This window comes from Bacillus sp. SM2101, from assembly GCF_018588585.1.
GTDB lineage: Bacteria > Bacillota > Bacilli > Bacillales > SM2101 > Nanhaiella > Nanhaiella sioensis.
Window position 1 is genome coordinate 1 of record NZ_JAEUFG010000013.1, and the last position, 115,343, is coordinate 115,343.

A 115,343-nucleotide genomic window follows, 5' to 3' on the forward strand; every position below is an offset into this window, starting at 1 on the left:
AATACATTGGCTATAATTGATGAATTATTTAGTGTAGAAGAAGAGTTAAATCGCTCCATTTTATTAAATAAAAGTTTTATTAAACAATAATTAATTGCCGACGGGATTGAGTCCCAATGTCGCTAGCGTTCTACCCCAACTACCATAAGAGTAATACCTATTAAAAATAGTTCAACCAGAAGTGTTAATGGCTGACTTCATAATAAGATATGGCGTTTTTAAGTAGTAATATTGTGAACATCTTTATTTATTAAGCCATATAATCAGGATATTTTAGTAAACTCAATGATTATTTAGGTTACTAAGGGCTGAAACCAGTCCTTTTTTGCTTTGTTTCACAAAGACTCCAGTACATTTTAGTCACGTTATATATGTTAGTCCAGCCTCCTATAAATAATATCCATACATATAAAATAAAAATAATCTTATTAATACTTAGTAGTAACTCAGAATAATAAAGTCATAAAAGCTGTTATCAAGATGTCAAATTACCTATATCAAAGCATTTTATACTACAACCCTCAACTGTTATTAACATTCAATTAGTTTTATAGCCCATGCCATAATATTTGCTTTAGGTTTTTACTGACTTTGTCTATGAATATTAAAATCCTTAAAATAGTATTAAAATTGTGAGGAAGTGTACCTTTATTTCCCACATTTTAGTGTATAATTTTAAGAAATGTAAATTGAGTGGGGTTTTTAATATGAGAGAATATCGGGGAATAAAGATTGGTGCTTCAGTGAGGTTGTATAAAAAAGGTGGTAGCTATAATCAGCAAATTAAAAATGCTCTAGATAAGTTGATAAATAAACTAAATGAAAAAGGGGATAGGTTACTGAATGAGTACTCTGGTACTCACATCAAATTATTGATTGATTTCAAATGTTCCCACGAACCTCATTTAATAACACCAAATGATTATAACAGCGGCTATGGTTGCCCGAGGTGTGCAGGACTATCTCCTTTACAAGCAGAGGTAGAGTTTAAACGTCTATTAAAAAAGAATGGCCACACACAGTTGAGTGAATATAAAAGCGCAAAAATTCATGTATTAATAGATTTTAATTGTGGTCACACACCACATTTGCTAAAGCCTAACAATTACAAAAGTGGGTATGGTTGCCCTAAATGTAGCCGGAAATGTTCCTCTCAAGCTAAAGAAAACTTTTATCAAGAGATTTTAAAAGCTGGTTATAAAGTGTTAGGTGAGTATAAAAGTGCACTTTCTAGTGTAAAAGTACAGTGTGACAAAGGACATATTTTTAATACAAACCCCAATAATTTTACATCGTCCAAACACAGATGTTCTAAATGTACCGGACAATGTCCGATACAAGCTAAAGAAGAATTAATAAAATTAATTAAAGAAAATGGCCATGAACTATTCAGCGAGTATAGGAATACTAATTCAATAGTATTAATAGATTTTAAATGCGGTCACGATCCACATTGGATAAAACCTTTTAGGTATAAACAGAGACACGGTTGCCCAATATGTAAAGAATCAAGAGGAGAGAGAGCAATACGTGAATACCTAGAATCTAATAGAATAGAGTATATATGTCAATATAGATTTCCAGATAAAAATAAAGTTTATGATTTCTATTTACCACTTGAGAGAATTATAGTAGAAGTACATGGTTTGCAACATTATGAAAAGGTGCACATTTTTCATCGAGGTCACAAAACATTTGAGGATGAAAAGCTAAATGACAGAAACAAAGAAGAGTATGCTAAAGAAATGGGTTGCAAATACCTCGTGGTAGATTATCGAGAGCATAACCCTCAATTAGCTTTGGAAAGGTTTATAGATTCTTACAATTTAATGGTTAAAGGAGCAACTTAAATTTGTGTTAAGTGAATATGTTTATTGTTAACATGTTAATTATAACATTAGTAAAAGAAATTATGCTCAGAACAGTAAAACCTTCACCGTTCATAAGGAAAAGTGAGGGTTTTAGTTAAAAGGAAAAACTTTACATTTATAATTAATATAGATGATAGAAGGGGAAATTCTGAATAAATAAATGTTGGTTTGAACAACCAGCCTCAAACATGTTTCTACAAGTAGGGAGTGGACAGTATTGCGGACGGGATGTAACCGTGGTACTATGGCCATGTGCCTATAATGGCACAACAGACTCTGTTTATGCTTGGGGAGCAGAGCTTATAAAAGAATAATATGTGACATTCATTAAATAGTATGTACAATCACTGACTTTTGTCGGTGGTTTTTTTATTTGATATAAATTAAAACCAACACAATGTGATAATCATAGATTATTATACAACTATTAAAAATGACTTTCGAAATACCCGAAAACCATTCGTCAAAGTTTTAAAGTCTATCCAGTTGACAGGCTTTTTTAGACACTAAAAGTTCACAAGGAAAATCACTCTTGTAGAAGAATGACTATACTAAACGAAGGGTGGGCTGTGTATGGAAGTTGGCGACAAATTTGAAATTCTTTATATTCCCGATAAAAGAAATGGGAATATAGAAGTCACTATTATTGGCTTCGAGAATGGTTCATGGGGTTCAGTCATGGCTACGCATAACGAACATACAAGAAACGAAAACGGTCACAATAAAAGAGAATGTATTAACAAAGCGTTGAAACGTATAGCAGAACAGACAGCAGAATGAGTCTATCCAACAGATAGGCTTTTTAGTTTGGATCTGAGATTTGGCAGGGGGTGTAGTAGGGGCTATCTTGCCTAAGTTAATAAGGGTATTGTTGAAATTAGGAATTCAAGAAGTTGATGCATCCCAGAAATAGGATTTTGAGAGAAAACGAATATTTACATTTTACAATGTTAGAAATTTTATGAAATAATGAAAAAAATTTATTGAAATAAATTTATTTCACGTGTTATTCTATTAATATATTGATTTATCAAAAAATTCTAAGAGTGGTTACCCATTAACGGTGGAGAAAAAAGGTAGCCCTGTGTGTATCCTACAAGGACTAGAATATAGCTATAAATATTAGCAAAAAAAGGATAGTTTCAATGCATTTGCTATATAAAGAGCTGGTCCGTTCGTTAGGGACCAGTTTTTTTATAGGGGGGGAAGGAAAGTGTCAGTAACAGTTGTAGAAGAAACATTTGGCACTAGGTTTAAAGAGATAATAGAGAATTTAAAGATCAATCAAAATAATGTCGCAAAAAAAGCTGGCATAGATGAGGGGCTTTTTTCGAGGATACTTAATAAAGGTCGTGAAAGCGAGTTTTACAAAATATTCATGGCTGTTAAATACATTACAGACGTTGATAAATCCCTAAATATGCATGAATTAATGTTACTTTATATAAAAGACTTAAAAAACTATGAAAATATTAAAGATGCTATGGAATATTGTGACACTCACCTTCATTTAGAACAGTTACAAAAACTGTGCGATTATTGTTACGAAAAACATAATGATCAGAATGGATTAAAAGAGTGGGCTGACTTTTATTCTTTAAGTATAAAGTTAAAATTAAACAAATTATCAGTAGTTGATTGGAATGAAAGGATTTTTGAATTAAAACCAAATTGTAATGAACTGAGTGTTTATCGTGCGTTGTCACTATATATTATTGAGAATCATAACAGAAGGTTTAAAGAGATTAGAAATAGTATCGGAGTATTGAACGAAAAAGCAGATGAAATAAAGAGTGCTTATTTACGCTTTTCATATAAAGCACGCATAAGACAATATGGTGCATTAATATATTTGAGGTCGGGAGAACTAGAAAAGGCAGAGGAACATATTTTAGAATTACTTAAATCTTCTATTGGAAAACGATTTGACGCATTTGCATGGGGAACGTTAGCAGAAAGAAACATTCATGACAAAAGCAAGGTTGCTATTGCTATCAAATACTATGAAAAATCAATAGAAATTTACAAACAATTAGAACATAATAAAGAAGTATCAATCTTAGTAAACAAAATACAGTTTGTAAAATTAATTCATGGTATAGATATACCAATTGAAGAGATAAAGAAAAAACAATATATTGCGTTTAAGCATATACTGAACGGTGATAAAAAAAGAGGACTTGAAATTCTCAATAAATTAGATGCAGAAGAAGGAAAATCACCTATGCGTGATTACATAAGAGGCAGAGCTACTGGAGATAAGCGTTTTTATTGGCTAGCATTGCTTGAATATATGAAGAACAATGATAGACTATTTGGATATTTTTCAATGAAAGAACTTTTGGCATTGGGTGAATTAGATTTAATAGTAAAAGGCGTATATAATATTCATATGACAGAAAGTGAGTGAATAATATGGTGAAAAGAAAGATAGTGATAGCGCTAGCTTTAGGAATGTTATTATTTTCTTCAAATGATATAGTAAGTGCGAATGAAGATGTAGATATTACCACCATTAAAATTGAAAAACCAAAAAATGTTTCAAAATCTAGTGACGATGAACCACTTCCGACTGGATGAAGTCAGATAAAAAGTAGAAAGACGTAACCTAAAAAAGGTTGCGTCTTTCGTCGTTTTTGGAACGATTGTCAAAGCTTGTTATAAAATTAAATTGACAATTATTAATATTAAGGAGTGCATATCATGGAATTTGCTTTACATACAGAAAAGAAAAATGCTCAAATAATAGACTTTCAAAAACTGTACCAAGACAAAATACAAAAAGAGATTGATAACATCAGCGATAAAATTACTGAGATTTTGCACCAAGATATTAATAAGTACACTTGCTGGGATGAAGATATTGCAATAGAGGTAGATCCATTTGATATTAAAGAAAATTGACAATTTACATTTATTATAAATTTGGAAAGTTGATTGCAAGTTAAATATTCATATACAGACGAAAGGAATGTAATTATGCTACATATTGTTCAAAATACAGAAAGATTCTTATTCCACGATCCATCATACGCTATCAAAATAAGAAGAATACTTAAAATAAAGAAACCAGATTTCTATGGCGGATATAAAAACGAATTTACTTGCATACGAATATTAGCTGGAATCGATATCCCAGTGTCAACTCATATTGGTCAAAATTTGTACTACATGAAATCTATTATTCATAGAAAAGATGGGCTTTTCAGTCCTATATTTTTGGTTGTGGACCTTAACCAAGAGGGGAAAATAATTGGTGCAGATGTTATTTCTAGATTTCATGATTTTCTTATTCCTTACGAAATTTCTTTAGATTATGATAACGACTTTCTCTGGAAGGCAAAATATAAAACATTAGTCAAAAATAATGGAGATTATCTACAAATCAACTGGCCAAAATTTTCATCAATTTCAGAACAGAAATTAGAGGCTCAATTGGTATAAGCACTTTCCCATTTTATATATAGAATAAATGTTTGAATTTAGTAAATAATATGAGCTACATCATGGTGTTACTTCCACGAAAATGCAGCCCTGGTACAGCAATCAGGGCTGTTTATAGAATTTGTATGCTAATTATATCCTCAAATTTTATTCTGTGTACATCTTCGAAATTATCTATTATCCTAATATGTTTATTGAGCTGATCTACAAAATTGATATGACCCATGCATGGTTTGAAAGATCCATCTTCAAAGTAGGTCACAGTTACTTCTTGAGTAAACTCCATAGCTTCAAGTATTGTATTGTTTATTTCTTCAATTTCATGCTCGTCTAACTCAGGTTTTTTCACCTTATAGTAATCTGCCTGGGCTATTTTCATCATCTTCATGTGTTCAGGTTGGATGAATGCTGGCATCCATTTCATAATTCCTCTATCTTTCAAACGTATCACCTCTGTACTTATTATATACGAAAGTATGTTCGTTATGTAAGTAAAAAAAGTTAGAAAATAATATTGTACTGTCCACACAATTGCTGGTTAAAAATCATAATTTGTTACGGGATGGGAATAGTCGCTTCACTTCACCATTACTTTTTTGGAGTAGAGGTCTTTTTATTTTGCATTTATTTATAATATAGCACGTAAGTGAAAAGATAATTTTGTCTGAGGGCGTTCTAGCAACATATAAAAAGATAGAGAAAACTAAAAAAATGAATGTCGAAGAAAAAGATCCATTATAGCTAATAGAATAATAAAGGAACTCACACTTTTGGAGGTTCCTATTCTTTTATCTAACAGCAATAGTTCAGCTAAAGAAAAAGGTTAAGCTATTACAATAGAGAACAACGTTACTTCAAATCTATCTCTTAATATATGTTTTTTTTCCATTGTAAAGCTGCATTGTTCTTTTTGCTCTCTTCATTCTTAAGATATAGAATTGTTGTTTCTAATTTACTATGTCCAAGAGTCTCTTTAATATGGTAAACATCTACCCCTTGTCTTAAGCTAAAATTGGCGAAATAATGTCTATAGAAATGTGGAGTTATTCGTCCATTATTTTTGTATTTTAAGAAAGGCAACTTTGTCTGTAAAATGATTCGGGTCACTTGATCACTTAGATATTTATATGTATATGCCTTTCCTGTATTAGTGACGAATATAGTTCCTTCATCACCTGGATCCAATTCAATATTTAACCTTCTAACCTTTCTAAATGCTACCATACTATCGAATACATCCTCGAAAATTAAAACGTCTCTCTCTTTTTTTCCTTTAGTGACGACTTTAAGCCAATAATGACCTAACTCGGGATCATAAGTGATATTTCCCCATTTAGCATTTGCTATTTCTCTGATACGTAATCCTGTGGTTGCTAATGTATAAAGAAGTGCAAAGTTAATGACATGATTTTTATGGTAATCCAGTATTTGTTTAACCTCAATATCTGTTAATGCTCTATCAGGACGATCTTGATCATTTACACTACTACTTTTGAAATGTTCATGTAACGGTGTTGATATGTATTTACTATTATAGAGCCATTTAAAAAATCCTTTTATAATGACATTTTTACGAGTAATAGTAGCCCAGGAATATGTGTTGTTTCCTTTACCTAAAGGAGCGTTAATTAACCATTCCTGATATCTACGAATATGTGTCGGTTTTAACGTTTTAAATATCGAGTCAGAATTTGTATCGATATAAATTTCAAATTCACTTGAATAAACAATTAAATTCTTATACAGCTGCAACAGTTCTCGGAAATACTCTTTTTTAGTATCATCATTACGATTTTTTTTACTATCAAGATTTTTTGGATTATGAACATAATAGTATACCATTCCTATATCTGAGAACTCGGAAAAGGACTCATTACCAAACTCCTCATTAGATTCCTTTGTTTCTTCTAATTTAGTAAAAAATTGAGAATCTAAAAGCTTACGTATAACAGGCCCCAATGATTGACTATTAACCGAAATAAGATCATTGATATTACCATTAACAAACTGTTGATGATTCATATCTATTATGTTTGTATGATTCAAATTAATAACCTCTCTTCTCATCATGTCATCTCATTTATTAACTCTAATTATATCAAACTTAATAATATAAGGATAACTTAATAAAGCACATATGATTATTTTAGTACCATATGGAAAAATACCCTATTTGTCCATAGGGTATTACTTTACATTTATTTTAACTTTCTATTGCATACCTAATAATCCCTATGTTTTGTTATAAATAACAAATCAAAACTAAACAATCAGTTTACGTTACACAATTAACAAATACACAATAAATTTTAGGGGGAAATTGTAAAAATGAATATAACTAATAAAGACATTTGTTTAGAACATCCAGAAAATGGGGAATCACACACAGTTGACAGTGGTTGTGATTACAGTTCTGAATTTACACATATCAAGTGCGATCCAAGTAAAAAACGCATATATGTTATTTTTTCTCATGGAGACTTTGATGAACCTACAGCATTATATTTTACATATACAAAAGAATGTCTAGATAAAATTTGGGAAATAGAATTTCGGGATAACTATGATGGGCAACTGTCTACCCAAAAGGAAGGATTATACTGGGTAAATGATATAGCTGGCTTAGTGTATACCATATTGATGGTAGAAGATTCAGAATTAAATACAGAAAATCTTTTCGAAATTGTTGACCATGAGGAATTCTTAAACATTAACGATTGGTGTTCAAAAGTATAGAGATATTTTCTCGTAATGACACATTTATTTGGAATTTACCTTTGATGAAAGGAGAATGATGTATGGGGACAAAAGACCTTTCCCTTTTGGAGATTCCAGTAGAATATTATAAGTTGGGATTAATGAAATATCACCCATATTATCATCCAAATAGGGGTAAAAGTTACACAGTAGAAGAATTAGAGTATCTTTGTAAATTTTACGAAATTGATGGAGCAAACTTTATGGGAATGGCTTTAGGGAGACCCCCAAAATCTATAGCAGCAACGGTAAATAAATTAAAAGATGAGGGGAAGTTTGAGTATTACAAACTCCTTAATAAATTCTGGTAAGACATAATTATTTTTTGTTCTTTAATACAGAATAAGTTGAAGTGAAAATTTCAGGGGAAAGAAGGGTGTCTATATAATATAAGAAACTAGGATTAAAAAGCAATGTGAGTGCAATTTACTGAGACTATTAATGAAGAATCCAAATCTATTATTAAAAGTGAGCAAAAAATAATAGAGAAAGAATTAGCCATACTTAGTTTACATTTTCTAAAAAATTGTATGGTGTATATCAAAACATTAAAGATTCAAAGCATGATGAAGGATGAAAATTTGATGGAAGCATCACACCTGACGATTATCTTGTCCTAACTCCTTTGATATACAACCACATCAACCCTTATGGGAAGTATTATGTGAACCTTGATCAACGGTTATCTATAGTCCAATAAAAAATCAAATTGGTTTGCAATGAAGTTGCTAGATTTAGTGCGTATTTTTAAGGGTAGTAACTGCTTAAATTTTACCGCCATGATAATAAATTATCAGAATTATAGTAAATAATTCCATTTTATGTGTAATAATACAAAGAAACAAGTAATTATAAACGCACCAGACCGTAAGATTAAAGGCTAATTGTTTGGTTTTATACTTATATAATAAGATTCAATACAATTAAAGCTTTCTACAATCAAAAAAGGAAATAACTCACTAATGAAATTTTGCAAGGAATGTTAGATAATCTAATAGGCCATATCGATATGCAAAAAAAGAAAAATGTACTCGAGACATTCTATTAAATTCAAAATATAAGAGGGGTTTCAAAGTAATGAAAAAAATTGCATTATGGGGTATAACAGCTATACTATTTTTTAGTTTAGTCCCAACTTTAGTAAAAGCTGAGGTACCAACATCAGATTACCATTTTAAACTTGATTTTTCTGAAGAAATGAATTACACAATGGATATGAAATATGTAGAAAAAGGAAACAAGAATAAACTAGGTTTAACTAAAGAAAAAACAAAGAATACTTTCTTAAATATGAATATTAAAATAGAAGAAGGCAACGATTCTTCTTACTTTGATGTATCAACAGTTGTAAAAGTTGGAAAAGACACTTATAAAGGTAGCTATCAAGGAGATATGGAAAAACAGTTAGGAGAAAAAGGTGTTTTTTATTTCGGACCTTTAGAGGGAACATCAAAAACCAAAGGCAAAGATGAGGATAGTGTTTTAGGTCTATATTTTAATCCAGCCACAAACCATGCCTATGTAACTGTATCAATAGGAGAAATATCTGATGACGGTACGGGTATGTTGTATTTTGGTGAACATAATGAATATTCTACAAATGAAGTCAATGCAATCATGGATGTTGAAAAAAGTAAAACAGATAATCTAGAAAATATAGATACCACTGCTTCTACTTTTAATTCAGTAGGTCCATTCAGTATATCTTCTCCTATGGCTAAATCGGTAGCGGAAGATACAAAGATAAGATGGAATTATCGAATAACAGATTTTGTAGGCTACTTAGGTGATAATCAAACAAACACTGACTTGCCAACAAACTTTACTAATATAAATAAGAATGTGGGAATATTGAATGTCTATACTATAAGTTGGGCTAGTGGTGAGAGCGAAGCTTGGTTGCAATTATTCAGTCATACAGATAATGTTGCTAACTACTATACAACCAAAAATGGTAAAAGTTTTGGGGCTAATGTACATGGTTTTAATTTGTTGTTTACAGGGCCAGAATACTTAAATGTTCAGGAAACACACCCTGAAAAAGGTAATTTTTTCTCACTCCCTGAATACTCATGGGCTATAGATCACTGGGTATCAAAAAATGATTATGTAGAAATAGTTGCAAATCTACTTCGAATAAAGCCAGCAATACAATATGCTGACGACACTAACTCAGCAAATAAAGTATATTATAGAAACGTCAAAGTACGTGATTCCTTATTACAAAAAAGCTTAGATTATCCAGCAGGGAATGATTATAGTAAGCCATATATTCATAGTGGGGGATTTGCAGCTTACCATTTATTCACTTGGCAAAACGGTCGACCAACTCCAACTATTGAACCAGTCGGAAGAATTTTATATGCTGTGGGTGATGGGACTCCTGCTTGGACTTATGTTTGGACAGGTAGGCTCATGGAAGCTGATTTCTTAGCGGAATCAAAATAGGATATAAATCTATTATATTTTTTATTGTTTTTAAATTTATGGCATGAGTTACTATGGTATGATTAATTAAACAACCAAAGATATAATATATGAGATTAGTCCAACGAATGAAACGGACAAGGTATAATCATAAATACTTATACTAGGAGTAACAATATGAAAAAACATGTCCCAAAACTAATTATCAGTTTATTAGTGACCTCTGTAGTAATTAACTACATCCAATACAATAAGAATCAGGCTCAAGATGCTTTATTACGTGATTTTTACGTGGAATATATCACTGATATTTTCTTTCTAAATGAAAGTTTTTCTTATCTTGTAGATTTAGACGTAGAAGAATTGGAAGATGCTGAAGGTTCTTATTCTCAAATGTTGCAGTACATTTCTAAGTTGGGAAAGAGTCATGAAATAGATTCAGCATTTGAAACAAAACTACTAATAGACAATGCGTACGGTCTAGTCAGCAAATTATATTCAAAAACTCAATCAGGAACATCTTTTACAGAAGAAGATTTGTTAGAAATTAAAGAACTAAATAAATATATAAAACTCTTCTCTGAGGAAAGAGATTATGACATTAGAAATATATCCTTTAAAGAAATCAAGGAAGAATTTTCGACAAGAAATCAAAGATTAGTAGATATTAGTTACGGTAAGTATCCAGCAAAAAATTAAGATTTTTTTCAGTTACCTACAAATAATATTACAATTTAACTCACTGCCTTTGAATAAATCCACCCCGTCAAAATTAGACGGGGTGGATTTTTGTAGGGGAATTTTTCAGAAGTTGGTGAAATGAAGTTATAAAATTCTTCAAAATTATGTTAATAATAATAGACTTGTAGAAATTGCTCATTGTTGGAACACTGCTTTTCCTAATATTATAAGCATCCATGTGACTGATTTTGGACATGGTTCCCGTAAATAAAGAGCTATAATAACAAGGACCTTGTATGTGGTAGTGATTCTTTAACAATCCCAAATTGTTGTTCAACAATTATATTGATTACTTAAAGGTTTTAATGAAGTTCTTAACTTTTCTGCTTTTTAATAACATTAAGGTAGAATTATTTATATAATTACCGTAACAAAAACATTTGTAACAATAATTGTAATCTACCCTTTTTGATACAATGTAATTAAAAGAGTTTGTAAAATTTGGGTATATGAGAATATCAACATTAGATCAAAAATGTCTCTTTTATTTAAGGGGTGTATTAGTTTTCGTTATGAGTTCTTTATTCTACAGCTATTTCTAAGTTGTGGATAATGATATTAACCTTGAGTTTACTAACATTTATAGTCTTAGGAATTTATACTTGTTATAATTTTTTATATAACAAAAATCTAAATCTAATTGATGTGATGTGCATGAGTTCCGAGATGTGGGCATATATAAATGACTTAGGTTTTTTGATAGTTTACAAACCAATTAATAATATTATAGGTATTTGTAAATTAATCTCACTCATGTCTGGAGAGTTGTACAATTTTACTTTAGAAGAAAAAAATCTAAAATTTGCAAAATGAAATTATTATTACTGAAGATTTTAGATAGAATAGATTCTTCTTAAACTATGTGATTGAAGGAGATTTAAAATGACAATAGAGCAGTATATTAAACATAGAAGAAACGGAAAAGAAATTGAAGAAATTAAAGAAGAGAACTTATTAAGTGAAGAAACCACCCTTACATTCGAACTTGGTTATCAATGTTATCTAAAAAAACTACCATTGGATAGGGCTATATCATTTATACAAAAAATACAAATTATCTCTCCATCAGATATTGAGAACCCTAACCCATATGAAAATCAAATAAAGCATTAGATGGTGCTTTTACGTTCCTAAATACATAATGAGCTAATAAATATTTAAATAGGTAGTTAGTATTTATAATTTTTGGGAGGACAGTTAATGATGAACACCAATGAAAAAACAATTGTTACATCACAAGAAGCTGCAAGAATATTAAATGTCAACCGTAACACTATTTATAAATATGTAAAAAATGGAGAATTACAAACTTCTAATAAAGATACATGGCATTATGATGGTGGTTATTATTTCGATATTGAAGAATTAGAAAGGTTTAAGAAGCTAATCGAGAAACCTGGACTAACGACAAGCGAAGCTGCTAACATTCTTGGGGTAAAGCCTGTAACAGTCTTTAATTACATAAAAGATGGAAAGTTACCTTCTTTTAGACAGGAATATAGGGGAAGAATATACAACTTTATTCTAGAAGATGTGCTAAACGAATTTTTAAATCTGCGAGAAGAAAACGCTACTAAAAGTTCCCGCCAATTTTATTCCTCTTCATTGAAAATAGCTCTTTATCAACGTTTTCAAAATGAAATAGATGAATGTTGTAGGGTTATCACATTAGGGGAAGATAGAGAAAATACTATGATGCTATCACAAACTGGAGAAATGTATTCATTATCTGAAGCAATGAAAATCGGTTTCAAACCTTCCTATCAAATAAATAACATTAGCCCTTGTTATAAAAAAGGAGAAGTATCTTTCAATTTCATTAAACCTACCAATACTTTATCAAGCATTTATTCATTCATTGATCTCTTCTATCAATATGCAGGAGTAAAAAATCTTGATATAGAAGACAAAAGTGAATTTATCAAAGTTGCTGTTAAACCGATGAGTTTGAAAATAGAGGGTATTAATATTAACTCAGAAATTACTAAGATGAAAGAGTTTCTTGAAAGCGGAGAAATATCATTACGTCCGGATGGATCTTTGTTATTAGTGAGTAATTATGAACCTTTGACTGTTTATTTAGACCGCGACCTAAAAGAACAAATACGTCATAAAGCAAAAGATGAAGGGGTTTCGATGGATGAGCTTATATCAACTAAGATCAAGGAATTAGCTGGTAAAGGCCACTTTTTATTAAATAAATCATTGCAAGGAGAAGAATAATGAGAATCACAGCCTTACTTAAAGATGATGTAGCTATTCAATTTTATGACGTTCCTACAAATGATAACTTGTTCATGATTAATGATAAATCGTATTATTTGAAGGGGGATTTTGCTAAGAGCTATTTAAATTCCAAAAGAATAAATGATACTGAAGATTATTTCGTAGCTTTCGAGTGTTATAAAGATAATGATGTTATTACTCTAGAAGATGTGCCCTATGTAATTGGTTATTCAAATGAACTAAAACAAGTGACATTTATAGCAGAGAACGACCTGGATTATGAGTTAGATATAATAAGAGAGCAAATATTATGGATAATTATTACCACATTTTTTGATACAGAGAGTCATCGTGGACGCAAAACCTTATTGTCGAATTTCCTACATAGTAATTCTCCAAAAGTGTTAAACCGTTTAAATCAACCACCAATAAATGTAGATTTTACATTTAAGAGAGAAAATGAATCGAAGCCTGAAGAAATACCTTGCTCAAAAATTGTTGGGTCATTACATCCAGATTATATAGGAAAGAGCTGGTTCAATGTATATTTCTCTTTAAAAAGAGAAAAAAACCTTTGGTCAGCCTTAATTAACCCTTCCTATTACGACCAAATTCAAGAGGAAAATAATTTTGGAGGTATTAGTATTTATAAAGTAAATGATTATTATTATGTGGTTACAGGGAATCATAGAACGACATTATCAATCTTAAAAGGGCTGCATAAAATATATGCACATGTAGTGTCATATGAAACAGATGTTACATATAAATCTGCTTATGAACAACTACTTGAATATGGTTTTAACGTTTCTTTTCCTAAAGATGAAAATAACGAAGAAGAAGATTGGGAAGTGTTTATTATAGAAATAGGTAATAATCCTTTGTACCTTGAAGGAATAGATCAAATTTCTACCTTTCTTTTTCTATATGAGAAATTGAAGGTAGATAGGGTATCAAGATTTTCCTCAAAGATAAAACATTTCAGCTATAAGTATATATCAAATCAAAAAATAAAATGGAGACTATCGGACATAGAATGGTTTTTCGTTGAACATTATGAATCCTTAGTAAGACATAAAACAGAGCAAAGCATAACGAAATAAATTACTATATCAGAATAAGGTGTGTATTAAAATGAAAAACATAATAGGCTAACTCTGATTTAATGTCTGTAGTACTATAAAGCAACAATTAGAATAAGTAGCAGAAAAAGTAAATTTTATAAGTAATAAACAATTACTCCATACTTGTAGTTCTTAAATTCAATATAATAAAAGAGGAGATACTATTGAAAACAGCTTAGATGAAAAAAAGAAGAAAAGGAAGATCGATAGTATTCTAAACCATCAAGTTGTAGGAGAGATGTTTATTGCCCCGCCTTCTAAAGAATGGAAACTATTAGTTTTGAAAAACTTTAATAAAATCTATCGAAAAGAAATGAACTTGGTACAACTTTGTGTATACATGGAAAGACATGGTGTTTGTTTCCTACAAAACACAAACCTTGTTTTATTCCCAATTAAAGACTTAATTTTGTTTATAGCTAAAGTGAGTAACTTATCCATTGATGAAGATGTATTTGATATGAATCAAAAGAATAAAAAAGAAAGTGAGTGAAACTATAAAGAAAATATTGATTAATACTCTTTTATTTTTTTCTATCTTAACAACAGGGTGTTCTACAAACATAACAGGTGATCAAATCCAAAAAGCAGCTGAAGATGCTGTAGTAAACATTTCAGAAGATGCCTCCAAAAAAGCAGGAGAAGATAATAGTAGAATTGTCAGAGGAGATCGTAGAAAGCGCAGAAAATATTACAAATGAACTGACAAATACAATTTCATCTGAAATTTCACCTAAATCTGAGTTGGTTACTGTGAAATATAACCAAGATGGTGATTCTCTTACCCTCACCAATGGATCTAAGGTTAGATTGTTATGTATTGACACTCCAGAATCAGTAGGGAAGTATAAGAACAATCCAATGCCATTTGGTAAAGAGGCATCAGACTTCGTTAAAGACCTCATTCCTGAAGGTACCCAAGTAAATCTTATATATGAAGGTAGTAAAACTGACAAATATGGTCGCTTACTGGCTTATGTCGAATTAGAGGATGGAACTGATCTTAATGCATTACTTATATCCAAAGGATTAGGACGAGTTGCTTACTTGTATGAAGCTAGAAGTCTATATCCTGATAGCTTAGAGAATAGTGTGAATGAAACCTTAAAACTCCATAAGTTTTCTTTCATAGATTTTCACCCCAGAAATAATATAAGTCTTTTATATGATAATTTTCCAATGAAGCGCTAAAAAATAAATTTCGGGTTTTTGTTTTAGTAATTTGTATCTATAATAAAGCTCCTATGCTGATAGATGACTCCAAATTAAACATGAATAATTAAAGGGAATTGTCATTCCTTGTAGAATATCAAATTTATCGATTTTAATACAAGGAGTGTTTATATTGAAGGCATTCTTAACCTTAGATAATGCAAAACTTGAGATTGAAAAGGCGGAAGGGTATATTAATGATTTGAAAAGATTCATAGGTATAGTTGAAAATTACAATGCTGATACGTTTGAAAAAAAAGTAATTAAAGAATACGCAATATTAGGTAGTACAACCAAAGTTGCCACAAAGTTAAGCGATGAAGGTTATAGATATGAAACTGGTAGGAAGTATAAACCAGAAGATATGACTGAGATTATACAAAGTAAAAATACTATTGATGAGCTTCATGTAATAGTAAAAGATATTCAAAAGAAAAATAAAACTAAAGCTAATAGAAATTGGAACTGATACATCTATCTATCAGATGGGTGTTTTTACTTTGTAGATAATATTAACAACTCGTGTATAAGTGTGTGAATAGTCTGGAAATTAATATTGATTAGTGGGGAATATTAATGTTTACTGTAGATGAAAGTATTAGATAACTGTTGAAGTAGTCTTTTTTTGTCTGTTTTAATATAAAAAACCGTCCATTTTCATGAACGGTGTAATGTTAAATTAAAATTTTTGAACATTTGCTGCTTGAGGGCCACGATTTCCATCTTCGATATCAAATGAAACTTCTTGACCTTCTTCAAGAGATTTGAACCCGTCGCCTTGAATAGCTGAGAAGTGAACGAATACATCCTCTCCACCTTCAACTTCGATAAATCCAAAACCTTTGTCTGCATTAAACCATTTAACTTTACCTTGAGCCATTGTGTTTCCTCCTGTGTGGATACTTCCACATTGTATTACTATTCTTGCTCAAAACTACTACTTTAGGATGAAAAGCATATATATGATATTTTCTTCAACGATAATAATAGGAACAACAATAATGGATCTAACTATAACATTTTTAACGTCAATTGCCAAGGTTAATTAACAGAAAGTTTATTAGATAAAGTACTCTCAATAAAGAATCCATTTTATTATCAAACCAATTCTCCATAAGAAATAAAAACCTATCAAAATGTAGTGTGTATAGAGGGGAGCGCTCCTCAATAACTCCGGAAAGAGCGTTTTCAGAAGGATTTACACCTAAAGGTTCTCATAGTAACCTAGAAGATCATCTGTTAAGTAATACCACTGCAGGAAATTTTGTATCAACGAGTTCGAGTAAGAATATAGCGGAGAGCTTTGCTGGGAAAAATGGATATGTTTATGAAATTAAGACATCGAATTTTATTGATGTTAATAATATTCTTGGTTCTCGTTCACCTTTCCCAGAACAATTGGAGCATTCATTTCCTGGGGGCATTATGCCGAATGAAATAATTGGTGCATACGTAAAGAAGAATGGTGTACTTACAGGTGAATTTATTCCTAACCCTTTTTTTAGGAGGTGATATTTTTGAATAGCGAAATGAAAACTATAAAACTGAAAAAAAATGAATCGGATATAATTGAGGGAGCTTTGAAGTTATGTGAGGAATCTCAAGATGATGAAGATATGGTTTTGGTTGAATTAACCGTTAATGGCAATTCGATTAGTTTCCAAGATGAGAATTTTTTCCAAGCATTTCAAGCCTTTAGACGGCATTTAGAAGAACATCATATTCAGGTTATGTGTAATGGGGCTGCCATAAATGTTTATCCATCTCCAATGCAATTATCAATGGGGGTTGGACGTTTAGCATATAAACTAAATGTTGGGAAGCAAGCCACAGCAGAAGATATAGTTGATATATTTGGGTATCAAGAGAATTTAAAGTTCGTGAGGATTGACGAGCAGTTAAATTATTATATTAAATGGTCAAAAAGTTTAAAATCATAGTGCTTTTAGTTGAAAAAGTGAATATTCATAACAAAAATTTAATTTTAATAGGATACCTTTGAGGAGTTTGATATGGAAATATTTTTTTACAAAGTAAATGACGAATTTGGATGTTTTTCAAATTTTTCTCCACATGGATTTGAATTTGATGGTGTATGGGAAGTGATTCAACCCCCAGTAAACAATTATCCTAATTCAATTAGTCTGTAAAACGTATTCTTATAAATAAATATAGATTACTATTGATCCCAGAAAAATATAGAGTTTTTTCAAAATAATTTCCTAGAGCAAACTCTGGTAAATAAATGGTGTCAGTATTCCTAGTAGCTATGCGAGTTGCCTGATTTTTCATTCAAAATAATCTTATTGCAGCTGCATATCTTAGTGAAAATGTTACAGAAATATGTATAATCTCTTATACTAAGCTAATTGTGAGATGTTTATATTAAAAAATTGACATATTTGTTACAGACATTTCCTAATCATAGATATTATTCTTGTAAAGTAATATTATAGTTTATGTTATAAAAATACCCATTATGTGTAATGTGTTGAAAGTATAATTCGAATTTATACATATGCTAACTTATTGTATTTAATAGACACTGAGATACGGAGCAAGTATTCTTGTGGACTCAATATTTAGCATATTAATAAGATATTTCAAAATATGTATAACAAAAGGCTTTCTAAGAATACACAATGGTATTTTTATAATAAAAACTTTTAAAATAGGAGAGAAAAAAATGAAAAACAAAAAACTACTTTTTTCGTTAACTTGTGTTGGGTTTTTATTGACTGGCACGGTAACAAATGTAAGTGCCAGTGAAGAAGATTCTCAAGAAGCTGTAATTCTTAAAAACCTAGACGAGAAATCCAAAGAAGCAGAAGAACTTCTTGAATTAGAATTAAATTGGGATCGAGAAAGTATAGAAGGCTTTATTGACGATGTCAACCAAATTCATATTGATGTAGAAGATTATATGTCTTCCTTGTCGACTATGACAAAGGAAATATATGATTCAGTTGAATATGACGAACTACGAAACAATTTAGACGAATTAGATTTAAAATCAGATTCTTTCTCTCCAAAAGCGAAAGCAGCTTCTAGTTGGAGATACGGGGACATTTTGTACTACGGTTTCGGTAGTGATAATGCCATAGGGGAAAAATCCTATACAGGACATACTGCTGTACTTTCAACAACTGATTATTATGTGATTGAAGCTTCTAAAACTGCAAGCAGTGGTAATAAAGTACACCATTGGAATAGAAGTAACTTATGGGATGGTGCTAGCGGAATAAAACAATACAAAGTAACCACTAAGTTGGGGACTAACGCGACAGCTTCTGAACGAGAAGAAGCTGTAGAATACGGATTAGAACAAGTAGGAGAAGAATATAGAATAAAAACAGATATTTGGTCAGAAGATGAATGGTACTGCTCAAAATTGACTAACGCTCAGTGGGACTCAGTTGGATATAATTTGCAATCTTCTAGAGCGTTTCATATTGATGGATTACTTGCAGTTATTCCTGCAGATATTGTAGTAGATGCTAACACTCGTTTAGTAAAAGAGTGGGATACTACACTACCAACAAAATTTTAATTAGATTAGGTGAATTATGAAAAATAAAAGAGCACTTTTTTTCACAATTATTGTTCTAACAGTTATGAGCTTATTGCTGGTTATTCTTTTAAGTGGTACAGAAAAAAGCAATACCCAAACAAAACGCATTGTGATACACGGAATTGAGGATTTTATTCCAAAATCTTTAAAAGGCGATGAAAAAGAATACCTGCTGTTTTATCCAAGAGATACTAGAAGTGGTCAAGATAATACAATTATTAAGCAGGTTACGGAGAATGGCAAAGTGGTTCAGGAATATGAAATTGTTGATGAGAGTTTTCGTAGAATGTATATGCATCAAAAACCCAATAATTTAAATCAGCTTTTCATTTCTTTATTTGGAGAAGCTACAGTTGATAACTATTATTATACTTATGATATTTCTAAACAGCAGTTTGAAAAAGTTGACCTCCCGTATTTTAATTATGAAGTTGGCGTAAATCATATTAAACATTATGGTGAAGACGTTCTTTTCGAGACATTAGTGTCGCATCGTACGGGCGATCAAAATTATAATGCTGAGACTAATGGATTCAATGTGTCCATTTCGAACTATTCTAGAAAAAAAAGTTTTGAGACTGAATATGGTCATGCACCTAAATGGAGCCCTATGTTGAAATTCCAGAATAAAATTATATATGGGGTTGCTGGCCAAGTAAAACAAGGAATTTACGAAAATCCAGGTATTGGCTTGATTGATTTAGATCAGGAAATAGTGGATTATGAACAGTTTGATGGTACAGCGAACGATCTATTTCCGATATACTCTACTAATGATCACGCATACATTTTAGGGAATAACGGGAAACTGTTTGTCTATGACAAAAACTTTCGTTATAAAGTAAAAGAACCATTTGCGGATATTCCTCCACAAGATATGTATTACATTGAAACTGGCGGCTCATTATTGTTAAATGAAAAAGAGGCTCTATATAGTGTTTATAGTGTAAAAAAAGGATTTACATTAGGGATTTTAACTTTCGATACAGATCCAACATTTAAAGTATTAAATAATGATTATCTAAAGCAAAAAAATAATTATGAAATTCTATATCTTGATCCCATTATAGGTAATATCTATTTGCTTGAAACCGGTGAAAACGAAGAGAACATACTAATTATTAATGACGATAATTATGAGATTGAAAATAAAATTCCAATCGAGTATAGTCATTTGTTGGACTTTATAGTTGAATTAAGAAAATAGACACAATTACTGATAGGGCATCTAGATTTAGGTTAAATTTATAATCTATCCAAGTAATATTGAGACTGTCTGGTAAGTCTTCTAAAAAAGTAAAGCATCTAATAAAAACTGATACTTTTTTTATTAGATGCTTTTTCTGTGCTGATGATTTTATTCTACTTCCTCCAATTTATATTATAATAATTCTATTAAAAATATTTCTGAGAATATTTGAGCATTAAGGTAAGAATAAGAAATAATAACCACTAAATTTATCGTAGTTAATATTACTTTGGTTGGTAAAATAATGAATTTAGTGATAATTGCGTATTAGATTTTTGAAAATTAATCTTCTAATAATAGTTGAGGAAATTTGGATGAAAAAAAACAGATTTGCAATTTGTATTTAGAAAAATATTAAAATTAAAGGGTTGTATATTTACAATGGCATACTATATTTTGGAGGATGGAATGAGTTTATATTGTATCGGTGATCTTCATGGAAGATATGATTTATTTACTATGGCTTTAGATAAAATAAATTTTGATCATGGTAAAGATAAAATGTATATATTAGGTGATGTTCTTAATAGAAATTATGGTGCAATTAAGATAATTAAATATATTATGCAGTATCCAAACTCATTTGAATTTCTAATTGGTAATCATGAACTACATTTTATAGAAAATGAGAAGGCTTACGATGCTTTTATGCTTGATGAAAATATTAAGCAAAGAGAAAAAACGTACAGTCGATTATTAATAACAAAACAGTTAAAACTTGGGCAAGTCGTTCACTCAAAAGAGAGAAATTATTAGATCATATTTTAGATTTAATAATGTATTTAAATTTTGATGAAAAAAATATATAATATACATTTCGTCTTAAGAAATACAAGTAGTATGTATAAAACCAAACCATTTGTAATAGAATTGTTAGAACTTGATAAAGATGATTATATGGCATTGAAAAAATATATAGCATCGAGAAGTCGTGAAAAAAAAGTTTCATGCAATGGTAATGAATTTTTGTTAATCCACACCACACCGCCTTATTCTAGGCGCAAACTAAGACATTTTCCGGATATGGAAATAAATAATCAATTTGTTATCTTTGGTCATATTCCAGTAGCACAAATTCACCGTGATCTAAGTACCGGAAATTTTGACTTTAATTACAAAGAAATACTTACATATGTAGATAGGAATAATAACCATTATTTTAACTTAGATATGAGTGGTAACACTGCTGGGGTTTTAAGGTTAGATGATTTTGAAGACTTTTATGTAACGAAGTATAAAAGAAACCCAAAAACAAGAATAGAATCTCCTACAATACCAATGAATAAGAGAAACATTGGTTATAAAATGGTAGACGGCGTTTTTTTGCACATGGATATAAATAAGTATGAAATAGATGAATATCAAATTTATGAAGATGGTTTTAGTTTTATTACATATAAAGATTTTTGTATGGAGTATCTTATTGGCGTGAATAAGGACAAGAATGAAATACTTGGAGAATACTATATTAGAACACATAAACATATGATACCTGAAGGAGTAGAGGTTATAGAGTATGATGTCGAAAATAAAATAGTTAAGACATTATTCTTCAGAGGGGAAGTTCATCTTTTTTTGTAAAGGAATAAGTTAAGAGCCTATTTTCGGTGTTTATGCTCAAATAAATATTTTTCAATTTTTCAGGAGTCACATTTAAAAAAACAGAAGAACCTGCTTTTAATTTCAAAATCAACTAATATATTACTTTATATCATAGTATTGCCATATATGATTATATAATTTATACTTATTATATAATCTTTTGTTTATATATTTTGAATGGCAATCAATCTTAGTTGATTAGCGGGAAATCTATTAATTACTATTTATAGCGGTCTATGGGTCGTTTGGTTACACACTATATTTATTGTGTTTATCAATCGATCTCATGGGCCGCTTTTTGCATTTCTACTAATTAAAAAGGGGGTATTTGTATGTCACTTTTAGTTCTATTACTTGGTTCTATTACTATTGGTGGAATAACTGGATTTGTTTCTCATTTAATACGTAATAGGAACAAAGTAATAAAACCAAGGAAATTGAAGTATTCCAATGATTTGGGTTTCTGGGCAGATGTTATCTATGGGTCTATGGCTGCTGTATTTGCAGTAACCTATTTACTACCCGAACCTCAAGATGGTAAAACGTTAATTGCATATTCTATTCTTGCTGGAATGTCTGCACAAAGTGTTTTACTTCATAGGAAGATTGATACAGAGCAAACTAAAAGCAAGCATTTGCAAAAGTTTGAGGAAATCGAGAATACACATCTAAAAGTTGTCAAGAAAAGAGAAGATGATGAATAAAGGAAGACACTTATCTAGTCTAGTTAAGAGTTGTCAATACATATTAAATTAAAGAAAAACATGGTACAATAAGGATACTAGTAATTAAACGAATGAAAGAAGGTGGAAAACATGTCTACAGAGGTAAGACTCAAAGACGTATTAACACCACAAGAATTACAAGAAATTGAAGCGTTAAAAGAAGCAATGAGAAAAGCTCCTAATAAAGCAGAAGTAAATGGGATTGCAGAAGAAATCTATTCAATCTATAACAAGGTTCAAATGCGATATGTCGCAGAAGAAGAAATGAACAGTACTCAAAATGAAACATCTGTTTCTATAGCTTACTAATAAATATATATTGCATGGATGTAAAGCGATTCTGGAACTAATGAGTTCCAGGTCGCTTTTTTATTTCTAAAAACTTTTGGAGGGGATATTATGTACGGTTTAATGATAGACGGAAATTTAACAGAAGAGTTTCAAGTTGTACAAATCTTGAATCTCAAAAGTGCTATTAATCAAGCAAATTACTTAATGGAAAACACTGCTTGTGATGACGTGAAGGTTGTGCAGCTTCAAGCTACATTCTCTCATAATAACAAGAGTATAACTGGGAAAGTGACTAATCGAATTTATAGTATTGGAAGTGAAAGACATCAATACTTGTTAGTCACCACAGCCTACAACAAAGTCATTAAGGTTAAAGCAAACAAATGTGTCTTTAAACCAATGGAAAATGAAGTCGATGAGTATTCGCTATTTATCGTCTAATAATCAATAAGGGGGATCATTATGAGCAAATATATTCAGAACTTCTTTAATGAAAAGGTAATACCTTATAAAATGTTTGAAATCAAAACTGATAAAGCAGTGCATTTTATAGATAACGAAGAAGTTATTGAACTAATTAGAAATTGTTCTGAACATGAACAAAGAGCTATTGCCTATATGCTAAAAAAAATTGACTTTAAGAACGGAGATGTTAATCATTTTTTAGAACATTTGGCATTTGGTTATGTCCTTAACTCAGAAAGAGGAATATGTCGCAAAGACCAATTACACCAATAATATATTCAATTAACTTATTTAATTAACATTTACATGGGATTTTAGGGCGACTAGCATTAGGCTGTTGCTCTTTTTATTTTCTAATAAAAGAGGGGGAGCTTTATTGAAAACAGAACAATTAGGTATTAATTTTGATGTCCCAGAGGTAACTATAGAAACAGAAAGGGATTTACTCAAACGACAAAGTAATCAGATTGAGCTATTACCACTTAATGAGTACGACCATGTAATTGTTCAATTAAGTGCAGGAAAAGATTCAATGGTAGTCTTATGGAAACTACTAGAGTTAGGTGTACCAAAAGAAAAGATAGAATTGTGGCATCAGGTAGTAGATGGAAGGTTTGAGGATAAAGTTGAGCTCTTTGATTGGCCATGTATAGAAAGCTATATCGACAGTGTAGGCAAGCTTTATGGTATTCAAACATTTTACCAATGGAGAGAAAGTGGAATATATGGTGAGATGATGAGAAAAAATTCATTATCTGGTGATGTATTCTATGATAATGGTTCAGAAGTGAAACGGTTAAAAACTACTAGAGGAAAGAAATCTACTAGATTAAAGTGGCCAGCTGCAAGTGCTGATCTGAGAATTCGCTATTGTTCAGCATACGTAAAAATCGATGTAGCAAGACGTGTGCTTAATAATGATCCACGATATAAAGGAACCATTGACAACCCAAAGAAAATCCTTGTTTGTAGCGGAGAAAGACGTGCAGAGTCTGCAAATAGGGCTAAATACAACGAGTGTGAAGTCCACCCATCAAATACAATGAGTCGAATTTGTCATACTTGGAGGCCTGTGATTGATTTTTCAGAAGAAGAAATTTGGTCATATTATGAAAAGAGAAGATTTCTCCCAGCACCTCCATACTTATTAGGTTACAACAGGACATCATGCTTCGGATGTATTTTTTCAACAGCAGATTTATGGGCTATTTGTAGAGAGATTGCTCCTGAACGATTTAATCATTTTGTCAGACTAGAGAAAGAACTAAATTTCACAATCGATACTAATAGGATACCGCTAGAACAAAAAGCAGATATGGGTTCTTTGAAACGCCTACCCAAAGATAAAAGGGTAAGTAAGTGGGTTCAAATGGCTTTTTCAAGAGCCTTTAAACCAGAGGACTTAATTACAGAAAAATTCGAGCTTCCTGCAGGCGCTTTTAATGGAGGGGCCGAAGGAGGACCATTATAGGTGGTTTTGTTTAATAATTTGAAGGGTGAATTATACAACTACTTTAAAAGTGGCTATTTAATAAAGTAGCGTCATATTAATTATCAAGATAATACAATATCTATTGAATTTGCTCATGTTACGGAGGCAGAAGATAAATGAACAATAATAGCTTATATACAAAAATAGGCTTTTCTAAAAATTTTTCAGCATGTGGACGCTGGCAATTTTGTAATTTAGGAGAGAATGAATGCTTTTATATCGTTAACAATATTGATCCAGAAGTTGCTGAAGGTTGTTTTTGTTATCAGAGAAACCACAAGATGATAGATTCTAGTAATAATAAAAAAGAAGGTAATGAATCATTGGAACCATCATTACCATTCAATAAATCAGGACAATTAAGCATGTTTTAATCTATAAATCATTTATCTATGAAGAACTAAAAAAAATCTTTGGTCCGAACAGACTATTATTTTGACCTTTATCTAGTTTTACAACTCACATTCATTACAAATCTAGATTGTTAATCAACGAAATGGAAAACAAGAGAGGAAGGTAACAATGGGACTTATAATAATATTATTAATTGTAGGGGCATTTCTATTAATATCATCCATTAAAAATCTCATAGCGAGAAAAGAAATAGCAGCGTATACATCGATGGGCTTTAGCTTAATCGTAATTGTGGTTACTTTGTTGATGTTACCATTACTTTAAAGTAATTTTAATAACACCCTCTCATTTGAGAGGGTGTTTTGTACTTGAATATCAATAAAATAACAAACTTTATTTAAATCCTATAAAATAATTAACCTGCTGATAGTCCGAACAGACTATTGTCTTAAATCTCAAATAATTAGATAATAATAATATAGTTTTTTTATTTTTATTTTGTATTAGCTATCACTCGATGATATGCGGGTTATTTTAACAATCTATAAATAAAGCAGCCTATGAGGCTTAGTTGAATCACACTATAAGTGTGCCTACTAATCCTCGTATGGCTGCTTTTTTATTTTGTTTAAAAAGAAATCCCAATTTTTTGATGATGGTTAAAACTAAAAATCAATTTTTAGGAGGACAATTATTATGAGTCAATTTAGAATTGCTAGATCATTTGAAGGGTTATGCTCATTACAAACAGATGATTTATTAACAGCAATCAAGACTGCTAGTAATTACGAAGCAGACTTATATTTGAATGGAGTACTCATTTTTTCACCACTCGGCTATGAAATGGAGTACAACAAAAAACTACTTCAAAGATATGGAATTTCTGTAGGTGTTGTCAATGGCTCTTATCACTACAAGTATATGGATGAATCTTTAAACACTACATCTGTATTTGCTAGCTTTTACCCTTATTTATGGGATGGAAAAAAGCACCTTGATGTACATGTTTTTGATTACAAAAAGGGAAATGCAACAGAATTTAAAAATTTCGAAGAATGTATTCAGTTCATCCAGCTTTGTTACACAGGGGAATATGAAGAAAGAATCAATATCATAAGCTTTCTTAATAATGAATGTGTAACAGCTAAAATAGGTGAGTTAAATAGAGATCTTTCTGTACTCAACCGTGTTGGATGAACTTATCAGGGTAGATTTATTAATAATATTATGAATTGGATCAATTGCGATTCTAAATTATGGATATTTGGAGGAATTAATATGTGTAATGTTAAAGTGAAATATACAGTATCTTATGGTGAACCTTGCGGTAATATGAATAGAACTAGACAAACCTCAGAAGTTGTTGATCGTATAACGAATGAGCTGGTGCTTTGGTGTAAAGAGGCATCGCGTGAAGGAGTGTGGGATGTTCTTGATAGAATTTACCGACACAATCAGCGAGTTGTAGGTATATTACTACATGATTGGGAGAATGCAACTACCTAATATAATGATAAAGGGTTTGTGTTTTAATTATATATTTCAAATAGGAATACAGAAAAAGACTAATCTATTACATTGTGATTAGTCTTTTTCTTATGTATTTACCTAGTGGAGGTTAAATTCAATGGATAATTTGCAAAAGAAGCTAAACAACATAATGGAACAAGCTAAACAACTAGAAGCAGCAATACTACATTCTTTTCTGTGCATTGAAAAAAATGGTATAGCGGAGATTGAAGAAGAACATTTAGACATCATGTATAAGCATGTTCAAAATATCTTATGTAATTGTAGACAAGAGAAAGATACCAATTAAACAGTAGAGGGCGAATGGGTTTTAACCATTCGCTTGCTCTTATAGAAGGACCATAATTACTCTCAAATAAGGAGGGAATCTAAATGACCAACAAAACTAAGGATTACACTTTTCTAATGTCATCTTTAGATTCTATAAAAGATGATTACGACAAGTTGCTCGGAATCGTAAGAAAGGCTAATATTAATAATCCTAGTATCACATGGACTTGGTTGGTATTGCCTTTTCTCAGAGCATTATTCAACTATAAGCCATTATTATCTAAAGACGACGCTTCTTCATTACTAACTAAAGTGATGTCATCATCATTAATGATTAACTCTGGAATTGTTCTATCAATTCTAGATATATTTGTCGTAAAAGAAATTTCGTTTTCAAACAATCTATTTTACTGGATTGTATTTTTACTAACTTAATGATTCCTTATATCAGTGCAGCTCCTTTTAAATTTAGCACGCTATATGATTATTTAGTTGATTTAACAAAGAATTCATCCACACAGGTGGATTCTCTATTCAACAACATTGCAGAAAAAGATAAAGAAATAGCTGCTTTAAGAGAGGGTTCAAAAGAACTAAATAACAGCATGCAAACTATAGAGATTGCATACAAGAATCAAACCAAAATGATTAATCACGTTGTAAAATCTTTAATAAGAATTTCCTCAAATCAATTTAATAAAGATGATCTAATGCTAGGTATCGACTATTCTCTTTTTGAGTTAAAAGAGGACAAGCTCATTTTACGAGCAAGTCATGGTTTGACACGAACCCCAGATGAGATCGATCTAAATAAATTGAAAAAACGAGAAGAGGACTGGGCAGTTATTTATGCAATGAAAGATGATGATGAAGATTTTTGGGAAGATGAATCCCATGGGAGAAAAGTTTTCGCAAAAAGATTTAAAATGGAGGATAATACTATATATGTATATAGTTTTCATTTTCATGAGAATCAAACCGAATATCATGATATAATATACTCAAAGGATGTATTAAGAGTTCTTTATGCATTAGTTTGTCAATGGCATTGTAGAACTTCGGAATTTGAGAAAGGGGAGAGAACTCATGGCTAAAAAAGTTAAACTAATTACTTCAGAAGAAATACTCCAAAATGCTAAAAATGCCCGTGAAAAATATAATTCTGTTATGAGTAAATACCCGAATAATAATAACGAAAGAAGTCTTTCTGAAGATGTAATAGAATTTAGAAAAACTCTAAATACTTTAAATGATGTTCTAGCTAAAAGAGCATAAGATAAAATAAGAGATTCTGTGAAATACTTCGCAGAATCTCTTATTTGTTGAATAACCTTTTCCTTTTAGGTATAAAATCTAAATATAGATTAGTTTTAGGGGAGAGGTTTTGTGAAAAATAACGATAAAAAAATAATTCCTATTTCTAAAAGACCCCGGAGAGTGAAATTAAAATCAAGTGAAGAAGTTTTAGAGGAACTTCAACAAAAAAGAGCAGAAGCTATGGACATAATAAACAATTCTAATAAAAAAAATACATAATTAATTTATGTATATATAGATATATAGGTTCATTTTTCCTGTATTTCTATTTTTTTCTTAAAAAGATTTATAATCATGCTATAATTACTGTAGTATAAAAAACACCAGGAATCCCCTGCTAAATTGTATGAAAAGGGTTGAAACATAATCCGAATTTCATACGTTTTAGCAGTTTTTTTTGATAGGGGGTAGTTAATAGAATAATACCTACATTATCTGTCTTTTATAATTTTTATTATATCTAGATCTTTATTAGGTAGGGGGAATGAGTACAACTTGGATAGCAAAAACCTAGATTTAGATAAGCAATTCATGAATAGTTGGATTAATAAGATCGTTTTTCAAGTTTCTCAAAGAGCTAATTTAGAAATACTGTATACTGCAGGAATCAACCGTAAAAATGAAAAAGTGTTAATGTTCTTGCTTGATTCTCCAGCTGCATTAATCATTATTGATTATGATGTCTTTGTATTAAAAGCAGATGAAGGTGATGAAGCACTTATATCGGAAATGGTTATTGTAGTTGAAAAATGCATGAAGCAACTTTTTCATGGCGGTGCATACTTGGAGTACAGAATTATAAATATCTAATATTTTATATATTCCATAGAACAATGATAAAACAATAGAAAATACGAAAGAGTACATAAGAAAAAAATAAAAAGGTAATGTAGGTAAGAAATATGGATTAAAAAGAGGGATAAAATGAAAAAAATCTCCATTTTATTTGTGACAATTGTGCTGTTTTTTACTGGATGTCAAGAAACCTCTGATACCTCCATTATGACATTACAAGAAGTGTTGTCTGCACTTGAAGAAGAGCAATTATCACTTAGAGAAATTGATATAAGTAGTAATAATATTTTTGGAATGAAGCTACATGGAACATTACCCTCTTCATACAATATAGATGGGAAAACATTTTTAATTTATGTATTTAGTTCTACAGAAGAACGTGAAAAAGGTTTGGAAGATTTTCGAAAAAAAACTGAAGATAGCAATACTGTATCTTATAAGGTGTATGAAGTGAAAAACATGTTATTCTTTTATGTGTTTGAAAGTGATTTAAGCGAAGAAATCAATAACAAAATCCAAAATGGTATAAGTAAGTTAACAGTAGATTAGTTATTATAAAACTAGTTGAATCTAATAATAATCCTCAATATACTATAGGATTAAAACCATAACTACATGGACCAGTCCCAGGACTCCGATCTACAAAGGTTAACAACAATATTGTGTTGTTAAATCTACAAAATATAAAAGACAAGGATTATCTGGATATTAAAATTTTCTGGAGCTGGGACTTCTAATAAGGGAAGTAGTCTACAAATAATAAATAGTTAAGAACTGGGTTCCGTTGTCTATTTGACTTTGACACTGACAACTTTTAACCCCAGTTTTTTCTTTGCCTTCTTTGATTGTTTAGCGAAGCTACTTTTTTTCTTACTCATTTTTTTCTCCTCCTTTATTGTACCATTATCTATAAAACTGCTTTTTTAATCATTGTAGCCAACTCCACATCATTTTAAACTAAATACTCATCATTATTGTACTAACCTCTTACCCCCTCACATATGTATCTATTAATTAGGAAAACTGGAAAAGTAACCATGAGATAATATAGAAGAGAGGTCGTAAGAATGTTTAACGAACTTACCCCTATATTTCAAGAAATTGATAATCACTCTAAGACTAACTCAAATCCTCAAAATAAAATGTCTCCCACACAACCATCAACCAAGAGAAAAATTAGATCTGATAAAGGACATAATGTAAAGTTCCCAGTATCTTCAGAATTACAAAGACAGTTCAAGACTTCTAGAAAACGGTGTTTAACACTCTTTCCAGAATTTAGAGATAAAATTAAACAGACCAAATACAATACCTTATTATTGAGTTATGCCCTAGATCATTTGGACATAGTTGATTGGGACTTGCCATACTCAGATTCACTTCAATACATGCATACTCAATTACCTGAATATCGGTATAAAGAAATAGGAGGGTTATACGGTATTGCCGATGAACATAATTTATCGTCTCGAAAATGTGTTTATATGATGGTTGTTTCTGCCTTAAAGGAGATCGAAAGAACGGAGGCATACTATGAAATCCTACAGCAAATTAGAGCTGCTAAAAAGTAAAATTAATGGTACTGAATTAACAGGCTTCTGGAAGATCTTAAAACCGAACTATGATTATATCGAAATACAGATTCCCTACTATGATTACCTGAGGGGAGAAGTATTTATATCAGATATTAAGATGTTAGAAGATGATGCTGATCTTGATATTGGCAATCTCATTGCTATGGTGTTGCTTCAATTTTTACAAACAGTTAGAAAGGGCTGTGATCTAAAGAAACTAGGCACTAATTTGTTATTAAAAAGGGACAAGTATGCGTATAGAGAAGATCCTTTCCCAGCTGAAGAATTGGTAAAACAAGATGAAACTTCCTGGAGTCTTGAAGTCGTGGGAACTGACAAAAGAAAAAGAGCTAAGATGGCCCATATTAAACTTAGAGTAAAAACATCAGAAATATATCGTTGTGAAGTGTTTCTTCATGATTTGTCTCAAATAATTGATGATTTTGACTTGAGTACCGAAGAATTAATTGCCGTATTATATATGGATTACATGACTGAATTAAAAGCAAAAGGAAATAATCCAAAAACAATTCAACAAATAGTAAGAGCTTATGAGTATTACCAAGAAAAGCGTTTAATTTGAGTAATAATTAAACCTAATGGTTAAGGCTATAAGAAAACATGATCAACTTAAATATATACTACTAATAAGAATACCTAAAAAATTTAAATTGCTCCTAGTGATAAACGGAGCTTATTTTCATTTGTAAAACTTGATTAATTCTTACTTTATTTTTTAACTTCCTTTCGTAAATTTTTATACCTTTCTTTTCATTTATCAAAACAAAGTAACAATGCTTATGGGAAAGTTAACAGTAGATATAAGTATAATTAACTTGCCACGTTATCCTTAACAATGATATATTTTATATCATATTAACAAAAAATGATCAGAATTTGATATAATATGTATTAAAGGGAGGTAGATATAATGAAACAGCAGATTTCTGTAACTCGTTTAGCTGAGATGGTGCAAGTACATCGAGGTGAAAGAACTCAGGAAAATATTGCAAATCTTACAGGGATTAATCGACAAGTAATTGGGAGAATTGAAAGCGGGAAGCATATCCCTTCAGTTCCTCAGTTAAACATTTTATTAGAGGTTTTGGATATTAATTTTTCCGACATTTTAGAAGAAAAAGAACAAAGTGTTTTTGTTGCTATGATGGGGGAAGCAAAAACCGAGGAAGAAAAAGAAGGATTTGAAAAAATGATCTCAATGATGTTATGTCTAAGAAAGTACGAGAGATTAAAGGGAGTTTTTAATGGTTAAGTTAGTAACACATGATGTTTTTCAAATTAAGTCTCTTGTAGTAGAGAAAAGGGGCCAATTAAGTGTCGGAATGGGTCCCATCGGAGATAACATTTTTAAGTTGGCCAGAAAATTAAACATTAAAATGGTCTTTCTTCCTATCATCAACTCTTCAAATTCATCGAATAGCTTTTCAGCGTTATACCTTAAGTCTAAAGAAAGCACAAAAGAGATTGTATTTATTGGATTAAATACATTCCAAACATATGATAGACAAATATTTTCTATAGCTCATGAGCTATATCACCATTGGACAGATACAACTTTAAGTGTTTGTCACATGGATGACGAACGTTCACAGCTGGTTGAGTTAAAAGCAAATCGTTTTGCTGCTGAATTCTTGCTCCCAACTGAAACGCTTCTTCAAGAAATTGGGAATAAAACCTGTGGAGAGAGAAACTTATATGATTCCACATATTTAGGGTTACTTCGTTTTATAGCATTACTTCACTGTGATTATCGCTTACCTTACACTGCGATTGTTAGGCGTTTGTTTGAAGAAGATGCCATCACTGTGGAACAATTTGATAAATTAAAACAAGAGAAGCCAAGAAATGAGGATAGCACATATTACAAGGTTGGGTTAAGTCAGAATAAAGTAATTTTTGAGAACTTAAACAAACGTACTAAGAATATGGGAGTAGATGGAGAAAATCTTGATATGATGATTGGATTTCTAGAAGAAAATATGATTACACTAGAAGAATTATCGGGTGATCTATCGTTATTCGGCAAGAGTTTATCTGATTTTGAATTAGAAGAAACAGTAGACCAAGAAGACTTAAAAGAGTTAGCGGAGTTGTTTGAGGGAATGGAAGAACATGAAGCTTAATGTCGTAGACTTGTCTTCTGTTAATCCGTCGTTGGTTTCTTTAATAAATGATTTTAATCAGATTCTGCCTGTTGACGCTAACTTCTTCATACCTTTTGATCGTTCATCTACTTCGAGACAAATGAAGTCTATTCCATTCGAATTTTTTAAAAAGTATTGGGTAAATCCATTATTTCTAACATTCCCTCATATTGCTATTCATGAAGCGGTTTATGATGAAGTGACTGTCTCCTCCGAATCTAAGAGGTACATAGATACACAAATATCTACTTATCAGCAACCATTCCTTCTCAAGGATCAGGATTTTAATCCCCAGGAGGAAATTACACGTTCTTCAATTGAAGCTCGAATTTCTAAATTTACAAACTACGAGCCTGAAAAAAACAATAAAGATGATCGAGGGGAAGTAAAATCCTTAGCACATATTGCAACAAAGGGGTATTTGTATTTTTGTTCCCATGATTCAAACGCTTTAAAGTTAATTGAAAAAGCAGATGAATGGGAAACAAACTTAGAAGAGGTTAATGCGATAAGAACATTTGAAGTGTTATATTATTTATTTAAATGTAATCCTAATGCTAAGGCAAAAAAGGCGATTAGAAGTTTTTATAAATACCTCTATTATACTACTAATTCTGATAAGGGGGTTAACCCTTCTTGGGATAAATTCAAAGAAGGCATGGAGTTATTATACGGGGAAATTGTACAAGGATGTCAAGATTTTCCGGATATATCAATTAATTCTGAAGTATATTAAATCGCTCAAAATGTATTCTTGATTTTCAAACTATTTTCAACCCGCCTTATGGTTGTACTGCACACTCTAAATTAGAAAGTGGAAATAACAAATAGGTTTTAAGCGGCTTTAGTTTTTCCATAGGCTAAGGCCGTTTAATCGTTATTCGTATTTTTACTTATTAGAAAATAGTTATACTTATCTATCGCAAAAGAAAGATCCTTAAATGTCTTATATTTATGTAAATAATATTTCTCACATTTCAGTATTCCCCAGAAGATCCCATAAGTCCCTATATCAATAAACAGACCAACTCGTGACGCTTTGTGTCATCTCCACCGCATCAATTTTTTTAGAGGTGTACTGGAACCCCCACGGTCACTATAGATAAGTGACTGTTCCCTAGCTAATTGAACTATAGCTTGGTCAGGTGTCTTAAAGACATGTCGATTATTATTTGAATGTTCTAGATCATAGCTTATAATTGATCCATCATAAAGGTCACGAATTGATTTAATCGTGCAATCCCAACGATTTCACAAAGGAGATTAATGTTTAAATTCTCGTTCTGCTGAAGTTCCTGAATAACGATGTACTTATCCTCAAATCGGATTTGGCTTATTCTCGTCTCCTATATAAATACTCCCCCATAAGTATCCAGATTTTTATTTTTTTTAATAACTACCTAAAAGGGAGCATATCAGATTAGGACCGAGTTAAGCCAACTTGAAAGCTAAGTTTGTAGACAATAATTATTGTTCACAAGTTAACAGTGAAACTTATTCATCCAAACTATCAATTGCACGTATTGCTTGTTCGTCAGTTGAATTTATATATAAGGTGGACGTTTCAGTAGAGCTATGACCAAGCTGACGCATCAAATCATATACCGAGTTTTTCTGTGCATACTCTGTAGCAAATGTATGACGCATTTTATGAGGTGATAGCTTTTCATCTCTATAAGCTTCAGTATATTTCATTATTAGCTGTTGAATTGCTCTTACAGATAACGGTTGGGCAGCTCCTTGATAGATTGTGAGGAAAAAGTACTTTTCGCTTTCTGGAGCCTTGTAGCGTGTTTCGCGAATCTGTTTATAATCCTCTAGGAAAGGAACAGCAAATTTTCTAAAAGGAACAGTAGATTCCTTGCTGCCTTTCCGGAGAACGGATAATTTTCTCATTTTTAGATTGACCGATGGTACAGATAGGTTGGCAAGTTCAGACACACGCAAACCAGATGCAAGCAAGAGGGCAATGATAGCTACGTCTCGTTCACGGTCACGTTTATAATACACTGTCTTTTGTTTTTGCCCAGCTATCGTAGTCGCATATTCATCAGCTACAAAATTAATAAAGTCTATAATTTCTTCTCCGTGGAGTATTTTCTCACTAATTCGCTTAGCACGTGCATCCAATGTTTCAGTTTTCTTTGTCATCTTTACTTTAGCCATGACGTTACGATAGAAATAGCATTCACCTTCATCGTCTTCTGTACGTTCAGTAAGAAATTTAAACAATGACTTTAACGAGCTCTTCTTACGATTTATTGTTTCATCTTGCAATTCAAGATCCTTTAGATGTGTAAAAAATCCATTTGCTTCGGATAATTTAAGTTTTTCTAAAGTTGAAAGGGGGATGTCCTTAATATTTTTAGCATCAGATATACCCTCAACTATTAACCATAAAAAGAACTTTTCAAAGTCATGTAAATACCCCAACAGAGTAGAGGGAGAAACGTTTCCTGAAAACATATCATCTTTATATTCTTCAATGTAACGTGGGAAGGATTTTAATTTTTCTTCTACATTATTTTTATGTAATCGCTGTTGACGTGTAAGTCGTTCACGTTTTGCCAAGATGTCACCTCATTTAATAGGCTAATAGGGCATTTTATTTTTAACAAAGGCCTATATAACCATTGTCGATTTTTGTCGAATCTATGCGTGAAATACAATTTTAACGAATAGTTATATTCAAAAATAAAGAAGTAGTATTCTATACGCTAAATCATTTAAAAGCTATTATTTTTGCCATTAAGTTTTCCTTACAATCTGACCTTTGTATCATTTATTTGAGTTGATAAATTCTATCTTTCTTTTGATTATCTTCTATAAAACTAACTTTTTCTTGTTTTACCATATTATCTAAAATTGAGCAGACTTCCACATATACTTTAGGTTTATTAGTTGTATAACGGTCTTTAGATACTTTACCACTTTCAATTAAAAACTCACAAATTTCTATTGTACTTGTATAACCTGATTCCAATAGATCAAGAATTTCAAGGTATAATGGAGTATTTGGAGAAGGTTCATTTTTCACATTTTCTTGTTTTGAAGAAAAAAGATCATCAAACGTTATTTGACTCATACACTCACTTCCTAATGTTTATAATGTTCAACTTGAATTTAATCTCTTGTATGGTTATATTATACCAAACATATATTCTGTTGTCCATCTATACATTAAATTAGCATTTCACGCAAAGATATAGGTTTCATATAAAACTATTCCTTTTTTTAAATGTTGTGTTATCTATTACAAAGAGGACTTAGTTGCCTACCAACGAAAAAGTGTTGAAACGATGAATCTGAGAAATCTGAATAGACAACACGATTCTTTAACACGGAACAATGTACAACTGAAACTTCAGTTCCAAACGATACTAGATCAAGTTTTTCCTTAATATAAAGGGGTTTTTAGTAATTTATACGCGCCTTTATCCTTAAAAACGCATTAAGAGCTCTTCTAAACATTCAATATCTGTTGTCATGTTATTTGTAACCTCCATATTTTTAATAGAGTTTATTTAGCCAAGTTAAAACACAATTAGATCGTCCTTTAACTATTCAATATACTTTTTAATTGTACCTTGTTCAGCCACGGTCTTTTTCTATGTAACATACGGTGACAGTTTGAACAAACTAAAATTAAATCATTTAATTTTGTTTTTGAATCTTCCTTATAATTAGAAACTGGAATAGTATGATGACATTCTATAAATCCATGGCCTAATTTACCGTATGTTTTATAAAAATCAAACTCACATATCTCACATTTTAGTTCATTGTTTTCTAATGCGATTTGTTTTTTCTTTTTTACCACGTTGCTATTTCGTTCACGTTGTTTATGTACCCTATATAATACTTTTCCCTCTGGAAATTCTTCCTCTTCATCAATATTAATAGGTTTAGAAACTACTTCTTTTTCATATGTAATACCAGATATAATACTTTGAGCTATATCATGAAGTTTGTCTTTATCATTATAAAACTCATTCCATATTTCTTCCTCTAATTTTGAACCTCTTTCTAGCCCCTTACCTTTATAATCAGGATCAAATCTAAGGAAATTACACATTTTCATATATACACCTTGAGGATTTCTAAATGTACCCTTATTTGGTCTCCTCTCATGTATTGGAAGGCCATTTAAAATTTGGCTTAGCTTTATAACATCTTCATGTTTGTTACTAATGTGGATGGGGCTATTCTTAAAATAACAGCTCAATGCTAGAATGAGTTCATCTCGTTTCCACTTTGGGTTTCTTTTGGTTTTTTCCGTTTTATCTGTGCCAACAGAAACATAGTTTCTTATTCCCCAATAACCTTTTCCTTTACCTTTAATAGAGTAGAAAAGATCATTTTCATCTCCAGCGGAACCTTTAAAAACCTCAGTATCACTGGAGTTAAGATAAATATGTTTTCGTATCTGTGCTTTCCAATCAGTATAAATCGAAATATCTATCTGGTTCCTTTCCTCTACTAAACTATATATATCTATTAGAGTAGCTTGCCCTCCTAATTCTTTAAAGACAGTAATTATCTCTTTAAGCCAATCTGATCTTTTTTCCATTGTAATTCACACCTCTCCATTTGCTCCTAAAGGAATAATTAATGCATTTTTTTATTTCATTATCTCCTTAGGAGATTCATCTATAGCATCTTAGAACTGAGATAATATATTATGTTTTGTTTTAAGTATAAAAGACCGGCGATGCTTAAACATCTACGTTTTTTTTATAGTTTAACATCCTACTAATCTAAATAAATTTAAGCTTGGTTCACAAATGAAGAAATGTATTTGCGTATGACTTTTACAGTTCTTGTATCAATTCTCGTTTTCTTTTGCAACTGAAAAAAACTATCAGATTCAAAAAATTCATCATATCCACTATATTTAACTGAGATCATCATATTATCAATTACTTTTTTTCCAAATTTAGAGAGTACGTAAGAACCGTTTTTGTTCTTTTTAATGAGAGGATTTAAAATAGGTTTGTGGTCAATATATTTTTTCACATCAACGATTTGTGATAAGTGTGACATTAATATATATGTATTATAAGCATCATTAAGTGCATTGTGTTGTTCTTTAACAAACGTTAGTCCTAGAAGTTCAATTGCTTTTGTTAAGCTTGGTGCGTGAGTTAGCTGCAACACATCCATAACGACCTCTTGAATATTTAAATGTCCCTTTAGTCCTTTCACATGAATCGCATATGTATAACAATTTTCTATTAATATTCGTAGGTCATTCTCCCCCCAGCTAACCATTATAAAGTCTTTACTGAAGTTCCAATTTCTAAAACCATATAGTACTTGTCCTAGGGACGGGGCACTTTTGATTGTTTTATTGGAGATACCAGTAAGCTCACTTATTCGTTTAGGTATGTAAGCATTGGGTTTGACATGTTTAGAGAAAAACTTAACACGCGCTAAGTTACTTGGAGTGCTTGATTTTACTGCACCAAACTGAATGATTTCATTTTGTATATTTTTTCTTTTGTTACCTCCAGTGTATTCTAAATCGATTACAATATAATGCAAGAAACCCCTCCTAGCCTATATTTCCTTTAATAATTGCTATAGCACATTTGTTACAATTGAAAAAATATGGTATGATTGGTATAGAAAAAGAGTATGTTAAAAAGACCGAAGATGTTCCAGCATCTCCGGCCTCAGATAGACGTTCCTTTAGGGATCGGCTTAATTCAGAGAAATAGACCTCGCCCCGTGAGTAAGGGAGGTCTATTTTTTATTCATAGACTGCATATGCACGAACAATGCAACAAGTGCGACTATCAAAGAAGAGAATCCCAGTGCTACCATTAGTGCCTCGTATACAGTCATGTGGCGTCACCCCCTTTCTATCATGGGGTTAGCCGACCGCCCTTATAGAAACAAACTATCTTTCTCAATTATAGCACAATTTTCCGCAAAAAAGAACTTTTGTTCCTTTGTTTAATGATATATAATAACCTTTTTCTACAAGAACTAGCATATTTCGTTTTGTGCGTATATGGACCAAGAATTCCGTGATTCACTCACTCTACAGCGTTATACACCTGGCATGATATTAGGATCAGCACCACACCATGTTTGATCATCATTTTCTTCAGTACATGGCTGAATCCAACAGATCCCAAATTCAAAAACCTTGTCCTTAGTTATTTTAGTAGTTTGATATTCTATTCCATTAGATAGATATTCTCCCGTAAAATCAAAGTAAGGATCATGGTAAGGATCATCAACAAATTCACCTTCTGCTCCAATTGTGAGCTTTATATCATTTTTATAAAAAGCAATCGATTCAAGCCTCTCACCACTCTGAATATCTCCTTTTATGTTTAAAGAAGGTAGACAGCATTTGATTGTTTGATTTTTATATTCAGTTTTATAGTTATATTGAATTAAGTACCTTCCATTCACATCAGGGGCCAACAGATCCATTTTTTCCAATTTAATAGGTGTGAAGTCAACTTCGTTTTCATTAACAAACAATTTTATATGACCTAGCGGAGTTTCCAACATATCATATCACCCAATCTTTTATTTAATATTGAATCCTTCGTATTAATAATTGAGCTCTGAGTAAGTTAACATTGAGTACTTGTTCAACCTCCATTATATAAGATGAATTTATTGCAATTATTTAAATTATTACTCTATATTTTATATATAGTGTTAAAATTAAACAATAAATAAAATGTGATTTCTGTCTGTTGAATGATAACAAAGAAATTATAAGTGGGTTATCGTAAAGTTCATCAGCGATTTTTCTTTTGCTCAAATAGTTAATAGATAAAAATAAAAAGGGGCTTCCAAACAACATATGGGCAGCCCCTGGTAGTTTAAAATAGATAAAAAACTAATTGATTTTCAGTCGGTGCCTTCTTTGATCGTTTCTTTTTGTACTGTGTTAGATTTACTATTCCAATCATATCTCCATCATCTTCATGAGTATCTTCCTCAGATGAAAAATCGAAATTGAATAGAACGGTATAACTTTTAAAACAGTACACCTTTCTGATAAACTGTACTTCTTTGTTTAAAAGGCACACTCTTGGTTTTAAGTAATCTTAAAATTATTAACTTTCTAAAGTTTGTATATAATGTACACTTATTGAAGAAGCTAGTATTAATTATCTCTGGATAAAAATGATGTTTTTACTGTAAGGATGATATATTTCATGAAATTTAGAACTGGAAAACTAACACAAGAAGGACAAGTTACTATCCCTATAGAAGCTAGAAATAACTTGAATTTAGAAGAAGGCGATAGGTTAGTAATAAGATCTACGGATTCTACACCTTCATTATGGACTATAGAGGTTGAAAAAAAGATACAACCAAGCGATTATTTTGGCTCATTGAAACCAAAAAACAGAAGGGTTAATCCTCAAAAAGAAAGAGAAATGACTTATGAACAACGCAAACTTGACTATATAAAAAAGCACTTTAATGACTAATCTAAACACTATAACTAACTGCAAAGATTTGGTTTTCTTGTTGGAAGGTAAAAAGTAATCCACCAGCTTAAGGGTGGATTACTTATCGAACCAATAGGGTTATTATACTCAGGGTCACACTCTCCTTGTTTGTACAGGTTCTCCCTTTTCTATATTACTAATTGTCACTTTAATATAACTTCTAAAGTCTCTATTCATAGGGGTTCCCATGAGTGGCTTTTTTCTTTGTTCTTCCTCTGCTTTTTGTAAAAAAATATCTAATTTACTTATCTTCTCTTCAAAACTAATAGAAGCATCTTTTTCTAGCTCCAAAATATAATCATAAATTTTTTGTGATGGCTCTCTTTGTGCATTGCCTGCAGTATACCCTCTTGTATAACTAGAAGTTAACGGAGACTTTGCTGATCTCTTCAAAAAGTTGAAAGCCTTTCGAAATTCCATCTCTTTATCTTTAATCACGTCCAACACTCTCCATAATTCGTAATGGCATTTACTACTTGATTAATTTGAGCTCCGATAATCATATGGTCTCGTTGATAATTGCAGTATCTGCTTGGCCCACCTGATGAATTATCCTTCGTCACCATACGTGTCCGTTATAGCAAATGTAAATCCTCGTTCTCAATTTTCTATTTCTCCTGTCACTTGGGGCTGAAATAAATAATTCATGACTTCATCTGATTGAGAAGCCTCTCTATTCAAACAAACGCTCAAAAGGATTAATGTTAATATAGTTATTCTCTATAGAAAAACCATACCCTTCCTTGATGTACCGAGAGACTTTGCTTCAGTTTTGCATGAAATCATTCCTAAATTAATCGTATGATTTAACATAGATTCCATCTAAACCTATATAACTATTAACTTCTAAACCTTCCTCCAAGTCATAATCATCCAAAATATTGTTAACTTGGTCATAGATAGAATCTTCAATGTCTTCAGACCTCAACATATCATATAGAGGTTTTAATATTCCTTTATTAAATCACTACCGTAAATTTTTACTTTTTTATCTTCACCTTCTGTAGGGTCAATAACTTGCTGAGTTACCTCTTCTACTTTATTTGGGTGACTTCCTATTGCAATTTTCTTTAAATCAGTTCCCCAGAAAATTCTACTTCTTGATCCTACATTAAAATCTACAAGTGATATTGATTTTAATTGGTCTATTGCATCTCTTAAGATACCTTTATCAAAAAAATAAGAATAATTAGAAGTCCCTTTTGCCTCTACTAAATAGGAGTTTCTAGTTGATAAATCTACACCCCATAAATCTGGTGTTCGTCCTTTAGAAATAGTCAACACAATCTGATTTTAAATACATTAAATGCCTAACCTTATAGTTACTTTGAATATAAGATTGAGCGAATATCATACCTAAACTATACATTATAGAAGTTTTCTCGCTTTGGTCTAGAAATCTTAAAATCGCTTTTTTGAGCCGTACTTTAGTATTTGTAAAATCTAAATAAGCATCTATTATCGCACCTCTATGAAGTTTCATTTCGTTAGGTAGTAATTTAACTAAATTTGCTGAAAGTCCAACAGTATAAGCACATCGAATTAAATCTTCATTTGTTGTTTGATATGTTTGAAGTGCTGCTTTCCTCCTTTTGGTAATAGAATCATAGTCTGTAAAATTCAAGAAAAACTTATAATCGATAGTATTCAAAATCTCTCCTCCAAAATAAAAAAATATCCGTTCACTTATTTTAATTATAAGTGAACGGATTTTGAACTTCCATAATTAAACAACTTTATTAGTCGTGAACACATATTTCATATTCTTCTAATTCTGTATCATACAATTTAACATCATAAACGCTTTTTTTTTCTTGAAAAATAGAATTTTTTTTCATTATCAAACGTTACTTACTTTAATTACATATGGATCCTATTGCAATAATATCCGCCTTTTTTCTTGCTCCACAGCTACAAAATACATTTCTGCTGAAAATAAAAAATGAATCCAATGTTCCTACATAATTCGACACAAAATTAATTTACAGCTCTTCGTAGACAATAAGTGAAAATTGTTTTCTAATGTAATAAGGACCACTTAAATGTACAGTAGTATCTAGCTGTGTACTTGTTTAGTTCTAGAAACTGAAGCACTAGGTATATGAAAAACAATATCTTGGGCTATAGAAAGTTCATCTTGGCTTCTAGATTGTTCTCTTTTAGCGTAATACCTTTGTTTAGCGGCTTCAAGTATGGTATCAATTTTTGTTTGAAAATAGTCAATCTCTTTCATTCTCTCTGCGTCTAGCATTTGTTTCTCATATTCATTAATTTTATGCCGTTCTTCTTTTGTTAGAACATCTCTTAATTTCATCAGGCTCACTCCTTATTTTTTCAATCCCTTGTCCGTTCTGTATGTTAACTTTATTATAACACATGAGAAAAATATTATGTAAACAGAGAGATGGAATTATTAAGCTAGCACTCTGTTTAATTGATATTTTCGTCATCTTCTAAATCCATATTTAATTGAGCCTGATTTTTCTTAACATTTTCTAATTTCTTTGTTGCTTTCTGATAGTCAAACTGAAGGACTACACCTTCACCACCGTAACCACCAATGATTCCTAAAAATACAGCTCTCCACCAATCAGAAGGTTCTGAAATGATAACTAATAATGAAGCTGCGACCGCTCCCCAAAGCATTTCCTCCAATACACCTGGATGATAAGCAAGCTTTGTATTTTTAGGTTTTTTAACCTTTCCGTGTTTTTTCGTATGCATTAGAACTCCCATGAAACATCCAGTAAATACTGCAATAACTAAGTTTAATAACATAAAAATACCCCCTTTTAGATCGCTTTTTAATAATATCTTTTTAAAACAAACAAAAAAGCGATCATTTGGAAGTGTCTCATAAGTAGAATAACGAACCTACATATAGTAGATCCGTTCATTCTTGAGAATAGTCCAAAGACCGCTTTTAGTTTAATAGGTAACCGCTAACCAATATATATGGTTGCAAAAGAAAGAAAAAAGAAAAAAGTGTTACAGTATCATTATAGCATTTGTAGAAAATTTAGGAATACTAATATTTCTTTCAATTAAAATAAATTCTTGTGTGGGTTAAGACAAAGTTTATTTAAAAGTATCTCAAGAAACTTGAACCTATCACTACTATTTACTACCTATGTTATTCCATATTGGGCCATATTGCTGAAGGTCATTATTGTAGAAAAAAATCTGATAGTTTAAATGTTTCTATTCACAAATTATCTCATTCCGACACTTATTTTTTTCATCGATATAATGATATTTTCTCCTTAATTATTTGCCCTGATTCGTCTTCCCATAGCACTTCTGCATATATATTCTCAATATTTGCAATCGTTACTGGAGTTCCTTTATATATTAATGGAGATGTACTCTCGTATTTTTCTATTAATATCTCGTTTATTTTTGGTATAAAGCCACCTTGGGATTGCGAATATATCATTTTATTTGCTTGCCTGTACTGCCCTCTATTTCTTTGCTAATAGCCGTATATACACTAAAATTATAGAAATTTGTTTTCAACCCATCTTTAGATTTGAATTTTAGTTCTGTATACTCCCAGTCTTATGTTTATCAGGGAGTATTGCAATCTATAATTCCTTACTTCCCAGTTTTCACTATCTCCAGATAAAGTAAAATAATAAGAATTAATTTTCTCTGGAAATTGGTTAACGTAATGTTGATCCCATTTCTTGTTTTTCTTTAAGTTCAATAATTTAATAAACTATCAATATAGCAGTTTAAAATAGTGTCCTAAAAGTATACTTAAAAGGACACTTTCACCTTTTTATTTTTTCCCATAATAAAAAGTACCACACTTTTCAAAGAGAATTGTCCCCAAAAAGTTCGCGTATTTTGAGTTCATTTTTAAAAAAACTAGGAAAATCATGAAAAATCACAAGAGAAATATTCATTTTCTTAAAACAAAAAGCCTTTTATTAGTTGATATAACAAGGTTTTTAGCTTGCGTATCATAGCTTTACCAAAATCTACAGGGATCTATAACATTGAGGGTGAACGAGGCGCTTGCGCTTTTATCATAGCTTTACCAATATCTACAGGGATCTATAACACATCTAGATCTAATAAGCTATTCCAATAAATCATAGTTTTACCAATTTCTAAAGGGTGATATAAAAAGGAATATTTGTAAACTTATTTTCAAAGGTTTCTTTATATACCCTACTCACTTTTACTACACCTAACGACATAAAAACGATGGATGTAAGTGAAATTGCATATGAGATTCATCGGTTATGTAGAAACCGTACTCAATCATGGGTAATGAAAAAGGGTGAGGCTTTGAAGGCTGCTGCAACAAATAACCCGTATAGATAAACGTTATATCACAGCCATTTGATTGGTTTGAAAATGCAAGACTTAAAGCTTGATAATTAGTAAAGGGTGGGTTATCCTACCCTCAAACGATCTCATCCATTTATAGTTCATTCGCTTTATTCTTCTCACCTGCTAGTTTATGTTAATAAATAACAAATCCGGACTTTTCTAATGAAGATCACTTATCGCACCCTTCCCAAGCATTCTGATATGAACTTGAAATGGAACTCCGTAAAATAATGTAATGAGTTGATTAATATATTTATCTTTGTCCTCAAACAAGAGGTGTCGGCTTTCAGCTATATAAACTTCAAATATTTTATCTAAAGGTAGTATTTCGATTGGATGTTCACTTTCAAATCGTGGATCAACGGTAAAACGTTCGTATGCTGTTAACTCAAGCTTACGAGGTCTATTTCGGATTTTTGAATAGTAGTTACTTAAGGAAACAAATATTTTATCAGCATTTGGTACTGCAGATACTGACTTAAATACTTGATAAATCCCTTCTAATCCAATAAATCTCTTTTGGTGAATTTCAATGGTTCTTTCATACTGCCATCGTAAGACAAAGTAATCAAGCACTTCTTCCTTCAATGAAAAATAATATGTAGACTCAAACAGTACCCCATTACCTTTATCCTACCTGAATATATTATCAAAAAAGCGCTAGTTACCATAATGCAATTTACCTTTCTTGACGGGTGGTACTCAGCATTGACTTCTAGTTTTAATTTACAAGGTCTATCATTCGTTGTTTTAGCACTTTTTAAAAATAGATTCTTTTCCATTTAAGATTTTTAATGTATATTTTAAAATTAATAATGCATTATATATTTACAATTTTATACTCTAAGTAAGTACCCCCAATAAAAGGCTGAGAAATACATTTTTCAACGATTTGTACCATTTCTGAAATGAGTAGTTCATCACCTTCATCTTCTTTCAGGATAAAGACATCATAGTAAATAATGATTAGCACAGCTGTGGGGGAAGTATGAACATTAACACCTTTTCCTTTTTACGGTTTAATCCCGTATCATACAGAATTTTACAACTAGTTCCTTGTTTAACTTCATTTTAACCTCTTTAATCCAAGTATCAGTGAGTTGCTTATCTAATTCTAGGTATTTATTGTCCAATCTGTATTTATTCCCTCTTCTAAGATCTGGACAAACCTTGTAATATTTTGATGATTATAGGTTTTATATTTACTTAACAGACTTACTAAAAAAAACCTGCTGAATCGAATGATATTTGGAGTCTGTTTCAACTCCTATACATACAATTAGCAGGGGATTCCTGGTGTGTCTTTTTAGGATTAAAGTAATTATAGCATGATTATATATTATTTTAAGAAAAAAATAGAAAAACAGGAAAAACAAACCAATACATCACCCTATAACCCCATCAAAACACCTGAAGAAAGGACATTCGAACAAAGAGTGTACTTTCTACAATTAACAATACAGTCAACTCAACTTATTACTTTTTTTCATCAAGATTCACAATTTTTTGTTTCTTAATGTTGTAGTCAATGTAAATAAAAAAGGTGCAACCCTTTTCTGTGTATACGTCATGGGCTTCTTCTCCAGAAGCTGTTAAAAAATCTCCTTCTTTCATGATATCGTCATTAAGTTGGACTTCTCCTTCAACAAGTAATGCTACTTCTCTTCTTGGGTGATCGTGAAAAGGAATACTTCCACCTGGTTCAACCTTTACAAGAAAAGCGACCCTCCCTGTATCTTCATCTTCCCACAAGTAAGCCATTTCTGTACCTTCATACATTCCACCTTCCCATACCATATTTTCTTTATGGACAATCGTATGTTTTGGATTACTCATAAATACTTTCTCCTCTCATTATTTTAAGTTATTTCAAAGATATATATAATAGCTTCAAATACATTACTTTATCTAATATTTGTATTTGAAGAGAATATATAAATAGTTCAAGTATATCGGTTTTGCTAAGATCATTTTCGCTATTGCTCACTGTTAACACTCTAAAAATTTGTGATTTTCACAAATTCATCTGGTAATACTTGGGTTGCTATATATCCCTCTGAACACTTATTAAAGTCATTTAAACTTATTTCACCATTCATAAACGCTAATAGACTTTTTACTTCAGATGTATTATGTTTTTTATAAAAAATACTATGGCTTTTACTTATCTTGGACCTATAGTCTTCCCGGGGGTGGGATATATGAATGTTGGTGGCAAGTGAATGGTATAAAAAATTTATGCCCTGTTTGTGTACTCGGTATCCAAGTTCAAAGTGTTCAAACCCCCACTGACTAAAACCTGGGTCAAACCCTTTTATATTTTGAAAAAGTTCAGTACTAATTGACATATTCCCACTAAATGTTGCGATCCAAGGTACATTTGATATCGATTCTCCAGAGTCACCAAATAGTTTATAAACTAATCCGCAATATTGAGGTGTACGCAGCCCTTTTTGAGTCAAATACTGTTTGAATATTCTTGTTAAATTGTTCCATGGATCAGTTACATACATCTCTTTTACATTGCCAATTACAATTGAATTCCATTTTCCTTTTTCTTGAAAAGCTAAGTGTTGCTCTAAAAAATCTGGGACCGGTATCCGATCTGCATCACAAAATGAAATAACATCACAATCTTCAGCTTCTTTAACTCCTTGATTACGAGAAACAGACCTACCTCTATTTTCAATCCGTTTGTAGGTTAAATCTAACTGGTTTTGGAATAACTGACAGATACTCTTAACATCTTGAGTTGAGCCGTCATCCACAACAACAACTTTAAATAGATTTGTGCTGATTGTCTGATTCAAAAAGCCATGTAATGTACAAATTAAAGGTAATGCTTGATTATAAACCGGTATAATTACACCCATTTTTTGCATTATCATCACCTGTTTTTAAAAAGATTATAAAAAAGTGTTCTCTAAATAGCTCGTCTTTTCTTGTGCTAAATGGATAGCGGTCTGTAATCGATAGTAACTTTGTATGAATTTAATTAGGTATAGCTACTATTTTTTGAATTAATTATAGAAAGTATTTTTAAAACTCGTCTTTTATTGTCTATTAAAATGATAAAAACCCGAGTATTTTTCCTTAAAAAACGCTTAAATAGATAAAAAAGGAGCGTGAAACATGGACAAGGGAAAACTATCTACGGTTAATACAATTTTCATAGAAAGTAAAGTTGAAGATGTGTGGTGGTATTTTTCAACACCAACAGGATGGAATAGTTTTTTAACGGATGTAGCTGAACATACTGAAAATAAAAGTGTTATTGAGATTGGAGATGAAGTGAATTTTATTATTGGTGAATTAACGAATAATTCTATATGCATTATTTCTAAAGAACCAAATGTAATTGTATTTTGGGATAAATATAAGGGATTACTACCTGATGGCACTACTCGAGAATATGAACTTCACACGTCATTTTCAATTAGTAAAATCAATGAAAATCTAGTAAAAGTTGTTGTGAAAGTTGATGGGTATGATGATGATGAAATGATGCAATGGATTAGAGAATGTGGTGAAATGGGATGGAGGCAAACTTTATATAATTTGAAATGTATCATTGAGTTAGGATTAGATTTACGAAATGATATATTTAATTATCCGAGGATTGGGGTCATTAACTATACTGCTACGCCTGAACAACTAAAAGAATCCTGTTCAGCAGAGAAAGGAAATTATATACGAAGAGTTTATCCTAACAGCCCTGCCTATTTTGCTGGTTTAATAGAGGGTGATATTGTAACACATATTAATAATGAAACTGTTGAGACTTATTATGACTTTGTTAGAGTTTTATCACATTTCTTTAATCGTTCAAATGAAGTATCCCTTACTTTTGTCAGGTCAGGAACGGTCTATCAAAAGGCTATTAAACTGACTTATGATGACCAGTTTACAGGTATGATTGATCCAGAAAAAACACCACTATCTGAAGTCGAAGCGGTTAGAAAAGAAAAAAGCAAAATTAAGAAAGAAAATAAATAGCACTTATCTCATAAGGATAAGTGCATCATTAAACAGTTTTATTTTTTAAAATGTTCTTCGCAAACCATTACCACGTTACCATCTGGATCCTTAAAATTGAAGAAGGCAACCATTTCATCTCGTTCAATTTCTCTAATGATTTCTCCCCCATTATCTATAACTAGTTTATACGCTTTATGCACATCTTCTGTGTGAAGCATAAATGAAGGTCGTACATCGTCTCTATTATTACGGTTATCATCTAATAGGACACCACGTCCCTCACCCATATCAAACCAATGACAAGGACCTTGGGGATCTTCATCTGGTGCTGGTTGTTCTAAGATTTTAGAATACCACTCTGTTGATTTTTTAAGGTCCTTTACATGAATAAATACACTTCCTAATCGATCAATAGTTGCTGCCATAACTAAACACTCCCTTATTATTTAATATAAATTTGCCTTTCAATATATATAACGAGTTTTTTATTAAAAACCTTACAATAAAATTTAAAATTTTTTAAAGTTATCCAAAAAGTCGATGAGAACTGGCTTACAATCGATAGCTTTTTCAAGAAGTAGATTAAAAAGCACAAAAACTTATTTTTTTAGGTAAAATGACTGTTACTCTACCATTTTCAAAGAAAACTTTTGAACTTTCCCCACTTCTCATTTAATTAGATTTAGTTTTTAGTTTTCAGTAATTTTTAAATACAAAGAGTTCAAAGTTGACTTGAAGTGAATGTTTTGGATACTCATACCATTTAGCTCTATATTCAAGATATGACCAATATACTAATCTAAACTTATGGACTTAGTTAAATTATCACTGGACTGTCAACACCAAACTAGACAGTTTTCTTAAGGTGTCTATCTTTGTACTCAACAGGACTTGCATACCCTAATGTGCTATGAATACGAATATGGTTAAACCAATGCACGTAATCATGGAGCTCTCGTGTTAATTCTTCTAAACTTTCATACTGCCTGCCATGGATAAATTCTGTCTTAATAATTTTAAATGTTGCTTCTGCAACTGCATTATCATAGGGGCACCCCTTCATGCTTAAGGAGCGTTTAATAGAGAACGTTTTTAAAGCTTCGTCAATTAATTTATTTTTGAATTCGTTTCCTCTGTCTGTATGAAACAATTGGATATGATGAAGGTCTTCCTTTATTGAAGCGATAGCACGATAAACCAGCAACGCATCCTTATTCACCCCTGTACTATACCCAATAATTTCTCGGATAAAGAGGTCAACAAATACACATATGTAATTCCATTTTTTATCAACTTTTACATATGTTACATCGCTTACGACAACGGACAATGCTTCGTTTTGCGTGAATTCGCGATCTAGTTCATTGGAATATAGGTCCTCATTTGGCTTTTCTGAATGGGGTTTAAACTGTGCGACGGTATATTTAGAAACCAGTCCTTGTTCTTTCATGACTCTACCAATGCGTCTTCTAGAAACGGTTTTCCCAAGCTTTATAAGTTCATGTTTTATTTTGCGTGTCCCGTAATTTTGTCGACTCTCATGAAAGATTCGAACAATATCTGACGTGACATCATCCTCATGAGTTCGCTGTGTTGCTTCATAATAATACGTGCTTCTTGGGAGTTGAAGTACTTGGCACATTGCTGATATCGAGTATTTGTGTTTGTTTTACTTAATCACATTTACTTTTGTCTTAGTATCAGCGCGGCTTGCTTTAAATCCATTTCCAATTGCTTTTTTCGCTTACGTAATTCTTGCAGTTCCTTTTGTTCAGGACTTAGGTTATCCTTCTCTTTGAATGACCCAGATTTTTTAAATTGATTAATCCATTTATCAAGAGAAGAAGGTGTTAAGTCGTATTCTCGAATAATTTCTTTTCGTGGTTTTCCATTCTCATAAAGTTGTACAATTTGTTGCTTGAATTCTTGGGTAAATGTACGGTGTGCTCTTTTTGTCATGTAGATTCTCCTCATCATTCGTGTAGTAAGTTCATTCTACTTGACCTTAAAATTTAAGTGTAGCCGATCCAACCAGCTCCCCCTGTTACTAAAAGGCTCATTCTACATCATGCTCCTGACTAAGTTTTATATTGCTTTCTAGCATAGATGTATGAGTCCCCACATCTACCCACCAATTATTAATGATATTATAAGTCATTAGTCCTTTTTCGATGTATAAGTTATTAAGGTCGGTTATTTCTAATTCTCCTCTTTTGGAGGGTTTTAAGTTTTTAATTAGGTCAAACACTTTCTCGTCATACATATAACAACCAATGACACAGAGGTTGGACTTGGGGTATATTGGCTTTTCTTCAATAGATACAATGGTACCCATATTATCAAGTTTAGCAATTCCATAGCGGTTGGGATCTTCTACTTTTTTTAGGAGTATCTTTGCTCCCTTTTGTTGTTTCATGTAATCATCAATGTGGTTTTTAATACTGTTACCAATGATATTGTCACCTAATAATACTATGAACTTTTCTTTAGAAACATGGTCTCTCACTTTATATAAGGCATCTGAAATACCTTTTGATTTGGTTTGAAATACATACTTTATTTTTACCCCTAGCTTCTCTCCTCTCCCCAATATAGTTATAAAGTCATACAGATCTCTTGGATTAATAACTAAAATAATATTTTTAATACCTGTATCCTTAAGAGATTTTATAGGCCAAAAAATCATTGGCTTTGAACCTACCGGTAACAAGTGTTTATTGATAACCTTAGTAAAAGGAGCCAATCTAGTACCTTCTCCTCCAGCTAGGATTACACCTTTCATTAATATCCCCCTTTATTGGCTATTAAAAAATTTATTACTTTTACTTTAACGGTAAATAGTTAAAAAAGACTATGAAATTTTTATATAAACTTAAGGGGAAATTGCGGTGTTAAGTATGCTTCAGTTTTCTTCTTTAAGCGGGCGACGTAACCCAATGATGGAGATGAATTTTGGTTGACGTTACTCATAGACTTCTTTGTTCCGCTATCTAAATAATAATTATAATTTCGTATAAAAAAAAGCTTAGACTGTCAGTGCTTTGGCAGTTAAAGCCGATTATAATGCTATTATACTACTGGAGTTAGTATAGTTTTATGGACACAAAAACGTTAAGTACTTAAAATGCATTTAGAAAGGTTGTGTCCGGATGGGAAACAAAAATACAGGCAAAAAACACACCCAAGATTTCAAGAAAATGATCGTTGAACTTTACCGTTCTGGTAGCTCAGTCAAAGAACTTAGTAATGAATATGGCGTATCGGAAGCAACCATTTATAATTGGAATAAGAAGTACTCTCCTATTGAAACAGAAGATGGTTCAAACGGCTGATGATATTTCAAAGATGCAAGAGGAGAATGAAATCTTAAAAAAGGCTATGGCCATATTCGCGAAAAAGTAAATCCAGACGAGCTAACGGGCTTCATCCAAGAGAAAACGACAGAACCCCCAGTGTCACTTATGTGTGAGATATTGAATATACCTCGCAGTACATATTATCAATCATTAAATAAGGTTGAATCAAAACCTGAAAAAGAAAATAGACAAATCACTGAGCGAATAACAACCATCCATAAAGAGAGTAAAGGACGTTATGGGGCTCCAAAAATTCACCATCAACTAACAGAAGAAGGAATACACATCAGTTTGAAACGTGTCCAACGTTTAATGAAAAAAGCTGATATCCACTCTATTGTTAAAAAGATATTCCGTCCACATGGTTCGACTGAAAAAGTTGTAAATCGAGAAAACATCTTGAAAAGAGATTTTTCAACTTCATCAATTAATGAAAAGTGGGTGGCAGATATAACTTATGTGTATACGGTGAAAGACGGATGGTGCTATTTAGCATTGGTGATGGATTTACATTCGCGAAAAATTGTCGGTTATTCCTTTTCATCGGAAATGACAACAGAAGTCGTCATAACAGCTCTAGAAAACGCTTACGTAACTCAATTACCACCCGAAGGGTTAATTCTACATACTGACCTAGGTTCACAATATACAAGCAAAGCATTTACTGATCGTATTAAATCTTATGGTATAACACACTCCTTTAGTCAAAAAAGATGCCCTTATGATAACGCCTGTATTGAATCATTCCTTGGTATATTGAAGAAAGAAGAAGTAAATCATGTTCAATATCTAGACTATAAAGCTGCCAATATCGCCATCTTTGAATTTATTGAAGCATGGTATAACAGAAAAAGAAAGCATAGCAGCATTGCTTATAAAACACCTCAAGCAATAGAAGAATTATTCAAAGACTCTGCATAAAACTTAATTTTTTTGTATCCAAGATATTGACTCAAGTCCACTACTTGTTTTGCTGCTGGCATTAAGTACACCTTCATTACATTACATAGACAATTTTATAATGTTTTGAATGAAGTTTCTCAGCATAACATGTTAATTATTAGTCTAAATTAGTTTTTGTTTACATCTACAAAAGTTATTGACTAGACTTTTTTAAAATATTGCTATCAAGGGATTCTATTATAGACTTGAGGTTATTCAAACTATTATTTTCACAGTGGATAAGCTTGTCAATCCTTTTCTCTATCCTATCACTCATTTTTGATAGACTATCTGTATGAAAGCCTTTCAGAAGCATATTACCCAATGATGACCAACTTTGGGATGATTCAAGCAAAAATGAAACATCATACTCAGGAATGTATTTTTTTAGTGTTCTATAAAAGTTTGTTCTTGAGTTTGACATATTGTTTATAGAGTTAAACCATACACTGAGTTCATTGTATAGTTCTTGTTTTGTGTCAAAAGTGTTGTTAATTGTATGAACAAGGCTTTTCTTTACTTCACGCAAGCCACATATTCCTATATATCCTTTAAGATCTTTGTTCTTAACTTCCCAATTCCCTAACATCACATTATAGTTTTCCTGTATGATTCCCAATAGTTGTTCCATCGATAACTTTTGATTACCTGGATTAACTGTTAAAGAGTAAATTTTTAGCTCTTCTTCAGGAAAGTTTATTAAGTACGACGACACACCTTTTTTTAATTCATCTTCAGTAATTTCACCGTAGTAATGATAGTAGTGGTCATAAATTTGATATTTGTCTTTAACCTTATCGTAGACTTCTATTAAATGCTGTTCATGTTCCTCTTGAAAAAAAACAGAGTACTCTAATTCAAATACATCTACGTTGACTGCTACAGAATTTTCGTTCATAAGGTGTTCATCCAAAGTTTTTAAACAATCCTTATCGTTATTGAAATTGAATGTATTAAAAGTAATGTTTTCTCCAAATTGCTCTTCTAAAGTTTTATATTGATAATCAAGCAATATTTTATTATTGATAACATCAAAATATAAACCAGATTGAAACCATAATTCTTCTTTGTCTACCCCTTGTTGTGCTGCTAGTGATGTAATTACTAATTGAAAACAGTTTAAGGAATTGTCTTTAACTAGACGATTACTCATTATATTGTCACCTCAATAGTTATGCAGAATATATGAATAGATGGGTTATCTTCAAACATAAGTTTGTTCGCTCGTGCGGATTTATTAAAGTTAATGGAGTTATACCAGATGATAGGAAAGTAGATATTTTTTATTCCATGTCTTGTATGAAGATAAGGCGCTTGTATTGCAACATCTTCATTAAATTTAGGTTGAGGTTCAATAAAGTCTGTAAAACCTAGCGGTTTACTTATAACATGTGATGTGTCCTCATAAAGATGAACATCCTCAGAGAAATCCCCATTATTAGAAGTACCCAAAAAATGTATTTTATTAATGTTATACATCTCTCCTAAATCTATGGTTTGTCCACACATTTCTACATTGTCCCTATGATTGTTTTTAGAAAACATAAACGGTATATCTGAGTGTGTGAAGGATCTATTAAATGGAATATACTTTTGTGGAAATGAAGAAAAAGCTAAACTTAGTTCTCCTTGCTTAAACTCCTGTTCAGTAGTTACTCCCCGGTTGTTGAAGTATCTTTGTAAACTAATACATTTAAACAACGTTTCTCCTCCTCTAGATTTAATACAGAATTAAGATCAGTAATTGAAGTTTTACTTCGAATGTTAAATGGATAAGGTTTATAGGGTGAAAAAATATTGACCAAATACATACAGATATTTATGCGGTCCAAAATGTCTAAAAAAAGAGCCCCAAAAGGGACTAAAAAGTTATATTTTTATCAAATGCTGCAATTGAAGTGCTAATAATTTTTTGTAAAGGAGACAACGAAGTCACAAATTTATTTAGTCAGGTTTGAAGACAAGCAGGGAGGTTTCAATATTGTTACAATTTTCTGATTTTTTAGGCTGTGATATATAAATGTGATGATTCTAATCTCTTTCATGAAAATCTAACAGAATGATGACTACTCTCTTCTTTACTTATTATCACTTCTATAATTATATTAAGAAAAATTATTTATATTTGATAGGGTTTTCTTGCGTTTCTAACTACATACCATCAATATATTTCCTTCTAGGTCTTCAAATAAGAAACCTGAAACTGACCCGGCATTACTAAAGTTATGAACTTTGACTCCTATATTTTTTAATTTATGATAAGACTCTTCAATATCTAAGCTATAAAAAGTGAATAAAGGATGTTTGGGTCTAATTTTTTCTTTTGATCTCCAAGTTAACAAAGTTAAATTTGCACCCTCCATTTCAAGCTCAACAAACCCCTTAGCCAAATCTATTTTTCGAATAGAAAACCCAAGGGTATTTACATACCAATTACTAGCTTTTTCAAGTTCATCAAAGTGTATAAAAGTACAACATATGTTATTTTCAAATAATAATCCCAATATTCTCATTCCTTCCTATTAATGATAAAATTATCAATAATTAAATAATCTAATTTAAATTCAAGAAAGCTCTTAATCGCATCTTTAGGAGTCTCTACAATAGGTTGACCACTCTTATTAAAGGAAGTATTTAACAATATTGGTGTTTGTGTTTTTTCATAGAAACTCCTAAGAAGTCTGTAAAATTTAGGGTTAAAAAATTTGGTAACTGTTTGTAGCCTTGCGGTACCATCACAATGTAGTACAGCAGGAATTTTCTTTGTTTGATCTTTTTTTACAGGGAATACATTTAACATGTAGTAAGAATTAACACTGGTGTCCTCAAAATATTGATTCTGGTATTCGGACAGAACTGCAGGTGCAAATGGCCTAAACAATTCACGTTTTTTAATATGAATATTTAATTTATGTCTATTAGACATGTAACGTGGGTCTGCTAGAATACTTCTATTCCCTAATGCTCTTGGTCCAATTTCGGATTTCCCTTGAAACCATCCTATGATACATCCTTCATTTAATTTAGATGATGTAAAATTACATATATCATTTGAATATTTATAGTCTATTAGTGAACTAAATGAGTTAAGTGATTTTAAGATTTCATTATTTGTGTACTCTTTACCCAAGAACGGAACAAATGGTGTTTTTAATGGTTCCCATTCATTCCCTAGTATTGAATAGTGCATATAAAGAGCGCTTCCAATTGCACATCCAGAATCCAAGGAGGCAGGAAAAACATAAATATTTTTAAAGGGGGTTTCTTTTAATAATTTAGAGTTAGCAACGCTGTTTAAAGCAACCCCTCCTGAAAAGCAAAGGTTAGAAGATCCAGTGTCACTATAAATTTTTTGAGCTAATTTGATTAATATTTTCTCTGTATGATATTGAACAGCATAAGCTAAATCCGCTTTAGTTTGGAATAGTGAAGTAGAATTAGCCAGCTCTATTTTAAGAAAATTTTTCAACTTGTTTAAATCTTCTTTTGACTGAACAAAATGACCTTCTTTATTGAACTGATAAAAATTGTTGAAAGTATTTGTATAAGTATTTCTACCATAAGAGGATAACCCCATTGTCTTACCGTCTTGCAGGAAATGGAACCCTATTCCTTCAGTAACTGCTCTGTAAAATCCACCAATAGAATTATGAGGATGAAATTCAAAGTTCTCTATGGAACTTGAGGTACCATATTGGGAAGATAATTTACTAATATGTGTCTTTTTAGCATGATAAAGGGTTACAGTCTCATATTTGGAATTATTCTTTCCAAAAAAACTCCCACTTCCATCAGCTACCAAAATTGCTGCATCAGTAAATGGAGATGTAAAGTAAGCACTACTGGCATGTGTTAGATGATGATTTAAGAAAGTTGTTTTTCCGCTAAATTTAGCTGCATATCGCGGGTCAAGAATATCTTGTGTAACTATAAAATCTATATCATCCATGGTATATCCAGAATTTTTTAAGCAATAATTGGCGGCTTTATTTCTTGCTAATTTCATATGGGAAACATCAGGTGGAAAAAGTGAATATTTTATTCTATTTAACCTTTCTTCTTCAACTGCTGTTATAACCTTTCCATCTTCAACTAAACAAGCGGAAAAACTATGACCTGATCCACCAAGGCCTAAAATTTTCATACTATCACCTACCATCTGTTTTTCCATGGAAGGATTCCAACAAAATCTTTTGCAAGAAGTTCATATGCTATGTCTCTTTGTGGTGGATGGAACTGTCCAGCTATTACATCCTTATATAGTTCAGATAAATAATTCTTTTTTGACAAAGATTTAACTCCAACTATTTTTAAACCAGTATCAACAATTTCTTTTGCAGATTGTGTTGAGTATTCTTTAGTAATAAGACTAATTTTCTTTATTTCTTTTTTAGATTCATAACTTATCGGCGTATCCATGACTGATTGAAGAGCTTCACACAATTGAATAATTTGAGAGTAACTTGTTTCTAGTTTTATTATCATTTCAGCAATACTATATTGAGATCCAGGGAAGAAGGCAAGCGGTTTGTCAAAATGTGGGACTTTATGTTTAACTGTATGATTCTTTATATACTCTGTAGCACTTTTGGCGATACCGTAATATACAGATGAAATGCTTAATCTGAAAAGGTAACCAAATAAATCAGTTTGGGATATAGATGTGCTAGGCATTAATAATACATCTTCACTTGAAACAAATACATTATTTAGCTCAACACTATTACTTTCAGTATGTTCCATTGAAATGGAATCCCAGTTTTTCTTAATATTAATACCCTGAGTATTTTTATTAACAATTACTACTATTATTCCATGATCCTTTTCTTGATAGTTTTCTATTCTACAATACATGGGTAAATATGTAACAAGTGGTTCCATTGAAATAAAATTTTTAACACCGTTTAATATATACCCACCCTTAACAGGTGAGGCTATAATGTTAAAATCTTTTTCTCTTAATTTATCTGGTGAAACAAAATAAAGCCCCGGTTCATTAAGGGAAGCTAATAGACTTCCCTCATTCAAAACGGAATTAATATATTTGTTTACTTTCTTTCTGTCAGGTAAAAGAAGCTTTAATCCCCATAAAGTATATAAGTGCATGGCAAAGGATAATGCAGTGTGGTGGCATATGCTTGATAGATTACTTATAAATACGAAGTAATCCTTTGGCGTCAGACCTTCTTCTAAGGTTAGCAAATGGTACTCCTCATTGATTAAGTAATCAATTTTTCCTTGTATGTCCTCAACATTAAAATCTCTTAATTTCATTTCAATTTCCTCATAACTCTTCATTATTAAACCCCATTTAGTATATCTTTTCACCTTGTTTCATTTTCTCTTCAGGTAAAAGTAAGTTTCGGATAAGACCATGATCTTTATTAACTTTTTTAGGGATAATATTTCCTTCCCTATCATAGAGGTTGTTAAAATTAGCAAAAACTTTTTTTACATCTTTTGTTGTGAAATGTATAGCAAAAGACCTTCGAAATCGATTTATGGTATCGTTAGAACTGGAACCATGTATAGTATTTCCATCAAATACAACTACATCACCCGGTTGTGTTTTAATACATACTTCATTCATTTCTTCAGAAAGGTTTGTATTAGCATTATTAACTTGTGTGGATAAAATTCCATATGGATGTTCAGCTTTAAGGTTAATTGACAACAAACCATACTGATGGGACTTTGGGAGAAAACAAAGACTACCGTTTTCTTGGTCACTTTCATCTAAGCTTATCCATAGTGCTACATTTTTATCTGGTATACACCCATTATCTATATTGTCTTGATGATATGGCAATGCCTTGGTTTTCGGTCCTTTGAAAAAACAAGTTGTACCAATAACTAAAGGTTCATGTCCTAATAGTTCTTTGGCTATTTCAAAGTTACGATGGTCCAACATAAATTTTCTCACTGTTTCATCTTGGTTCTGCATTTCATGCATTGTTGGGAAGAGGCTTTCGATAGGTAGACTTTTGTCCTGTATAATTTCCTTATCTTTGAGTTTTTTTAACCATAATTTTCTGTAAACTTGTTTTATTTCTTCAACTTCTTCAGGGTTATAAACACCTTTAATAACGAAGTAACCTTGTTGATTAAAAAAAGATAATTCTTCTTTTGATAGAAATGTACTCATAATTCCGCCTCCTCATTTAGAAGACAATAATTTAGATAGATAATCATATGCATCACTTAAAGTGTTAACATCATCAAGATTTAAGTTATCATCCAAAATATCGATATTATATTCCATTTCAAACTCAATCAATAGCTCTATTACACTTGTTGAATCCATATCTAGTTCTTCAAATGTGCTTTCAAACTTCACATTTTCTTTATCTATAATGCCTTCTACTATATTTAGAAACTTTGCTTTATCCAATTATTTCACCTCAGTTAGAAATTTTTGTATGAGTTCAACACTTTTCTGCCTTGGATTATAAGATAAAATTTTCTGTTGTAACTCTCTTGAATTTATAATGCATTGATTTAATCTACTTACCTTATATAGAAGTTCTTCTTTATTAATTTTTTCAGCTGATAATGTTTCAGATATGCCTAATTGGTTACATATACTTGCAAGTTTTTCGTGATCGTCACCTAATGGAATAATTAACATCGGCTTCCCATGCTTTATCACGTTTTGAAGAGTACCACATCCACCATGGGTAATAACATAATCAACTTGAGGTAAAAGTTCATCATGAATAGGAGCATCTTGAACCCATTTTACATTGATGGGAAGATCATCTCCCCACCACTCTTTTGAGTCAGATATGATCACTTCAAACATCGTTTGATTACCATAAGTATTAATTACTGTTTCAATGTATCGATTCATAATTTCTCTATATTCAATCCTTGGTATAGATGAGGTACAGACTAGTATTTTTATTTTTTGAGAGTAAAGTCGACCTGAATTTTTTCTTTCCAGCTGATGATTAAGGTTACCAACTAGAATTGTATTAGGAGGTAATTTAATCTCTTCATTTAAAAGTTCAGGGTATACAAATACTAAATGCCTGTAAGGTGAGATTCCTGCAAGGTCGCCTCTAGAGCGTATTGTTTCTGATGGTAAAGCAGGTAGATTTAAATATTGTCGAAGTTTATTTAAATTTTTTTGATAATCAAGCTGAAGACGACGATTCACTAATGCGCTTCCTGGCATTAACTCAACAGGAAGTGGGATGGTAGTTTGGAAACTTATCCATGGGATTTTTTTTATTTCAGCAATATATGCTGGAGAGGGTTGAGTAGAGTCACAAATAAAGAGGTCAAAATCATGGTTTTTAATTTGCTCTAGGATCTCATTGGAGAATTCTTCTAAATACAGGTTAGGTATCTTATCCCACCCTATTGGAATAAATCCAAGTCCTGTACCTTCTAACAATTTTTTATTTTGTTTGTTCCCAAGCAAAGTAACTTTATGCCCAATGTCTTGTAGTGCTATGCCAATCTCTCTTGCTGGTATAAAATGCCCGAGTAACCTCTGGCTACTTATTAATATGTTTCCCATTTTAAACCCTACCTAATAAAGTATTTTAAACAAGGTGAGGAAGAAACTCTCCATCTTTCATAACTAAATTATTATCAAAGTACATTCTTCCCCTACCGTCCTTTTTTAACATCGATAAAACCAAATCCATGTGAACAGTTGAATTGTTAAAATTATATGAGGTTTTATAGGATTGCCCTAGAGCAAGATGAACGCTCCCCTTCATTTTTTCATCGTAAGCTGATGTGAAAATAGGTCTATTAATATGAGGATTTAGTCCAATTCCAAACTCACCAAAATATTTAGCCCCTTCATCTGAATCTAATATATCCTTAAGTTTTGTATTATTGCTTGAATCAAATGAAATTAGTTCACCTTTTTCATACTCTAATTTTACATAATCAAAGGTAACACCAAAAGAATGAAAAGGAACATTGAATGTAATATACCCATTAACTGAATCTAATACAGGTGCGATGAATACCTCACCACCAGGTAAATTATGTGTACCATCACATATGGTAGGATTAATACCTTTTATCGAAAATTTTAAATTCGTATTGTGTGTAATTATAGAAACTTCATTCGTACTTTTTAATAAGTCCATTAGCCACTTAGCTTCTCTCTTAAACTCCTCATAATTAAACATTAGAACCGAATGTCTGAACAAAGTATTTAATTTATTTGTTGACTGTTTACTTAATTGGGATAAGGCTTTTGATGGGGGATTCAACAGAATCCATTTATTGGTCTCTTGGGCAAAATTCATGAGGGGTTCATAAAAAAATTTATAAAAGGCTTTGAGATTAACTTGGTTAACGGTATTCATTTCAAAAAGATTTGAGTCTTGAGTTACTCCAATAAATCCATTTACATGCCGAATGATTTTTGCCTCATATTTAAACATATTTCTATAAAATGAGGAATCACCTGAATTAATAAGCGCTGTCCATTCACTCAGTTTAATTTCCTTAATATAGGCATGGGCACCTACTTGTCGGATACTCGACAACAGATTTGTTAATAATGGAGTTTCACCAAGACAAAAAACATAAATCTTATCTGCTTTTTTCACTTTCAATGATCTATGAATTACCGAGTGTGCAATGTCCTTCATACCGTCTTTTCAGCAACTTTTTCTAATGCTGTGAAAAACTTTATTTCATTATCTAAAGTCTGTTGCAAATAATCCACTAATTTTTGTTTGTAATCTTTGTGTGGTTGCCTTTTCCATTTCATTAATACACCCATTATTAACGACCAACATTTACATAAATAAAATAATTCTTCAACCCATGATGGATCAAGGTATTTTTGTGGTATTACTTTTCTATCAACTGCTAGTAACCAAAGTTCTCGTAAACGCCTAAAGTAATGAATATCAAATTCAAAAGTCTCCAGCATGTTAACTAATTCATCAGTAGGTGTGTTCCTAATAGTATAAATGAAATCTTTTAAGTGGTTTAGTCCACCCAAATCTATCATATTCTCAACAGATGCTCTAACAAGATTTAAAAAAACTGTATCCCAATCTTCTGTTTCCTTTTGATCAAACGATAATATACCAATACCGTGGGAACTATCCTGTTTCCAACTTTCTAAAAACACATCCCAAGGAATTTTACCAAATTGTCCATCAAAATAATCTTTACTACCAGCTTCATCAATTAATGTCAGTTCCCCTTCATTGGAGTCTATTATTAATGACCAATGAACTAAGTCATGAACGTTATAATATGAAGAGTATGTTGTTTCAAAGGACTTATAGAAGAGCAAACAGTATCCATGGTTTTTTAGTTGTTTTAGGATTAATGTTTTTATATAGCTAGGAGAGATTGAAGTTGATGTTTTTATAGACCATCCCATATTCAATTCAGGTTCAGATCTCCTTAGTAGAAGATTACTATGGGAACAATCAAAATGATTCAGAAATACCTTAATCAAATCTACTTGCCCTTTCCATTCTAGAACTTCTTTCACAGACAATTGTTTACAATCTAAAGTACGTTCACAAAAACCATGTTTATCAGGAAATCTCCAGTCCACAACCTTGGGTACTGTTAGGAACTTCACGAAATTTTGCCTTGTGCTCAAGAAAAAAACTTCCCTTCATTTTAAATCTAATCCAGATTCCTCTCAACTAATTGAACGATGCTAGAAAAAGATTCAAAGTTTTCAAGAATAATTTCTTCATCTTCAATTTCGATATCAAATTCATCCTCAATTTCTACTACTAGTCGAATGAAAGTCATAGAGTCTATACCCAGTTCAAGCAAGTTATCTTCTTTAGAAAATTCAATGTCATTTAAAACACTTTTTAAACACTTCATTATTACTTCTTCATTGTGGGTCATATTCATTATCCTTTCCATTATTATGTCACATACATTATAAATTTGTTTATTGCCAATTTTCTCGGCTAAATTTATCTATTTTTTGTCGGACAAGGTAGTCCTTAAAAAAAGCATTGATACGTTTTTCTAATTCATACACTTTGTAAAACCCATTGCTTATATGACTAAGATGTTCTATATAATTAGTTTGTTGGTACTTAAGTGACAGGCTTCTAAGTTTAGTTAACTCTCTCTTAGATTGTTTGTACAGACCTTGAATCCTTTTAATTTCTTTATTTTCAGATTCATTAATTAGTTGTTGAATGGTTCCTAAATTAAATTTTTTGTGTTGAAGTAGTTTATATTGGATAATATTCCAAAGGATATACTCTTTGGGTGCTAATTTTTGGGGATGTGAAGCTAATTCTTCGAAATAATAGGATAAATATAAATAAACGTGATGACCGTTTGCATATGAACCTTCTTCACAGATGTCTTTGTCAAAAACCTTTGATCTGTCTAAGGAAAAAAATAATTGTGTTTTGTTTATAGCAGGTGACCGTGTAGGATTATTTATAGATATCGAAACAACAGGAAATCCATAATAAGCAAACCACCTTTCCTTATAAAGATGGTCTTTAATTGTAAGATCAAGACATCTTTCAAGTTCTTTGTAAGTAATCTCGAACTCTCCGAAGGTTTGACCGTCAATTTCAAAACCTAGTCCGTTAAAAGTTTGCTTTCTATGGTCGTATCCATAAATTATAGCCTCATGTACAATATTTTTGATTTTATAATATTTAGAGTGTCTTATATGTTTCCAGTTTAGAAAAACCAAAACATAATGATTTTTGTTCAATACCGATATGATGCTTGAATTCCAAGAGGAATCTTTATAAATAGGTACCTCAGATAGAACTTCTGAATAGATTTCCAAGTGTTCTTCCATTCGTACCATGGGAAACTGGTTGACATCCTCATTCTGTACTTTCAAATTTATGAAGTGACTATATATCCAAGGATGCAATTCGGGGTATGCAAAGAGTATACTTAATCTACAATTGTGGTAACACTCGGTTGACAAACCTGGATTCTTATATATAGGTAGAGTGTTAGTCATTGACCATCATCTCAAGAATATATTTTGGCCAAAGTACAGGGTTAGTTCCATAAGTATATACAATAGCTTGAACCCATCTTTCAATACCAAATGCTGTACAACCCGAATAAGCTGATTGATTTTTACTTTTTATATCGAATGATTTAGTTAAAACATCATCACATAAATTAAATGATGCAAGTGAGAAACTAACTTTACTGTTGGGAGTAAAGACTAGTTCGTATTTTCTTTCTCCGGCTCTTTGATAGGAGATTTTACTTCTATCATTTTTAATGAAGAATGGGTCATTTGCGGTTTCGATTTTTCCTTTTAGACCTAATAAATTAAACAAAGTCCAAACTTCTTCTACTAACTTATTCCTTAATTCAGTAACTTTCTCTTGTCCACCAATGTATACAATCTCATACATATTAAAGTCTCTTGATCGAAATGGAGAAATTTGACGTGTATTTTCATGCCGGAAGCATTGCCCAAAGCTAGAGATTACATCAAGATCTTTTTCAAGATCTTCCCCTTCCCTATCGTTATAGGCAAAATAGCAAAGGCATGGCCTTAAGTAATAGTTTGTAGCTTGGAACAAGTCACTTGTATCAAGACTGTTTTCAGTTAGTAATCTGTATTTTTCTAAATCTTCTTTTTGATGTTTAATTTCCGACATCCTATAAGTGTTTTGTGGGAAGTGCAAGGAATATTTACTTTTATCCATTAATAATTTAGACATTATTGTTGGATACTTGGTGTAGGTTGCATTGAATTTTGAACTAATTTGATCCAATAACCGTTTAACAGCTTCATATATCTTTGCGATATCCCCTTCAAAACTAATTCCATCCTCATTTTTTTTAGATACAATAAATTCGCCGGATACTTCACTATCATCACAATTATCTTTAATAACCTTTTTTTTAATCTGCCGATCCTTTTGAGTTATAAGTTTCTCTAAATCACCAAAAAATTTAACTTGTTTATCTCCTTTATATATTACCTTTAGATTCTTATAATCATATGACACCTTGGTAACTCCTGTAGATAATAGATAAATACGGTTGATTAAATCAGGAAAATCTTTTGTTTTTATTTTAGAAATAGGGTAGTTAAACAACATCTTTTATCACCTTTTTAGCCAAAGTTTCCTAAATTATATAGTGATTCGATACACTTTGACTCGGCATAAAACATCAAAAAAACAGGGAATATCTAAAATCTTGACTTTAAAAGCCGAGCATATAAATTTAAGAATCATACATAATAAACAAAAAAAGGTGGGAATGTGGATGTTGAATCTTGATAAATTTGAACATCAAAGTCTACTTGTTTCAAATTTAGAAAAGTCAATCCGTTGGTATAACAAAAGATTAGGCTATAAGCTTGTTCTTTATAACCCAGAGCATAATGCTATTTTATCAATTGATGAACATAAGAAGAATTTTTTAAAGCTGGACGTAGTATCAGAGAATACAAAATTTAAAGGTTCAAAGGTTTTACTTAAATATCATTCTCTTGACAGTATTTATAAGATGCTAAATAAACAAGATGAAAGCATACATTTGAATGGCAATAAAGAGGTTGGAGGGAGTATTTCAATAAGTGATCGTGATAGTAATGAACTATTATTTGTTGAGAAATAGATTTTTAAAAAAAATACCTTTCAATTAATCCGTAACCAGAATCCAAATTGATAGTTATTCAATGAAATAATAGTTTCGGTTCTTCTCTATAAGTCCCAATAACCTTCTTGTTCACTTATTATTCTTGCAACAAAGTAATGGGTTATTTCAGATATGATGTAGCAGAAGTTAGACCTTTTCTAATCTCACTATCAGCCCACACCAGAAGGTGTGGGCTTTCATAACTCTCAACTTTCAATGGAAGAGCTACATCACCACGGAATACCTTCGAGATGTAGAAGAAACAAAATAAACAAACAGGAGATGTGTTAGATTTTGAAAGAGCACGGATTAATAAAAGTATGCCCATGTGGTAAGACATTCATTTGCACAGATGGCGATTGGTTTTGCAGCTTAGAATGCTATGAAAAATGGGAAGACATAAATGGGAAAGAAGATCGATTGAACTTACTACCATTATATAAAACGTATAGTGGACTAGAGGATTACATCTATGAAATTAACAACGTTAAATACAATCTGTATGTGCTTATCAGGAAAGCTTAGAGAACTAAAAATTATGAAGTACTGGAAAAAGACTAAAAATTTCACTACTGATATTTACCCAATTGATTGTCTCCACTTCTTCATGTTAATTGCAATAGTATATCTTCATTAAAACGCTTCTCCAATCCCCCTTTTGATGTGTTTGATCTCCTTCCTAAAGGTTTTTCATAAATATAAAAAAGCGACCTGGAACTGATGAGTTCCAAAGTCACTTGAAATCCATGCTATATATCAATTAGAAAAAGAGGTTTTACCTTGGATAATGTTAATTTCTTCTTTCTCGATATACGCCATATATTGCATAAACTTCTTATGTAACCATATTATGCTATGTTTTTCATCTGACATTGGTATTAATCCTATCAGATAAAATTTATAGTCCTAATAAATGGTATATTTTCAATCCTCTCAACCCAACCGTAAGTTAGTCTTCCTTTACAAGTCACTTCAAATAATATTCTAGTAGAGAAAAACCTTTTATTGAGGAAATTTTAAAATTGTTCCTTTCTCAATAAATGAGAATCCAATACTCAATATTTGATCCCCCCTCTCTCAGAATATGAGACTTTTTCCTCTCAATATTTAAAGAGAGATACTCTCAATTTTTGAGGGGAGGTTTTTCCACAGAAATAGCTCAAATAATCCCTCTCAATAATTGCGGGAGGGGTACAGGTCTCAATAATTGAGAGGAATACATCTCAATTATTGAAAGAATAAGAATTACAATTTTTTAATAATCTTTTAAATATAATTAATATATAACTTAACTTTCGGAGTTTATTTTTGTTATATCCAGTTCCAACTACAATTATGATAATGAGGTCTGATAAGTGGTAGGTATTTCAAGGTCAGAAAGGTCAAAATTTTATTCTATACGTTAATCAGTTGGTTTTTGTTATGTTAGAAGAAATGATTTAGATAAAAGGATTAAGCTCAACTACAATCTTTTTCACACATTTTAAACTAATTGGAATGATCAGCAAAATTAACAGCATTAAGTTATCTCTTTTTCTTCATATGTGAAGACAAGTATCAGTTTTTCATATATCGAACAAAGCACATGAATAGCTTGTTGGTTTATTCATCTAGTTTCTCTTCTATAAATCTCACGATTGATTTCATCACTCTATTCGCTGCTTTCTCGCTCTTCACAAAGATAAGACTGTCATCAGTGTACCTCACGAATCGTAATCCTCTATTTTCTAGTTTCTTATTTAGTTCGTTCAACATAATGTTACTTAAAAGAGGACTGAGATTGCCTCCTTGCGGAGTCCTGACTGATGTTTCTTCATATCTACCATTCACCATGATCCCACTAACTAAGTATTTTCTTATTAGTGAGATAACATCTCCATCGTCTATTGTGTTAGATATAATTCGCATGAGTTTATCGTGGTGGACTGTATCGAAAAATCTTTCGAGGTCAATGTCCAATACCCAATCGTGTTCATCATTCAGAGATTCCAAGCTTTTTATAATTGCCATTTCACAACTTCTTTTTGGTCTAAAGCCATAACTGAATTCACTGAACTGCTTTTAAAATATCGGACTGAGTACTTGATGAATGGCTTGTTGAACTACTCTATCCACTACTGTTGGTATCCCCAATTTGCGCATCTTTCCATTCTCTTTTGAGATTTCCATTCTTAAGGCAGCTTGTGGTTGGTATTTTCTTGTTCTGATGCGCTTGCGCAGTTCATCCTTGTTCTCTTTCAGATGTTGTTTAAGTTCGTCGACTGTTACTCCATCAACTCCACTTACGCCTTTATTTTTATAAACACGCAAGTAGGCTTCATTCATATTTTGATTACTTAGAATTTGTTCTAAAAGCGACACACTCGTTTCCCCTTTCCTCTCACGTAGTAAGTAATAGCTCTATTTTTTGGTTATCCTTTGAGATACGCTCATACTTTCACCATTAACACATTCAGAGTTCGTCACTTACGCATTCGTGGCGTTGAAACACTATAAATTATTCCGCCCTTCATGATATAAATTCATTACTATAGCTTCTGCTGAATTCTTGCGACTAACCTTTTTCGATTGTACTTCTGTACATCCGTAAGACCTCCCAGGGTAAGACAACTATCTTTCCTCTTTTACTCGCCTGATTTACTCTACAAAGTTATGCACATCTTTTGGACTTCAACTTGTCTAGGAGTCTCATCCCTTTGTAAAGCCTTAGTATCAGATTTCTGTTCGTGATGCCAAGACTTTATTCCATGCTTCCTCCAGCCCTTACGTCGCGATAAGTCCCTTGCACTTCCTTAGTGGTTGGTCGATGTGTACCCCCACAGTGGACTTTCACCACCTAGATAGTTGCCATGCCTGGCACACTAAAAAAAGAAGACGTTAGTCACATCTTCTTGTTCTCATTTATCTTTAAATAATTTTCATAAGTAAAATATTCAATTGTAAGATCAGAAGTATCTTCATTAATAATACGACTCAAAATTTCTATACTCATCACATAATATTTATCTTTTAACCAGTCTAGCGTGAATTCATTTTGACAAACAATATGGATGACTGATTGTTGCTTAAATATGAGTGAAGGTCTTATCCATGTATCCAGACTTGGTTTAGATATTTTTTTCTCTATTTCTTGAAGAAAATCTGCCCATATTGATTGTTCTTGAAGTGACATTTTAGTCAAAAGATATTCTCTATGTAAACCTTCTATTTTTAGCTTCTCATCTTTTGACTTTTGACTTTTGGTTTTCATTACTCTTGCATTTACCATTAGCCCAGCTATAATACTTTCCGAACTAATGTTTTCTTTTAATTCTATTCCGTTACATTCTGCCAAAAATTCATCATGTCTTCGCCTTAATAAATCCGGAAGGTCTTCTATGAGTTCTTTTGAAAGCAAGGGAATGTACCGTCTTATTTTGTAAAAAGGAGAAGATTCACCATTATGTCGCTCTCTGTCCATGCGATATAACTTCAAAATAAATCCGTACATTTCTAAAATGTCCAAATACTTGTTAACGGTGTTTCTAGACTTTTTCATTTTAAATACTATTTCATCCATATTAGGAAAACAATAATCTTTTTTACCATAACAATACCTTTTTAGATGAGTGTAAAGAGCAACAGCCTCGCTCCCTAGTATTGCCCCCCAGAAGTCGAATAAATAATTATGAATTAACGTGAAATCTTCACCAGAAGTCCTTACGTCTATACCATTGTTATCAAGATTAATAGCTTTAATTTCTTCAAATTCAAGTATTCTTTTTTCTAAAATAGGCTTACGAACATGAATTATCTTACCGTTTCGTTTCGTAGGCTTTATTTGGATTTCTCCAGTAGGTACTAGACGATAATGTATGTATCGATCAGCTTTATAATTCGAGTAAAGGTCTTCTTTCAAACTAGTAACCTCCTAACTTTTGAATAAAATATAATTCAGCGCATCTTATTTTGATTCTAGCAAAATTAGGTGATATAATTGAGACTGATATAAAAAAGGCAATATAAAACTAGCGTTTCAGAAAAAGGATCTTTTACATATATATTTATGTTGATCTATCATTCAAAAAATATCGTAGTAAGATTAGGCAAACCTTATTACAACAAACTAGAATTCTCCGACGAGCAAATTGGGGGATTTTGTTGTATTTACATCAAGTTTTTAAGGGTTCAACAAAGTATACTCCTTTTATACTAGGACAGGATTAAACGGACGGTATAATATGTGGATATGACTAAATAATAAAACTATAAAAGCAACTATAGTTTTTCCTACATAAATTGACATTCTCCTATATTAGCGATAATTCCTAGTTAAATATAAAACACTGTATATATATGGTCACAAGTTACATAGTTAGAATTTGTTCGTTAATAGGATTCTTTTTTAGAAATGGGAGTGTCAATAAGTTTGTGTAAATTAAGAATACTCTTCTTGTAGTAAACCATCTTTTTACTCTTTAAACATGGTTAAAAGATCTGAACGAGCTTTATCAAATCCTATATGGCAACGAGTTGTAAAGCGTTGATTGTAGCTTTCAAATTGTGATACTAAGAATCTTTTAAGAGAATTTTCATTTGGAAATTGCTCTTTACGTTTGGTGTATTTTTTAATCTGTTTATTAAAGGATTCTATTAAGTTAGTTGAATAAATACTTCTCCAAATAGGTTTGGGGAAGCTGTAAAAAGTGAAAATATAAGGATTTTTGAGTAGTGATTTGTTCACTTTTGGATAGAAAGCTTTCCATTTTTCTACGAAATCTTGAAGTGCTTGTTCCCCCTTTTCTTGACTATCCGCTCTATAAACTAATTTAAAATCATTACAGATTTCTTTTCAATCTGAAACACGCACTTTATGAGAAATACTACGTGAAATATGTACACAGCATGATTGATATTTAGCATCAGGATAGATGGAAAAAATACTGTCAGTAATGCCGTTTAAGCCATCAGAGATGAAAATAAAACTTCAGCAACACCGCGTTCTTTAAGATTTTCTAGGAGCTCTTTCCAAACAAATGCAGACTCCGTAGGAGCAATCGTGTAACCTAATACTTCTTTGGAGCCATCCTCACGGATGCCAACAGCTATATAAATCGCTTCCTTCGAAACCGTTTCTCGTTTTACAGCGATATACGTTGCATCTAGGTAGATACAAACATAACGTGACGATGGCGCACGTGACTGAAATGCTTCTACTTGTTCATTCATAGATTTCGTCATATTTGAAATTGTTTGTGGTGTATAGTAATGTCCATACATTCTTTCAATTAAGTCTGAAATTTCAGCCATTGTTACACCCTCCTGGAACATATGAACTACAAAGGATTCTAAGGTATCATTTGAGCGCTTATAAGGTGCAACAGTTTGTTTTTGAATTCGCCGTTTCGATCACGTGGAATAGTAATTTGTAAATCACCAAACTCTGTATGAAGGGTTCTCGTGTAAGAATCGTTTCTTGAATTTCCAGAATGAAAGCCAATACGATCATATTTTTCATAGTCTAAAAAAGTAGTTAACTCAGTGGCTAATAAAGTGTTCACAGCCTTTTCAAGGTGTTTCCGGAACACTTCAATAATATCCTCTTTTTTGACTAGTGCTTGTATGATTTCTGTTGTAAAATGATCCATAGGGAAGTCCTCTTTTCTTTGGGTTAGTTTTGGTGACTTAATTCTACAAGAAAAGGGCTTCCTTTTTCTATTTATACATTTACACAAAATATTTTACACTCTCTTAGAAATGGCAAAAAAGAATTTATAACAAGCTTTTCTTGTATTAAGTTAATTATTTAACAATTTAGGGTTAATCCTTAAAGCAAGTTATGAAAATGGATTGAAAAAGCCTGTCACTTGCAGACTTTTTCATATCCCAACGAAATGAATATTAATGAGCACAGTTAATTGTTTAATTATTGTATTGCAAAGAATATCATTTAATAATGATAAGGAAAATTTGATCTAAAATTTGTTATTAAAGTGCTAATATTAATAGAAAAAAAAAGTCAAAAGTCAAAAGTCAAAGTATATCTTAAAGTATTGAACAATAAATAATGGCTTAGATTAATTTTCCTATTGCAAAGATTAATCTTTTAAAAATTTTAGATAAATTTTAAGAGCTTTTGGCTATCCTCCCCTTCCCATTATCAGCACTTCTATTACAATACTATAAAGGTTGTTATTTTTTTGATAGGCTTATCTTGCTAACCTAAATAACTGATGAAATTTAAATCCAGTAGAGTTAAAATTCTAAAAAAAGTATATTACCTTTTCGAGTAAGATGATACACTTAGACGTATGAGAGTGGGTTAATAAGGTAGACTAGTTTTGGCTTATTCATTTGGTACTTTATACTGACAAGCCTTTTACAACAAGTTAAATCCTGAACACAACTACGTTTTCTTTGTATTCTCGTAAATCAATTTATACAGCTTACAGGAATATATTACAGGTACCCTTTATGTAAGAAGTAAAAGGACAAAACTGGGGTAGTCTGTTCAGTTACAATTCTGTCTGCTAAAATTGCTATATTTGAACATGAATTAATACAAAGATAGATTACGAAATAAATAAAAAGACAAAACACCATAATAGAAGGTATTTTGCCTGTAAGTAAATGTTTCCAAAGGGGTTTTTATTAGACAGTACTCTAGATTACATTCAATTTATATTTTTCGGAATTCTCACGTATTATAGTTAATATCAAATAACTAAAGTAAAGGATAATAATATTTGCTTACCGATATCCAAGGGTATATATTATATCTCATAATTATTCCTCCTTTCCGTTATTAATATTTTACACCTCTCTTTTTTGGGGGTCTCAGGTATTTTTGCGAAATCTGTGTTCTTTTTTTAATAAACTTTTTCTTCAATTACAAATTCTACCCTTATTTATTATCAAAGAATCATAATGCTTATGTATCATCAGATCTTTATACCAAGTTTTAGGAATAAAAACGAAGCGAGATGATGTTCTTTTTGCAAGCCAATACATTCATTGATATAGACAACATTTAAAAGGAACAAAAAATCATAAAAAACACCCCCAAAAAGGAAGGTTTTATTCATCAACTATTATATTGATCTTTAAAACAATATGACTGTGTCATTATTGAAGAACTCAATATGAAAGGAACGTACATGCGTTAAACTTCGGTAAAAATATTGGAAAAGAAACTAGTTAAAATTAACAATTGGTTTCATTCCTCTAATACTTGTTAGAATTGCAGACAAATAAAAGACGTGCTAACACTTTCTAAAATTATATTCCTTTGTGATTGTGGTTTCTCTGCTAATAGAGATTGGAGTGTATAAATAACGAAAGCATTCACCATTTAGCATAGATATAATAATTAGTACAGGTGATTCACGAAGGAAGCATAACCAATTAGAAAATTTTAGGTTTTTCTAACTAAAAAGCATCCCTTCAAGCTACATGAAATGGTGTTAGGTGGGCGAGTGGTTCGGTTTCAGCATTTAGAACTGATAACATTAATATATAATTAGTTGTTGGAGGTATCAATTTTTGCTTTAGATCTTTCTTACATATTACTGCTTCTATAACTGAACCTATGTGTATGTTTAATAGAACTAACTTTTTTTATTTTTTATCAAGGATTTCATAATAAGCATTTCCTGTTATATAGTAGAGTACCTGTACAATGTGCAATAATTGCTTTGTAAGATACTGAGTTAGACCACGTAATATAGTGGAGCACATTTTAAACTATATTTCACAATTGAAACCTCAGCTTTATCTATTTATGAGGTGTTCAACTTTTCCCAGAATATTAATACCGGCACCTTCCGCTAAAATCAAATTTATTTTTCACCAATTCAAAAATCGCACTTTATTTCTATTTATGTATCATGCAAAGTATCGATTATAGTAGTATTAACATAATGAAAAAACAAGCTTTATTTATATCATCAAGGAAAAATTACCTTTTCTTGTGCTCTACATACATTTTTTTAATCTTATACTTATTATTAAGGAAATCCTGTTACATTTATATTATTTAAGCTTCCTTTCATTCACCACGAAAAAGTAGAAAATAAAAATCTACTCATTAAGTTTATTATTAACCTTATCACTATTGTAATAGTGTAAACTATATTGATAAAAATAATGCGATATCTTATTTTGTATACCCTGTTTTAAAAACTTTTATCCATTAGTTAATTTTAATTACTTATTGTTTTGTGTTAGACTCATTGACTTACTTAAGTTTTCTGTTCTGTATACTGACGGATTAATACCGACAATTTTTTTAAACATACGTGCAAAGTGTGTTAAATCGTTGTACCCAATTGAAAAACAAACATCAGTAACTGAGTCCCCTTTTTGAAGTAATAACTTCGCTTTTTGAATTCTTTTTCTAATAATGTATTCCTTAAATCCTATACCAACATTTTTTTGGAACATTCTAGAATAATGATATTTACTTACGTATACCTGTGATGCGACTTTCTCAAGTGAAAGATCGTGTTCGCAAAGGTTTTCTTCAATGTATGATAATGAACTTTGAAACAAAGAGTTTGAATTTGATGGTTCTATGTATGTTTCAAGTGTATCTAAGAATGAATTCAGTAGGATATTATTTGTTCCATTTATACCAGTTAGGATCATTAATATTTTTTCTACCTTTAGGTGGCTCATTGTCCAATTTTTAGGAAATGCGCAAGCATTTGTTAAAAGAATATATATTGAATAACTCTCTCTCTTTACTATTTTTTCGACATCTCGAAAACTACTAACAGTAATTAATGTAACTTTATTCATCAGGCTACCGAACCAATCTTCAAAACTTAATTTTTGATGTTGACAAGGGTAAAATAGAATTGCTGGTTTCATAATTACGCCTCCAGGAATAGTTTTATGAATTCTCTTAATATTTTATAAATATAGTATCAACAAAGGAATTAATTTGTTCATTGTTGGTTGCGCGACATTCAGGTTATTTTGTCAAATTATGATTTTATTGCACTATTTTACCTTTAAAATGTAATTAAATACCACAAAAATGACTGTCGACGTATTTCGACAGCCTAATATTGGATCAGTCACTATAGAATTTCATTTTTATTTTTCTGATATTTCTTTTCTTCGTTGAAGTTAATGTAACGAAAATACCTTTTTTATCTGTCCATCAAAATATGATTCTATCAATTAATTAAAAACTTTTTTTATCGCTTTTGTAATACTATCTATTACAAAATTCGCTTCGTCCAATGTTGTGTTGAGTGGGGGGTATAAAAGAAATATGCTGTTAAAATAATTTCCTAAAACACCATAATTACTTATCTCTCTTGAAAAACATTCACCCATTTCAAAATTGATAGGTTTTTTTGTTTGTTTGTCAGTAACAAATTCAATCGAGATCATCATCCCTAATCCCCTTATATCTCCTACACAAGAAACGTCAGAAAGGTTGGATGTCAAATTTGATTTTATATACTGTCCAATCTCTTTTGCATTTTCGAGAAGACTTTCATCTTCGATAATCGATATTAATTCAAGTGCTGCTGCACAACCCACTGGGTGGCCACATTGTGTCGACCCATGTAAGAAAATCCCCCCATCTTTAAGAAGTACATTTTCAATTTTTTCAGAGATCAAGGTAACACCCATTGGGAAGTAGCCCCCTGTTAACCCTTTTGATATTGTCAGTAGATCAGGTTGGATGTCATAATACTCACTAGCTGTCCAATACCCAGTGCGTCCAAGCCCTGTGGTAACTTCATCAGTAATTAGTAAAATATTATTTTTTTTAGCTAGTATTTCAACTTCTTTTAAATACGTTTTCGGTAATGGAATCACACCATTGACACCTTGAACTGGTTCAATTATTAGTGCTCCAATATTTTCGGGCTGAACTTCATCGATCATGTTTTTTAATTGATTTAGGCAATACTTAATAATGTCCTCTTCAGTGCCCTCTATAGGTGGTCTCAACATGTTAGGAAATGGTGCACTTAAACAATTATGCAATGCATCCCCAAAGTTTTCCTTTATACCTAAGTTTGTAATTGAGCCTGAAGCAAGTGTTGTGCCATGATAATTTCCATTTAAGCTAATGAAATGAGATTTTCCCTCCAACCCTAACATATTAAAGTATTGCCTAGTCAGTTTCATTGCTGTTTCAACTGAACCGCTTCCATCGTTAGAGAAAAATGTCAATGAAAACTGATTCTTTGTAAGATCAATAAGTTTTTTTCCCAAGGGTTGAAGTAGTTCATGTGTTTGCCCACATGTTGAACCAAAACTTAATTTTTCCAACTGTTTATTCATTGCATTAATTATACGATTGTTACCTAATCCAACAGTTGGAACTGCTGTTGTGCCATAAAAATATTTTTTTCCTAAATTATCATGAACCCAACAACCTTTACCTTGTTCTAAGTAAGTGTATATATTTTTAATATCTTCTTCTGTTTTATTTTCTAGATTTGGCATAAAGCTAAAAGGGTGTAGAACGCTGTATTTCTTACTCAAATATTTCTCTCCTTTTTAAATATTATTAATAGACCATGATCTAGTAACATCATTTCACTTCATTTTTAACAATTGTGTCAAATAATCTACATAACAGCATTTATCAATTTCCAATATATGAGGTATTTACATTCTCGTCTATGGGGATATTTACTTAAATTAGTATCTAACTAGGATAAATGGTGTGAGACATATTACATCAACTTATCATACATGTCTGATATGATTTATTGTAGGGTTAACTGCTATATAAAAGTGGATTTAGATGACTATTTGCTAATTCTCCAACCTTAACATTGGGAAAGAATTGATAGAAGTCATCCTTTTCATCACTTCTATCCATTTTTGTCAACTTTGCTCCATCTGCATAGTAGATAATAGCAAAGGCTTTTCTTGTTGTATCTAGATGGTTAGGATTGGCGCTGTGAAATGTCCATCCAGAATGAAATGTAACATCTCCAACTTCAAGTGATCCATAGTTAAATTCTTTTGATCTTTGTCGAAGAGCTTTTCTAAGACTTAACTCACCGTATTTATGTGAACTGGTTAAAAAATTTAGAGAACCTAACTTTTCTGATAAGTTATTAATTGGGATCCACAAGGTAATGGTCTTATCTGTATCTAAAGGCCAAGCTACTTGATCTTGATGCCAAGGTGTGGGTCCGCTTTTCGCGCTTTTATATAGGATACAATCATAATGTAGTCTGACCCCATTAACATTTAGAAGCTTTGCTGATATTTCTGCAAGTTGTCTTGAATGAACCAATTTTTTTATCCTGTTTGATTTTGTCCATAAATTAGTAACTTCCAAAAAGCCTTTACCAAAGTCATTTCTTTTAAATTTTGATAAGTTATTAGAATCTTCTAATGATCTAATAAGTTTATCAATTTCCTTCTCAAGTATGCTGATATCTTCTTTATTAATTAAGTTCTTTATTTTAACATGACCGTGTTCGTTAAATTCATTGCATAATGTTTGGTTAATTTCTATCGGAGAAATCACTAGTGTACCTCCTATTTCCATGAATCAAAGTAGCCAGCTTCCTTAATTGAAAATACTGAACCTTGTTTTTGTGTTATTTTAGTATTATTATTAAGCCTTCTTCTTACTTTCTTTCCATCTCGATCAATTAGTTTATTAAAATTCAGAGCTAATTTTTCTACACTTGCACCTGTAAAATGTGTTAATAAGCACCTTCTAAACCTGTGTATTGAAGTATTCTCTGAAGATCCATGAATAACATTTCCATTAAAAATAACAATATCACCTGGTTCAGTTTTAACATTTTCAATACGGTTTCCTTCTGGAACTTCAATTTCTTGACCTCTATCTGAAAAATATTGCTTTACATCTGTTGGGTCACTATCTGGAAACTCCAATTCATTTCCTTGTGTACCTGGTACAAATTGAAGACCACCATTTTCTTCATCTGTATAGTCAAGAGAAACCCAAACAGCATAAGTAGTACCAGGTGATACACCAAAAGCGTAATTATCTTGGTGAAGTGGAAGTTCTCTTGTGGTAGGGCTTTTGAAGTAATAACTTGTTGAAATAACCAATGGCTCTTCACCAATCAAAACCTCCATAATATCAAATACTTCTGGTTTGATTGTATGTTCCATAATAATAGGATTTTTTCTATGGTAATCTCTCATTCTAGGGTAAAGGCTTTCTAGAGGTTTATTCTTTTTAGTAAGGATCTCTCCACCTTTGACCAATTTAACCCAGTGATTCTTAAACTGAGCTTTTATTGATTCAACTTCTTTATCTTTATATATTCCTTTCAGAACTATATAACCTTTTTTGTGAAACTCATTAATCTTTTTATTAGTAATTAAGTTAGTCATTGTATCCTCCTATTTTTTGAAGCTAGCTAAATTGATCCGTTTACGAACTCTTTCTCCTTTCTTATTAACGAGGTTATTATAGTTAAGTGTTAATTTTTTGGCGCTAACACCACTATAGTGACAAATGATAGAGTTTCTAAAATCTAGCTCAGAATTATTTATTGTTGAATCATGTATAGCATGTCCATGATAGATAACAATATCGCCTGGATCTGTTTCTAGACTTACAATGTCATACCCATCTGGAACTTTTAGTGTTTGAACATAACCAGCAAAGGTATCTGTATCTTGACTATAGAATTTTTCTGGCGTTAATAATTCGAGTTTGTGAGACCCCGGTACAAACCTCATACCTCCATTTTGTTCAACCGCTTTGTCTAAACATGTCCAAATAGCATGACATGTTCCTGGAGAAACTCCTATACCATAATTATCTTGATGAAACGGCATACCTTCCATTCCGGCTGGTTTGTAATAGAAGTTAGTAGAAATTAAATCGACCTCTTCTTCAATTATTTCTTCTATCATATCTAAAACATCCCTCTTAATTGCAAACTGGAGAATCGTGTCGTTCTTTAAATGTAAGTCCCTTTGCCTTGGATAAAGACTATTCAAAGGTTTTTCAGGATCTTGTTGAATTTCACCAGATGCAATTTTTTTTAACCATATTTTCTCATATTCTTCCTTTAAATCCTGAACTTCTTCTTTGGTATAAGCACCTTTAATAATGGTATACCCATTTTGATGAAACTCTTCTTTATTTTTGCTAATATTCAATTCTTCACGTCCTTTATCTTTTCTTGTACTTTATAATGGTAAGCAATAATAGCCTCTCGACTCCTCTAAACACACCTTTAGAAAAACACTTCTTTCTCCAGCATTGTGCATAAAGTGTGGTAAATAGAAAGATGGTACTCCTGTATTCTGTATGTATCTTTTGAAGGAGCATTTATTACTACATTACATAAATGATCTCCTGCAAATTGAGCATGGTTACCAGTAAAGCAAATAACCTTCATACCTATTGTATGAGCAGTATATATTGCATTGATTACATTTTCAGATTTTCCGGAGGTAGTAAAAGCTATAAGAACATCATCGCTATTTCCATATCCTATCAGTTGCTGAGAAAAAGTAAGATTGTAGCCTTGATCGTTTGCAATAGCTGTTAGGGCTGCACTTTGAGAAGAAAGTGAGAAGGCAGGGATTGAGGATTCGAGGTTTTTTGCTAAATAATCTCCTCTATTACCAAGAGATGATAATTTATGTTTTATATCATAAGGTAATTCTCTCTTTCTTTGGAAAGATTTTATTAATTCAGTTACCATATGATCTGCATCTGAACTACTTCCTCCATTACCGCATAATAAATACTTCTTTTTTGTATGAAATGCATTTTTTAACAAAATAAAAGATTTATTAATTTGGCATATACATTGACTTAATTCAGGGTAACGATTGAGTACTTGATTTAAGTAATAAGAATGTTTCATAATACCTCCTTCCTATATATCATTTTGCATGGAAATTGGTATTTTTTCTCGGCTTCTTTTAGAAGAAATTTGGGCAAATTTAGCTGATATTATTATTAGGAAATATACTATTATATACTTAATACAAAATAGTAGGTGAATACAGTGCAGGGATTTAAGCTGCATAATAATAAAGATGAAGTTTTAGTAATTGGCGATATTGTTTTAGATTGCTATGTAGATTGTAATAGTAAATATTCAGACAATGAAAAAGTTAATAAGTTAATAGTTAAAGAGAAAACTTATGTACCCGGTAATGCTGCTAATGTAGCAAATAATATTGCTAACCTAGGTATTTCAGTACATCTTTTTGGTGTAATTGGAGAAGACAGACATGGGCATCAATTAGAAACGTTATTAAATCCATCTGTTAGAAACAACATTTTAAAAACAAGTAATAGATATACCCCCATAAAAACTCGTTATTTAAACGAAGATCAAGAAATCTCTGCGAGAATAGATGAGGAAGAATATGTAGCGTTATCAGATATGGAAAGTCGCTACTTGTTTACCCTTTTTGAAAAAATCAGAAATAAAATAGGTTACCTAATTATTTCTGATTTAAACAAAGGGACATTTAGTCATCAATTCCTCCAACGCATAATAGCAAAAGCAAAGGAAGCTAACATTGTAATATTAGTAGATCCATCTGATTCACGAGAATTATCTTCTTATGTAAATTGTGATTTTTTATTTCCTAACTTACATGAATTCGAGAGGCTGACTAAACAAAAGTTTAAAAATTTAAGTGAGGGTATTAACTTTTCTAAAAGTTTAATTAAAGAACTCGGAATTCATAATATTTTATTAAAAGCTGATAAAATGGGAAGTGTCTTTATAAACTTAAATAACATTTATTACTTCCCGTCTGTTAACGATAAAGTAATTTGTACCATAGGAGCTGGAGATTCTTTCATCTCTGGATTTGTGTATTCTTTAATCAAAAACACGGATATTTTAAAGGCATTTTTATTTGCAAATCTAAGTTCAAGTATATCTATTTCAAAAAAAAACACAGCTACGGTTGAAAGAGAAGAATTGGAGCTTGCTTATTTATCAAAAAAAGTGGTGAAAACTTATGGATCTATTCTTAGAGAAAGTTAAACAGAACAGAAAATTATTGAAGAACAAAGGAACTCAATTCATGTTATTAGTTGAGGAACAAGCACTTTTTGACGCAATATCCTCCATTGAACAGTACAGTAAGAGTATAATTATATTTAAAGGTGACTGTACCTCACAACTTAAAACGGTTTTTAAAACACTACCAAGTTATGTAAATAATGAAGATTTTAAAGTAAATCTAAAAAAAATTATAGAAGGCCAGAACCCTCCCTCTAAGTCCTCACAATTTCCATTAGAAAAACCATTTACAATTTTAATTGACAATTCACCATCAATAGAAAATTTTTTGGTGAATGATAAATTAACTAACAAGATAAAGAATAGCAATATGTTTTATCCATTTTCTTGTTTCCATACAAAAGAATGGATATACCCTGTATACCTCCCACTTCAAAAAGACTATAAAATTGTCATTAAAGGTCCTTCTCATAAGAAGAAGGCAGTGTTACTGGACTGGTTTTTTGGGAATGGTGATGTAGCCATTATATATATGCAGCTAAAAGCTTTTATTAAAAAAGAACAGGTTAAAGACTACAAGATAGATATTATAACTAGAGAGAAGTCGAAACAACTAATCAAGGATATTTTCCCTGAGTGTGAAGTATACTCTCATTTCGATAGCTTTTATACTTATGAATTTATAACCAGATCCAGCTATTATAATGATGTTTATTTTATTAATACTAGATTAAGTCACCCACCACACTTACATTTAGTAGATATTGCTGCTAATGCACTTGGCTTTAAGGAACCCGTCTCTCCATTTATCTCAAAAGTTCCAGCTCCCTCATTACCTGTTGAGGTACATAAAAAACTTAATCAGATTAATAAGGAATCGAAACTTGTTGGAGTGCAATTTAAAACTGAAGATTATCAGCGATCATGGAATAGTAATAACATCAACAAATTTGTACAATTATGCAATCAAAATAATATAATTTTGATCAACCTCACTCCCATTAAAAAACTCTCTACTGAAATAATAGACTTTAGTTATCTCCCAGTTAGTCAATTATTTGAATTAATGGGGTACTTAGATGCTTTTGTTGGAATAGATAGCGTTTGTGGCCATATCGCCGGAGTTGTAGGAATACCTTCTATTACAATTTGGGGTAAGGATACACCCCTATCTGGGGCACAAAACCCTTTTGTAAGTTACAGAGTTTTAAGTCAAAATTATAGTTTATTCCCTAAATCAAAGGATATCAGTGATGTATCTGCTGGAATTGTTTTCAAACGTTTAGAAAAAATTTTGGAAGAGGGTTTTCATTCTTCTGAAAGGATAACTGTAAAGCAATCAAAATCAGGATTTAATATAGAAGAGATAGGGTTGTGATAATCTTGGAGACTATACTCATAAAAAGTTTGAATCAGAATGAAGAATTGACCAAATTTTATCAAGAAATATTAAGAAAAGATTTTAAAGAACTAGGAGTAAATAAGATTAACGTAGTAACTGATGAACAACTATTAGTGAAAGAAAACACTAAAACAGTATTAATATCATCTGAACATATACTAAAGGATAATTATTCCTACCTTTCACCAAATGATTTATGGAAATCTCCCTTGAAAATTGTCTCTATAATTATCCCAGAACAAATGGATAATTTCTCTTTTCGTTTCACTAACCTTCAGTTCTCCCCTCTTTGTTATATCTACAACCCCTTTCGAAGTCATATACGCGAACTGTCATTATATTTATTAAATAAATTGGGATTTAAAACTGAGGTAAGGTTATGAGAATGAAAATCGTAACAAGAGAAAGTCTACTAAATCATATAAAAAAGCACCGGGAGGAATTTAAAAAGATTATTCTGGCTGGTGGATGTTTTGATTTATTCCATCCTGGACACCTAGAATATATAGAAGAAGCAAAAAGTTTAAACGGTATTGTGATCGTTGGCATTAATTCTGATGATTCAGTGATAAAAGTAAAAGGAGAATCTCCCCTATATCCATTTGAGGAACGAGCTAATATGTTGGCAGCTCTTGAATATGTTGATTATGTGGTAAGAATAGATGAATTAAATTTAAACAAAATTATTAGCCTAATACGTCCAGATTTTTTTGTGAAGGGAATTGATTACAAGGGAAAGGATTTTCCAGAACAAGAAGTGGCTAAAGAAGTCGGAACTAAGATTTTACTTTTAGGTGAGAAAAAGCGCTATTCTTCTACTCCTTTAAAGAAAAAATACAGAGGTGAATTATATGACATTACCAAATCTAGACTCTACTTATAATTTAACTAAAGAACAAATTGATAACTATCAACGAGATGGGCATATTTTATTACGAAGCGTAATGAACCAAGTTGAAATCGATGCTTATCGTCCACATGTGGTTGAACTTGCTCTAAATTACAAATTAGAGAATATTCCTAAAGAAGACCATCATTATTATGGAGTAGAAAAGGCTTTTCCTACTGTTATGAATATGTGGGAGATTAATTCAAAAATTAGAAGATTAACTTTCGCAAAAAGATTTGCAAAAATTGCAGCAAACTTACTTGGAGAAGATCGAATTCGTTTATATCATGATTCTTCGATATTTCTAGAACCTGGTGGTGGGGCAATACCATGGCATACAGACAGCGCGTACATGCTTCCTATTCATCCTGATAGAACAATAACAATGTGGATGGCTTTAAATTATTTGCCAGAAGAAATTGGTTCTATGGGGTTTGTCTCTCGTTCGCATGAATTAGCTACTGAGGATGTTTTATTAGCTGCAAGGAAAGGATACCCATTAGTTGATTATGGTGCCATGAATCCCGGTGACGCAACATTCCATTCTGGATTAACTCTTCATTATGCAGCAGGAAACCCCACCCCAAATTATAGAGAGGTTCTAACAATTATTTATATAGCTGATGATTTAACAATTGTGGAACCAGAAGAGAATAAAGCAAAGGACGCACGAAATTATCATTTAAGAAGACTTTTTCCTGGAAAATCACCAGGAGACTTAGCTGCTAGTGATCTTACTCCTGTCTTATACTCACGTGAAGATGAAGAGGTATAGGAAAGAATGAAAATTGAAAACTTGCCGTCATTAGAAAGTAACTATAATTTAAGTAAAAAACATATTGATGACTTTAAGTATAACGGTCATGTCTTACTAAGAGAAGTTGCAACAGGAGAAGAAATATCTTGCTATCAGCCCATTATCCAAGAAGCTGTATTTAACTTTAATCAAGAAACTAGAGCATTGGCAGATAGAGATACATTTGGGAAAGCGTTTCTACAGACTATTAACCTATGGCGAAAAGATGCAAGGATAAAAAAGTATGTTATGTCAAAACGATTCGGGAAGATCGCAGCAGATCTATTAGGAGTAGACCAAGTTCGGCTTTACTTAGATCAGTCTTTCTTTAAGGAATCTGGGGGTGGTCCTACCCCCTGGCATCAGGATAATGAATACATGATGGAATTAGACCCTGATAAGAAAATTACAATGTGGATGCCTCTTATCGATATTCCAAGTTCTATTGGTTCTCTATCTTTTATTTCAGGCTCTCATAAATTAAAAAGTACAACAATGAAAATAGCACTTAAGGAAAAATTAAATACTGTCACATATGGTGGAATGAAAGCTGGTGATGCAACATTCCATGATGGATGGATTTTGCATGGAGCCAATCAAAATAATGAAAAATTTGATAGGGAAGTAATGACGATTACTTATTATGCTGATCCTGCTAAAATTATACACCCGCATGATAATGAGGATAGAATTAAACATCTAACAACATACTTTCCAGGTCGATCACCTGGAGACTTGGCTAACACTCATTTAAATCCTATAGTATTTGATAGAGACTGGGAATGAAACCGTTAATATTAATTAAACTACTTATATCTTAGCTATGTTGAAATGGGATATTTAGGAATTAAGTCTCTACCTTGAGAGCAGAGCTTGAGGGTTTACTGGTACGGTCATATTTATATTTTACATTGCAGACGAGTTTCTATACACTTCAAGCTTTCGCTTTTAAAGAGCAACCTGTACTATTTAAGAAGACAAATATACCAACTATTTTTCACCTCTCATTCAACATTATTTATTTCAATTTGGTTTATTTTTTTGGTAATAGGGGCTCTTCTGACTTGAAATAAGTTAAATAGCAATATAAAAGGCTTAGATATGCTCCCAAGCTTAACTAATATTACACCAAAATACTTATCGTACAACTTTTTCAATTCATTAACAAACTTACTAATTTTCTTTCCAAAAACACATGGCACTTCAATTACTGAAGATACCATGTGTTTTAATATACATAATTAAATTCTAAAGTCACAGTGTATCAATTTTTTTTGAAACTAAGTAGTTTCCTAATAAAATATAATCCAATCCTGAATCATAGAAGAAGTCTAATGCCTCATTCGGTGTCTCAATTAGAGCTTTATCAGATTTTTTTAAAGGAGTATTTATGATTATTGGAATACCTTTAATTTTATGAAACTCATTTAATATTTTATATAAAAAAGAATTATTTTTCCTATTAATAGTTGTAATGTGCGCAGAGTTATCGCTATTAGTAATTGAAGGAAAACTATGACTATTGTTTAATTTATCTTTGTTACATATATATTGAGAACTTAAGTTATTGTTGTTTATTACTTTGCTATGTTTGTCTAAAATAAATACACCAAAAGAATGCTTACTTTTCCGGTCCTTAATTTTGTTTAATCTGGCTTTATTTAAATGAAGACTTGGATCACCTATAATAGTTCTATTTCCAAAGGAAAAACGGCCAAATTCACTTTTCCCATTAAAAATACCTATTAGGTTACCTTGAGAAATTTTTTGTGCTATTTTCTTCTCTAAATTATTATTAATCCGAGTAAAAATCGCATTAAACTCATTTAGGGTTGATTCAATTTCAAAATTTGTATAATTCTTTCCTATGAAAGGAGAAAAGTTTTTATTTTTGGGAATATGATAGGAACTGTTCATAAGAGAGTAATATAAGGCACTGCCTATACTTGTCCCCGCATCCCCCATAAACGGTGAAGCAAACACTTCTTTAAATGGAGACTCTCGTTTTATTTTAGATATCAGAGCAGAGTTTTCAAATATGGCTCCTGACAAACAAAGGTATTTTTCGTTCGTTCGTTCATACAGGTATCTACATAATTTCAAAACAATACTTTCTAAATGAAATTGAATCGCATAAGCTAAGTCTGCTTTTGTTTGTTCTTCTTCCTTATAATTACTAGCTATTTTTATCTTTTCTGAGATAAATTTTTCTAAATTATTCAATTGCTTAAGTTCTTGAATAAACTCACCTTTGGATATAGAGTAGAATTGGTAAAAGTCTTTTACAAATCTACTTGTTCCTTCCATCGCAATATTCATTGTTTTTTTATCGTTCATCTCAAAATACCCAATACCGATTGTAACGTATTGAAGAAACATTCCTAATGAATTTGTTACAATACTATAGTCATTGCTTTCTAAACCTACTACTTTTTTTATGCAGTGTATTTGATTTTTCTTTGAGGTATAGTAACTAATAGTTTCTCGGGTACGCTTCTCTTTATTTGTATAACTTCCCCTACCATCTGCTACTAATATAGCACTTTTCTTTAATTTCGAAGTATAATAACAAGCAGCTGCATGTGACAAGTGATGATTCATAAGTATTATCTTTTCGTTGAACTTAAAATAGTAGTCAGATTCTATAAGATCATTTCCAACTATTAGGTCAATATCATTTATTGTTAGACCTAGAGATTTAAGGCAATAATCAGCAGCCTTACACCTAAAAGTTTTCCGATTATGAGGAGAGTATTTTTCTCGCGTTAGTTTCTCTTCTTCTACAGCGATTGCAACTTTTCCATCAATGACAATACATGCGGAAAAATCGTGTACCGATCCACCAAGACTTAGTATTTTCATTATTTATCATTCTTCTTTTCAAACATTCGATGTTTCATAAGCGATGGGATTTCCTTCGTCATTCTTAATGCATCCTTAGCATCTTGAATTCTGTATTTGTAGAGGAATCTAATTTTTTCAAGAGGATCTTTATAGTATTCCAATATTTCTTTCGGTACATTATGAGGGTTTACTTGCTTCCACAGTTTTTCTTTTTGTTTATCTACTAAGTTATCAATCTGAAGCTTTCTCGGACTTGGTTTAAGATTGGTATATTTATGATAATTCGTAAATTGTACTCGTTGACCGTTAAAATATCCTACTTTTATCCCTTTTCTTAGACAAAAATTTATTGCTTCATCAATTTTATTAATAATTGGTTCCCCTTTGTCATTTAATGATGTATTACAAATGATTGGAACGCCTGTAGCTTTATAAAAATGTTTAGTTACATTATAAATTAAATGGTTGTTTTTTTGATTAACTGTTTGAACTCTTGCTGAGCTATCTAGATGGGCAACTGCTGGAATTATATTTGCTTTAGAAGGTTTTATCTTAAAGGTATGAAGCATGTATTCAGAAGGGTAAGCATTCTCAAACCATTGTTCTAAACATTCCTCCAATATAATTGGGGCAACAGGCCTCCACCATTCCCTTTTTTTAATATGATTTAACTTGTCTTTCATTTTGATAGATCTTGGGTCACTTATAATAGAGCGATTCCCTAGTGCACGTGGACCGATTTCCGTCTGTTCGTTGAACCATACGACTGGGCTTTCACAAATATCATCCACCATCTGATCAAAATCTAAAGGAGTTATTTTTTCTATATAGTCTTTATAATTTTGTTGAATCTTCTGTTTTGAGAATGTATCAGGCTCTCCATAGAAAGCATCTTTGAATTTAAATGAAAAACGACCCATTATCTTATAAAAAGCATAAAGACCAATACCTAATGATAAGCCACTATCTCCAACACAAGGTGGAGCAATAAAGCTCTTAAAGTTATATTTATTCATTATATAACTATTAGTAGGACAATTTAAAGTAAAGCCTCCGGACATTGACAGGTGAGTTTCTTCTGGTTTAATATTATAACGACTTAGTACACGATCTACGTTAATCTCCATGATTTTAAATGAAGCTTCTTGTATAATTTTCATCAGCATACTTATCTTATTTTCTTCTTCGGTAAAACGGGGATCAAAATAGTTAAAAAGTTTTCCTTCATCTGCTTTCGTAAAAGATTTGATCTTTTCGTATAACTTTTCAAAAGGGTTTTCTTTTCCAAAGTATTTACTACCATCAAAGATGGGAATATCATGACTATAATCAAAGTAAACTTGACTCTCACTCGCAGAAGCTAAAGCCATAAGAGTTCCCTCTTTAATCCCAAAATAAAACATTGCCCATCCCCACAATAATCCAGGGGATTCTACTGGGAACATCTCAAGATCTCCTTTATTAACGTAACATCCTACGTAATAAGGCTTTTTAACACGTTCGAATTCATCGACAACTCCGTCAGGCCCGCCATCTACAGCAAAACCTATCATTTGATCGTTATAGAACTTCTCTGGTTCAAGTAAAATTGATGAAAATATATGTGTAATACTGTGGTATGACAAGTCTTTATATTCCTCTAAAGAATGATAATCATTTGAAGTATCTAAACCCGGTGTTCCCCATACGGCTTGCATATCGTCCAATGTAAGGTTGAAAGAACTTAGTAATTGATTAATAGTCTCTTTTGCCTGTTCAATACTATGAAAGGACTTGTGATGCTCCTTTTTACCAGTCAGTCTTTCTAGTTCCCAGTAACGAATAAGTTTAATACGCTCTCCTTGTTTAAGGAATAAGGCGATATTTTGGTCATGCCTTACAATCGTATCTAGAAGATGATCAATGGGATCAATGTGAAGATAAGTTGCTAAGTAATATCCGTCATTCATTTACATCACCCTTTATTTTTTCTTTTTTTATTAAATAATGACCAATAACAAGATAGTCTAAATCAATAACTAAGAACGTTTTAATTGCGTCTTCTGGTGATTCTACAATAGGTTGGCCGTTATCATTAAATGATGTATTAAGTAGAATAGGTATATTTGTTAATTTATAAAAGCTTTCAATAAGAGAATAAAATGGGGGGTTACTATTTTGCGAAACTGTTTGTAACCTACCTGTCCCATCTACGTGAGTAACAGAAGGAATTAAATATTGTGTTTCGGGTTTTATATTTGATACAAAAAGCATGTATGGAGAACGTGATGAAAACTCAAAATAGTCATTCACGTATTCTTCCAGAATAGCTGGTGCAAACGGTCTAAAAGCTTCTCTGTGTTTAATACGCTTATTAATGGTATCTTTCATATGACCATATCTTGGATCTGCAAGTATACTTCTATTTCCAAGAGCTCGTGGGCCAGCCTCAGATTTTCCTTGGAACCAACCTATAATGTTTCCTTCAGATATAAGTTTTGAAGCCACATTAGATAAATCTTTTTCATCATAATGCTTAACTTCAATTTCAGACCTATATTTTTCGAGCACTTGGAAAATTTCATTATCTGTGTAACTTTTACCTAAATATGGGCTACAAACCTCAGTATCAAGGTTCCGTTCGTTGTCCATTATTTCATAATAGCCATACAACGAACATCCAACTGCCGTTCCAGCATCACCGGCTGCAGGGAAAATATACACATTCTTAAAAGGTGTTCTTTTCAGGATCTTATAGTTAGCTACACTATTTAAAGCTACCCCTCCTGAAAGACATAGGTTATCTGATTGTGTTATATTGTATAAATTATTGCAAGCTGTAACCAGATACTCTTCAACATGATATTGGACGGCATAGGCTAAGTCTGCTTTTGTTTGTTGTGAGTTACTGTTGCATTGAAGTTCACCCTTTATAAACTCACGCAATTCTTTAAGTTGTGTAAGAGACTGATTAAACCATCCGTTAGCATTGTATTCAAAAAACTCTTCAAACTTTTGGGTGTATCTATCAGAACCAAATGGAGCTAATCCCATTGTTTTACCATCTTGCAAAAAACCAAATCCAATTAAGTCAGTTACTTCTTCATAAAATTTCCCTATGGAATTTGTGATTAAGTTACCATTTTCTCGTCCACTTACCTTTTTTAATTCATTTATTTTTTTATCTTGAGCATAGTAGAATGAGACGGTTTCTCTTTCACCGTTGGGCAAAAAACTTCCTCGGCCATCAACGACTAATATTGCCGCTTCCTCAAAAGGAGAAGGATAATAGGATGTAGCAGCGTGAGATAAGTGATGATTAATAACATTGATTTTTTCGCTGAACTTTGAATAATAAGCTGGTTCAACAATGTCAGATGTAACCATACAATCAATCTGATCGTTATCTATCTTATTTTCTTTTAAACAATAATCAGCCGCTTTATTTAATACTACTTTTCTACCAATATTAAGAGAGTGTTTCACTTTTAACAATCTTTCTTCTTCAATATAAGTTTTTATCTTCCCATTACTTGATAAACAAGCTGAAAAGTCATGAATAGATCCACCGAATCCGAGTACGTTCAAACTATCACCTCATTTTTCTATTGTGTTAACTCTTGACGTTTCTTTTGTTGTCAGTTTATAGTAGAATCCTTGTTTATTCATTAATTCTAAATGATTGCCCTTTTCTTTGAGCATCCCACCACCCATAACAAAGATTTTGTTTGCATTTCTTACAGTGGATAATCGGTGAGAAATCATGATAAGGGTTTTATTCTTCGATTCTTGTGCAAGGATTTCAAAAACCTTGCGTTCTGTTTCAACATCTTGGCTAGAGGTTGCCTCGTCTAAAATAATTAGCTTACTCTCTTTTAAAAGAGCTAAGGCTATAGTAATTAATTGTTTTTCGCCAGATGACAGCTCTTCAATCTTTGACTGATTCTTTTGATTAATTTTATCTATTAAATTTGTTGATCCAAGTCGGTGTAATGTTTCTTTTAGTTTTTCTTTTTGTGTATGATTTAGTTCATTAAGATAAACCATATCAAATTCGTAACTATGTTGATCCACATAAGAAATTTGATCCCTTAAATAGTTCATATCTAAATTGGTGATTATTGTATCATCGACCAAAATGTTACCCTCTTTTGGAGTGTAAAATCCTAATAATAAGTTTACGATGGTACTTTTACCTGAACCGGTTTGTCCGACTATGGCTACTTTTTCTCCTGGGTTAATGGTCAGGCTTATATCTTTAAGAGCTTCTCGGTTGTTATCATAACTAAAGTTAACTTGTTTAAAAGTGATTTTACCCTCCCTTATTTTTTTGGTAAGGGTTGGTCTAGTTTCTGGTTGATAGTTTTCATAAACACTAAAAACTCGATTAGCAGCTTCAATGGAGGTTAAAGAATTAACCCATTGACTATTTATTCCTCTAAAAATAAGAAAGATTCTACGGGTGTATTCTATTAAAAGGTACAGTACCCCAACAGAATATTCCCCTTCTATGATTCCTTCTCCAAAATATAAGATTGTGAATGCAATAAGGACTCCTCGGAATAACCCATTAAAGTTAACATCACTAATATGAAGAATATGCATCCTTTTAATCATATTTTTGTAAATAGTGTCATTGTAAGTCTTGTACTCATTGTTTAATTGATTTTCTACCCCATTTAACCTAATAAGTAGGAAGTTTTTAACTATATCAACAAATAGTATATTTAGTTTATTTAAATACTCTTGAATTATGGAGATGTATCTTTGAATAGGCCTATTGATAATATAGTTAACTGTTAGCAATATGCCAGGTATTATGAGAGAAATTAAAGCGTAGTATGGATTTATTAATATTAGGATAATATATATTCCTATTAATTGAAGTAAACTAACCACAAAACCACCTAAGAAATTATCAAAGGCATCTTTGATTTGCATAGATTCATTTGTAATTTTGTTAATGATTTCTCCAGTAGGGGTCTTGTCAAAAAAACTTTTTGGTAGCATATTAATATACTGAACTAAATCATTACGGATTTTCTCTACCAGATTAATTGTATACTTAGAGAACAAGTATTCATGACTGAAATTGAGAAAACCTGCGATTAAAATTAATGCCAATAATCCATATACAGGTGTGAACAAACCTATTTGTAATCCACCTTCAACATAGTTATCTAGTATATGCTTTATAACATAAGGAACTAATAGGTCGGCTCCAATAGCCAGAATTAAAACAACAGTTGTTGCTAAAAAATGGTGTTTGTAGAGTAATAAATAATTGTATAGTCTAGAAATAGTCGCTCTATTCACCACAATATAACCCCCTCTCTTCTTTTTCCAGTTCACATAGCTCCTCATGCTTCTTATATTGGGATGAATACCATGAACTGGATTGAAGAAGTGAAGAATGTTCTCCAAACTCAACAACCTCACCATCAATTAAAACGATGATTTTATCAACTGAAGGGGTGAGATCAAAATTGTTAGTAACAAAGATATTGGTTTTTCCTTGTCGAAATTCTAATATGTTACTAAATATATCAAGTGTATTTTTTGAGTCCATCGATGAGAAAACATCATCTAATAGTAACAGTTCAGTATTTTTTATTAGTGATCTACATAACGACAGTTTTTGAAGTTGGCCTCCAGAAAGGTTTTTTCCACTTCCCCCAGTGAAAGAATCTAGGGTTAGATTAGACTTTTCTAGTTCTTTATCAAAGCCCGTTATTTCTAAGACATCTCTTATAACTTGTTTTGAGACATATTTTTTTCCTAGTGTTAAATTCTCATAAATTGTTTTTGAGAAATTCATTGGATCTTGTGGAGAGTAACTAATAAGTTTCACGAGGTCTTTTGGAGTAATATCCTTGTATGGTTTGTTTGAAATAAAAGCGGTTCCTTCATATTTTTCATAATCACCCGTAAGGAAGTTTAATAAGGAGCTTTTTCCACTTCCAGTCTTCCCTACAATTGCGATATTTTCTCCCTTTTTAATATCAAGGTTGATATTTTTAAGGATTTTTTTCTTTCCTTTAAATAGACTAAAGTCTTTTAAAGAAATATTTTCCATAGAATTCAAATTAAAAGTGGATTCCTTAATAATATCAGTATTATTGATATAGTCATTGTAACGCTTAGCCGAAGCATTTCCTTGCTGAAATAAACTAATAAAGTCTCCAAAGGCTGTAACAGGCCAATGAAGTAAATTAATATAAAGAGTGAAGGTAATTAACTCACCAATCGTTATGTCACCAACAGATATAAGGTACGACCCGAATCCTAGTGCAATAACGTAACTAGTTCGTATTAAGGCCACTATAAGAGGTTGGAACATACTGTTTATTCTACTAAAGTCAATTCCTGAATTAGTAAGCTCTTTATTAGCTTTAATGAATTGATTTGTATATTTCCTCTCTAAAGAAAAAATACGAATTAGACGTATACCGCTATAAAATTCTGAAATATGATTGTTTAGTGTTCCTTCCTTACTTTGTAGGCCCATTGTTTTTTGATGTATTTTCCTTCCTAATCTTTTCACTAAATAAACAATAATAGGCAGAGGAAGGAGGGAAACAACAGTTAATTTCCAACTAATGAACGTGCTCATAGAATAGATGACCACAATAAGACCGATGAAAGTACTCATAAAACTTAAAATACCAAACCCATAACCAGCACCTACTTTATTTATATCGTTATTCATAATCGTCATGGCACTCCCTGAGTCTTTTGGTGCTGCCTTATTAAACAGTGTTCTAAAAAAGAGGTCTTGTCTTAACTCTTTTTGTATGAAGAACTCCCCACCAAATAAAGCGGAAGACCAAATATAGATTACACCAAAGTGTAATATGGCAATTAAGAAAAGAGGAAATACATGAATAAATAATTCAGAAGCTGTTATAGATTTTCCTTCAATCAGGTCAATAATATTTCCAATTAATTTTGGGGGGATTACATTTAAAATTTCGGAAACGATTAAAAAAACGAATGAAATAACGTATAATACTGTGCGTTTCGTTAAATAATTCTTAAATATTTGAATTAAATCCATTTATAATCACCTATTTAATTACTGTCGTAATTTTTTCCAGAAGCTCTACTTCTTCTTTTTGAATATCCTTAATTTTTTCTATAAGTTTCGGAAAAACACTATCTTTTCTAGTTAACATATAACGTAGCACAGATTTTTTTAGGTTTTCTGCCAATCCAAAAATCTTCTTCATTTGTTCAGTATATTGACTATCGAGATTACCTAGCTGTTGAAGAGAATGAAAAACGTGTAATAAAGTCTGCTTATGTTCACTCAAAATTTGAAAGTTTGTGATATTTAACTCTTTTTCATTACTTTTTGCAGATTCTAAATGAGAGATTAATAGATTATAGTTATCAACTCCAAAAATATAATCTTTTTCTGAATAATATTCCATTAAGTGTGGAAAATTCTTTGAGCTATTCTTTACATTTAAGTATTCATCCAAGCTTGATAAAACAGTATTCTTTAAATCTTTTATATCAATAGAATTCCTATTGGTTAATTTGTATAGGTATATTTTTTGTTTATCCTTTTCTGTTGGATTTGCAAATTTAAAAGCGTTTAAAATGTGTTCTTTTAATAAGATTTTCTTTTCAAACACCCCATTTTTATTTACAGCAATATACTTAAATGAATCAGTCTGACTATTATATCCATAAATAAGAGTGTCGTTAGTTTTTATAGACTTTGAGTATCTAGCTCTGTATTGCAAGTAATATTGATCTAAATATAAACGAACATAATATCCATTATTCAGGTAATCAACAAGAGAGTCTTCAATGCTCTCATTATCTTTAGTAGACTGAATTGATACAAAAGGGGTTGAGAGTTTATTAAGATTATGAGCTTGGAAAATATCGATTGTTTGCTTATTGTTATTACCATAAATTTGAATACTTCTCGCTAAATACCAATCTTGGGCATGTTTTATTTGTTCCTTTGATAATATAGATAATGGGAAAGCATGGTCGCTACTTGCCGTAATGATTGGCTCGTTGATTGAGTGAGTAATATCCATGTTTGTTCCTCCTAACTAATAATTTAGTTGTTGTAACTCTTTTGGAATGAATATTCCATCTTTTCTTATGAGCTTTCCGTCAAAGTAGAGTTCTCCTCCACCAAACTCTTTTTGTTGATTTAAAACAAAATCTAAGTGGATACCTGATTCGTTTTCGTTATAAGCCATAGGAAAGGCTTGTCCTATAGCAAGATGAAGGCTACCGAACATTTTCTCATCAAATAAAAGGTTTTTTATCGGTTTTTTAATAAATGGATTTAAACCGATACCAAATTCTCCTATATACTTAGATCCAGTATCTGAAGAAAGAATTTTCTCCAAATTCTCCTGATTATTTGCCTTACAGGTAACAACCTTTCCATTTTTAAATTGGAGATATACATCATTAAATATCTCACCATTTAGTGAAGTAGGACAGTTAAATTGGATGTAACCTTCTACTGAGTCTTTTACAGGCGCTGAAAAGATTTCTCCATCTGGTAGGTTATACTTCCCATCACAGATGAAACTCCCTATTTGTTTAATAGAAAAAGAAAGGTGAGTATTTGGAGATATGATTTCAACCTTATCTGTTTGGTTTAATAATGTTTGTAAAGACCGAACATCTTTACTAAATTGCGTATAGTCGAATGAGCATGCTTTGAAATAGATATCAACCAACTCAGCTGATCCAATTTTTGCTAATTGAGCCATTCCGTATGTGGGATATTGTAATAAAGTCCAATTTTCTTTACTCAAATAAGTATGTTGGTATGGCTTTAAGAATTTATTGTTGTATAAATCGAGTTTATTTTTTGGTATATCTTCAAACTCAAAAATATTTTCTTGCGATTTTATCCCTATATAAGCATCCATCTTGTTTAACCTAAATAGTTCTTGATCAAGCCACAATTGTAAGCTTTCTTCAGATGAACCCCAAATTAATTCTTTTAGATATTCAGTTTTATAGGTTCTCAAATATGGTAAAGCGCCTAGCTTATAGATTTCGCTGATTAAAACGTTTACGAAGTCTTCAACTTCTCCCTGAACATCAATTAAAACTTTCTGTCCCTTTTTTATCTTGTTCGAATGAATGATTAGATTATGTACAATCTTTCTTTGTTGATCTGTAGAGAGCATATCTTCACCTTACCTTAGTCAAATTATTATTTAGTCTTTTTTCTGTATCCCATAACTTCATGGCTTTATCTAAAACTAACTGTTCCTTTACACGGTTTCGAAGAATAGCTTTATTAAGCATGTTACGTATCGATTCAGCAATTTCAGAAGAATGATTAGCTAATGAAACAACTATGTCATCCAGCTCAACAAACTCTGCAAAATTTGCAAACATTTGTCTTGAACCAGATAATAAAGTGAACGTGGAACTCAAGTGATCAAGGGTTGGGGCTAATTCATTAAAGTATGGAGAGTTTAGTTTTAAAAGACCTTCAAGAGAATGGAATAATTCGTAGTTCTCAGTCCGTTCTTCAAAAAACTCATTAAAGTAGCGCTTTGTTATCTTTTTCAATTCACTGTTATTTACACTTTCACAAGGTTCAAAATAAGTAATATGTTTAAATCCACATCCGTCTTTATAAGAAATATCTATTTCTTCGAATGAATACTGAAAATGAGAAAAGGTTGGAGCTACTTCATCCAGAATATTAACTATATCTCCATCTATTCCTTTTATAACAAGTGAATGAGGAGCCCTTTCTTGATGATAACTTTGTTTACGATGAGGCAAATGATAGACATCCACTGAAGCGAATACCATGTTACCATTCTTGACTATTCTCTTAATTCCATCTTGGAGGTTGTAGAGTGAATTGGAGTATACATCTTTTTTCTTTACCCCTACTAACTTCCAATCGTTCTGTTGAAAGCCTAATTCATCAAAATGCCATCTAGATTTTTTTTGTTTGATCATTTGATTAAAGATCTCATCTGTGGAATCAAGAGAATTATAATAAAGAGCCTCTATAGGATAACCAATGTCTTTTAGGTAACTAACATATTGACATTTACTACAATCTAGATAGTTTAAATGATTAATGTTTAATTTCATGATTTAATACCCATTGACTTATTATGGTTGCACTTTTTACAGTATTTACATTTGTTCTTTGGAAAAATGATTGATTCCACAATTTGAAATACCTGATCCATTGCAGACGGGTGTTGGTAAAAATACTCTACATTGTTAAGCATAAAGACCTGGCTTATATCCTGAGCATAATTTAATTCAGAATCTTTTTCCCCAATAATTAAAGTTAGATCATCTGCAGACTGCAACTCTTCAATAGGGTTCAGTTGATCGAGTTCATCTATTAGTTTATTTGATATTCTTTGCCCATGAAGATATAACATGTGTGATCCTAATCTCGTTACGTATTTGTGTTGATCCAGGTTGAAGTCACTTAGTGTATAGTAATCAAACCCAGACACTAATTCTTGAGAGTCTATAGACCCTTTCCCACGAAGTCTTTTTAAAATAGATTCAGAAAATAGACTAGTTGATTTAGGTAGAGGGGTAATTAATGGGGAGATCCCGATGACTTTACAATCTACTTGATAAAACTTTTTGATAACATTACTTAATCTACTAGCAATAACAGTACCTAAAGCGTTACCAATCAAATAAATGTTGCGCGGTTTAAACATTGCACAGGCATCCTTTAGAACAGAAAGGCCATCTTCAAACATTGTTTGAAGACTGGATTCTCCCATTTCTCCTGTACTATCACCAAAACCTTTATAGTCAAACTGAATATATTTCTGACCTTTTTCAGCTAAATGTTTTCGTAAATTTGAAAAAAGATAATTCTTTTCACTCATTGCTTGACCTAATCCAGGTAAAGAAATCACTAAAGTATCGCAGTCATCTGAACCATGTTCTATTATCCCGCATAACTCCTGATTCTTCCCAAACCATCTCTGCTCCCACATGCTAACCATCCTTTCTTAACTAAACTGGGATAAAAGCCAGTTTGTAGTCTTGGTCATTAACGTATTTTCTAGCTCCTCCGATGTAAAGAGGTGTCCAGCTTTAGGGATTGTATATGTTTGATTTTTAGTTGTTCCTTGATATATTGGAAGTTCGTCGACACTCATGAACTCCATTTCTTCTTGAACAAGAGGGTCATCTCCCCCAAATATGAGCAGTGATGGGTTAGAATATGACTTAATTTCATCGATAATTTCAATGTTTTTTAAATCACGATAAAAATCCATGCTCACCCATAAACCTGCCCATGGCATAACTAATTTGTCTTTTCGATATTTATGTCTTGAAAATTTAGGTCTTTTATTATTAGGGTAATTACCACCGTACTCATCAAATAATGGACTCCAAATGACGACTTTATTGACATTGGTACGATTTGCAGACATGATAGCAATTCTTGCTCCATCACTGAACCCTAAATAAGCGATTTGATCTTTGTTAACAAAATCTAATTTCGATGCATAATTAAAAGCTGCTTCAATATTTGATACTTTTGTAGTTGTGGTCATGTCATAATAAAACCCATCACTTAATCCCATTCCATAATAGTCAAACCTAAGGGTTGCAATCCCTTTTTTTGCTAATTTTCGTGCATATTTGACTGCTAACCTATGAACCTCATAACGTTCGCCATTTTTCCCAGGACAGTATATTACAAGTGGACACTTACCTTTTATGTTTTCTGGGATATGTAATATACCAGCTAGTCGACCTTGATCCTCTAACTCAATAAATTTCTCAATCGCCATCTTTGACTCCTTTTTGAAAAGTAAATTTTGCTTTCATAACAATCCGTTGATTTACTTTCCCTATCCCTTTTAGTACCAATTTGTTCTCATAATCTTTTTCTACAATAATTGAATAATGGATAATGTCTCCAGGAAATACAGGATGAAGGAACCTTGACTGTATTTCTGTTGGAATGTGGTTATTTGTGTTTAATAAATTTTTGTTGTTAGCTACTTCAATAGACTGTAGTAAACCTTCAATCATAAGCATCCCAGGAAAGACACTGTATTCCTTAAAGTGGCCTAGTAAAAAAAAATCACTATAACTTACATATTTTTTACTTAGAATCTCATTTTCTCGATAAGTGAAACTATCAATTAGACACCAAGGTTTTTGAAAATTATCTAATAATGATGTATTCATGATTGTACTCCTACGGTTAACGTCCCTTTCAATATCAACTGATTATCAACTTTAATTATCCCTTCTAACACAGCCTGTGTTTCTAAAATGCGGAGTGGTTTTACATCATAGCTTACCTTTCCTTTGCTTGGAAGGCTCTTTGATAAAATCTCACTTTTAATTGCTCCTAAAACAGGAACCTCGTTCTCCTTTAATGGCCTAGTTTCAAGCTGAATGAAGATAACTGCAGCTTGAGCCATGCCTTCAAGTAAAACAGAATATGGAACTATTTTAGTATTTAACCAATCCAGTTGTTTAATATCTAAAGTGGCTCTTAAAAGTTCTTTTGGCACGTATTTATCTACACGGTCAATAAGTCGAAGAGGATATTGGTGTGGCAAGAGGTTTATATAATTCAAATCACTCACCATTATGATTTTTTATACTTCATTATCATTCTTGGTGATTGAGGGGAATACTTTTGATTATTGTAAAAACCATATGATTCTACCAAATCAAAACCAGCCTGCTTATTCATATGGACTATCTCTGCAGCAGTGTATAGTCTAAGGTTTAGAACAGATTGATTTTCTTTTTCATCTTCAACCCACTTAATGACTTCGTTCCATCGTCCGGTTATAAAGTTAAAATCCCTCTTACTCCATACCATTCTGTTATTCATGGTATACCATGTTTGACTGTTATAGTTGTTGGTCTTGGCTTCTCTATTTTCCAGATCCTGTATAAAGACTCCATTGGGCTTAAGAGATGTATAGATTTTATCTAGTATTTTTGAATCTTCACTTTGTTCTTCAATATATCCAAAAGCAGTACCCATATTGATAACCGCATCAAACTCTTCTTCAAAAGCCATATCCCTCATATCGAGTTGGACAAATTTAATATTTAATAACTCACGTTCTGCTCTCTTCTCTGCTTCTTTTAAAAGATCACTAGAAGCATCTAATCCAGTAATTTCAAAACCACATTTTGCTAGTGGGACAGATACTCTTCCTTGTCCACATCCAAGATCTAGAATCTTAGCTCCCTTTTTTAAATCTAAATTATCAAGCAAAAAGTTTAATTCATAGTTTGTTCGTTCATCTGTTAAGATCTCTTCTGAAAACTTTAAATAGTCATTAGTAAAAAAGTTTTGCCATTGTTCCATTGATCTTCTCCTTTTCAAGCTTTACTTCTATTCTGTATTCTTTTCAGTTAAGCGACTCAGCTTCCCTGTCATAGTATTCGGCATATCTTGATGAATAATTATTCTATCAGGCCATAACTTCTTGTCCCATTTTTGAATTTCTTTCCTTAATAAAACTTGATCATAGATGTTAGTTGGAACAATTTTTGCTATAATCTCATATAACTTATTATTCTTTTCTTCTTTTACAACAATTGTGTCTTCTACATACGGTGTAGACCTTAACAACTCTTCTATCTCCTCTAGTTGAATGTTTACTCCATTCCTGATAAAAGTGTTATCAGCCCTACCATATATATATAGTCTATCCTCAATAATACTTGCTATATCATTGGTATTTAGCCAACCATCATTTATCATTTTTTCAGTTAACCTTTTTTGCCTGAAATACCCCTTCATCACATTTGGGCCTTTGACATGTAAGTAACCCTTCTCACCCTTAGGAACTTTTCTCCCATGGCGGTTAGTTATTTTTGTTTTGACATTATTGAGTGGATATCCAACAGAAGCCTCTTGAAATGAATCGTGAATATGTTCAATGCTGATTCTTGGAGATGCTTCTGTCAGCCCGTAGGCGTTATATATCTGAACATTTGATGGAAGTGATTGGGCTATGTTTAAATACTGTGCAAAGTAGAGACGTTCACCGCTAAGGACAAGTTTTTTGAGGCTTTTGAAATGGCCTTTATTTCTCATTTGAAGAAGTTTTACCATTAGTGACGGGGTTAAAAACATAGAATTTATTTTGTGTTTTTCAACTAGTTTGATACTTTGTAAAGGTGATTTCAAATAATCTTTAAATACAAAGGAAGATCCAGAAAGTAGACCAGAGAAAATCTCACCAGTAATGGAAGAAGCGTAAAATAGAGGACGTACAATTAATAGTCTGTCCTCTTTAGAAACTTGTAGTCTTTCTATTATTTGCTCAGCATTTGATATAATATTGTTATAAGTTAACATAACCCCTTTTGGTCTTTGTGTGGTTCCTGATGTATAAAGTACAAAAGCAACATCATCTAATATCTTATAGTTTATTATCTTATTATTTAGGCTAACTTCCTTTAATCTACCTTTATCATCAACATGATCACTCTTAATTAACAATCCTGAGATTTCACTGAGTATTTTTTTTGATAAATTCGGACTGTTTGCAAAATCAACGGGAATAACAGTGATCCTTTCTTCCATACAAGCAAGGTATATAGGGATTAGTTTCCATCCTAATAGCGTGTCTACAAATACTACTGGTTGTCCCTTAGTTTCTCTAACTCTAATGTACTTTTTGATAAATAACTGGTTAATTTTAGTAACACCATGGATGTCCTTGTAGCTGACACTTGTCTGATCTAACCTAATACAGATTTGATTATCTGAGTTATCAATTCGATTAAGAATGTCCAAGAGGTTATACCTCACTTTCTATTCTTTCAATAACCTCAGCAACAGAAGTTGTACTTTTAATATCAAGTAAATCATCAGGAAATTCTATATTGAATTCCTCTTCAATTAATACTACTAACTCCATAAAACGAAGTGAGTCAAACCCAACATCTATAATTGTTTTTTCTTCATCTATTGATTCTACTGGTAACACACCACAATGGTTGTCACTCATAAGGTCAATTATTTTATCCTTAACACTCACGATTCATTCACCCCTTTTTCTTTCCAGAGTGAACCCGAGGAAGAACGTTGTTTTGCTAGTGCTTCTCTTTTCTGTTTTATATCATCAAATGTTTCTTTATCTGTATCAACTAGACCAGTAAAGCTTTCTTCTAATGATAGTTGGATTTTTGTATCATAAATTGCTCCATCTCTATAGTATCTAATCGTAATGTTATCTTTTTCGATATCAAAGGTAGAGATTATTTTGACAAATTGGTCATAGTTAGGAGTCTCTTTATCATTTATAAAAAGAATAATATCTCCCTGTTTTAGTCCTGCAATACTAGCAGGGCTATTAGGAAAAACTTCAAGTAAATAATTTCCTTCCCCACTATAATTTAGTTCGGATTTTTGTTCACTATTGACAGTACAATTCAGCACACCAAGTCTTGGGTAACTAAATAGAGCTGTTCGTAAATCCATTCCTAATTCCAATACCGACTTTAAATTAATTAAAGATCTAGTCCATCCTAGTCGCATGCATTCACGGAACCATTGTCCAAAGGTGTCTAAACCAAATCCTTTAACCGTGAGTGCTAGTTTAGTAAAATTGTTTTCTTCTATTGTAATTTTTGTAGTAGTTTGAACCTGGAATTTTTGAATAGATCCATCCGGAGAGATTGATTTATACGTATCAAATACTCGAAAAGTATCATTTTCATTGAATAAAGCTACAAGTTGATCATTTTCAATATCACCATAATTTAAATAAAAATGATCACCTTGCTTAGGGTGATGAGGATCGCCTGTAGAACTAGATTTATAAGTTAAATAAGAATTCATTCCATCTGGAGTTGCTATAGATCTCCAAACTTTTTCAATGGGCGCATCCAAATATGTTTCAATTGTAAAACAGTCAGAAGCATTTTTAATCATCTTTATCCTCCTGTAACATTTCAACTATTTTTTGTGACTTTAATGCAATATTTTTAGCTAAACTAGGAAAAGTACAAATCATACTAGTCATAGAGTTTTGGTTATCGTTAAGGGGTTCCTTTAGCATTTGTTGAGTCTTAATCGAGGAGTGGAATTGAGGAGTAATTCGTTCATCTCTGAAACTCATATATAGTTCCATAGAGTACTCCCAACTTTGTTTACCACTTAAAAATTGGTCAATTTGATATGCAAGATATTCTGCAGTACAAACAGCGTTATCTATCCCAACTCCACTTATAGGATGAAGAAAAGCACTCGAATCTCCTACAAGAACCCAGCCCTCTCCATAAGGATGTTTCATGTAACTGTCTATCTTTTTAAGGCCTTTTATGTTTCCAACTATGTCTACATGATTAATCCGTGGATTTAATGTTTTAATATGTTTCAATTTCTTGATAAACCCATGGTGAGAACATATTTCTTGAAATTTTGTAGGTGGAACCATTATGGCAATACAGTACATATTTTGGTCTATGGGATTACTTAAAATAATACTGTCTTTTGTCCAGAACCATTCGATTGTTCCCTGTGGTAGTGGATTAACACCAGATAGATAAGCATAAGCAACCGACAACTCTTCTTCAGTTTGTTTAAGTGTTGTTAATGCATTCGTTTTTTTAGAAATAATAGAGTTTCTACCGTCAGCACCAACTACTATTTTACCGAAGAATTTTTGTTTCATTGAATTACTTTTTGTCTTACCTTCAATTCCAACAATAATTCCATTCTTGTCTGCTAAAATATCTGTAACTTCAAACCCTAATTGTATACTTATATTTTGGGTTCTCTCTACCTCTTCTATTAGATATGTGTCAAATAATTCTCTTCTAACACTAATAGCTCGTTCAGAAACAATTAAATCAGATTCAAATATATGACCTTCTACATCAATTCTTAAGCGATTTAAGATAGGTGAACCACAATTATTAATTTCTTTATCTATGTTGAGAGTTTTATATATATCAATTTCGCCAATAATATGGGTCGAAAGTGTCGGACCAATGTTTGAAATCTTATCAATTAATAACACTTTATACCCTAGCCTACCTAAAAAAATAGCTAGGGATGAACCCGCACACCTAGCTCCCACTATTATGATGTCAAACATGTCAATTTCCCCTGTTTTAATAAAATGAAAGGGCCATATGAAATGCCCCTTTCATTGTTATTATGATTAGTTAGATTGAAGGCAGTTGTATAGAGTACCTGCTTCATTACCTTCTTGGTCAAAGATACGTACAACATCTTGAGAGTGGAATGTTGCATCTTTTGGTGGAAGACCTTTGATTAAGCCTTTCATATGGATTGGTTGTTCGTTATGAAAAGTTCCATCTGGAGTTTCAATAACCCAATATAAAAATGACTCAGCGTCCACACCAGCAGTAATAGTTTTGTTTGCTGGAACTTTTGCGAATGCTTTGATAGGTTCCCCTTGTCCATGAACCCCACCTCGAACACGTACCTCTTGTCCAGGCCATAATTTCTTTGATGTTGCAACAAGATCAACATTTTGAATTTCAATTTCAACTCTAATTCCTGTTCCTAATTGAAAATCAGAATCAGTTACTGTGAATTCAGTAGGGCGTACTTGTTTGAATTCTAACTCTTCACGTTGACCGTCAAGAAGTTCGAATACTGTTCTACTTGTAGATGTTTCTAATTTTAATTGTTTTTTTAATTGTTTTTTTGCATTAACTTTAGCCATTAAAACTCCTCCTTTAAGTGTATGTGTCTTCGAAGACAATTCTATAATCCCATATTCAAAAAAAAGGTGCTCTGTTTTTAAAGGTATACTTATCGTCTTTTTTTATTGTGTTTATAAAATAGATTATCAATATTATTTAATGAATTTTGTAGCACAACCTTTGCATTTGATTCGACACGGTCCACTTCTAAAGTTAGTTTTTGATGATACATTTCCCTTGATAAAAAAGATAAGAAATCCAATTCTTGTTCGGATCCTGTTATATGAAATTCAGATATATGATCTTTATATACTTTAAAAAGGTCATAGGGGTTTACTTGAGCTTTACGTAGATGATTAAGGTCAGGTACCAATGAAATGTGTTCTTTCTGACCCTCTAAGACATAATCAATATCATCTCTCGTAAATATTGATGTACCTGCATGAGGGTGTATACCAACCTTAATACCATTTTTATGATATCGTTTGGTAATCTCACTAATCATTTTCAAAAATTTATCTTTAGAATTAGTATGGTTTTTAAATAAAAATCCGGAGCTCAGAATGATGGAGTCAATTTTCAACCTATAAAGTAAATCACTTAGTTTATCGTGATGGAGATAAATACTTCTTCTATTATCCCAAATTCCAAAATGCCCGAACTCGTATACACCTGTGATTTTCATGTTATTTTTAAGGGCATTCTCCATTATTTTAATGGGATGATAGGAAAAAAGAATATTACTTCCAATCTCACATTGATTGATTCCAAGGTTGCTTAACTCCTGAAATGCTAGAGAATGATTGGTTCCCCATGGATACACATGACAGGATAATTGGTTTTTGTTGAACTTTATAATTTGAATCATTCCTCATATTTCAAATGTTTAGTTGTTTTCTTTCTGTATATAGATGGGTTTATACCTTCATATCTTCTAAAGATTTTGGAAAAGTGCGTTAAGTCACCATAGCCAACTCCATAGCAGGTATCAGTAACACTGGCACCACTTCTTAACATAGCTTTTGCTTTATTAATTCGTTGTTTAATTAAATACTCTCTAAATCCGACCCCGTAATGATGTTTAAATAGTTTTGATAGGTATGAGGGGCTGATGTTAAATTCTTTTGAAACTGTTAACAGGCTTAAGGAGTTATCTTGCATATTCTTATTAATATATTGAAGAATATTTTGGAGTAAGGTTTCATATTTTGGATTTTTGGACTTTTTAAGCGAGAGGATCCCGATTGTATCAAGGTAATTACAAATTAGAGGTATTTCCTTTTGTTTAATACCTATAAAAGTGATAAAATCGGTTGCTTTTAATTTGCTTAACCTCCAATCAAATGGGAGGCTATGATAAGAAGTCAAGAAGACTATTAACCTATATTCACTTTTAGTTTCCATCTCTTCTACTAATTTGTTATATTGTTCTACATTTTGTATATGGGTCGTTTCTAAAACGTTGTTAATACTATGAAAATCACTAGGTGTTAAACTAGAATCAAAAACTAAAAGTATTTTCAAGTATAATTTCACCTTCCTCTATTGATGGAATCACCATAATTTAAACTCTATTTTTTGACAAGAATACATATAGAAACAAATCCATAAACAGGGTTTTTGTTTTTTTGCCTATAAAAGAAGGTTACTTGAGAGGCTTTTGACTAATAATTACCTGACTAATTGCATAGTCTACAGAATGGGAAATGCTCACATCTATTTTTAGATTTAGTTCCTCAAATTTTGACTTTAATTCCCCATATAAAAAAATGTGAGGCTTACCATTTGGTAAGTTTATTACCTCAACCTCTTTAAGAGATTGTATACTTCTAATACCTGTTCCTAGTGCTTTAAAAAATGCTTCCTTTGCTGTCCACCTACCTGCTAGAGATTGATTATAGTCTTTTTTTTTTGAATACGATATTTCTCTATCGGTAAATACTCTTGTGACAAATTTGCTTTCGCTTCTATCAAGTAACTTTTTAAATTTACCTATATTCTGTATATCAATACCTGTTCCATATATCAATTGGTTCACCTACTTTCTTTTTATGAGAGAGCAAGCAATATCAAATACTCGTTGCTCACCTTTATAATCTCTTTTCTCAATTTCTTTTTGATAGAGTTTAATATTTGATTGATAAGAAAAATCATTAAACATAAAATCAATCATTTGGATAAAATGGGTGTTGGTTAATGAGTGCGGAATAAGGTAATCCCCAAAACCATACTTAGCAATTTTCTTCGCATTGAAATAACGCTCACTATGGGTTGGAAGTATTAAAGAAGGAGTTGTATTCTTAATTGACGCCAGACAACTACCATGCCCTCCGTGATGAATAAATAACCGAGCCTTACTTAGGATATGTTCATTAAAAAACGGAATAACCAAGATATTTTCAGGGATATCAACTTTATTTTGTAAGTCTTTATCAGAAGAAGATATAACAAAATTATAGTCCTTTAATTCTTTACTTGCTTCAATTACTTGACTTACAATGTTTTGACCAGTTTCACCAACAGAATCGTAAAGTCTTCCAGGATAAACTAGTACATAATTTTCGGGAAGAATAATTGAGTTTTTATTGTGTATAAAATTAGTTGTTATAGGACCTACATAATCTATATTACAAGAAATTGGGTCTAATTCAGGAAAGCTAGGGACTAATGTTTTATCACCTACGGACAAGTCCTCCATCTTTTCGATTGGCTTAAGCATTAATTTACTTAATATATCATTGATTATAGGGGTCACTTTCGGTAAATTTCGAGGAACTTCATTATGGAAAGACTCACCTTTTGGGTGTAAACAACTTTGTACAAATGACAAAGTAGGGATTTTCAAAAATTTTGCAGCAATCATTGTATTAGGACTTAAATCTGTAATTACAAGATTTGGCTGATAGTCTTGTAACATATTAATTCTGCTGTATATCCAACTATTTGTAAACTCTGCATCTAAAAGCCCCATCTGTGCAAAATATTGATCAAGATTGTAAAAAGTACTACTTGGTTTTGGAATAAATTCTTCTCTAGGCATAGTAGGATCATCATCACTTAAAACTTTATAACCAGCTTTTTTTATATAGGAAACAGTAGTCTCATCGTAAGCACTAAAGCAAACTTCCATGCCTGCTTTTTTGAATTCTTCAGCAAGAGGGAATGTCCTAGATAAAGGACCGAACCCACCACTTAATCCAATGAATATTTTAAATCTAAACATAATAAACCTTCCCCATCTCTTTTTCTTCTTTTAAAGCTTTCTAACTCCATAGGTGTTCCAAGTGTGTAACATTTTTCAACTTTAATAATTTCGAAGTGTTCACCTTTTTCTAACATTCTTTGAATGACATTTGAGATATAATATTCTCCTTCTGTACTGTTTCTGGAATTTATAATCTCTTTTGTTGCCGATATATATCGTTCTGTACTTGGAAAATAGTATAGACCAGTTGTTGCATATTTAGATATAACCTTCTTTTCTTTGATATCAGTAACCTCATTATTCTTATTAATATCTACATAACTATATGAGGGGTTACTAGAAGTAAAGACAAATATCTTACCCTTTGTACTATTACTGTTTAAAATATGATTAATATAAGGTAGCTCTTGGTATGTGTCACCATTAAAAACTAATAAGGGTTGGTTTTTTTTAATAAAGTCCTCTGTTTCTAAAACGGTTTCGGCTTGCCCACGTGTATATTCATTGATGGCCACAATATTTGCATTTGGACAATATTGATATATATTCTCTTTCAACTTTGTATTGTTTAGATGTTCATCTAAACAAACAAATGTGACTTGATTCTGGGATGTTAGCTGGTTTAAACTCTTCAAAGACCAGTAAAACATAGGTTTCCCAAGGACATTAATTAAAACTTTGGGCTCAGTAAACCCTGCTTTTTTAAAGCGAGTGCCTTTTCCTGCCAAAGGAATTACAATATTCATTTAGGTTCACTCTTTGAAATTATATTTTCTATTTCATCCCAGGATCTAAATGTAATAGCCAGGTCATCAATATAAATATCGCCGTAAGGTTTCCCAAATATTATCTCATCATATGGGACATTATAAAAATCCAACCAATCAATCGTTAATTTCCCAATATTAGCATTAACCTTCCCCAAATTACCGTCACATGTCTTCATGTTTCTTGCTGTATATATAATAATTTCATGCCCCTTATTACGTATATTATGAATGGCTTCAATTGCCCCCTCTTTTGGTTTTACGTCTTGATAGCTCTGATTTGCTTTTTTTAACTCACAAATAGTTCCATCAAGGTCAATGACTATTCTCATGTCGTTCTCCTTCCTGTATCATTTTTTTGAAGCAACTCTACTCCAAGTGAATACATCGCTAACTGTCTTTTAAAATCACCTTTATGCAAGGGGATCATAGACAGAAATAATAGTGCTTCAATTAAATTGATACATGTTTGATTATAGTAACTACCCTTCCAAATATCTGTAATCTTTTTATGGTATTGAGTTTGATTAATTCGATAGTCTAGTTCAATACCTTGTATGTTAATTTGGAAATTGTCAGAAATAATATGGTCATATCCTGTAAGACTATGCTGCAATTTAGCCATATCGTAATGTAGGTCTCCATATATACCTACTTGTCCAAAACTTCCTCTCGGATCAATAATTTTAATTTCTTTCCTTTTCAAATCAAAAAACATGTTTGAGAAGCATAAATCACCATGAATTACGCTAGATTTTGCTTGATTAATAACGTAAGTTAATAGATTGCTATTTTCTTCAAGAAATCGTAGTGGACATTTCATCAAAGTCCCATTAAGTTTTAAGTAACCTCGCTTATAAATTCCAAATGCAATACTATTAGTTTGAATAAATTGTTTTAATCTATTAATAGTTTTGGTTATATACATTTGTGATAAATCCATGCTGTTAACAGCGGATTTGTGCTGAGAAAACTCCTTTAAAATGACATTTATCTTAGGGAGTATATATTCTTCCCATTCTCTTATAGGGGTTTCAGAATTTACAAATAGTTCAGATAGAGTAGGAGCATTAATGTACTCCATTTCTATAAAAGTATTTAATTGGTGCTCTGAGTAATTTATTATTTCGGGAGTATAGTGCTGTAGAGACCTAGGAAGTTTAATATACCAGTACAATTCATTAATTAACTTAGCTGAGTCTTGGCTAAGTTTTGTTACAGTGTTTCGTTCGGGGTTATATCTAACTTCATTAAAATATCTAGAACTAAGTCTAATGCTACCCATTATGTATCAGCCCCCTAACGTTCTTTTGATGTCACTAATTAGGTATTGTGGATTCAAATAACCTTGGAAAGATTTTAATAAGAGATCTCTCCAACTTAGTGAGTTGCCATAGGCAAATAGGTTTTCTTTTAGGAATTGAATACTAGAGTGGGAGTCTGAAAAACCAAACTTTCTTTCGAGAATAGTACTCAGCTGAGACGAGATTACTTCACCTAGTAAATAATTATGATAATAGACAGGGAGTGTTGTAAGGTGAGCTTTCACTGCCCAAACTGGAATATGACAATCAGGAGGTCTATCAATTTTTTGTACATCACTCACTATACTCCACCACAAATCATTGAGGTCTTGATTTGGATTGGAATATAACTCTTCCTCAAATGTAGTAAGTGTAATTGTCCAATAAAGCTTAACCAAGAAGTTTTGAATAAAGTCTTGTCTGTTTACAAAAGCATCAGTATGTGCGTTCTCACCTGATATAACACTGCAGTACCAACTTTTTTTATATACCAATCTTTCAAAAAATATTGCAATAGCTTCACTCATAAAAATTTCTGAAGATTTCTTTAAGATAAAAGGAAGGCCTGGACGAATATTATGTTCATAAACAGCATGTCCTAATTCATGCATTAATAAAGATAGTGATTTCTGATTTTGATGGTAATTGGAAGAAATCCGAACATCTTTCTCACGATCAATATTAAGACAGAAATTTGCTTCACTTTTATGTCGATTGTCAGATATATCACTATTTTTTAATATACCGGATATGTCTATCCCGCTCTCATTAAACCAGCTTTTCAACTTGTATAAAATATTATCTACAGACAAGTCAGACTCTTTAAAATAACTTAATTTGTATTCTTGGAAGAAAGGGTGGGAGTAATGCCAAGGTCTAATAGAATTATCGTTTATCCCATATTGTTGCTTTATTTGATAATCAATATTTTCCTTTATTTTACGATAATCCTCATCTAAGCTACTCCTTAAATGATGGATGATAGATTTTAGCTCTTTAGAGCTTAGTCCCTGACTAGCTAATTTAAGTTCATAAAAGTTATTAAACCCTTTTTCTTTTGCTATAACATTTCTCATGTTTACCAGATCAAGAAGACCCTCACTAAGTTTTGAACCCAAACTCATATACTTAAACCAAAGGCCCTTTCTTTTTATTATGTCTTCTTCAACTTCAAGGAGTCTCAGAACCTCAGTCTCTCTTATTTGTTTGCCGTTGTATTCGGTTGTATTTGTCGCAATCCGATAGTGCATTTCATTCCACAATTCAGTATATTTTTCTTGGAGAGTTGGATTTAATGATAATTCAAGCATTTCATTATATATACTTACTACTTGTCTTTTATGGTATCTATTAATATACTTTTCTCTATTTAGTTTGTTTATTTGTTGAACTAAATACGGAGAGGATAATTCTTTGTTATATGATTTCTCGTCTTTTTCAAGTTGATTTACCCATTTCTCATTATTACTAGTAAGGGTCATCCATAACGATTGCATATATCGCTGATATTTGTTTTGAAGTTTACTATTTACTAATGAGAGAATTAAATCAGTTTTATCATGATTCAAATTAAATTCCTCCTTTCAGTAAAAGTATAAAAAAAAAACACTAATGAGACTCTGCTTTATTTGTTTACAAAAAATCGCACCTATATTTTATTTGGTTAAATTTGAAAGGAGATTAATTAGGCAGATCCTTATACTCTAGACAATTTTTGCATTTTCCTCTCAGAAGACGCCCACTTAAATCCATAACAATGCGAAGTGAGAGGAATTAATAGGGCGATGAATGACCGTTGTTGTAAGTCATACGACTCAACAACGATAATTATGGAATAACTTCGTCCGAAGTATGAACATGTGGTACTTATTTCAAGTGTGTAATATTTAAAAATTTTGAATGTTTATGGAAAAATAGTATATTTTATTTTATACTGAAAATTAGTAAGTATTGGGAGGAGATTATAAGTGGAGAAAGCTACTCAAGAAAATATACAGAATATTATTAATCAAACTAGAGTAGTTCACAATGAATTCAATGAGTTAATAAAACCATACAGGTTAGATTTATGGAAATATTGTAAATATATAACGGGTTCACCATGGGACGGCGAAGATTTATTTCAAGAAACATTGCTAAAGGCTTTTACTTCTTTAACTCAACTTTGGAACACGGTTAACCTCAAATCCTATTTATTTAGAATTGCAACAAATACTTGGATAGACTTTAAGAGGAAAAAAACTGTTGAACAAGAAGACTTAGATATAAGTCAAAATCAGTATTTTGACGAGAAAGAATTACCTAAATTCAAAGTTAGAGAGTCTTTGGAAATTTTGTTAATCTACCTTTCACCTAAACAGGCATCAATCTTTCTATTAATGGATGTATTTAACTTTAGGGCATCTGATGTTGCATGTATGACAAATATTTCTGAAAATAGTGTTTATACTTCACTACATAGATCAAGAAAGAAGTTAAAAGAAGAAATAGATACGATTCCCATTTACAAACAAAATTCAACCCAAGTTAAAAATATTAACCCGATTATTGATGAGTATTTAAAGGCTTTTAACAGTGGTAATGTAGAAAAAATATTAAGTTTAATGAGTGATCAAATCTTGAATGATGCTTCCCCAGGTTTTAAAGAGCAAGGCAAAGATGAAGCAAAAAATGGTTCTTTAAAATTTGGTCTACCTGGTCATTTAGGAAAAAGAATTTTTTTATGGGGAAAAGAAGTTAATATTGTTCTAGCTGAAACTAAATTTGGTTATAAACTCCATGATATAAATTACCAAATATTATCTGATGATAAAATAGTGGTACATAAAAGTTACTTTTTCTGTAGGGAATTATTAACAGAAGCGAGTAAAGTACTGGATATACCCATACAATTAAATAAACCTCCGTTAAATTGGGAGGAAAATTAGAGGGTGCATACTTTTATGCACCCTTATTATTCTATCAAACTTTCTAATTTCATTACAATATTCTTAATTTCTGATGAATTTATTTGATTTAGTTCATTATTTATATAAGTAAGAATTTCCTGCGAGGCAATTTGTCCTATTTCAATATTATATGCTTCAAATAAATAGCGTTGAAATCTATGGACTAACTCTATTGATTCCTCATTTGTTAAATTTAGACCCAATAGAACCACTCCTTTTTTAACTTATGATTATTTCTAATGAATTCTTCACGTGTTTTGGATTAATTCTTACTATAGCATTTTTTCTTATACAATCTACAAAGTGGTCAATAATTCCAGAATTCATCTTTCCATCACTACGAAGAATAGGCTCTATATATTCTTCATTTAATTTACCATTAAACTCTTCTATTTTAACTATCTGTAGTTCTTCCCCAAATATAATGATTCCTTCAGTGCCGTATAGAACAGTTCGATGATCTTGTAATGGATTATTCCAACTTACATTAATGGATCCGACAACACCAGATTTAGTTCGCAACGAAATAGAGGCTCGATCATCAATTACGCCATTTTTGGCAACAAACCAACTTTTAAATGGTTCATCTAGCAACCATTGGATTAGATCAAGCTTATGAATTGCTAAATCTCCAACAACACCAAACTCTGATAATTCCTTCTTAAAAAACCAGCTGTTTTTCTCATCAACACTCCAAAACTGAGGTCCAGGATGTTGATAGTTTGAAGTAAATTGAATAATATCACCGATTTTTTTTTCATCAACTAACTTCTTAACTCTTTTATGCACAGAATCAAACCTTTGATTGTGTCCAGGAAGTAAAACCAGATTGTTTTTTTCTGCTGTTTTATATAGTTTTTCAAGGTCATCTAAGTTAGTTGCAATAGGTTTTTCTATAAGTACATGCTTTTTATGATTAAGCGCTTGCATTGCATGCTTAGCATGCAATGCATTTGGTGTACAAATAGAAATCATATCAATACTATCATCTTCTAATATTTTTTCTGGTTTATCCGTGGCAATAGGGATTCCAAATTCTTCAGCTACTTTACTGGCCCTTTTCAAATTTAGGTCACAAATACCAACAAGTTCAATATCATTTCTTTCAATATATTCTGGAATATGCCTTACTTGAGCAATTTTACCTGAACCAATTATTGCGGCTTTTAATTTACTCATTAGCTTCACTACCTTCAAAAACCTGTTCTTGCTTAATTACATCGTAACTGTCATTTCCTTCAGTAACGGAAATAATTTGATTAGCTCTAATGTTTTTAAATACCTGTTTTTCACCACTCGGCCACATGATTTCTAATTGGTCAAGTGCTGTACTTTTTCCTAACCCTAGATGAACTCTTGGGTCACTCTGTGCCCCAAAGCTATTTCCTCCATCTTTTTCGATAACTGTTTTAACACCATTATTAGTAAAGGTTAATCTAGTTCCAATTGCCTCTACATTACTAGGGAAGACTCCGGTTAAGTCAATTTTAATCCAATTATGTTCATTATGTTGATTATTACTATATACTTTTGCTGGTGCTGATTGGTTGGCAAATATTAAATCCAGGGTACCGTTATTATCTAAATCTCCTACAGCAACACCTCTGCCATCATAGCGAAAATCAATCCCAACCTCACTAGCTATGTTATGAAATTTTCCATTCTCATTTAAAAATATGGCTTTTTGCTCGTACCCTGACATGCTTTTATCCCCCATTGCAGGCCAGTTTTTTGCATCTTCTACAATGTTTCCAGGTGTTGTCGCTAGAGTTCCCATATCAAACCAGTACGTTTTATCTTTATTTGCAGAGATATAGCCATTGGTTACAACTAAACTCATATTTCCTGAGTTATTTACATCAAAAAATCTTGCTCCCCATGACCAACCGGCTAATTTTACGCCAAGCTCTTGTGCACGATCAACATAAGTACCATTATCATTCATGTGCCATAGTTGATTTCCCTCTAAAAGGTACTTTTCTTTACTAATATTGCTTATATAGTTTGCAAAATTCCCATCATGAAAGACATCAGCAAAATCAACATTCATGCTTTTAAAATTATCGTCCCCAATTCCTCTATCTTGGACAATCTTTTTAAACCCTTTCCCATCTTGGTTCATATATAATGAATCAGGTCCAAAATCATTAGCATTGTATAGGTCTGGCCATCCATCTTTGTTTAGATCAACAGAGCCTGTAGCTAAAGTCCACCCTGTATCATCGACGCCTAATTCTTTTGAGACGTCAGAAAATGTACCATCGCCATTGTTTTTAAAGAGATAATTATCTCCACCGTTTCGTGCACTTTCAAAGTCATCATGAAATATCTTTGTTGTATTGAGATCCCATAAATTAATTTCATCTCTAAAATAGTTCCCTACATATAGATCAAGATTTCCATCCTTGTTATAGTCAAATGTAATGGCATCTGCAGCATAGCTAAATACGTCAATATTTGATTCTTTTGTTACATTATTAAAGGTACCATCGCCATTATTTTTAAAAAGTTGACTCTTTCCCCACGCACCAACAAATAAATCTTGCCATCCATCATTATCATAATCAAACCATAAAGCTGTTTCTGAAATTCCATTATTGTTGACTAATCCAATTCCAGAACCACTTGTTACATCAGTAAATGTCCCGTCTTGATTGTTTTTGTAGAGATAAT

General features: G+C 31.6%; 129 protein-coding genes and 4 pseudogenes (1 of these 133 running past the window's edge). 57 read left to right on the forward strand and 76 right to left on the reverse strand.

The features are described from left to right. Positions 1-743: 743 nt before the first annotated feature. The 7 genes from JM172_RS13620 to JM172_RS13645 all read left to right on the forward strand — a co-directional run bounded on the left by JM172_RS13620 (position 744) and on the right by JM172_RS13645 (position 5,315). The gene (locus tag JM172_RS13620) at positions 744-1,850 is read left to right on the forward strand and encodes a PDDEXK family nuclease (RefSeq protein ID WP_352223543.1); all 1,107 of its coding nucleotides are present in this window, start codon (positions 744-746) and stop codon (positions 1,848-1,850) included. Positions 1,851-2,059: 209 nt separating this feature from the next. Beyond that, complete coding sequence (locus JM172_RS25200) at positions 2,060-2,185, forward strand: hypothetical protein (RefSeq protein WP_284730464.1); 126 nt, start codon at positions 2,060-2,062, stop codon at positions 2,183-2,185. A 259-nt stretch (positions 2,186-2,444) separates the two neighbouring features. Continuing rightward, positions 2,445-2,651 (forward strand): hypothetical protein, encoded by a 207-nt coding sequence (locus tag JM172_RS13625; protein ID WP_214482914.1) that lies wholly within the window; start codon positions 2,445-2,447, stop codon positions 2,649-2,651. 433 nt (positions 2,652-3,084) lie between these two features. After that, complete coding sequence (locus JM172_RS13630) at positions 3,085-4,281, forward strand: AimR family lysis-lysogeny pheromone receptor (protein WP_214482915.1); 1,197 nt, start codon at positions 3,085-3,087, stop codon at positions 4,279-4,281. A gap of 5 nt (positions 4,282-4,286) precedes the next feature. Next, positions 4,287-4,451: a hypothetical protein gene (locus JM172_RS13635; RefSeq protein ID WP_214482916.1), complete on the forward strand. Its 165-nt coding sequence runs from the start codon at positions 4,287-4,289 to the stop codon at positions 4,449-4,451. Positions 4,452-4,574: 123 nt separating this feature from the next. Further along, on the forward strand, positions 4,575-4,775 hold the full coding sequence (locus tag JM172_RS13640; protein WP_214482917.1) for a hypothetical protein: 201 nt from the start codon (positions 4,575-4,577) through the stop codon (positions 4,773-4,775). Between the two features lie 75 nt (positions 4,776-4,850). Next, positions 4,851-5,315 carry a hypothetical protein gene (locus JM172_RS13645; RefSeq protein WP_214482918.1) on the forward strand — a complete coding sequence of 155 codons (465 nt, stop codon included), beginning with the start codon at positions 4,851-4,853 and terminating at the stop codon, positions 5,313-5,315. Positions 5,316-5,427: 112 nt separating this feature from the next. Here JM172_RS13645 and JM172_RS13650 read toward each other — a convergent pair whose 3' ends face one another. Then, positions 5,428-5,757 carry a YolD-like family protein gene (locus JM172_RS13650; RefSeq protein ID WP_214482919.1) on the reverse strand — a complete coding sequence of 110 codons (330 nt, stop codon included), beginning with the start codon at positions 5,755-5,757 and terminating at the stop codon, positions 5,428-5,430. 425 nt (positions 5,758-6,182) lie between these two features. Next, entirely contained in the window at positions 6,183-7,361 is a 1,179-nt protein-coding gene (locus tag JM172_RS13655) for a tyrosine-type recombinase/integrase (RefSeq protein ID WP_214482920.1), read from the reverse strand. 282 nt (positions 7,362-7,643) lie between these two features. Between JM172_RS13655 and JM172_RS13660 the strand changes: the two genes are divergently transcribed. From JM172_RS13660 to JM172_RS13710, 11 genes are all read left to right on the forward strand, one after another. Continuing rightward, positions 7,644-8,051: a hypothetical protein gene (locus tag JM172_RS13660; protein WP_214482921.1), complete on the forward strand. Its 408-nt coding sequence runs from the start codon at positions 7,644-7,646 to the stop codon at positions 8,049-8,051. Between the two features lie 62 nt (positions 8,052-8,113). Beyond that, positions 8,114-8,383 carry a DNA-entry nuclease gene (locus JM172_RS13665; protein ID WP_214482922.1) on the forward strand — a complete coding sequence of 90 codons (270 nt, stop codon included), beginning with the start codon at positions 8,114-8,116 and terminating at the stop codon, positions 8,381-8,383. A gap of 766 nt (positions 8,384-9,149) precedes the next feature. Next, on the forward strand, positions 9,150-10,520 hold the full coding sequence (locus tag JM172_RS13670) for a hypothetical protein (RefSeq protein WP_214482923.1): 1,371 nt from the start codon (positions 9,150-9,152) through the stop codon (positions 10,518-10,520). Between the two features lie 156 nt (positions 10,521-10,676). Then, positions 10,677-11,198 carry a hypothetical protein gene (locus tag JM172_RS13675; protein WP_214482924.1) on the forward strand — a complete coding sequence of 174 codons (522 nt, stop codon included), beginning with the start codon at positions 10,677-10,679 and terminating at the stop codon, positions 11,196-11,198. A 924-nt stretch (positions 11,199-12,122) separates the two neighbouring features. Beyond that, on the forward strand, positions 12,123-12,353 hold the full coding sequence (locus JM172_RS13680; RefSeq protein WP_214482925.1) for a hypothetical protein: 231 nt from the start codon (positions 12,123-12,125) through the stop codon (positions 12,351-12,353). A gap of 87 nt (positions 12,354-12,440) precedes the next feature. Then, complete coding sequence (locus JM172_RS13685) at positions 12,441-13,463, forward strand: helix-turn-helix domain-containing protein (RefSeq protein ID WP_214482926.1); 1,023 nt, start codon at positions 12,441-12,443, stop codon at positions 13,461-13,463. Next, positions 13,463-14,569, forward strand: coding sequence for a hypothetical protein (locus tag JM172_RS13690; RefSeq protein ID WP_214482927.1), 1,107 nt, complete (start codon positions 13,463-13,465; stop codon positions 14,567-14,569). The genes JM172_RS13685 and JM172_RS13690 overlap by 1 nt, the downstream gene beginning before the upstream one ends. Before the next feature lie 361 nt (positions 14,570-14,930). Further along, positions 14,931-15,083 (forward strand): hypothetical protein, encoded by a 153-nt coding sequence (locus JM172_RS13695; protein ID WP_214482928.1) that lies wholly within the window; start codon positions 14,931-14,933, stop codon positions 15,081-15,083. Beyond that, on the forward strand, positions 15,076-15,291 hold the full coding sequence (locus JM172_RS13700; RefSeq protein ID WP_214482929.1) for a hypothetical protein: 216 nt from the start codon (positions 15,076-15,078) through the stop codon (positions 15,289-15,291). Before JM172_RS13695 ends, JM172_RS13700 begins: the two co-directional genes overlap by 8 nt. After that, positions 15,248-15,781 (forward strand): thermonuclease family protein, encoded by a 534-nt coding sequence (locus JM172_RS13705; protein ID WP_214482930.1) that lies wholly within the window; start codon positions 15,248-15,250, stop codon positions 15,779-15,781. The genes JM172_RS13700 and JM172_RS13705 overlap by 44 nt, the downstream gene beginning before the upstream one ends. A gap of 154 nt (positions 15,782-15,935) precedes the next feature. After that, entirely contained in the window at positions 15,936-16,271 is a 336-nt protein-coding gene (locus JM172_RS13710; protein ID WP_214482931.1) for a recombinase family protein, read from the forward strand. 210 nt (positions 16,272-16,481) lie between these two features. On the opposite strand, the gene cspD is transcribed toward JM172_RS13710, so the two are convergent. Continuing rightward, positions 16,482-16,682 (reverse strand): cold-shock protein, encoded by a 201-nt coding sequence (cspD, locus tag JM172_RS13715; protein ID WP_214482932.1) that lies wholly within the window; start codon positions 16,680-16,682, stop codon positions 16,482-16,484. Between the two features lie 263 nt (positions 16,683-16,945). Here cspD and JM172_RS13720 point away from each other — a divergent pair, with 263 nt between their 5' ends. The 28 genes from JM172_RS13720 to JM172_RS13855 all read left to right on the forward strand — a co-directional run bounded on the left by JM172_RS13720 (position 16,946) and on the right by JM172_RS13855 (position 33,938). Then, complete coding sequence (locus JM172_RS13720; RefSeq protein ID WP_214482933.1) at positions 16,946-17,314, forward strand: enterotoxin A family protein; 369 nt, start codon at positions 16,946-16,948, stop codon at positions 17,312-17,314. A 5-nt stretch (positions 17,315-17,319) separates the two neighbouring features. After that, positions 17,320-17,742 carry a hypothetical protein gene (locus JM172_RS13725; protein WP_214482934.1) on the forward strand — a complete coding sequence of 141 codons (423 nt, stop codon included), beginning with the start codon at positions 17,320-17,322 and terminating at the stop codon, positions 17,740-17,742. A 72-nt stretch (positions 17,743-17,814) separates the two neighbouring features. After that, the gene (locus JM172_RS13730) at positions 17,815-17,952 is read left to right on the forward strand and encodes a hypothetical protein (protein WP_214482935.1); all 138 of its coding nucleotides are present in this window, start codon (positions 17,815-17,817) and stop codon (positions 17,950-17,952) included. A 536-nt stretch (positions 17,953-18,488) separates the two neighbouring features. Further along, positions 18,489-19,352 carry a YiiX/YebB-like N1pC/P60 family cysteine hydrolase gene (locus JM172_RS13735; RefSeq protein ID WP_214482936.1) on the forward strand — a complete coding sequence of 288 codons (864 nt, stop codon included), beginning with the start codon at positions 18,489-18,491 and terminating at the stop codon, positions 19,350-19,352. Positions 19,353-19,368: 16 nt separating this feature from the next. Then, a complete protein-coding gene (locus tag JM172_RS13740) occupies positions 19,369-20,580 on the forward strand; it encodes a hypothetical protein (RefSeq protein ID WP_214482937.1) in 1,212 nt (403 codons plus the stop codon). 450 nt (positions 20,581-21,030) lie between these two features. Continuing rightward, on the forward strand, positions 21,031-21,378 hold the full coding sequence (locus JM172_RS13745; protein ID WP_214482938.1) for a metallophosphoesterase: 348 nt from the start codon (positions 21,031-21,033) through the stop codon (positions 21,376-21,378). A gap of 114 nt (positions 21,379-21,492) precedes the next feature. Beyond that, a complete protein-coding gene (locus JM172_RS13750) occupies positions 21,493-22,203 on the forward strand; it encodes a hypothetical protein (RefSeq protein ID WP_214482939.1) in 711 nt (236 codons plus the stop codon). Positions 22,204-22,556: 353 nt separating this feature from the next. Continuing rightward, positions 22,557-22,928, forward strand: coding sequence for a DUF4257 domain-containing protein (locus tag JM172_RS13755; RefSeq protein ID WP_214482940.1), 372 nt, complete (start codon positions 22,557-22,559; stop codon positions 22,926-22,928). A gap of 111 nt (positions 22,929-23,039) precedes the next feature. Then, positions 23,040-23,258: a hypothetical protein gene (locus tag JM172_RS13760; protein WP_214482941.1), complete on the forward strand. Its 219-nt coding sequence runs from the start codon at positions 23,040-23,042 to the stop codon at positions 23,256-23,258. Between the two features lie 90 nt (positions 23,259-23,348). Next, positions 23,349-23,681, forward strand: coding sequence for a hypothetical protein (locus tag JM172_RS13765; RefSeq protein WP_214482942.1), 333 nt, complete (start codon positions 23,349-23,351; stop codon positions 23,679-23,681). Positions 23,682-23,702: 21 nt separating this feature from the next. Next, positions 23,703-23,978: a hypothetical protein gene (locus tag JM172_RS13770; protein WP_214482943.1), complete on the forward strand. Its 276-nt coding sequence runs from the start codon at positions 23,703-23,705 to the stop codon at positions 23,976-23,978. Between the two features lie 103 nt (positions 23,979-24,081). Further along, positions 24,082-25,176 (forward strand): phosphoadenosine phosphosulfate reductase domain-containing protein, encoded by a 1,095-nt coding sequence (locus JM172_RS13775; RefSeq protein ID WP_250886670.1) that lies wholly within the window; start codon positions 24,082-24,084, stop codon positions 25,174-25,176. Positions 25,177-25,313: 137 nt separating this feature from the next. Further along, positions 25,314-25,571 (forward strand): hypothetical protein, encoded by a 258-nt coding sequence (locus JM172_RS13780; protein WP_214482944.1) that lies wholly within the window; start codon positions 25,314-25,316, stop codon positions 25,569-25,571. Between the two features lie 148 nt (positions 25,572-25,719). Further along, a complete protein-coding gene (locus JM172_RS13785) occupies positions 25,720-25,875 on the forward strand; it encodes a hypothetical protein (protein ID WP_214482945.1) in 156 nt (51 codons plus the stop codon). A 372-nt stretch (positions 25,876-26,247) separates the two neighbouring features. Beyond that, positions 26,248-26,748, forward strand: a complete 501-nt coding sequence (locus JM172_RS13790) for a hypothetical protein (RefSeq protein ID WP_214482946.1) — start codon at positions 26,248-26,250, stop codon at positions 26,746-26,748. An 81-nt stretch (positions 26,749-26,829) separates the two neighbouring features. After that, a complete protein-coding gene (locus JM172_RS13795; protein ID WP_214482947.1) occupies positions 26,830-27,057 on the forward strand; it encodes a hypothetical protein in 228 nt (75 codons plus the stop codon). 121 nt (positions 27,058-27,178) lie between these two features. Beyond that, on the forward strand, positions 27,179-27,370 hold the full coding sequence (locus JM172_RS13800; RefSeq protein ID WP_214482948.1) for a hypothetical protein: 192 nt from the start codon (positions 27,179-27,181) through the stop codon (positions 27,368-27,370). 83 nt (positions 27,371-27,453) lie between these two features. Beyond that, entirely contained in the window at positions 27,454-27,786 is a 333-nt protein-coding gene (locus tag JM172_RS13805; protein ID WP_214482949.1) for a hypothetical protein, read from the forward strand. Beyond that, positions 27,786-28,445, forward strand: coding sequence for a hypothetical protein (locus JM172_RS13810; RefSeq protein ID WP_214482950.1), 660 nt, complete (start codon positions 27,786-27,788; stop codon positions 28,443-28,445). Before JM172_RS13805 ends, JM172_RS13810 begins: the two co-directional genes overlap by 1 nt. Continuing rightward, on the forward strand, positions 28,438-28,626 hold the full coding sequence (locus tag JM172_RS13815) for a hypothetical protein (protein WP_214482951.1): 189 nt from the start codon (positions 28,438-28,440) through the stop codon (positions 28,624-28,626). The genes JM172_RS13810 and JM172_RS13815 overlap by 8 nt, the downstream gene beginning before the upstream one ends. 111 nt (positions 28,627-28,737) lie before the next feature. Beyond that, complete coding sequence (locus JM172_RS13820; protein ID WP_214482952.1) at positions 28,738-28,887, forward strand: hypothetical protein; 150 nt, start codon at positions 28,738-28,740, stop codon at positions 28,885-28,887. A gap of 276 nt (positions 28,888-29,163) precedes the next feature. After that, positions 29,164-29,478, forward strand: coding sequence for a hypothetical protein (locus JM172_RS13825; protein WP_214482953.1), 315 nt, complete (start codon positions 29,164-29,166; stop codon positions 29,476-29,478). Positions 29,479-29,592: 114 nt separating this feature from the next. After that, positions 29,593-30,012: a hypothetical protein gene (locus JM172_RS13830; RefSeq protein WP_214482954.1), complete on the forward strand. Its 420-nt coding sequence runs from the start codon at positions 29,593-29,595 to the stop codon at positions 30,010-30,012. A 518-nt stretch (positions 30,013-30,530) separates the two neighbouring features. Beyond that, complete coding sequence (locus JM172_RS13835; protein ID WP_214482955.1) at positions 30,531-31,034, forward strand: hypothetical protein; 504 nt, start codon at positions 30,531-30,533, stop codon at positions 31,032-31,034. Continuing rightward, positions 30,997-31,620, forward strand: a complete 624-nt coding sequence (locus JM172_RS13840; protein WP_214482956.1) for a hypothetical protein — start codon at positions 30,997-30,999, stop codon at positions 31,618-31,620. Before JM172_RS13835 ends, JM172_RS13840 begins: the two co-directional genes overlap by 38 nt. 348 nt (positions 31,621-31,968) lie before the next feature. Beyond that, positions 31,969-32,310: a helix-turn-helix transcriptional regulator gene (locus JM172_RS13845; protein ID WP_214482957.1), complete on the forward strand. Its 342-nt coding sequence runs from the start codon at positions 31,969-31,971 to the stop codon at positions 32,308-32,310. Continuing rightward, positions 32,303-33,181, forward strand: a complete 879-nt coding sequence (locus JM172_RS13850) for an ImmA/IrrE family metallo-endopeptidase (RefSeq protein WP_214482958.1) — start codon at positions 32,303-32,305, stop codon at positions 33,179-33,181. Before JM172_RS13845 ends, JM172_RS13850 begins: the two co-directional genes overlap by 8 nt. Further along, positions 33,171-33,938: a hypothetical protein gene (locus JM172_RS13855; protein WP_214482959.1), complete on the forward strand. Its 768-nt coding sequence runs from the start codon at positions 33,171-33,173 to the stop codon at positions 33,936-33,938. The genes JM172_RS13850 and JM172_RS13855 overlap by 11 nt, the downstream gene beginning before the upstream one ends. 758 nt (positions 33,939-34,696) lie before the next feature. On the opposite strand, the gene xerS is transcribed toward JM172_RS13855, so the two are convergent. The 6 genes from xerS to JM172_RS13885 form a co-directional block, all read right to left on the reverse strand. Continuing rightward, the gene (gene xerS, locus JM172_RS13860; protein ID WP_214482960.1) at positions 34,697-35,773 is read right to left on the reverse strand and encodes a tyrosine recombinase XerS; all 1,077 of its coding nucleotides are present in this window, start codon (positions 35,771-35,773) and stop codon (positions 34,697-34,699) included. A 211-nt stretch (positions 35,774-35,984) separates the two neighbouring features. Further along, complete coding sequence (locus tag JM172_RS13865; protein WP_214482961.1) at positions 35,985-36,287, reverse strand: DUF3895 domain-containing protein; 303 nt, start codon at positions 36,285-36,287, stop codon at positions 35,985-35,987. 471 nt (positions 36,288-36,758) lie between these two features. After that, on the reverse strand, positions 36,759-37,772 hold the full coding sequence (locus tag JM172_RS13875; protein WP_214482962.1) for an HNH endonuclease: 1,014 nt from the start codon (positions 37,770-37,772) through the stop codon (positions 36,759-36,761). Between the two features lie 197 nt (positions 37,773-37,969). After that, a complete protein-coding gene (locus tag JM172_RS13880; RefSeq protein ID WP_214482963.1) occupies positions 37,970-38,746 on the reverse strand; it encodes a 3'-5' exonuclease in 777 nt (258 codons plus the stop codon). Positions 38,747-38,947: 201 nt separating this feature from the next. Then, positions 38,948-39,049, reverse strand: a complete 102-nt coding sequence (locus JM172_RS24805) for a putative holin-like toxin (protein ID WP_250886671.1) — start codon at positions 39,047-39,049, stop codon at positions 38,948-38,950. Positions 39,050-39,256: 207 nt separating this feature from the next. Further along, entirely contained in the window at positions 39,257-39,730 is a 474-nt protein-coding gene (locus tag JM172_RS13885; RefSeq protein WP_214482964.1) for a hypothetical protein, read from the reverse strand. A 659-nt stretch (positions 39,731-40,389) separates the two neighbouring features. On the opposite strand from JM172_RS13885, the gene JM172_RS13890 reads away from it, so the two are divergent. Beyond that, positions 40,390-40,668, forward strand: a complete 279-nt coding sequence (locus tag JM172_RS13890; protein ID WP_214482965.1) for an AbrB/MazE/SpoVT family DNA-binding domain-containing protein — start codon at positions 40,390-40,392, stop codon at positions 40,666-40,668. Positions 40,669-40,782: 114 nt separating this feature from the next. On the opposite strand, the gene JM172_RS13895 is transcribed toward JM172_RS13890, so the two are convergent. The 12 genes from JM172_RS13895 to JM172_RS13945 all read right to left on the reverse strand — a co-directional run bounded on the left by JM172_RS13895 (position 40,783) and on the right by JM172_RS13945 (position 47,912). Next, a complete protein-coding gene (locus JM172_RS13895; RefSeq protein WP_214482966.1) occupies positions 40,783-41,127 on the reverse strand; it encodes a hypothetical protein in 345 nt (114 codons plus the stop codon). Next, complete coding sequence (locus JM172_RS25205) at positions 41,124-41,252, reverse strand: hypothetical protein (protein ID WP_284730465.1); 129 nt, start codon at positions 41,250-41,252, stop codon at positions 41,124-41,126. Before JM172_RS25205 ends, JM172_RS13895 begins: the two co-directional genes overlap by 4 nt. A 230-nt stretch (positions 41,253-41,482) precedes the next feature. Beyond that, positions 41,483-41,620, reverse strand: a complete 138-nt coding sequence (locus JM172_RS13900; protein WP_214482967.1) for a hypothetical protein — start codon at positions 41,618-41,620, stop codon at positions 41,483-41,485. A 14-nt stretch (positions 41,621-41,634) separates the two neighbouring features. Beyond that, positions 41,635-41,970 (reverse strand): hypothetical protein, encoded by a 336-nt coding sequence (locus JM172_RS13905; protein WP_214482968.1) that lies wholly within the window; start codon positions 41,968-41,970, stop codon positions 41,635-41,637. Further along, a complete protein-coding gene (locus JM172_RS13910) occupies positions 41,957-42,340 on the reverse strand; it encodes a hypothetical protein (RefSeq protein WP_214482969.1) in 384 nt (127 codons plus the stop codon). Before JM172_RS13910 ends, JM172_RS13905 begins: the two co-directional genes overlap by 14 nt. A 405-nt stretch (positions 42,341-42,745) precedes the next feature. Continuing rightward, a complete protein-coding gene (locus JM172_RS13915) occupies positions 42,746-43,003 on the reverse strand; it encodes a hypothetical protein (protein ID WP_214482970.1) in 258 nt (85 codons plus the stop codon). A gap of 116 nt (positions 43,004-43,119) precedes the next feature. Beyond that, positions 43,120-43,467 (reverse strand): DUF4257 domain-containing protein, encoded by a 348-nt coding sequence (locus JM172_RS13920; protein ID WP_214482971.1) that lies wholly within the window; start codon positions 43,465-43,467, stop codon positions 43,120-43,122. A gap of 460 nt (positions 43,468-43,927) precedes the next feature. Further along, the gene (locus JM172_RS13925; protein WP_214482972.1) at positions 43,928-44,125 is read right to left on the reverse strand and encodes a hypothetical protein; all 198 of its coding nucleotides are present in this window, start codon (positions 44,123-44,125) and stop codon (positions 43,928-43,930) included. A gap of 1,064 nt (positions 44,126-45,189) precedes the next feature. Beyond that, positions 45,190-45,618 carry a hypothetical protein gene (locus tag JM172_RS13930; RefSeq protein ID WP_214482973.1) on the reverse strand — a complete coding sequence of 143 codons (429 nt, stop codon included), beginning with the start codon at positions 45,616-45,618 and terminating at the stop codon, positions 45,190-45,192. Positions 45,619-45,850: 232 nt separating this feature from the next. Continuing rightward, entirely contained in the window at positions 45,851-46,003 is a 153-nt protein-coding gene (locus JM172_RS13935) for a hypothetical protein (RefSeq protein ID WP_214482974.1), read from the reverse strand. Between the two features lie 503 nt (positions 46,004-46,506). Beyond that, positions 46,507-46,866 carry a cupin domain-containing protein gene (locus tag JM172_RS13940; protein ID WP_214482975.1) on the reverse strand — a complete coding sequence of 120 codons (360 nt, stop codon included), beginning with the start codon at positions 46,864-46,866 and terminating at the stop codon, positions 46,507-46,509. 161 nt (positions 46,867-47,027) lie between these two features. After that, complete coding sequence (locus JM172_RS13945; protein ID WP_214482976.1) at positions 47,028-47,912, reverse strand: glycosyltransferase family 2 protein; 885 nt, start codon at positions 47,910-47,912, stop codon at positions 47,028-47,030. 250 nt (positions 47,913-48,162) lie between these two features. Between JM172_RS13945 and JM172_RS13950 the strand changes: the two genes are divergently transcribed. Beyond that, the gene (locus JM172_RS13950) at positions 48,163-49,026 is read left to right on the forward strand and encodes a PDZ domain-containing protein (RefSeq protein ID WP_214482977.1); all 864 of its coding nucleotides are present in this window, start codon (positions 48,163-48,165) and stop codon (positions 49,024-49,026) included. Positions 49,027-49,064: 38 nt separating this feature from the next. On the opposite strand, the gene JM172_RS13955 is transcribed toward JM172_RS13950, so the two are convergent. The 3 genes and pseudogenes from JM172_RS13955 to JM172_RS13965 form a co-directional block, all read right to left on the reverse strand. Beyond that, positions 49,065-49,433: a VOC family protein gene (locus JM172_RS13955; protein WP_214482978.1), complete on the reverse strand. Its 369-nt coding sequence runs from the start codon at positions 49,431-49,433 to the stop codon at positions 49,065-49,067. 422 nt (positions 49,434-49,855) lie between these two features. Next, positions 49,856-50,967: pseudogene (locus JM172_RS13960) on the reverse strand (IS3 family transposase). Positions 50,968-51,064: 97 nt separating this feature from the next. Next, on the reverse strand, positions 51,065-51,790 hold the full coding sequence (locus JM172_RS13965; RefSeq protein ID WP_214482979.1) for a sugar phosphate nucleotidyltransferase: 726 nt from the start codon (positions 51,788-51,790) through the stop codon (positions 51,065-51,067). 367 nt (positions 51,791-52,157) lie between these two features. Between JM172_RS13965 and JM172_RS13970 the strand changes: the two are divergent. Continuing rightward, a pseudogene (locus JM172_RS13970) lies at positions 52,158-53,285 on the forward strand (IS3 family transposase). A 175-nt stretch (positions 53,286-53,460) separates the two neighbouring features. Here the strand turns inward: JM172_RS13970 and JM172_RS13975 are convergent. From JM172_RS13975 to JM172_RS14035, 13 genes are all read right to left on the reverse strand, one after another. After that, positions 53,461-54,459, reverse strand: coding sequence for a BtrH N-terminal domain-containing protein (locus JM172_RS13975; protein WP_214482980.1), 999 nt, complete (start codon positions 54,457-54,459; stop codon positions 53,461-53,463). Next, entirely contained in the window at positions 54,459-55,007 is a 549-nt protein-coding gene (locus JM172_RS13980; protein ID WP_214482981.1) for a hypothetical protein, read from the reverse strand. The genes JM172_RS13975 and JM172_RS13980 overlap by 1 nt, the downstream gene beginning before the upstream one ends. A gap of 446 nt (positions 55,008-55,453) precedes the next feature. Continuing rightward, positions 55,454-55,810, reverse strand: coding sequence for a VOC family protein (locus JM172_RS13985; protein WP_214482982.1), 357 nt, complete (start codon positions 55,808-55,810; stop codon positions 55,454-55,456). Positions 55,811-55,815: 5 nt separating this feature from the next. Continuing rightward, entirely contained in the window at positions 55,816-57,477 is a 1,662-nt protein-coding gene (locus JM172_RS13990) for a carbamoyltransferase family protein (protein ID WP_214482983.1), read from the reverse strand. Then, positions 57,459-58,580, reverse strand: coding sequence for an acyl-CoA dehydrogenase family protein (locus tag JM172_RS13995; RefSeq protein WP_214482984.1), 1,122 nt, complete (start codon positions 58,578-58,580; stop codon positions 57,459-57,461). The genes JM172_RS13990 and JM172_RS13995 overlap by 19 nt, the downstream gene beginning before the upstream one ends. 37 nt (positions 58,581-58,617) lie before the next feature. Continuing rightward, positions 58,618-59,451: a phytanoyl-CoA dioxygenase family protein gene (locus tag JM172_RS14000; RefSeq protein ID WP_214482985.1), complete on the reverse strand. Its 834-nt coding sequence runs from the start codon at positions 59,449-59,451 to the stop codon at positions 58,618-58,620. Between the two features lie 12 nt (positions 59,452-59,463). Beyond that, positions 59,464-59,697, reverse strand: coding sequence for a phosphopantetheine-binding protein (locus tag JM172_RS14005; protein ID WP_214482986.1), 234 nt, complete (start codon positions 59,695-59,697; stop codon positions 59,464-59,466). Next, positions 59,698-60,831, reverse strand: a complete 1,134-nt coding sequence (locus JM172_RS14010) for a nucleotide disphospho-sugar-binding domain-containing protein (protein WP_214482987.1) — start codon at positions 60,829-60,831, stop codon at positions 59,698-59,700. A 25-nt stretch (positions 60,832-60,856) separates the two neighbouring features. Further along, on the reverse strand, positions 60,857-61,927 hold the full coding sequence (locus JM172_RS14015; protein WP_214482988.1) for an aminopeptidase: 1,071 nt from the start codon (positions 61,925-61,927) through the stop codon (positions 60,857-60,859). After that, the gene (locus JM172_RS14020) at positions 61,924-62,904 is read right to left on the reverse strand and encodes a hypothetical protein (RefSeq protein WP_214482989.1); all 981 of its coding nucleotides are present in this window, start codon (positions 62,902-62,904) and stop codon (positions 61,924-61,926) included. The genes JM172_RS14015 and JM172_RS14020 overlap by 4 nt, the downstream gene beginning before the upstream one ends. Before the next feature lie 26 nt (positions 62,905-62,930). Then, positions 62,931-63,140, reverse strand: a complete 210-nt coding sequence (locus tag JM172_RS14025) for a phosphopantetheine-binding protein (RefSeq protein WP_250886672.1) — start codon at positions 63,138-63,140, stop codon at positions 62,931-62,933. 70 nt (positions 63,141-63,210) lie between these two features. Continuing rightward, a complete protein-coding gene (locus tag JM172_RS14030) occupies positions 63,211-64,092 on the reverse strand; it encodes a hypothetical protein (protein WP_214482990.1) in 882 nt (293 codons plus the stop codon). Positions 64,093-64,255: 163 nt separating this feature from the next. After that, entirely contained in the window at positions 64,256-65,368 is a 1,113-nt protein-coding gene (locus JM172_RS14035) for an aminoacyl--tRNA ligase-related protein (RefSeq protein WP_214482991.1), read from the reverse strand. Positions 65,369-65,537: 169 nt separating this feature from the next. On the opposite strand from JM172_RS14035, the gene JM172_RS14040 reads away from it, so the two are divergent. Then, positions 65,538-65,891 carry a VOC family protein gene (locus JM172_RS14040; RefSeq protein WP_214482992.1) on the forward strand — a complete coding sequence of 118 codons (354 nt, stop codon included), beginning with the start codon at positions 65,538-65,540 and terminating at the stop codon, positions 65,889-65,891. A gap of 1,623 nt (positions 65,892-67,514) precedes the next feature. Here JM172_RS14040 and JM172_RS24810 read toward each other — a convergent pair. The 10 genes and pseudogenes from JM172_RS24810 to JM172_RS14085 form a co-directional block, all read right to left on the reverse strand. After that, positions 67,515-67,958: pseudogene (locus tag JM172_RS24810) on the reverse strand (reverse transcriptase domain-containing protein); the annotation flags it as partial. A gap of 15 nt (positions 67,959-67,973) precedes the next feature. Then, positions 67,974-68,273: a reverse transcriptase family protein gene (locus JM172_RS24815; protein ID WP_250886674.1), complete on the reverse strand. Its 300-nt coding sequence runs from the start codon at positions 68,271-68,273 to the stop codon at positions 67,974-67,976. A 520-nt stretch (positions 68,274-68,793) separates the two neighbouring features. Next, entirely contained in the window at positions 68,794-69,810 is a 1,017-nt protein-coding gene (locus JM172_RS14050; RefSeq protein WP_214482993.1) for a DnaA N-terminal domain-containing protein, read from the reverse strand. Positions 69,811-70,362: 552 nt separating this feature from the next. Beyond that, positions 70,363-71,539, reverse strand: a pseudogene (locus tag JM172_RS14055) (IS256 family transposase). Positions 71,540-74,096: 2,557 nt separating this feature from the next. Further along, the gene (locus JM172_RS14060) at positions 74,097-74,762 is read right to left on the reverse strand and encodes a helix-turn-helix transcriptional regulator (protein ID WP_214482994.1); all 666 of its coding nucleotides are present in this window, start codon (positions 74,760-74,762) and stop codon (positions 74,097-74,099) included. 315 nt (positions 74,763-75,077) lie between these two features. Then, on the reverse strand, positions 75,078-76,403 hold the full coding sequence (locus JM172_RS14065; protein ID WP_214482995.1) for an aminotransferase family protein: 1,326 nt from the start codon (positions 76,401-76,403) through the stop codon (positions 75,078-75,080). A gap of 238 nt (positions 76,404-76,641) precedes the next feature. Continuing rightward, the gene (locus tag JM172_RS14070) at positions 76,642-77,406 is read right to left on the reverse strand and encodes a phytanoyl-CoA dioxygenase family protein (RefSeq protein WP_214482996.1); all 765 of its coding nucleotides are present in this window, start codon (positions 77,404-77,406) and stop codon (positions 76,642-76,644) included. An 11-nt stretch (positions 77,407-77,417) separates the two neighbouring features. After that, positions 77,418-78,251 carry a phytanoyl-CoA dioxygenase family protein gene (locus JM172_RS14075; protein WP_214482997.1) on the reverse strand — a complete coding sequence of 278 codons (834 nt, stop codon included), beginning with the start codon at positions 78,249-78,251 and terminating at the stop codon, positions 77,418-77,420. Positions 78,252-78,260: 9 nt separating this feature from the next. Continuing rightward, positions 78,261-79,028: a phytanoyl-CoA dioxygenase family protein gene (locus JM172_RS14080; protein WP_214482998.1), complete on the reverse strand. Its 768-nt coding sequence runs from the start codon at positions 79,026-79,028 to the stop codon at positions 78,261-78,263. Between the two features lie 77 nt (positions 79,029-79,105). Further along, on the reverse strand, positions 79,106-79,744 hold the full coding sequence (locus tag JM172_RS14085) for a D-sedoheptulose-7-phosphate isomerase (RefSeq protein ID WP_214482999.1): 639 nt from the start codon (positions 79,742-79,744) through the stop codon (positions 79,106-79,108). Between the two features lie 135 nt (positions 79,745-79,879). Here JM172_RS14085 and JM172_RS14090 point away from each other — a divergent pair, with 135 nt between their 5' ends. Genes JM172_RS14090 through JM172_RS14115 form a run of 6 tightly spaced genes read left to right on the forward strand, consistent with a single transcriptional unit; the run spans position 79,880 to position 84,739 of the window. Beyond that, positions 79,880-80,887, forward strand: a complete 1,008-nt coding sequence (locus JM172_RS14090) for a bifunctional heptose 7-phosphate kinase/heptose 1-phosphate adenyltransferase (RefSeq protein WP_214483000.1) — start codon at positions 79,880-79,882, stop codon at positions 80,885-80,887. After that, positions 80,862-82,244: a glycosyltransferase family 9 protein gene (locus JM172_RS14095; protein WP_214483001.1), complete on the forward strand. Its 1,383-nt coding sequence runs from the start codon at positions 80,862-80,864 to the stop codon at positions 82,242-82,244. The genes JM172_RS14090 and JM172_RS14095 overlap by 26 nt, the downstream gene beginning before the upstream one ends. A 29-nt stretch (positions 82,245-82,273) precedes the next feature. Next, entirely contained in the window at positions 82,274-82,651 is a 378-nt protein-coding gene (locus tag JM172_RS14100; protein ID WP_214483002.1) for a hypothetical protein, read from the forward strand. Further along, complete coding sequence (locus JM172_RS14105) at positions 82,648-83,151, forward strand: adenylyltransferase/cytidyltransferase family protein (protein ID WP_214483003.1); 504 nt, start codon at positions 82,648-82,650, stop codon at positions 83,149-83,151. The genes JM172_RS14100 and JM172_RS14105 overlap by 4 nt, the downstream gene beginning before the upstream one ends. Next, a complete protein-coding gene (locus JM172_RS14110; protein ID WP_214483004.1) occupies positions 83,120-83,932 on the forward strand; it encodes a phytanoyl-CoA dioxygenase family protein in 813 nt (270 codons plus the stop codon). Before JM172_RS14105 ends, JM172_RS14110 begins: the two co-directional genes overlap by 32 nt. 6 nt (positions 83,933-83,938) lie before the next feature. After that, positions 83,939-84,739 carry a phytanoyl-CoA dioxygenase family protein gene (locus JM172_RS14115; protein ID WP_214483005.1) on the forward strand — a complete coding sequence of 267 codons (801 nt, stop codon included), beginning with the start codon at positions 83,939-83,941 and terminating at the stop codon, positions 84,737-84,739. A 468-nt stretch (positions 84,740-85,207) separates the two neighbouring features. On the opposite strand, the gene JM172_RS14120 is transcribed toward JM172_RS14115, so the two are convergent. The 26 genes from JM172_RS14120 to JM172_RS14245 form a co-directional block, all read right to left on the reverse strand. Then, on the reverse strand, positions 85,208-86,815 hold the full coding sequence (locus tag JM172_RS14120) for a carbamoyltransferase C-terminal domain-containing protein (RefSeq protein WP_214483006.1): 1,608 nt from the start codon (positions 86,813-86,815) through the stop codon (positions 85,208-85,210). Then, on the reverse strand, positions 86,815-88,746 hold the full coding sequence (locus tag JM172_RS14125; RefSeq protein WP_214483007.1) for a carbamoyltransferase C-terminal domain-containing protein: 1,932 nt from the start codon (positions 88,744-88,746) through the stop codon (positions 86,815-86,817). The genes JM172_RS14120 and JM172_RS14125 overlap by 1 nt, the downstream gene beginning before the upstream one ends. After that, positions 88,739-90,364 carry a carbamoyltransferase family protein gene (locus JM172_RS14130; RefSeq protein WP_214483008.1) on the reverse strand — a complete coding sequence of 542 codons (1,626 nt, stop codon included), beginning with the start codon at positions 90,362-90,364 and terminating at the stop codon, positions 88,739-88,741. Before JM172_RS14130 ends, JM172_RS14125 begins: the two co-directional genes overlap by 8 nt. A 9-nt stretch (positions 90,365-90,373) precedes the next feature. Next, positions 90,374-92,092, reverse strand: a complete 1,719-nt coding sequence (locus JM172_RS14135) for an ABC transporter ATP-binding protein (RefSeq protein WP_214483009.1) — start codon at positions 92,090-92,092, stop codon at positions 90,374-90,376. Continuing rightward, entirely contained in the window at positions 92,085-93,833 is a 1,749-nt protein-coding gene (locus JM172_RS14140; protein WP_214483010.1) for an ABC transporter ATP-binding protein, read from the reverse strand. Before JM172_RS14140 ends, JM172_RS14135 begins: the two co-directional genes overlap by 8 nt. A 10-nt stretch (positions 93,834-93,843) precedes the next feature. Further along, a complete protein-coding gene (locus JM172_RS14145) occupies positions 93,844-94,833 on the reverse strand; it encodes a hypothetical protein (protein ID WP_214483011.1) in 990 nt (329 codons plus the stop codon). A 15-nt stretch (positions 94,834-94,848) separates the two neighbouring features. Beyond that, complete coding sequence (locus JM172_RS14150) at positions 94,849-95,952, reverse strand: aminopeptidase (RefSeq protein ID WP_214483012.1); 1,104 nt, start codon at positions 95,950-95,952, stop codon at positions 94,849-94,851. A gap of 4 nt (positions 95,953-95,956) precedes the next feature. Then, positions 95,957-96,883: a BtrH N-terminal domain-containing protein gene (locus JM172_RS14155; protein ID WP_214483013.1), complete on the reverse strand. Its 927-nt coding sequence runs from the start codon at positions 96,881-96,883 to the stop codon at positions 95,957-95,959. Then, a complete protein-coding gene (locus tag JM172_RS14160; RefSeq protein WP_214483014.1) occupies positions 96,880-97,764 on the reverse strand; it encodes a serine aminopeptidase domain-containing protein in 885 nt (294 codons plus the stop codon). The genes JM172_RS14155 and JM172_RS14160 overlap by 4 nt, the downstream gene beginning before the upstream one ends. Positions 97,765-97,779: 15 nt before the next feature. Further along, a complete protein-coding gene (locus tag JM172_RS14165; protein WP_214483015.1) occupies positions 97,780-98,571 on the reverse strand; it encodes an alpha/beta hydrolase in 792 nt (263 codons plus the stop codon). Beyond that, complete coding sequence (locus tag JM172_RS14170; RefSeq protein ID WP_214483016.1) at positions 98,561-98,974, reverse strand: ApeI family dehydratase; 414 nt, start codon at positions 98,972-98,974, stop codon at positions 98,561-98,563. Before JM172_RS14170 ends, JM172_RS14165 begins: the two co-directional genes overlap by 11 nt. After that, positions 98,971-99,354, reverse strand: a complete 384-nt coding sequence (locus JM172_RS14175; RefSeq protein WP_214483017.1) for a 3-hydroxyacyl-ACP dehydratase FabZ family protein — start codon at positions 99,352-99,354, stop codon at positions 98,971-98,973. Before JM172_RS14175 ends, JM172_RS14170 begins: the two co-directional genes overlap by 4 nt. Before the next feature lie 29 nt (positions 99,355-99,383). Then, a complete protein-coding gene (locus JM172_RS14180) occupies positions 99,384-100,121 on the reverse strand; it encodes a class I SAM-dependent methyltransferase (RefSeq protein WP_214483018.1) in 738 nt (245 codons plus the stop codon). 27 nt (positions 100,122-100,148) lie between these two features. Then, a complete protein-coding gene (locus tag JM172_RS14185; RefSeq protein ID WP_214483019.1) occupies positions 100,149-101,561 on the reverse strand; it encodes a class I adenylate-forming enzyme family protein in 1,413 nt (470 codons plus the stop codon). 4 nt (positions 101,562-101,565) lie between these two features. Beyond that, positions 101,566-101,805 (reverse strand): acyl carrier protein, encoded by a 240-nt coding sequence (locus JM172_RS14190; RefSeq protein ID WP_214483020.1) that lies wholly within the window; start codon positions 101,803-101,805, stop codon positions 101,566-101,568. After that, positions 101,802-102,701 carry a PDZ domain-containing protein gene (locus tag JM172_RS14195; protein ID WP_214483021.1) on the reverse strand — a complete coding sequence of 300 codons (900 nt, stop codon included), beginning with the start codon at positions 102,699-102,701 and terminating at the stop codon, positions 101,802-101,804. Before JM172_RS14195 ends, JM172_RS14190 begins: the two co-directional genes overlap by 4 nt. Then, complete coding sequence (locus JM172_RS14200; protein ID WP_214483022.1) at positions 102,694-103,869, reverse strand: NAD(P)/FAD-dependent oxidoreductase; 1,176 nt, start codon at positions 103,867-103,869, stop codon at positions 102,694-102,696. The genes JM172_RS14195 and JM172_RS14200 overlap by 8 nt, the downstream gene beginning before the upstream one ends. A gap of 66 nt (positions 103,870-103,935) precedes the next feature. Beyond that, complete coding sequence (locus tag JM172_RS14205; protein WP_214483023.1) at positions 103,936-104,466, reverse strand: hypothetical protein; 531 nt, start codon at positions 104,464-104,466, stop codon at positions 103,936-103,938. 89 nt (positions 104,467-104,555) lie between these two features. Next, on the reverse strand, positions 104,556-105,155 hold the full coding sequence (locus JM172_RS14210; RefSeq protein ID WP_250886676.1) for a sugar phosphate isomerase/epimerase family protein: 600 nt from the start codon (positions 105,153-105,155) through the stop codon (positions 104,556-104,558). Positions 105,156-105,310: 155 nt separating this feature from the next. Then, positions 105,311-105,970, reverse strand: a complete 660-nt coding sequence (locus JM172_RS14215; RefSeq protein WP_214483025.1) for a helix-turn-helix domain-containing protein — start codon at positions 105,968-105,970, stop codon at positions 105,311-105,313. A 121-nt stretch (positions 105,971-106,091) separates the two neighbouring features. After that, positions 106,092-106,475 carry a holo-ACP synthase gene (gene acpS, locus JM172_RS14220; RefSeq protein ID WP_214483026.1) on the reverse strand — a complete coding sequence of 128 codons (384 nt, stop codon included), beginning with the start codon at positions 106,473-106,475 and terminating at the stop codon, positions 106,092-106,094. 9 nt (positions 106,476-106,484) lie between these two features. Beyond that, positions 106,485-107,669 carry a glycosyltransferase gene (locus JM172_RS14225; protein ID WP_214483027.1) on the reverse strand — a complete coding sequence of 395 codons (1,185 nt, stop codon included), beginning with the start codon at positions 107,667-107,669 and terminating at the stop codon, positions 106,485-106,487. Continuing rightward, positions 107,639-108,397, reverse strand: coding sequence for a glycosyltransferase family 2 protein (locus JM172_RS14230; RefSeq protein ID WP_214483028.1), 759 nt, complete (start codon positions 108,395-108,397; stop codon positions 107,639-107,641). The genes JM172_RS14225 and JM172_RS14230 overlap by 31 nt, the downstream gene beginning before the upstream one ends. Further along, on the reverse strand, positions 108,394-108,750 hold the full coding sequence (locus JM172_RS14235; RefSeq protein WP_214483029.1) for an HAD hydrolase family protein: 357 nt from the start codon (positions 108,748-108,750) through the stop codon (positions 108,394-108,396). Before JM172_RS14235 ends, JM172_RS14230 begins: the two co-directional genes overlap by 4 nt. Next, complete coding sequence (locus JM172_RS14240) at positions 108,747-109,703, reverse strand: aminoglycoside phosphotransferase family protein (RefSeq protein WP_214483030.1); 957 nt, start codon at positions 109,701-109,703, stop codon at positions 108,747-108,749. Before JM172_RS14240 ends, JM172_RS14235 begins: the two co-directional genes overlap by 4 nt. A 6-nt stretch (positions 109,704-109,709) precedes the next feature. Further along, a complete protein-coding gene (locus tag JM172_RS14245) occupies positions 109,710-111,290 on the reverse strand; it encodes a gluzincin family metallopeptidase (RefSeq protein ID WP_214483031.1) in 1,581 nt (526 codons plus the stop codon). Positions 111,291-111,689: 399 nt separating this feature from the next. Here JM172_RS14245 and JM172_RS14250 point away from each other — a divergent pair, with 399 nt between their 5' ends. Next, on the forward strand, positions 111,690-112,649 hold the full coding sequence (locus JM172_RS14250) for an RNA polymerase sigma factor (protein ID WP_214483032.1): 960 nt from the start codon (positions 111,690-111,692) through the stop codon (positions 112,647-112,649). Between the two features lie 26 nt (positions 112,650-112,675). On the opposite strand, the gene JM172_RS14255 is transcribed toward JM172_RS14250, so the two are convergent. The 3 genes in view from JM172_RS14255 to JM172_RS14265 are tightly spaced (at most 16 nt apart) and all read right to left on the reverse strand, a layout consistent with a single transcriptional unit that may run on beyond the window. Further along, positions 112,676-112,873 carry a DUF2164 family protein gene (locus JM172_RS14255; protein WP_214483033.1) on the reverse strand — a complete coding sequence of 66 codons (198 nt, stop codon included), beginning with the start codon at positions 112,871-112,873 and terminating at the stop codon, positions 112,676-112,678. A 16-nt stretch (positions 112,874-112,889) separates the two neighbouring features. Further along, on the reverse strand, positions 112,890-113,849 hold the full coding sequence (locus JM172_RS14260) for a Gfo/Idh/MocA family protein (RefSeq protein ID WP_214483034.1): 960 nt from the start codon (positions 113,847-113,849) through the stop codon (positions 112,890-112,892). Beyond that, positions 113,842-115,343, reverse strand: the 3' portion of a protein-coding gene (locus JM172_RS14265) for a CRTAC1 family protein (RefSeq protein ID WP_214483035.1). The gene runs 286 nt beyond the window's last position; the window shows 1,502 of its 1,788 coding nt (coding positions 287-1,788); the start codon falls outside the window, past its right edge; the stop codon is at positions 113,842-113,844. Before JM172_RS14265 ends, JM172_RS14260 begins: the two co-directional genes overlap by 8 nt.

What these genes read in the sequence shown, in the direction of transcription:
- JM172_RS25200 (WP_284730464.1), top strand. Translation starts at nt 2,060, where the DNA reads ATGTTTCTACAAGTAGGGAGTGGACAGTATTGCGGACGGGATGTAACC.
- JM172_RS13625 (WP_214482914.1), top strand. Translation starts at nt 2,445, where the DNA reads ATGGAAGTTGGCGACAAATTTGAAATTCTTTATATTCCCGATAAAAGA.
- JM172_RS13635 (WP_214482916.1), top strand. Translation starts at nt 4,287, where the DNA reads ATGGTGAAAAGAAAGATAGTGATAGCGCTAGCTTTAGGAATGTTATTA.
- JM172_RS13640 (WP_214482917.1), top strand. Translation starts at nt 4,575, where the DNA reads ATGGAATTTGCTTTACATACAGAAAAGAAAAATGCTCAAATAATAGAC.
- JM172_RS13645 (WP_214482918.1), top strand. Translation starts at nt 4,851, where the DNA reads ATGCTACATATTGTTCAAAATACAGAAAGATTCTTATTCCACGATCCA.
- JM172_RS13660 (WP_214482921.1), top strand. Translation starts at nt 7,644, where the DNA reads ATGAATATAACTAATAAAGACATTTGTTTAGAACATCCAGAAAATGGG.
- JM172_RS13665 (WP_214482922.1), top strand. Translation starts at nt 8,114, where the DNA reads ATGGGGACAAAAGACCTTTCCCTTTTGGAGATTCCAGTAGAATATTAT.
- JM172_RS13670 (WP_214482923.1), top strand. Translation starts at nt 9,150, where the DNA reads ATGAAAAAAATTGCATTATGGGGTATAACAGCTATACTATTTTTTAGT.
- JM172_RS13675 (WP_214482924.1), top strand. Translation starts at nt 10,677, where the DNA reads ATGAAAAAACATGTCCCAAAACTAATTATCAGTTTATTAGTGACCTCT.
- JM172_RS13680 (WP_214482925.1), top strand. Translation starts at nt 12,123, where the DNA reads ATGACAATAGAGCAGTATATTAAACATAGAAGAAACGGAAAAGAAATT.
- JM172_RS13685 (WP_214482926.1), top strand. Translation starts at nt 12,441, where the DNA reads ATGATGAACACCAATGAAAAAACAATTGTTACATCACAAGAAGCTGCA.
- JM172_RS13690 (WP_214482927.1), top strand. Translation starts at nt 13,463, where the DNA reads ATGAGAATCACAGCCTTACTTAAAGATGATGTAGCTATTCAATTTTAT.
- JM172_RS13695 (WP_214482928.1), top strand. Translation starts at nt 14,931, where the DNA reads ATGGAAAGACATGGTGTTTGTTTCCTACAAAACACAAACCTTGTTTTA.
- cspD (WP_214482932.1), bottom strand. Translation starts at nt 16,682, where the DNA reads ATGGCTCAAGGTAAAGTTAAATGGTTTAATGCAGACAAAGGTTTTGGA.
- JM172_RS13730 (WP_214482935.1), top strand. Translation starts at nt 17,815, where the DNA reads ATGGAAATATTTTTTTACAAAGTAAATGACGAATTTGGATGTTTTTCA.
- JM172_RS13735 (WP_214482936.1), top strand. Translation starts at nt 18,489, where the DNA reads ATGAAAAACAAAAAACTACTTTTTTCGTTAACTTGTGTTGGGTTTTTA.
- JM172_RS13740 (WP_214482937.1), top strand. Translation starts at nt 19,369, where the DNA reads ATGAAAAATAAAAGAGCACTTTTTTTCACAATTATTGTTCTAACAGTT.
- JM172_RS13745 (WP_214482938.1), top strand. Translation starts at nt 21,031, where the DNA reads ATGAGTTTATATTGTATCGGTGATCTTCATGGAAGATATGATTTATTT.
- JM172_RS13755 (WP_214482940.1), top strand. Translation starts at nt 22,557, where the DNA reads ATGTCACTTTTAGTTCTATTACTTGGTTCTATTACTATTGGTGGAATA.
- JM172_RS13760 (WP_214482941.1), top strand. Translation starts at nt 23,040, where the DNA reads ATGTCTACAGAGGTAAGACTCAAAGACGTATTAACACCACAAGAATTA.
- JM172_RS13765 (WP_214482942.1), top strand. Translation starts at nt 23,349, where the DNA reads ATGTACGGTTTAATGATAGACGGAAATTTAACAGAAGAGTTTCAAGTT.
- JM172_RS13770 (WP_214482943.1), top strand. Translation starts at nt 23,703, where the DNA reads ATGAGCAAATATATTCAGAACTTCTTTAATGAAAAGGTAATACCTTAT.
- JM172_RS13780 (WP_214482944.1), top strand. Translation starts at nt 25,314, where the DNA reads ATGAACAATAATAGCTTATATACAAAAATAGGCTTTTCTAAAAATTTT.
- JM172_RS13785 (WP_214482945.1), top strand. Translation starts at nt 25,720, where the DNA reads ATGGGACTTATAATAATATTATTAATTGTAGGGGCATTTCTATTAATA.
- JM172_RS13790 (WP_214482946.1), top strand. Translation starts at nt 26,248, where the DNA reads ATGAGTCAATTTAGAATTGCTAGATCATTTGAAGGGTTATGCTCATTA.
- JM172_RS13795 (WP_214482947.1), top strand. Translation starts at nt 26,830, where the DNA reads ATGTGTAATGTTAAAGTGAAATATACAGTATCTTATGGTGAACCTTGC.
- JM172_RS13800 (WP_214482948.1), top strand. Translation starts at nt 27,179, where the DNA reads ATGGATAATTTGCAAAAGAAGCTAAACAACATAATGGAACAAGCTAAA.
- JM172_RS13805 (WP_214482949.1), top strand. Translation starts at nt 27,454, where the DNA reads ATGACCAACAAAACTAAGGATTACACTTTTCTAATGTCATCTTTAGAT.
- JM172_RS13810 (WP_214482950.1), top strand. Translation starts at nt 27,786, where the DNA reads ATGATTCCTTATATCAGTGCAGCTCCTTTTAAATTTAGCACGCTATAT.
- JM172_RS13815 (WP_214482951.1), top strand. Translation starts at nt 28,438, where the DNA reads ATGGCTAAAAAAGTTAAACTAATTACTTCAGAAGAAATACTCCAAAAT.
- JM172_RS13830 (WP_214482954.1), top strand. Translation starts at nt 29,593, where the DNA reads ATGAAAAAAATCTCCATTTTATTTGTGACAATTGTGCTGTTTTTTACT.
- JM172_RS13835 (WP_214482955.1), top strand. Translation starts at nt 30,531, where the DNA reads ATGTTTAACGAACTTACCCCTATATTTCAAGAAATTGATAATCACTCT.
- JM172_RS13840 (WP_214482956.1), top strand. Translation starts at nt 30,997, where the DNA reads ATGAAATCCTACAGCAAATTAGAGCTGCTAAAAAGTAAAATTAATGGT.
- JM172_RS13845 (WP_214482957.1), top strand. Translation starts at nt 31,969, where the DNA reads ATGAAACAGCAGATTTCTGTAACTCGTTTAGCTGAGATGGTGCAAGTA.
- JM172_RS13850 (WP_214482958.1), top strand. Translation starts at nt 32,303, where the DNA reads ATGGTTAAGTTAGTAACACATGATGTTTTTCAAATTAAGTCTCTTGTA.
- JM172_RS13855 (WP_214482959.1), top strand. Translation starts at nt 33,171, where the DNA reads ATGAAGCTTAATGTCGTAGACTTGTCTTCTGTTAATCCGTCGTTGGTT.
- JM172_RS13865 (WP_214482961.1), bottom strand. Translation starts at nt 36,287, where the DNA reads ATGAGTCAAATAACGTTTGATGATCTTTTTTCTTCAAAACAAGAAAAT.
- JM172_RS13875 (WP_214482962.1), bottom strand. Translation starts at nt 37,772, where the DNA reads ATGGAAAAAAGATCAGATTGGCTTAAAGAGATAATTACTGTCTTTAAA.
- JM172_RS24805 (WP_250886671.1), bottom strand. Translation starts at nt 39,049, where the DNA reads ATGACTGTATACGAGGCACTAATGGTAGCACTGGGATTCTCTTCTTTG.
- JM172_RS13885 (WP_214482964.1), bottom strand. Translation starts at nt 39,730, where the DNA reads ATGTTGGAAACTCCGCTAGGTCATATAAAATTGTTTGTTAATGAAAAC.
- JM172_RS13890 (WP_214482965.1), top strand. Translation starts at nt 40,390, where the DNA reads ATGAAATTTAGAACTGGAAAACTAACACAAGAAGGACAAGTTACTATC.
- JM172_RS13900 (WP_214482967.1), bottom strand. Translation starts at nt 41,620, where the DNA reads ATGTTGAGGTCTGAAGACATTGAAGATTCTATCTATGACCAAGTTAAC.
- JM172_RS13915 (WP_214482970.1), bottom strand. Translation starts at nt 43,003, where the DNA reads ATGAAATTAAGAGATGTTCTAACAAAAGAAGAACGGCATAAAATTAAT.
- JM172_RS13920 (WP_214482971.1), bottom strand. Translation starts at nt 43,467, where the DNA reads ATGTTATTAAACTTAGTTATTGCAGTATTTACTGGATGTTTCATGGGA.
- JM172_RS13925 (WP_214482972.1), bottom strand. Translation starts at nt 44,125, where the DNA reads ATGATATATTCGCAATCCCAAGGTGGCTTTATACCAAAAATAAACGAG.
- JM172_RS13940 (WP_214482975.1), bottom strand. Translation starts at nt 46,866, where the DNA reads ATGAGTAATCCAAAACATACGATTGTCCATAAAGAAAATATGGTATGG.
- JM172_RS13945 (WP_214482976.1), bottom strand. Translation starts at nt 47,912, where the DNA reads ATGCAAAAAATGGGTGTAATTATACCGGTTTATAATCAAGCATTACCT.
- JM172_RS13950 (WP_214482977.1), top strand. Translation starts at nt 48,163, where the DNA reads ATGGACAAGGGAAAACTATCTACGGTTAATACAATTTTCATAGAAAGT.
- JM172_RS13955 (WP_214482978.1), bottom strand. Translation starts at nt 49,433, where the DNA reads ATGGCAGCAACTATTGATCGATTAGGAAGTGTATTTATTCATGTAAAG.
- JM172_RS13965 (WP_214482979.1), bottom strand. Translation starts at nt 51,790, where the DNA reads ATGAAAGGTGTAATCCTAGCTGGAGGAGAAGGTACTAGATTGGCTCCT.
- JM172_RS13975 (WP_214482980.1), bottom strand. Translation starts at nt 54,459, where the DNA reads ATGAGTAATCGTCTAGTTAAAGACAATTCCTTAAACTGTTTTCAATTA.
- JM172_RS13990 (WP_214482983.1), bottom strand. Translation starts at nt 57,477, where the DNA reads ATGGAAAAACAGATGGTAGGTGATAGTATGAAAATTTTAGGCCTTGGT.
- JM172_RS13995 (WP_214482984.1), bottom strand. Translation starts at nt 58,580, where the DNA reads ATGAAATTAAGAGATTTTAATGTTGAGGACATACAAGGAAAAATTGAT.
- JM172_RS14000 (WP_214482985.1), bottom strand. Translation starts at nt 59,451, where the DNA reads ATGAGTACATTTCTATCAAAAGAAGAATTATCTTTTTTTAATCAACAA.
- JM172_RS14010 (WP_214482987.1), bottom strand. Translation starts at nt 60,831, where the DNA reads ATGGGAAACATATTAATAAGTAGCCAGAGGTTACTCGGGCATTTTATA.
- JM172_RS14015 (WP_214482988.1), bottom strand. Translation starts at nt 61,927, where the DNA reads ATGAAGGACATTGCACACTCGGTAATTCATAGATCATTGAAAGTGAAA.
- JM172_RS14025 (WP_250886672.1), bottom strand. Translation starts at nt 63,140, where the DNA reads ATGAAGTGTTTAAAAAGTGTTTTAAATGACATTGAATTTTCTAAAGAA.
- JM172_RS14030 (WP_214482990.1), bottom strand. Translation starts at nt 64,092, where the DNA reads ATGGAAGAACACTTGGAAATCTATTCAGAAGTTCTATCTGAGGTACCT.
- JM172_RS14035 (WP_214482991.1), bottom strand. Translation starts at nt 65,368, where the DNA reads ATGTTGTTTAACTACCCTATTTCTAAAATAAAAACAAAAGATTTTCCT.
- JM172_RS14040 (WP_214482992.1), top strand. Translation starts at nt 65,538, where the DNA reads ATGTTGAATCTTGATAAATTTGAACATCAAAGTCTACTTGTTTCAAAT.
- JM172_RS14060 (WP_214482994.1), bottom strand. Translation starts at nt 74,762, where the DNA reads ATGAAACCAGCAATTCTATTTTACCCTTGTCAACATCAAAAATTAAGT.
- JM172_RS14075 (WP_214482997.1), bottom strand. Translation starts at nt 78,251, where the DNA reads ATGACTAACTTAATTACTAATAAAAAGATTAATGAGTTTCACAAAAAA.
- JM172_RS14085 (WP_214482999.1), bottom strand. Translation starts at nt 79,744, where the DNA reads ATGAAACATTCTTATTACTTAAATCAAGTACTCAATCGTTACCCTGAA.
- JM172_RS14095 (WP_214483001.1), top strand. Translation starts at nt 80,862, where the DNA reads ATGGATCTATTCTTAGAGAAAGTTAAACAGAACAGAAAATTATTGAAG.
- JM172_RS14105 (WP_214483003.1), top strand. Translation starts at nt 82,648, where the DNA reads ATGAGAATGAAAATCGTAACAAGAGAAAGTCTACTAAATCATATAAAA.
- JM172_RS14110 (WP_214483004.1), top strand. Translation starts at nt 83,120, where the DNA reads ATGACATTACCAAATCTAGACTCTACTTATAATTTAACTAAAGAACAA.
- JM172_RS14115 (WP_214483005.1), top strand. Translation starts at nt 83,939, where the DNA reads ATGAAAATTGAAAACTTGCCGTCATTAGAAAGTAACTATAATTTAAGT.
- JM172_RS14120 (WP_214483006.1), bottom strand. Translation starts at nt 86,815, where the DNA reads ATGAAAATACTAAGTCTTGGTGGATCGGTACACGATTTTTCCGCATGT.
- JM172_RS14125 (WP_214483007.1), bottom strand. Translation starts at nt 88,746, where the DNA reads ATGAATGACGGATATTACTTAGCAACTTATCTTCACATTGATCCCATT.
- JM172_RS14140 (WP_214483010.1), bottom strand. Translation starts at nt 93,833, where the DNA reads ATGGATTTAATTCAAATATTTAAGAATTATTTAACGAAACGCACAGTA.
- JM172_RS14145 (WP_214483011.1), bottom strand. Translation starts at nt 94,833, where the DNA reads ATGGATATTACTCACTCAATCAACGAGCCAATCATTACGGCAAGTAGC.
- JM172_RS14150 (WP_214483012.1), bottom strand. Translation starts at nt 95,952, where the DNA reads ATGCTCTCTACAGATCAACAAAGAAAGATTGTACATAATCTAATCATT.
- JM172_RS14155 (WP_214483013.1), bottom strand. Translation starts at nt 96,883, where the DNA reads ATGAAATTAAACATTAATCATTTAAACTATCTAGATTGTAGTAAATGT.
- JM172_RS14160 (WP_214483014.1), bottom strand. Translation starts at nt 97,764, where the DNA reads ATGTGGGAGCAGAGATGGTTTGGGAAGAATCAGGAGTTATGCGGGATA.
- JM172_RS14165 (WP_214483015.1), bottom strand. Translation starts at nt 98,571, where the DNA reads ATGGCGATTGAGAAATTTATTGAGTTAGAGGATCAAGGTCGACTAGCT.
- JM172_RS14170 (WP_214483016.1), bottom strand. Translation starts at nt 98,974, where the DNA reads ATGAATACATCATTATTAGATAATTTTCAAAAACCTTGGTGTCTAATT.
- JM172_RS14180 (WP_214483018.1), bottom strand. Translation starts at nt 100,121, where the DNA reads ATGGAACAATGGCAAAACTTTTTTACTAATGACTATTTAAAGTTTTCA.
- JM172_RS14195 (WP_214483021.1), bottom strand. Translation starts at nt 102,701, where the DNA reads ATGATTAAAAATGCTTCTGACTGTTTTACAATTGAAACATATTTGGAT.
- JM172_RS14200 (WP_214483022.1), bottom strand. Translation starts at nt 103,869, where the DNA reads ATGTTTGACATCATAATAGTGGGAGCTAGGTGTGCGGGTTCATCCCTA.
- JM172_RS14205 (WP_214483023.1), bottom strand. Translation starts at nt 104,466, where the DNA reads ATGGCTAAAGTTAATGCAAAAAAACAATTAAAAAAACAATTAAAATTA.
- JM172_RS14210 (WP_250886676.1), bottom strand. Translation starts at nt 105,155, where the DNA reads ATGGAGAATGCCCTTAAAAATAACATGAAAATCACAGGTGTATACGAG.
- JM172_RS14225 (WP_214483027.1), bottom strand. Translation starts at nt 107,669, where the DNA reads ATGTTTAGATTTAAAATATTCATTGGATTAAGTGGTGGGTTCGGTCCT.
- JM172_RS14230 (WP_214483028.1), bottom strand. Translation starts at nt 108,397, where the DNA reads ATGAATATTGTAATTCCTTTGGCAGGAAAAGGCACTCGCTTTAAAAAA.
- JM172_RS14235 (WP_214483029.1), bottom strand. Translation starts at nt 108,750, where the DNA reads ATGAGAATAGTCATTGACCTTGATGGAACTATTTGTGAGTTAAAAAAA.
- JM172_RS14240 (WP_214483030.1), bottom strand. Translation starts at nt 109,703, where the DNA reads ATGGGTAGCATTAGACTTAGTTCTAGATATTTTAATGAAGTTAGATAT.
- JM172_RS14260 (WP_214483034.1), bottom strand. Translation starts at nt 113,849, where the DNA reads ATGAGTAAATTAAAAGCCGCAATAATTGGTTCAGGTAAAATTGCTCAA.